The organism is Lactococcus sp. LG606, from assembly GCF_017309645.1.
In the GTDB taxonomy this organism is placed as follows: domain Bacteria; phylum Bacillota; class Bacilli; order Lactobacillales; family Streptococcaceae; genus Lactococcus; species Lactococcus petauri.
Genome location: NZ_CP071301.1, coordinates 1,153,431 through 1,266,336 on the forward strand (window position 1 = coordinate 1,153,431; position 112,906 = coordinate 1,266,336).

Consider the following 112,906-nt stretch of genomic DNA (forward strand, 5'->3'; position numbering starts at 1 on the left):
GACGTGAAATTAAAGAATCTGATACACGACCCTCGATAACACAGCCTGAGCTCAGTTGACTATTTGTGACATTGCTGTCTCGTGAAAAGTAAGTCGGCACTTCATTGTTGATTTTCGTCCGCACTGGATGATTACCATAGAGCAAAGCCGTAAAATTACTTGGCTCAAGCATCAACATATTAGCATCATAGTAAGACTTGATACTCTTTATATTGCTCATATAACCTGTGTATTCATAAGTATTAATGTCAAATTCTGCTAAATATTTACGTAAAAGGCGTGAACTGGAGGCATATTCCCCTTCTTCTTGCATTCTTTGTAAAAAGTCAATCAGCCATTCTGTATCGACAATAAACATATTTAAACTGAGCGCTTCTTTGTCCTGCACATCCGTAAGTTGGGAGAGAAAACTACTTGAGGCTTTATTATGTTCGTCAAAGCGAATAATGGTATCTGAAGCTTCTGCTACATCTGGTGCAACTTTCTTATAGACTGCGGTGATTGGCTTTTCAGAAGTTTTGTGAATTTTTAAAACAGCTGTTAGGTCAACATTACAGATAAATTTACTGTCCAGCAAAACGGTATAAGCTGCTTTTGCTTTCCGTAAAAAATTAATCTGTTGATTGAAATAAGGCAAACCTTGTTCTTTAAGACGTTGAAAATCTTGCTGAATATAGACAAAATAGCGATTCTTAAAACTATCAAGGCCCCATTCGCTTCCTGCACCCATATGATCAAAGATGGACTGTGTTTCTCCTTGATTAGCTGTCATAAAGATGGAACTCACATGGGCATTTGCTAAAGATGATAAAGGAAAATCAATTAAGCGGTATTTACATTCAAAGGGTAATGTCGCAATCGGACGTTGATCAATCAGAGGAGAGAGCTCTTCATTGCGTGTGACATTCGACAAGATTGCACAAATTTTATTTTCAGTCTTCATTTTCTTCCCCTCTTACTTCTCCGTGTCCAATAACAGCGATGTCACCCGGTTTTCCCATAATTTCAACATTGTCGCCAATTTTGGCCTTCTCACCAAGAATGGCATATTTGATGGTTACGTTTTTTCCGATATGTGCACCAGACATAACGAAACTTTTTTCGATTGTACTTCCTTCTTGTACATGAACATTCTGAGATAAGATCGAATCAGTCACTTCTCCATCCACGTAACAGCCATCGCCAATCAAGGCAGCTTTCACATTGGCATTTCTCGTTAAATACTGCGGTGCAGAGATGTCATTACGAGAATAGATACGCCATTCCTTATCTTTAATATCCAATTCATTTCCTAAGTCCAGGAATTCCATGCTAGATTCATGAAGACTATCAATCGTACCCACATCTTTCCAATAACCCTTGAAACGGTAAGCAAAGACATTTTCACCAGAATCAATATATGCCGGAATAACATTACCGCCAAAATCCTCCATATCCACGCCTTTAGCATAACCTGTCACCAAGACATCTCGAAGTCGTTTCCAGCTAAAAATATAAATCCCCATCGATGCAAGATTAGACTTAGGCTCAGCCGGTTTTTCTTCAAACTCAATAATACGGTCATTATCGTCTGTATTCATAATACCGAAGCGACTCGCTTCCTCAATAGGTACTTCCATGACTGAAACCGTCAAACTCGCATCATTTTCCTTGTGGCTCGCTAACATCGCTTCGTAATCCATCTTATAGATGTGATCCCCGGACAAGACTAAGATATACTCCGGATCTTTTTTGTCAATGTAAGCCATATTTTGATAGATAGCATGTGCTGTACCTTCAAAATACTTACTTCCTTCAGTTGAAGAGTAAGGTTGCAAAATAGTTACATCACTGTTTACCCCGTTTAAGCCCCAAGGCGCACCATTTCCAATATGTTCATTGAGCACTAAAGGCTCATACTGTGTAATAACTCCGATATTTTTAACATTTGAATTCACACAGTTAGATAGGGCGAAATCGATAATTCTGTATCGTCCGCCAAACGGTACTGCCGGTTTTGCGACATCCTTTGTCAACTTACCGAGACGTGTACCTTGCCCACCGGCAAGTATTAGACCAAGCATTTCTATTCCCATAATAGACCTCCACTTTATATGTAGCATTAGAAATTTTTAATTAACTTAATGTAATTTTATATAATTAAAATATAAAAGTCAAATGTTTTTAATGTAAAACTCATTTTACTGCTATTATTACATTGAAAAAACATGCGCACCATTAATAGAGCTTATTCTAGGGCCTTGATTTCACCCAAAGGATTGAATTCCACTCTAATTTTTAACTTTTCCTTTGTATGTATAAGTATTAAAAATAAACTTTTTCTCATTTTACCTCAACTAGGAGAAAAATTATTTTACAAACATTTCATCTCGTTATGAATTATAAAATTCTGAAAATTCGCAATAAAAAAATTTGACACTTCTACTTCACTAGAAACGCTTTTATAGCTTGGTGTTTTCACATACTTTTATTATAGTATTTTACTGTAAAATTTGCTAATATTAATATTAAATATCGAAAAAAGACACAGAAGCGTAAATTTTCTGTGTCTTTTATTTTATTTTTTAATTAAATTAGTCAACATACCGTTGATAAACTTACTTGATTTTTCATCACTGAAATCTTTAGCCAGTTCGATCGACTCATCAATAGCAACCAAATCCGGAGTTTCAGTAAAGAGGATTTCATAAGCACCTAAACGAAGTAAAGCTTGCTCCACTGTGGTTAAGCGCGAGAAAGTCCAACCTTTTGCTAAATGCTCAGATAAGGCAGCATCAAGAACATTTTGTTTTTCTAAGATGCCATCGACCAATTCGGAAAAATAAGCTGGAGCTTCTACGGGTTCATCTGTATTGTTATCATAATTCAAAGCAAAAGTTTTAGCTTGGACTAAGATATCTTTAGAAGCTGTGGCAAATTTTGGCTCGGTCATCGCCAAAATTTCAGCAACTTCATTTTGAACAGTTAAAGGCTTGAATAATTCAACTGTAATCTTTTCACGAACACTTGCATGAACATCAGAGAAAACTCGATTGAAAACTTCTAATTTTTGCTCTGGTGTTTCTGATCTAAAACTTGCACGCAAGAAATCACGAACACGAACCGCAATATTTTCTTCTTCAAGCTCAATATTGAAAAGGCGTACCAAGTTCAGATTCATAAAGACATCTTTGTACAAATCAATAGCTTCTTGATCCGTCATACGTTTCGTATAACCACCAAAATCACGAATAAAACTCAAAGCTTTGTAAACAGCAGTTTTTTCACGATTTGGAATATCTAAAATTTCATAAATCTTATCAATTTCTTTTAATGGTTTTGTGAAAAAGCGTGGAAAATCACGTACTGTGATACGTTCATCTTTATAAGCAACATCAAAACGAATCGGTTTTGCCAATTCACGATTAATCTTTTCGACATTATTTTTAAACTCTGTCAAAACTGTGTCTGACATTGCTTTTCTGATTTCGTATTCAAAAAGAGTTTGCACAGTGCGCTGACGAATGCTATGTTGCGTTAGCTTGTTAGGCATCAAAGAAACCCTCATCAAACAAATCGTCAAAGCTTGGTTTTGGTAATTTTTCAGGAACGATACCTACTACGTGGATGTTCACATCATCAATTACGATTTCTGTTGCTTGTTCAACTGCTTCTTTCACTTCTTTTTGAATATTCATGGCTACTTGTGGTACGTTAATACCAAAAGCCAAGTAAACATAGATATTGACAACAACTTTGTCGTCTTTACTTTCGATATAAACACCACGGCCTTCTGATTTTTTGCCGAGGCTATCTGAAAAATGCTTGTTGCGTAATGCATAAACACCATCGATTTTTGCAGTTGTGATACCGATAATTACTTCAAGAACTTCCGGTGCAATAACGATTTCACCAAGTTCTTCAGTATGAACAGTTGTATCTGCCATATTTATCTCCTCTATCTTTTCTTTTGTTTCTCCGTGGAGCAAGGCTTTTATAACTCCTCAACTTGTGTGAGGGCTAGCCAAAACGGCTTATGCACGTTTAAGGTATTCACCTGTTTGTGTATTGATTTCAAGTTTTGTTCCTGCTTCAACAAAGTCAGGGACATTGACAACTAAGCCTGTTTCCATTGTTGCTGGTTTACCTGACCCTGTTACTGTTGCACCTTTGATAGAAGGTTGAGTTTCAGCGACTTCAAGTACGACAGTCGTTGGCAATTGAAGCCCGATTACTTCTGTACCGTAAAATTGGATTTTTACATCTGTATTTTCAAGAACATAGAGTAATTCTTCTTTAACTTGTTCAACAGGAATTTCATATTGATCATATGTTTCGTTGTTCATGAAGAAAGCTGTATCGTCCATTTGGTAAAGATATTGTGCAGCTACTGTATCAATCACAGCTTGTTCAAATTTGTCTTCTGGACGGTATGTATCGTCAAATGTAGAGCCTGAACGCACATCACGCAACTTCATACGCATGATTGTGTTACCTTTACCTGGTTTGTGGTGACTTGCTTCCATAACACGGAGGAGTTTGTCTCCGTTCAAAAATGTCATTCCGGCTTTGAGGTCTTTTGCTGCTACCATAATTATATATATCTCCTAGTGAATATTCTATTTACCGCCCAAAGAGGCAGCTTTTAACAATTCATTTTAGCACAAATTCACCCTTTTTTCAAATGTCTGTTTATTTCCTTCAGACAAACTTTAGAGCAAATGAAGCTCTTGAAGCAAGAATTCAAATTAAAGAACGAGAAGTTCTTTCGGCGATTGGGTCAGTACCTGACAGCCCTTCTCAGTAATAAGCAAATCGTCTTCTATCCGTACACCACCAAAGTCAGGAATATAGATTCCTGGTTCATCCGTAACGACCATATTGGACTTGAGTGCTCCTTTTGCTTTAGCACCAAAGTAAGGAATTTCATGTACATCTAAGCCTAAACCATGACCAATCCCATGTGTAAAGTGTTCTCCGTATGAGGCTGCTTCAATGACATCGCGTGGCACTTTGTCAAAGTCAGCAAGAGACATGCCTTCTTTTGCTTCGGTGATCAGAGCTTCATTTGCCTGACGTACTGTATGATAGATTTCACGCATCTTCGGACTTGCTTCGCCAACAAAGACTGTTCTTGTCATGTCACTTGCATAATGATTGTAATAACAGCCAAAATCAATGGTTACAGGATCCCCAAACTCAATCATTTTATGGGTTGCTACTCCATGTGGCAAACTGCTGCGTTTTCCTGAAGCAACGATTGTGTCAAAAGAGATGCCACTTGCGCCCATTTCTCGCATTTTAAAGTCAAGAAAATTAGCGACTTCTATTTCTGTTCTGCCTGGCTCGATATATCTCAATACAGCTTCAAAGGCCTTATCAGCAATTTGACAAGCTTTCTTGATTGTGGCGATTTCATCGACCTCTTTGATTTGGCGCAGCTCAGCTACAAAATTTGTCGTAGGAACAAGTTTCGCTTTCTTTAATTTTTCCGCTAATACACGATAAAATGCAAAATCAACTGTATCTTCAAAACCAATAGTTTGAAGGTCTTCAGAAAGGGCAGCAATTTCAGATAAGGCATCACGTGTCTGGATGATTTCAAACCCCGTAATCAATTGGCGTGCAATTCCAATATAACGATCATCCGTCATAAAGTAGGAATGTTCTGCTGTCATGAAAATCGTTCCAGCTGTACCCGAAAAACCTGTCAGATAGTAGATATTTTTCATATCAGTAAGGATTAAGCCATCTAAATTTTCTCGTGCTATTTTTTCTTTTAAGTTACTGATTCTCATTGATTTCTCCTTTTTAATTGGGATGTTTTCTTCTATTATAACAAAGTCTGAACTATAATATTGAATCTTTATCTAGAGAAAAAAGAACTCCTAAAAGCAGAAGTTCTTTCCTTTATTCTGATTCCGCCAACAAATTTTTGGCATCCCTAAGTGTCTCAATAAAACGGTCTGCTTGCTCTTGATTAATACCGAAATAGTTATCCTTAACCGCCCAAATAGTGGCTCCAGCCGCCTTACCAGCCATAATACCATAATGCGAATCTTCAATAATCAGGGTTTCTGAAGGTTCTACACCAAGCTTTTCCATAGCAGCCAGATAAATAGCTGGATTAGGTTTAGACTGCTCAAACTCATCCTGCCCTGACAAGAAAAACTCAAAATACTGGCGTAAATCATGCGTATCCAAGACTTCAGCAATCTCATGGCGACGAGAGCTTGAAGCTACGGCCATTTTATACCCCTTTTCTGAAAATGTCTTCAAGGCGTCCGTAACACCAGGTAAAAGTAGCTCCTTATAAGGAATCGGAAATTGTGCATCGTAATCTAAGAAATCTTGGTGCACTTGCGCTGCACGCGCCTCTGTAAACTCATCACGTAATACTTTTGGCCACATGTCTTTCAAAACACTGCCGACAAAATCTTTTGGTGTTAAATGGCTAGCATCAATACCACTTTCAACGAAAAAGTTATCTAAAACCTTAGAGTGAAAACGTTCTGAATCTACCAAAACACCGTCCATATCAAATACAATTGCTTTAAATTTCATAGCTTTATTATAGCATAAGTAAGCGGTTATTTTTTTATATTAGATATAATGATTGGAAATACTTGGAGAAAGAAAATACACCAAAATATTAATTTTCAGTATTTTTTATTAAACAGTGGACGAAACCAGTAGAAAAGCAGTTCTAACCTGGATAAGAAGCTTTCTTTCGATAAGATTTCTCCTTGATTTCTCTATTAACCAATATATTATAATTGCTGTGTAGAAGTTTAGTAGACGGTGGTTCTTGAAAGGTGGTGAGGCTTATGAATGTAAGTGCAAAATCCAACAGAAAGGAGCATACTTATTGATTAATGTAGCACTATTAGTAACTGCAGTTTGTAGTTTACTTATTAGCTTGCTCACATTTATCGTTTTGTTGATTGAAACAATCACAAAAAAAAATAAGAACCGTCTAGCTTTGGAGAGTTAACGGTTCTTAGATCTTTAATTCTGCCACCGACTTTTAATCGGCTACATTGGACTTGTTGGAAGCAAGTCCTTTTTATTTACCTTTATTATAACATCAAAATAATGTGATATCAAGAAGAGTATATCTCATTAAGCTAAAAGTATTTCCTATTTCCTTACTCTACTTTACATTATTGTTACATATTTATGTATATATGCATAAAAAAATAAAGCTTCACTTTTAAAGCTTTATTTTGGGGGATATTAATGTGTTATATACGTACCATCACTCCTCAGCTTTTCTATCAGAACCAAGTACTTGAATTTTTTGTTTCACAAGTTCTTTGACTGCTTGTTTAGCTGCGGAGTTGTATTTTTTCGGATCTACGACTTTTTCATCTTCGGAGATGTAGGATTTGATAGCATTTGTGAAAACAGCGCGGAGTTCAGTGGCATAGTTAACCTTAGCAATGCCCATAGCAACAGCTTTTGAAACATCTTCGTCAGGGATTCCTGACGTGCCGTGAAGGACCAATGGTACATCACCCGTTTTCGCTTTGACAGCCTCTAAGATATCATATTGTAACTTTGGCTCTGCTTTGTAAAAGCCATGTGAGTTGCCGATGCCAATAGCTAAAAAGTCAACATTTGTAGCTTTGACAAATTTTTCAGCTTCTTCTGGATCGGTAAAAGCTACCGTCTCTGCATTATTGCCATCTTCTTTGCCACCAACAATACCTAGTTCAGCTTCTACTGGAATACCCATCGAATGTGCCATCTTGACCACTTCTTCGGTTATTGCGACATTTTCTTCAAATGTTTTTTTCGAAGCGTCAATCATTACCGAAGTATAACCTGTACGTAAGCAACGTGCTACACGCTCAAAATCATCCCCATGATCAAGATGCATCACTACAGGCACTGAGACCTTGTCTGCTGCTGCTTTAACCATATGGTAGAACATTTCTGGGGGGGTCGTATTGAGCGTACCCGAAGTTGTTTGGACAATGACGGGGGCATTCATCTCTTGCGCTGCTTCTACGATTGCTTCCGCCATTTCCATATTTTCTGCATTAAAAGCACCAATGGCATAGCCATTTTTAAATGCCTTTTCTATCATTTCTTTACTTTTTACAAGTACCATTTTTTCTCCTCTTCGCGTCTTCGTTTTATAGTTTTTCTACTTTGAGTTGGTCAAACAAAGCTTGATAATTTGTCCGATTAATATGACCTGTCTTCGCCTCCTGCGCATTGAGCATGCCACATACATTAGCACCTTTCAAGGTATTCTCAACCGTTTCATTCTGGCTTATCCCATAAACAAGTCCTGCAACAGTCGCATCACCGGATCCGACAGGATTTACTACAACTATTTGGGGGATTTGCACACGATAAAAGTCATTGGAAACTTTAGCAAACGCGCCTTCTTTTCCAAGAGAAACCACAATCCACTCAATACCGTTAAAAAGCCTATCCTGTAAACTTTCTTTGATATTTTCTAAGGTGACTTCCTTCCCTAACAAATCCGTCAACTCTTCCAAGTTGGGTTTGATTACACTTGGCTTATGTGGGTTTTTAAGCACTGCTTCAAGTGAGCGCCCCGAACAATCCAAAACAACTATTTTCTCCTGCTTGTTGGCAATTGCGATAAGCTCAGAATAGAAAGTTTCCTGTAAGCCATCAGGCAGAGAACCTGAAATGGCAATTGCTTCAACTTCAGCTAACATTACTTTAAAATTGTCAATAAACTCTTCTGCTTCTTCCCTTAAAATCCGTGGTCCTTTTTCTAAAATCTCGGTCTGTTGTCCTTCGTGTAAAATCGCAATACAGTTGCGTGTCTTCCCAGAAATCTTAGTAAATCGACTATCAATACCTTCACTTTTTAAGTTCTCGATAATCTCCGCACCTAAGATATCGTCAGCAAATCCTGTCGCCAAGACATCTGCACCTAGTTCTTTCAGCACACGTGATACATTAAGTCCTTTACCACCAGCCGTTTTACCAACCTGTGCCACACGATTGACCGTATTTAAGTGAAAGGCTTCCAATGGATAAGAAATATCGATAGCAGGATTGAGTGTGACTGTTAAAATACTCATGGTTTACTGCTCTCCTATTTTTCCAGAGGATGGATAATCACACCTTTTACGACACGGTTCACTGTGCCTGATGCTGAAGGTGTATCAGGCGTGTTTTTCACCAAAATTGAAGCATTCAAGGCAATGACATGAGCAAATGCAAATGCTGGGAAGACAAGATAGGCTTCTTTAAGCTCTGGCGCTTCCTTATACGTAAAACCTTCAGTAAGATTTTGTCCGATGACGACTGTTCGCTGAGCAATTGCATCACCGGCAACCTCTTTGTGGAGATCCAAATCATATTGACGTGTATAAGCGTTATTGGCAGCAAAGACGAAAACGACAGTATTTTCATTAATGAAAGATTTAGGTCCATGACGGAAGCCCATCGAGCTGTCAAACATGGTTGCTATTTTTCCTGCCGTTAATTCCAAAACCTTGAGTTGAGCTTCACGTATAAAACCTGAAAGTGTACTTGAGCCCACGTAAACCATACGGTCTGTATCGTCATTTAGAAAACTTACAATTTCCGTTTCTCGCTGAAAAACATCTGCAGCTAAATCCGCGGCAATGCTGACCTGCTTTTCTTTATCCGAAAGTTCTTCTGTTGAAAAAATAAGCGTTGATAAAAGCGTCATTGAACTGCATGATCCCGTCATCGCAAAACCTTTATCGTTAGACTCATCTGGCAAGATACAAGTCAACGCATTTTCCATCGTGAGGGCTTGCTGAGCGAGCTTGCCTTCTTTAGCGCAAGTAATTACCAACTGATAACTGTCTTGGACTAGCTCTTCTACAATATTGACTGCTGCAACAGATTCAGGGGAGTTTCCGCTACGTGCAAATGAAACCAACAAGGTCGGTGTATTCTGCTCCAACGTAGCTTGTGGGGCTGCTACGATATCCGTTGTTCCGATTGATTCAAAACGGAAATGTTCCGTATCTCCCAGCTCAATTAAACTTTTAAGTACGGTGTCACCCACATACTGCGAGCTACCTGCCCCAGTGAAAATAACTCGGATAAAGCCATGTTTTTCGATAAGTGTTGCTAAGAAAGCATCAATCTCTGTTTTTCTTTCTGCGTATTCTGCGAAAACCTTGCGCCATAAGTCTGGCTGCCCTAAAGTTTCTTTAACGGTGATAGCCGCACCTAGTTCTTTGAGTCGTTCTTCTGGTAATTGAAGCATATTATTCCCTCGATTTCTATTTTTCTTTAGGCTTATGGTATCTATTATAAGGTGATAACCATAGGAAAATTTTCCAAATGGCACTTTACCAAAACGGAAATTTTTCCTGATTTCAAGGGAATGTTTCAATGCTCCATAGAATTATTTCGTCACATCATGAAAAGCCAAGAAGTTCCAATACTTCAGTTAAATGCTCAACACGTCTGTCTGCCTGACTCTGGTCACTATCAAATCGTTGATCTCTAATCGCCCAAACAGTTGCTCCCGCTGCTTTTCCCGCTGCAATACCATTGGGTGAATCTTCAATGACAAGCACATCAGATGCTCTGGCATTCAACTGCTTCATGGCAGACAAATAAACGGCAGGATGGGGCTTAGACTCTGGAAAATCTTCGCCAGATGAAATAACCTCAAAATATTTACGAAGATTATGTGTATCAAGAACTTCTGCAATTTCATCATGTGACGAACTTGTCGCTAAACCAATCTTTAGTTTTGTTTCAGAAAAGCGTTGCAGGACAACTTTCACATCAGGAAACAGCATTTCCTCGATGGGAAAATGGCTACTCTTTTTATAGGTGAAGAACTCTTTTTGTAACCTTGCCGCATCTTTCTTATCAAAATCTTCTCCCAAAATGAACGGCCACAAGTCTCTCAGAGGGCGACCTAAAAGCTCACGCCGATTTAGATGTGCTATCGGAATGCCCTTTTTATCGAAAAAGGCATCAAATACTTGGGCATAATGATACTCCGTATCGATTAAAACACCATCCATATCAAAGATAATCGTATTAAAGCTCATCTTATACTCCTGCATATACAAGGCTTTCTGAAGCTTCCTCACTATTTTCAACTAGTTTTTGATTAATGATTGACACAATCTCCGCTTGGCTGTTCGCTGCTTTTAGCTGATCTATCACCGCAGGTATCATGAGCATTTTCGCAACAGAAGAGAGCAATTGTAGGTGTGCCGTTCCTTTTTGATGTTCGGGTATAAAAAGTCCAATGATAAAGGTAATTGGTTGACCATCTAAGCTATCCCAAGCAATGCCTTTCTCATTTTTTACAATAATCAAACTGGCTTTATTAATATTTGACGATTTAGCATGTGGTATGGCAAAGCCGTCCATCATTCCTGTAGTTCCTTCGAGTTCACGTGCCACTAACTTTTCCTTGATTTCTTCCTTGTCTGTAGCGATTCCTCGTTGGATTGTTTTTTCTGCTAAAAAGTCGAACATTTCATCTCGTGTATTGAATGTTTGATGGAGAAAGACGTCATTTTCAGAAAGGAATGCAGAGGGAGCTAGAATTTCTTCAGTGGCTAATTCTTTATTTTCACGTTTTTCCTTCTCCCAGCGTCGTTTTTGATAGAGGCCAAGTAAAATTCCACCTACTGCCGAACCAATCAAAATTGATAAAACCCATTGGAAAGCACCTGTGACAACAGGTAAAACCAGAAATCCTCCATGTGGCGCAGGAACCTTTACTCCGAAAAGATAAGTTAAAATTGAAGCGATTGAAGAACCCACCATAAAAATAGGCAAAATAATCAAGGGATTTTTGGCTGCAAAAGGAATTGCGCCCTCAGTGATATGTGTGGAACCTAAGATGAGATTCACAAGCCCTGCATTACGTTCTTCAGTATTGTAATATTTTCTAAACACAAACGTTGCAATACTTGTAATCAATGGCGGCGCAATACAAGCAGCCGACACACCTGCCATAAAGGAGTAATTTCCTTGAGCTAATAGCGCTGTACCTGTAACATAGGCAGCTTTGTTGACCGGACCTCCCATATCAAAGGCACACATTGAACCAACAATAAGTCCTAAAACAATCGGGTTACTGTTTTCAAATCCAGCTAAGAAATTCATCATAGCTTGATTGATGGCTTCCATAGGAGCTGCCAGCAAATACATAGCTATTCCGACAATTGCCACTCCTAGAACCGGTAAAATAAAGACAGCTTTTAATCCATCAAGAGATTTGGGCATCTTACGCAAGAGTTTTTGAAGGAAAAGAATTAAGTAACCCGCTAAGAAGCCTGATAGAATTCCTCCTAAGAAACCTGCGCCACCTGCATTTGCTACGATACCACCAATCAAACCTGCGACAAGCGCGGGACGTTTGGCAATGCTTTCAGCAATGAAAGCTGACAATATTGGCACCATCATTCCCATAGCTTGCCCGCCAATATCCTTGATCATCGCTGCTGTGGCATTATATGCAGCATGATCTGGTTCTGCAGAATGAATCCCCCAAACTGCAAAAGAAATTGCAATCAAAACACCACCAGCAACAACGAAAGGCAACATATGCGAGACACCGTTCATAAGGTTTTTGTAGATGCTGTGCCCGATTTTAGATACATCTGATGCTGTTGAGGTATTTTCCGAAGTGGCTGTGCCATCTTTGATTTTTCCTTTGCCAGCTAGGGCATCCTTAATCAAGTGGTCTGCCTCTTTAATCCCTGCTGAAACAGAAACTTCAATGACCCGTTTACCGGCAAAACGCTCAGCATGGACATCTTTATCGGCTGCAATAATTACAGCTTCTGCATGACGAATGTCCTCGTTTGTCAATTCATTTTCTACACCAATCTGTCCATGTGTTTCCACCTTGATTGATACACCTGCTTTTTTTGCCGCTGCTTCTAAAGCTTCCTGTGCCATAAACGTGTGTGCTATCCCTGTTGGACAACCTGTCGCAGCGATTATTTTATAGTTTCCCATAAATCCTCCTTATAGTTTATTCATAATTTCAGTAACAGTAATTTGTTTTATCAGCTGTGGAACATCGGAAAAATCAGTCAAGCCTTTTTGAAAAGCTGTAGAAGAGCCAGCTGCAATTGCTAATTGCAAATTTTTTCCGATAGCTTCATTTTTGATTATTCCGGCTAAGAAAGTTCCAAGCAAGCTATCGCCTGCACAAGCTGTGTTGACAACTTCTCCTTGTGGAGCATTTAAAGATAAGATTTGGTCCGAATTGATAAACAAAGCACCTTTTTCCCCCAAGGAAATCAAAACATTTTGCGCACCTTGCTCTACCAATTTTTTACCGTAATAGATCACATCTTCTGGCGTTTTTAGCTCCACATTAAACCAGTGCGCCAGTTCCTCATCATTGGGTTTAAGTAAGAAAGGTTTGTAAGACAAAGTCTCCAGTACTTCTGCATAGCTGGTATCAATAATGAGCCTCACCTTGTTTTCTTGACAGATCGCTGCAATCTCTTTTAAGAGTATGGGTGGAACTCCTTCAGAAAAACTGCCAGATAAACATAGGTAGTCCCCCTCTTTGAGTTGATGCACTTGCTTTAAAAACATTGCTACTTGCTCAGGTGTAACTTTTGGCCCTTTATTAACCAGCTTATACTCTAGATTTTCTTTTTTTACATGTGTAAAAACGTTGATTCTGGTTATACCGTCCACTTCGATAAAGTCTGTGTGGATACCTTCATTTCGGAGCGTGTTTTCGATGAAATTTCCGGTAAATCCAGCCTTAAATCCCAATGCTGTACTTGCCACTCCGAGTTTCTGCAAGATCAAAGAAACATTGACACCTTTTCCATTGGCTTGAACATCGTACTCGTCTGTACGGTTTACTATTTTAGGAGACATCTCCTTGGTTTCAATAAAAAGATCAATGGCTAAATTTAGTGTAGCTGTGTAGATCATTGAACACCTCACTTTCTTTTTATCATAGTATTATCATAGCGTATTATTTATGTACCCGCTTACAAATTTTGGATATTTCTGAAAAACGTTACACTTCTATTTTTAATTTTGCTATACTTAGAGTAATAAATCTTAGAAAACGGGAGGTTTACTTTGGGTACTAAACTAAGCGACTCTGAGCAATATTTATGGAATTATATAGAGCGTAATATTATAGAAATCCCTAACTATTCCATCGCCGAATTAAGTGTTGAAGCTGCTGTTTCAACAGCAACAATTGTGCGTACACTAAAGAAAAAAGGGTATTCTGGATATGCCGACTTCAAGTATAAACTCAAAGAGCGAAGAAAGTTGCATGAAGATTTTTCCCAGTTTGATAAAGAAGATGAAGGTATTCGTCTCGTCATTACCAAAAATGAGCAAGAAGTCATGCGCACCATCTCAATGATTAACATCCAGAAACTTGAAGAAGCAATTCGAATTATCACTGCTTCAAGAAGGCTCATTTTATTTGCCCGTGGTTTTTCAGAAATGGTTGCCCAAGAGATGATGATCAAGTTTCAGCTTACAGAAAAATACTGTGAACTCTTTACAGACCCTGAAATCATTAAAATCATGAGCAAAAAATTATCCCCCGAAGACGCTGTCCTTTTCATATCTTTAAATGGCGAAACTCCAGAATTGGTAAATGCTGCACAAAATTGTCAGCAACACAATATTGCAACACTTCTCCTTACGACAGCGGGTGAATCCACGCTGACCTCCCTATCTGATGTTGCTCTAGTTGGTTTTAAATCAGATGGCTCCTTTTTCCCAGACTATGAAGTACGCTCACGACTTCCTCTGACTATTCTTTCACGAATTTTACTTGACTCTTATGCTTTAAGAAAAAAAGAAATATAAAAAAGTAAGTGTCTTTATCCCACACTTACTTTTTTATATTTACGGCCAGATTGAAGGCCAGATACCTATTCCTGAGCCAAGGATGCCAAGGCAGAGGAGTAAAAGAATACAACGGATAGGTGTCCATTTGTGCTTCTGCATGAGATAGAACAAAAGTAAAGTTAATCCTAGCGGCAACATTGATGGCAAGATACCATCTAAGATGGATTGAATATTAATTTCAGCTTCACCATTTGGAATGACAATGTTTACTGAAGTAGCTCCCATAGCTGAAGTCAATGCCCCCACTACGAAAATACCAAGGATAGAAGCTGCGCGTGTAAATTCTTTTGCATTAGCAGTCATGATGCTGATAGCATCTGTTCCTTTTCGGTAAGACCAATGCATCAGGAAGTAACGCAAGCCGAACTGTACAGCATTGAAAATAAAGAGGAAGATGAACGGTGCTGCGATATTTCCAGCAATCGCCATATTAGCTGTTATCCCTGCCGTGATTGGTACAAGCGTGAACCAGAAGAGTGCATCACCAATCCCTCCAAGTGGTCCCATCGCTGCAACACGAACGGCACGTATCGTTTGAATATCTGTTTTATTTTGCTCAAGTGAAAGCACGATCCCCATTACAAAGTTAACCAAAAATGGGTGTGTGTTGAAAAACTCTAAATTGTGCGCCATTGAAGCTGAAAGGTCTTTTTTGTCCGTGTGGATTTTTTCCAAACCGGGCAAGATCGAGTAGAGCCATCCACCGGCTTGCATCCGTTCATAGTTAAAAGATGCTTGGAGGTAAACGGAGCGCCAAACCATTTTGTTGAGTGTTTTTTTATCAAGTTGTGGTGCTGGCGTTTGGTTAGAATAATTATCAGGAATATTAAATACCATCTTCATAATCTCCTTCACTAGCTGGTGCTGCTGCCGCAGCTGCTTTGAGTTTTGTATTCATTTGGAAATCCCAGTAGGCGAATGCAAAACCAATTACGGCGAGTAAAAGTAATGCTGGACCTTTGAGCGCTTCAATACCGGTAACAATAACAGCAAGCACGAAGCCCAGGAAGTAGAATCCCCAAAGTTCTTTTGAAACCATAACTTTAATCAAGATTGCAAAACCGACATAACGCATCATATTTCCGGATGCACCGAGTCCACTCATAAGCCAGGCAGGAATAGCATTTACTACTGTATCTCCAAAGGCTTTCCCTCCAATAAAGAAGAGCGTTACGACAATACCAAAGATTGTTCCGAGTGCACACATCGCTAGCCAGTTAATTTTCGCGATTCCGGCTGGGTTTGCTTCTTCTGCATATTTATCCGCGACACCCATTACCGGAGCCATAACTGTGAAGATCAAGGTTACACCATATTGACCTAGCAATGAGAATGGGATAGCAGTGGCAACGGCTGCTGCGGGCTGGAGACCCAGAGTGATAGCCAAGACTGTTGCCATAATACCACCGATAACCGCATTTGGTGGTTGAGCCCCACCAACCGGCATATTACCAATAGTCATCAGTTGATAAGTACCACCAACAATCAAACCGGTTTGAACATCACCGAGAATAAGGCCGATAACCAAACCGGTGACAATAGGTTGGTACAAAGATTGAAGTAAACTAAATTGGTCAATGGCAACGACAAAAGTCACTGCAAAGATCAAAATAATCTGAAAAATGGAAGCATCCATAAGTTTTCTCCTTATATTTTTTTGTTGGATTTTAACCAAAAAATTGAGAGCCTATAATATCAAAACGAGAAAAATAAATTCACTTGACAATAAATACTCTATTTTCTTGCAAAATCCTCTTGTTACCAAAATTAGAAATGTATCACGAGTATCATTTGAAGAGCTTATCCAATGGCTCTATTGCTGTCGTTGGCACGCGCTGTATCTCAAGCTCAACACCAAGTTCTTTCAGTTTCTTAAATGCTGCCACATCATCGTCATCCACGGCAATAACAGTTGCAACTTGACGTTTTCCTTCTGACATGTGCATATTACCGATATTCACTTTTTTAATGGGTACACCACCTTCAACAAGATGTAACACATCTTGAGGATTTTCACAGATAATAAAAATCAATTGGCGATCAGCAGCTTTACTAATAATGTCAATCGTTTTTTGGAGACTAAAGTAGCGTGTCGCAACTCCAGTCGGTGCAGCCATATCCATCAGTGCTTGACGCTGTAGATTGCTTGCCACATCATCATTTGCAACAAGCAAAAGGTTGGAGCCGACAAAGCTGTTCCACTGTGTGGCAACTTGACCGTGAATCAAGCGATTATCAATACGAGTAAGTAAAATATTTGGCATAATAATGACCTTTCTTAATAGAGAATAGGAACCTGTTTGTTCGTATTCAAATTTTATTTAATACCCTAGAAACTAGGAAAATGAACGTTTTACAATATCTGCGTGATGGCATAACGTGAAACTCTAATCACCAACTTATCCGCAAGCTTTATGCGACAGAATTCTTCATCTAAATCAGTAATAACTCCTGTCAAGCCGCCACTAAACATGACCTCACTTCCTACGGCAAGATTCTGATGCAACTCGGCGATAACTTTCTTACGCTTGCTAAACTGCAGACCACTAACAATGCTATAAAAAGCACCGCCTAGAAGAATAAAACCAATAAAGACAAGTGAACTGTTGATAATAAATTGTGCCGTCATTTAAATGCCATCGCTTTCTTCAACTTCTAGCATTTTTTTGCCGAGCGCTAAGTCAAGAGTGACACCATCTTTAGCTGTAGAAACAGACAAATCAAGTATTAAATCACCCTCTGTTTCCATCATTCCTTGAGAAACAAACTCAATCAGCATCGGAAGATTCGTACCCGTAAAAATATGCACGTTCTCACTATCTCCTTTAGCTATCATTGCTTTATTAAAAGGTGTCCCTCCAAGTAGATCCGTAAAAATGGCTACTTCTTCACCATTTTTACAAAAATTATTTAAAGCCTCTTGATACTCTTCAAGGTTTGTTGCTTCATCAAAAGTAAGTGTGATTAAGTCTGCCTGTGGTCCGGTAATTAATTCAACCGCACTCTTCATACCTTCTGCAAAATGCGCATGCCCAGAAATTAAAGCTTTCATCATTTCTCCTTGTCTTCTCAATTTAGTTTTATTATAAGCTATGAATTATAGGAAATTTTTCCAAATAAGTCCTATATTTTTGGTAAATTTTTCTGAATTAACCGCTTACAACTATGTTTTGTCTTTATATACTTTCGCGTTTTAAGACGACATGACCTGTTCACCATTGACGTAGACTTCTGAAAGTTCCATATTGGACTTTAAAACGATAAAGTCAGCATTATAGTTTTCTTTAATTTGACCACAGCGGTCATCAATATTAACAGACTTGGCAGCAGTTAAGGTCGCCATCATAAGAGCTTCCTCCGGTGTTGCAATTCCCCAATCTACTATGTTTTTAACCGCATCCTTTAACATGAGGATAGAACCAGCCAAACTATTTCCTTCTTTAAGATGAGCAGCGCCTCCTTCAACACGTACAGGAAATTCTCCCAACATGTAATCTCCATCGGGCATTCCTGCAGCACGCATCGCATCGGTAATCAGGACCGTGTGCGATGCTCCCTTACTTTGAATTAATATTTTAGCTGCTGTCGGATGAACATGATGTCCGTCACAGATAAGCTCGGCATATGTATTCGGAAGGCTCAGTGCCGCACCAACCATTCCGGGTTCCCGATGGTTAAAGGGACTCATGCCATTAAATGTATGGACAAAGACAGTAGCACCTGCTTCTACTGCTGCTGTTGCTTGAGCTAAAGTAGCGTTAGAGTGTCCCAAAGCAACCGTGATTCCTCGATTTGTCAAAGCTCGGATAAATTCGATACTTCCTTCTCTTTCAGGTGCAACGGCTATTTTTCGAATCATACCATGCGCTGCTTGGTTCCAATTTTCAAATTCTTCCACATTTGGATCTGTCATATAAGCGGGATTTTGCGCACCTTTATGTTGAGTAGTAAAGTATGGTCCTTCAAAGAAAAGACCTTGTATTTTGGCCCCTGTAACTGCTGGTTTATAATTTCCAACTACTTCGCAGACTTCTCTAAGGCGCTCATGTTTCCCTGTTAATGGTGTAGCTATCCAAGAAGTTACACCCCCTCTAAGTAAACTCTGACTCATCTTATCAAGCAACTCTGACTCTCCGTCCATCACATCTGCGCCATCGAAACCATGTATATGTGTATCCACCAATCCTGGCGCAATCCAGTATCCTGTATAATCTTTGACCTCAGCATCTTCAGGAACTTCTTGCATGTGTTTGCCAAATTTACCCGCTTTAATTTCTAAATAGCCACCACTGAGCGTTTGATAAGGATAAAAAAATTTATCTGCTTTAATATAGTAAGTCATGCCTTACCTCCATTTATCTTTTTTCTTAGTATAAATCAGAAATAAGGGGAAAATTTTCCAAAAAGTCCCTTATATAAGTGGAAAATTTTCCCAAAAAAAACAGAGATTTTATCTTCTCTGCTTGTCTTATTTAATCTTCACGAATAGGTGCTAAATTTTTGTAAAGGGCAAAAGCATCCAACAAGATACGATTCACAACTTGTAAACATAGGCGACTCCCCACGTCTAAACCAAAATTAATCGTTTTTTGAGTTGATTTGTAAGCATGGATGTAAACATCAGCTTGACTTCCAATGGCACTCGGCATTGCTCCCACAAGTGCAATAATCTTTGCTCCCCGATTCTTCGCTTTATGAAGTGCTTGTACAATCTCAGGTGTTTCGCCACTCAAAGAAAAGGCAACGATGAGATAATCACGGTTGGCTTTACTTGCAAAATACTGCATATAATCAAAATCATCGTGAATAACACAAAGTTTTCCAAAAAGTTGCAGCTTATCCATCATTTCCCGTGCAACATTAGCACTCAGCCCTGCACAAAAAATCATAATTTTGCTATGATGATCAATCAACTTAATAGCAGCTTCAATATCATCCGCTGAAAGTTGATTAATCGTCCGTGTAATTTCTATTTCATTTTTACGGATCGCCTGATTAACCTCTTTTGAAAAGCCATTTTTGCGACGCTCGTTTTTGGTATTACGAATAGTTTGTTTAAAGTCAGAATAACCATCGTAGCCCATTTTTTTCAAGGTTCTATTAACTGTGGAAACACTGACATGTGATTCTGTTGCCAATATCGAGATAGATAGATTAGGAATCCGATTTAAATTATCTTGAATATGATTCCAACAATACGACTCTGCTTCACTTAAGGTTTTCAATTGTCACTCCTTTAACTTCAAAATTTGTATTTTCGAGCATTGCAAGTCAATATTTTTCATAATTTTCAAAAAGATACTCTAAATCATCAATTGTCTTCAAAAGCTCCTGACCGATATTGGTATCTTTAACACAGGTTCTTTCCTCTACTCGATCAACCAATCGCTTGACACTTACAATATCGCTGCCGTCTTCGACAGCTGCTTTTATCGTTTTAAAAGGCTCGTGAGCTGCCAACTGCATACCATAGCTGTTATAAAGCAAAGTGTATCCCGCAATTCCAGTTTCTTTTTGGTAAGGCTTAGAAAAACCGCCATCAATTACAATCAGTTTACCACCAGCTTTGATTGGTTCTTCACCTTTCTTTTCTTTAACCGGTGTATGTCCATTGATGACATGCCCTTTTTCATCCATCCCAAAATTTTTCAAGATACGACTAATCGTCTCTGGCTCTTCTCTTAGACGATAGTATGGATTTTTCTTTTCCACATGTGTTGCTTTATCCGAGATATAATAACGCTCAAAAGTGGTCATCGCTTCTTTACCAAAAAGTGAAGAAGATTCTCCCACCCACAGATACCAGAGTAAGTCTGTAGATAAATCTTCTTTCACATCAGGATGCGCCAAACTCTTTCTCACATGATCTTCAAAAAGATCGAGCAATTCGCGCCCAGAATAAGCTTCTCCTTCAAGTCTAAAACACTTGAAGTCGCCGTTTTCATGAAGAGGCAGGCAACCATGAATCAATAAATTGCCATTGTAGGAAAGATACATTGAACCTTTTTCTAAAAGAAAATCAATATGTTTTTTGAGTTTTTGGGAAGCCTGAAAATTTTTCAGCAGTTTTTTCAGTAAGATTTCTTCCTCGTCTGTTAACTGCTCCGGTTGAACTGGATCAACCGTGGGTGCCTGAAATTCCTGTAAATCATACTGTTTGCCTTTGAGCGTGATACGCTCTTCATCATAATTAATAAAATGCAAGACATCCCGCTCTTCCAGATGAAAATCTGGGCGTCGTGCAATTAATTGACTTTCTAACTTGAACTGTAAGATAGCCGTAGCTTGTTGGAGTTTATTGAGCAAGTCACACTCCTCCTGTGACAGATATTCTCCTTCCGTCAAACGAGGGGCAAAGGCTGGACTGGGCTCATAATACCGCTCCGCGTATTCAATCAGCGGACGTAAGTTAATCCCATATGAATCTTCAAGAATATCCAGGTTCCCATAACGCGAGCTAATCCGAATAACATTCATCATCGCAAGCGGTGAACCTGCGATGGCTGCCATCCAGATAATATCATGGTTGCCCCATTGAACATCAACCGAAGGCATACTGATCAGTCGATCGATAATTTTATCCGGAAAAGGGCCACGATCATAAATATCGCCCACCACATGTAAATGGTCAACGGTCAAACGTCTCACACTATCCGCAAGTGCAATAATTAAGTTCGGAAGTTCACCCAGATGTTGAAGCTTTTCAATAATGGAGTCAAAATAAGCACGTTTTTCTGAACTCGACTCAACCTCATGTTTTAATTCCTCCAGAATATAGCGGAATTTTTCTGGAAAAGCTTTACGTACTTTCGACCGTGTATATTTTTTCCCTGCAAAACGGGCGAGTTTCAATAAGGAAATCAGGTTCTCACGGCAATAATATGCAAATGCATCTTGCGAAAGCTGACTTTCTTTGGAAACCAGCTTTTCTTCTGGGTAATAAATTAAAGTTGCAAGCTCTGAAATCTCGGTAGAATCTAGGTCAGGAAAGCATTCGCGGAGCTTTTCTTTAATCGAACCTGAGCCATTACGCAAGACATGATTAAAAGCATCGTATTCCCCATGTATGTCACTCACAAAATGTTCTGTACCTTTAGGAAGTTCACAAATTGCGCTGAGGTTTATGATTTCGGTTAAGACTGCTTCTTTGGATACAAACTGTTCTTTTAGCAGCTTATAGTACTTTTCATCCATGATCTGTTTTCTCCTCTAATTCTTGCTTCTTGATAAAAGCAACATGCCTACATTATAGTATTTTTAACATTTATAGTAAAGCGCTTTCTTCTAAATGTGTTTTTTCCATGCAAAAAAGAGCAAAGATCAGACTTTACTCTTTTTTTAATCAGACAATTATAATTTTTGTTTTAAATATTGTCCGGTGTAAGATTGCTCAACCTCAGCAACTTCTTCAGGTGTGCCTGTAGCTAGGATTGTTCCGCCGCCAGCACCGCCTTCTGGTCCGAGATCGATAATATAGTCAGCAGTCTTGATCACATCAAGATTATGTTCAATAACCACGATGGTATTGCCTTGATCCACAAGCCGATCCAAAACTTTAATCAATGTGGCGATATCTTCGCTGTGCAAGCCTGTTGTGGGCTCATCCAAGATATAAAAGCTCTTGCCTGTACTGCGTTTTTGCAATTCGGAAGCAAGCTTCATCCTTTGGGCTTCACCACCAGATAAGGTTGTAGCTGGTTGTCCCAAAGTAACATAGCCTAAGCCGACATCAACGATGGTTTGCAATTTTCTCTCGATTTTGGGAATATGACGGAAGAATTCTAAAGCATCCGACACGCGCATATCAAGAATTTCCGAAATATTTTTTCCTTTGTAATGTACTTCCAAAGTCTCTGAGTTATAGCGTTTGCCATGACAGATTTCACATGGGACATACACATCTGGAAGAAAATGCATTTCAATCTTGATAATCCCGTCACCCGAACAAGCTTCACAACGTCCGCCTTTCACATTAAATGAAAAACGTCCTTTTTTGTAACCACGTATTTTGGCTTCATTGGTTTCGGCAAAGAGTCCACGGATATCATCAAATACAGAGGTATAGGTTGCTGGATTTGACCGTGGTGTACGTCCAATCGGCGATTGGTCAATATCAATCAAACGTTCAATTTCTTCATAACCAGTAACTTTTTTATGTTTACCTGGTTTTTCTGAATTATGATTAAGTTTTTGCGCCAAGGTTTTCTTCAGAATCGAATTAACCAAGGTTGATTTACCCGACCCTGAAACACCAGTTACAGCTGTCATAATCCCTAAAGGAAATTGGGCATCGATATTTTGTAAATTGTTTTCTGAAGCCCCAGTGACCTTCACCATACGTTTTTTATCGATTTTACGGCGTTTGGCAGGTACAGGGATGGAACGTTTTCCTGATAAATATTGTCCTGTCAAAGATTTTTTATTTTTCGCTACTTGTTTCGGCGTACCAGCAGCAATGATTTCACCACCTAAATCTCCAGCGCCTGGTCCGACATCAATCAGCCAATCTGCTGCTTTCATCGTATCTTCATCGTGCTCAACCACGATAAGTGTATTTCCTAAATCACGCATTTTTTGGAGGGATTCAATCAAGCGGTCATTGTCTCTTTGATGTAGACCAATTGATGGCTCATCAAGGATATAAAGGACACCTGAAAGGTTAGAACCAATCTGGGTTGCTAAACGAATACGTTGCGATTCTCCACCTGATAAAGTACCTGAAGCCCGTGAAAGTGTCAGATAATCTAGACCCACATTTTTTAAGAAAGATAAGCGATCTTTGATTTCCTTTACAATAGGTTGCGCAATCATTTCATCGTTTGTAGATAAAGTAAGAGTAGCTAAAAACTCTAACTCGTCACCGATAGCTAAGTTAGAAAGTTCTCCGATATGTTTCCCATCAACCTTAACCGAAAGGGCTTGATCGTTCAAACGATAGCCATGACAAGTCGTACATGTTAACTCTGTCATGTAACCACGAAGGTATTCACGTGTGTAATCACTTGAGGTTTCGCGGAATCGACGGTTGATGTTATTGATTATACCAGGGAAAACCATATCTTTATCAGACACATTTCCAAAATCACCGACATAGTAAAAATGAAATTTACGCTCACCAGAACCATTAAGAATAATATCTTTGTGTTCTTCCGGCAAGTCAGCCCACGGTGTATCCATATCAATTCCAAAATCACGGCTAGCACATTCCAACATGGTTGGATAGTAATTTGAAGAGATAGGATTCCAGGCAGCGACAGCACCTTCACGTAAGGTCTTACTGTCGTCAGGAATAACCAAGTCAGGATCGACTTCATTTTTCATCCCTAGACCATCACAATCTGGACAAGAGCCAAAAGGCGCATTAAATGAAAAGAGACGTGGTTCTAACTCGGGAACTGTAAAACCACAGACAGGACAGGCATAAAACTCACTGAAAAGGAGTTCCTCCCCATCCATCTTGTCCACAATAACATAGCCTTCAGCAATACGAAGTGCTGCTTCAACAGAGTCGAACAAACGTGAACGAATACCTTCTTTTACAACGATACGGTCAATAACGACTTCGATATTGTGCTTTTTATTTTTATCAAGCTCTGGTGCTTCTGTTACATCGTAAACTTCACCATCAGCGCGGACACGCACATAGCCCTCTTTTTGCACACGCTCAAAAACTTTAACGTGCTGTCCTTTTTTACCACGCACAATTGGTGCTAAAATCTGTAGGCGTGTTTTTTCAGGCAATTCGAGGATTTGGTCCACAATTTCTTCAACCGATTGTGCTGAAATTTCTCCGTGTCCATTGATACAGAAAGGTTTTCCGACACGCGCAAAAAGTAAACGGAGATAATCGTTAATCTCCGTTACTGTTCCAACAGTAGAGCGTGGATTTTTGCTAGTTGTTTTCTGGTCAATAGAGATAGCTGGCGACAAGCCGTCAATACTGTCCACATCTGGTTTATCCATATTACCTAAAAACTGACGGGCATAAGCAGATAATGATTCGACATAACGTCGTTGTCCTTCAGCATATAAAGTCTCAAAAGCCAGAGAAGATTTCCCTGAACCCGAAACACCTGTAACAACGACCAACTTATCACGTGGAATGGTAACATCTATATTTTTTAAATTGTGCTCTCGAGCACCATGTATAACAATTTTATCTTGGGGCATTTATTCTTCCCTTCTCACTTCTATCCCATATTTACTGAGACTGAATTTCTTATTTTCGATAAAGATACTTCAATTATACTACATTTTAAGGTACAATAGCCTTATCATGAAATCTTATTTTGTCTATGTTTTGCGTTGTGCTGATGATACGCTTTATTGTGGCTATACAGACGATGTTACGAAACGATTGGAAACCCATAACTCTGGTAAAGGTGCTAAATATACTAAAGCACGTCGTCCCCTTCAACTTCTGACTTCCGTTGAATTTTCAGATAAGAAACACGCCTTAAAATGCGAATGGTGGTTTAAGCATAAACTCAATCGTTCACAAAAATTAAAATTAATTAAAGAAAGAGCAATCAAAGAAACTTTTGAAAAAGAACTTCTAGCTAAAGAAAAGGGATAAACATCTCTTTTTTCAGTTTAATTATAAAAAGCAAACTCCAGTTTGCTTTTTATAATTTTTCTAGTTTAACAGCTGTACCGTAAGCAGCAACTGAGTCAACATTACCAAATGTCGATGAGTCAAAACGCATAGCGAGAATTGCATTAGCACCTTTATCTCGTGCTTCTTCTGCAAGACGTTCAATAGCACTCTCACGCGTTTCATGCTGGAGTTTCGTATAGCCGGCAATTTCTCCTCCGACAATCGTTTTTAATTGTTGTCCAGTACTTGAGAAGACGTTACGTGAACGAGTGGTTAAACCAAAAACTTCACCATAGACCTCAACAACACGATAGCCAGGTGCATCATTTGTAGTTAAAATTAGCATATCTTTCATTTACTTACTCCTTATAAGTTACATTTTGTCCAAAATTTCATGGATGATCTCATGCGAATCTAGAACATTTGTTTGTTTCATCTGTTTCATAAGTTCATCTCTATTATGACCATCAAAATGAGTTACTGCTTCAACCATGTCAAAAACCAAACTTTCAAAACCACGATTATATGTGGCACTTTGCCAACCATTAATTCCGATTTTTTGCTTGTCTAATCCAGTAAGGATTTCTAACTCCGTAAGTTCTGATAGACGATAGGTTCCACTGCTTGCTTCGACCGTAAATTCCTCAGAAAAAGCGCCTGAAGTCAAGTTCATGCTGGCAATACCCATACAAGATTGCGTTCTCAGTGTGACTATCACACGTGAAAGTTTTTTGTCCGGCGTCATCGCTAATTGATAACTGTAACGTTCAATCTCGTCATCAAGCAAGTAAATCAACGTATCCAAAGGATGGATAAAAATATCATACAAACTAAATTGTACTTCGTCGGCATTATTTGCTAAATTTTTACTTACCTTGATAAAGTTTTTTTGATTGACCTCTTTAAGTTTGTCTGTCATTGGGGCAAAACGACGATTAAAACCGATAACAAAGAGGACATTATTCTCCTCAGCCAAGCGATGAAGTTCTTGGACCTCATCAAAGTTTTCGGAAATCGGCTTATCCATCATGACATGTGTGCCTGCACTCAAATAGCGTTTTGCAAGCTCAAAATGTTGAGCCGTGGCTGCATGGATGACGACCATATCACAAGTTTCCAACGCGCCTAAATCCGTTGTCGCATATTCAAACTTGTATTTTTTTCGAATCTCTTCAGCTTTTTCCCATGTTCGCGAATGCAAAATAAAACGATGCTCGGCTTGCATTTTTGCATAAACGGGCAGATAGGCCTTACCTGCGATATTTGATGTTGCACCAATTATTCCAATAATCATATAGTCTCTCTAACTGTCTTTTGAATAAATGACGATAAGTTTGCCTTGAGCAATTTTTAAATCCATCGTCTCACTGATAAAAGCATTACTTGCGTAGATGTCCGCAAAGTTATCCTCAGCTTTAAGTGGATATTTTGCGTTTTTAATCTCTAAACTTCTTTTTGTGCCGACCTGAACAATGCCCAAATATGGATAGCCTTCAATCTTTCGAATGGTGTGCTGCCCTTGAGTCAGATATTTTACAAAATTTTGCTTGTCCTTCAAAGAAATCCTTTCAGGACAGTCAAAATTCAGAGGCAGGTACACATTGGTCAAATGATGGTCAAGCCTTCCACCAAGGGCACCAATAATCATGATTTCTGCATCTGGAAAACGCGAAAGCACCTGATCTAAACCAGCTTCTAAATCCGTCTGATCCTTCTCTGCCGGAAGTTTAAAAAGTTCATGAGCAGCTTCTGATATTTTGCCGAATTCTTCCATACTTACAGAGTCAAAATCACCAACCGCTAAGTCTATATTTTGATGGTCTTCAAGTAAAAATAAAGCTCCACGATCAATACCGACATAATAATCATAGCTTTCTTCAGGTATGCTTGCTGGCCGTCCTGCGTGAATAAGTACTCTCATCGCTCGTCCCCGCTGCCCGCTATTTTTCCTCTCAGCTGACGACTTTCCAGTTTATTTAAGTTGGCTTGAGCGACTTGTTCCAAATCAAGCCCCAGATAGCGCGCACAGGTTGCCACATGCCATAAGACATCGCCTAATTCTTTTCCCAAAGCATTTTTATCATCATCTTTAATAATGCCATCCTGATCACGGATGATTTTTTTTATCTTATCCGCAACTTCTCCTGATTCCCCCGCTAAACCGAGTACCTTATCTAAAAAAGCAAAATTTACCTGCTCAATATCCGCTAGAGGACCATTGACATCAAATTTTATTATTTCCTTTTGATAATCCTTAAGTTCCATAGATAAGGTTCCTCCTTTAATTCTCCCTCTTATTATATCAAAAACTCCACTGAAAAAGGATGTTTCACCCCTTGGTTTTATACAAAAAAGCCCTCAAGTAACTTGAGAACTTTTATTTAAGCTTTAAGGGCGAATACGTCCAAGCATACGTGGGAATGGAATAGCTTCACGGATATGTTGGTTACCTGTAATAAAGGTTACCGCACGTTCCAAGCCAAGTCCAAAACCAGAATGTGGCACAGAACCGAATTTACGTAAGTCAAGGTACCAGCTGTACTCTTCTTCTGAAAGCCCGAATTCTTTTACTTTTTCAACCAAGTAATCATAATCTGTCGCACGTTCTGAACCACCAATGATTTCACCATATCCTTCTGGCGCGATAAGATCGGCACAAATCACAACATCTTCACGTGTTGGATGTGGTTTCATGTAGAAAGCTTTAATCGCTTTAGGGTAGTTGACGATAAATGTTGGCACACCATAGTAGTTAGAAACAAATGTTTCATGTGGTGAACCAAAGTCATCACCCCACTCGATATGATCATAATCATTATTTGCTTCTTCTTTTTGAAGAAGTTCAATCGCATCATCGTAAGTGACACGTTTGAATGGTTCATTGACATATTTTTCCAATAAATCAATGTCACGTTCCAAACTTTCTAAAGCATAACGTTGATTTTCCAAGACTGATTTGATCAAATGTTTGACATAAGCTTCTTGAATATCCAAAGATTCTTCATGAGTTGTGAAGGCCATTTCTGGCTCAATCATCCAGAATTCTGTCAAATGACGGCGCGTTTTTGATTTTTCAGCACGGAAAGTTGGACCAAAGGTAAAGACTTTGCCAAATGCCATCGCACCCGCTTCTGCATAGAGCTGACCAGTTTGTGACAAGTAAGCAGGCTGTCCAAAGTAATCTGTCTCAAAGAGTTCTGTTGTTCCTTCAGGCGCTGAACCTGTCAAGATTGGACTATCAATTTTAACAAAGCCATTGGCATTGTAAAACTCATATGTTGCACGAATAATTTCGTTACGTACAAGCATGATAGCATGTTGCTTGCGGCTACGTAGCCACAAGTGACGGTTATCCATCAAGAAATCTGTACCATGCTCTTTTGGTGTGATAGGATAATCCACAGATCCACCAACGACTTCAAGGTCTGTGACATCAAGCTCGTAACCAAATTTTGAACGTGAATCTTCTTTTACAATCCCTGTTACGATTACTGATGTTTCTTGAGCCAAGTGTTTGATTTCAGTGAATTTTTCTAGTCCTGCTTCTTCACCAAATTTTTCAATCATGTTTGGTTTGAAAACGACAGCTTGGAAATAAGCTGTACCATCACGGAGTTGGAGAAATTGCAATTTTCCTTTTCCTGATTTGTCTGCAACCCAAGCGCCAATTTTAATTTCTTCTCCGACGTGGTCTTTCACATCGATGATTGATACTAAGTCTTTCATAAATAATTCCTTCTCTTTTATTAATATAAATCTTTGTCTATAAATTTCTCTAACCAGATTTCTTTCAAAGTTTTCAAATCTTCTTTAAAAGCTTTTGGTGTCTGTAATTCATCTTTTTTAAGCTCTTCCAACACCATGAGCTCAAAGTCATCAGACTTCCAATCTTTTTCAATGGCTAGGGGAACACCAATACCTGTTTTTCGTGAAAATTCAAAGCGATTTTTCAAACCAGGTAAATCTGGTGCTATATCAAGATAAAACTTGTTTTTTGAAATATTTTTATAAGCTACAACAGCACCAAGCTTTTCTTGGAGCTTATAAGCTGATTTTGCTTCTTTTTTATCTATCATGCGACTCTTCCATCCAAATCTGAAGACGTTTTACTGCTTCTGTCAAACTCTCAAGGTCAGTGGCATAACTCAACCTCACATGTACGGGTGACCCAAATCCTTCCCCCGTCACCAGAGCCACTCCAGTTTCTTCAAGAATCGCTGTCGCAAAATCCGTAACATTGTCATACCCTTTCAGTGCCATTGCTTTCTCAACTTTAGGAAAGAGATAGAATGCACCATTAGGCTTAATAGCCTCAAAGCCAGGTATTTGATTGATCATAGGATGTATCAAGTTTAGCCTTGATTCAAATGCTGTACGCATTTTTTCGACTGCCGCTTCATCAGAATTAAAAGCTTCAATGGCTGCATATTGAGCAACTGTACTTGGGTTTGAGGTCGTTTGACCTGCAATCTTCGTCATTGCTGCAATAATTTCGCTATCACCAACTGCAAGTCCAATGCGCCAACCGGTCATCGCAAAGGTTTTCGATACACCATTAATGACAATCGTGCGTTGACGAATCTCCTCTGATAAGGATGAAATAGCTGTAAACTCGCTTTTATTATAAACCAATCGGTGATAAATATCGTCTGCTAAGATTAACAAATCATTAGCAACAGCCCAATTTCCCAAGGCCAGTAATTCTTCTTTTGAATAAATCATTCCTGTTGGATTGGATGGACTATTTAATAAAAGCACCTTCGTCTTTTCGGTTTTTACTGCCTCAAGTTGTTCAACTGTGATTTTAAAGTCATTTTCTTGAAAAGTCGAAACGACAACAGGTTGACCTCCTGACATTTTGACTTGATCCACATAGCTCACCCAATACGGGGCTGGGATGATGACTTCATCTCCTTTATCTAAAACACTTTGGAAGAAGGCATAAAGCGCAAATTTAGCACCCGTGGTAACTAAAATTTCCTTATCTTCAATGGCGTAACCATAATATTTATCCCAATAATTACGCACAGCACTTTTCAACTCAGGTAAGCCAGAAGCTTGGGTATAGAAACTTGCCTTGCCTGAATGAATAGAATCAATAGCTGCTTCACCGATTAATTCTGGGGTAGAAAAATCTGGCTGCCCTAAAGTTAAATCAATAATGTTTTTTCCTTGGCTTGCGAGATCTTTAGCACGCTTCGCGGCAGCTAGTGTCACAGACTCTTCAATATTTAAAACAAAATCAGATAGTTTTTTCATAAATTACAACAGCTCCTTACCCGTTTTGAAATCATAAAGTTTAAAACCTTCACGACTATTTACCTGCCATACTGGCTGATTTTTATAAAGGGCCAAGACAATAGATGTCGTATTATCCGCCTGAAGCGTTTCGGGCTTAACACCTGTTGCCATGTCAATAACTGTTAAATTCCCCCCTTTTTCAGGGATTAAAACACCTATCTCTTTGCCTTTTTCAGTTTTGCCAAGTAAAGAATAATCTGTGCTATCTGTAGTTGCAATGTCAAAAGCTGTTGGAGTTTTCAGCTCAGTTTTATCCTTTGCTATAGCAATTGCAGCGCTTCTTGCTGTATTATAAGGGCTGATTGCTCTCCAGATAAAGAGGCTTATCGCAATAAAACCTGCCAGAATTACCGTTAAAATACCGATAATAATCTGTGTATGCAGAGTCATTCGTCTTCTTCTCATAGCCTACCTTTCTGTCCTTTAGATAATCTATTTAATTATAGCAAAAAAGCAACGAAATTGCTTCTCTACAAAGGTCTTCTACCAGAAAAAGTTAAATCCATAATTTTCCGTAATCTTGTCATTGAAGAAATTCGGTGTCTTTTCTTAACTTCTTCTTGGACTTATCTGTATCGGGTATCACTTCACATCAAGAATTCAATAATTTTTTCTACTAATTCACTATTTTCAAGTGTTTTAAGCGGCGCAGTTTGCGCAAGATTTTTACGCATTCTTTTCGCATAAGATTTTCCTGCTAATCGATTGTCAAGAATCACAACTTTGGAATACTGATTATGGCGCCGATTGACACGTCCAAGTGCTTGCTGCAACTTCAAAGTTGCCATAGGGACATTAAAATCGTAAAAAGGATTATTAAAACGTTTTGCATACTTTTTCGTTAAAATATCATCTGGCGTAGCAAAGGGCAGACGAGGAATCATCAAAACAAGATGATCTTGCTTCTCAAAATCCACACCCTCCCAGAAGGAAGATAAGCCCAGAAGAATCTGCCCTTCTCCTTTATCAAATTTTTTCTTGATTTGTGCAGCAGTCCCATTAATATCTTGAGCCAATACACCCCAACCTTCAGCGGACAGTTGTTCTGCTACAAAAGTTAAGGACACTTTTGCTGTAAAGAGAACGACAACTTGAGCACCCAGCTCAGCAACCTCGGAAACTCTATCCGCAACATAATGCGCGTAAGCCATAACACCTGTATTTTTGATATGCGGCCCATCAGACACGATAAATATTTCTTGGTTATCGGCGGGATGGCTGTCAAATTTGAAGAAACGATAGTCCTTAAATCCCAAAAGTTCTGGGAAAATAGGTTTGTCTTCTATCAGAGATAAGGTTGCTCCCAGCATATATATTTTAGTTCCTGAAGGTACCAGTTTTTCAAAATTATAAAAATCCGTACTTGAAGCGTGAACCATATCTCCCTCGCGCCAAATAAAGTTCTGCTCTGGATGTTCAAAAATTTCAGCCAGTTCTTTTAAACCAAGCTCTCTCGCATCAAGAGCGATTTTCTCACTGTCCAGATTTTTATTTTTGAGCTGAAATGTCAAACTTTCCACAAGGCGTTTATTTAAATGTGAATTTTCTATATCGACGGTTTCCAATTGCTCCGAAATTTTGACTGATTTCTGATTGGCTCTTTCCAGTGTAGTGAAAAGTTGCTGTGCTTCATCCACAACTAATACCCGATTCTGCAAGAAAGTCTCAGGATAATCTGCAAGACGTTCAATTAGGTAAGCATGATTGACAACTTTGACTTGCGAAATTTCAGCTCGGCGTTGTGCTTTCAGCCAGAAGTCCTGTTCATAATGCAGTTGTTTATTGTTAACATAGCCATCATGCGCAATCTGAGCAAAGTACTCCTCATTGGTCATCACTTTGGAGAGCTCGTCTAGCTCCCCTGTAAGTGTCTCCGTCAACCAAACCAAGATTTTCATCTTGAAAATTTCGAAATTTTTTCCTTCAGTATTTGCCAACAAAAGCCGTGAAAATTTTTCTAAAGAAATATAATTCTTCGTTCCTAAAAGCTTAGAGAAATTCACTCCAAATTTTTCTTTAAGAATCGGTGCCACACCATGAATCATCTGATTTTGTAGAACTTTTGTCGGGGTTGATACAACAATTTCCCGTCCTTCTGCAAGCAAAGGTAAAAGATAAGCATATGTCTTCCCGATGCCAGTGGGGGCTTCAATGAAAGAAGGGCGACTTTGTGTAAGTTCTTCTTTTATTTTTTCGGCAATCTTTTCTTGATTTTTCCGGACTTTAAGACCCAAACGAGAGATATTTTTAGCAAAAGAATTGGCAAGGGGCTGTCTGTTTTCTTTAACTTTTTCTCTACGGGTAGCAATATTATGAACTACATAAAGATGTTCAACGTTGAGTGATGTATAGGGCAGTTGCTCTTTTAAGAATTCTTTCGTCTCATAGAGTAAGCTGTCCGAATGGCGAATAATCTCCTCTAAAACAGCACGTGGAAGCTCTCGAATCTTATCTTGCATCTTAAGCAGTAACTCTGCTGTAGCTAAAGCATCTGATAAAGCAGCGTGAGGCTGATCGTGACGTAAGTCTAGTCGCTCACTAAGAGCTTCCATTCCATACTTTTCAAAGCTAGGAAAAAGAACTCGTGCCAACTCAACGGTATCTACGCGCGGTAACTCCAAATCCAAGCCTAAAGGAAAAAGACTTTTCATTAATAAAGAGTAATCAAAACGTGCATTGTGAGCTACAAAGATGGTACCTTCCAATTTTTGGCGCACTTCTTCTGCAACTTCTGAAAAGTCTGGTGCTTTTGACAAGCGACGGTCAGACAAGCCTGTAAGGTTAGCAATTCTCGGCAAAAGCGACTCATGTGGGTTGACATCTGTCGTATAAGTGTCTACCACTTCTCCACCCTCGACTAGCACAATACCTATTTGGATAATTTTATTCTGCGAGCTGTGCGCATCGGTGGCTTCTAAGTCCACCACAGCATATCGAGTCATTTTTTTACCTTTCAACTTCTATTTATTTTTATAAGGCTTTGCTTTACTTGGCCATTTAAAAATAGATCTTTATAATTATACCAAATTAGACGCAATGAGGACAGCACATAGTTGTGCTTCTCAACATACAGCAACTTTGCCCCGCCACTTGATTCGTCAAAAACATGATTTTGCAGTAAGAAGACTGTGAAAATATCGCAAAGTACACTGGTATATGCATTTGCCTTGACACCTCGTGTTTGATTAAGCGCCTCCTGCGCTAAAACTAGACTCCAAAAATAGTTTTTCTTTTACAAATGCTTCAAATTAGAGTAAAATTAGAGTATAGTAAAAAAAAGAAAAGGAGTCCCACTATGCTCGATAATTACAAAAAAATCCTCGTTGGTCTTGACGGTTCTGTAGAATCAACAAAAGCCTTTGATAAAGCTGTTGCCACTGCTCTTCGTAACGATGCCGAATTAGTCATCGCTAACGTCATTGACTTGCGTGCATTTCAGTCTATCTCTGCTTATGATTCTGTCGTAGCTGATGATACACATAAAGGTGCTGAAAACCTCATTAATGACTTTGCAACTGAAGCGAAAAACGCTGGTGTAAAAACAGTAACTACTCGTGTCGAATTCGGCTCACCAAAAGTTATGTTGGGACAAACACTTCCAAAAGAAGAAAACATTGACCTTATCGTTCTTGGTGCAACTGGTTTGAGCTACATTGAACGTATCTTTATCGGTTCTGTTGCTGACTATATCATTAAAAATGCACCATGTGATACCCTTGTCGTCCGTAAATAATTGTTATATTTCGCCCTCTCGTTGAGAGGGTTTTTATTAAGAAAAAGCACCGCAAAAGCTGCGGTGCTTTTATTTTTCAATCTTTGTCCGGAGTTTCTCAAGGATTAGTTTGTTTATCCCTTTAGGATTTTGAGCCTTCAACATAGCGTATGCATAGCTGAAACTGAAAGGTTTGGGCGCATAAGCGATATAACGCGCTTGCCAATCACTTGGATTCCATTTTTTCTTGGCTTGATAAAGCCCTTTGAAGCCATAGACACCATTCATATTTTCATAAATAAACTGGAAGAGCTGTGTTGTAACTTTGCTACTGTCCTCGTCATCTTGAATATTTGCCAAAGGGCAGAGACCGAGATTCCCCCAAGTCACTCCCTCCTCGCGCATTGTTTCAAAGGCTTGGAGAAGACACACTTCCATAGAACCATTAGGTACTTGCGCACGGCGGCGCGTAACATCAGCCATATAACCTCTTTCCTCGCCTTCAGCATAAGGAACAAAAATTACAAAAGCCAACATGTTTCCCGCTTCATCACGGCTGTAAAAATAACGGCGACCGAGAGGATTTTCTAAAGCCAATCCTCCTAACATAAAGCCAAGCTCGGGGCCTTTGGAGCCAAACCATTCGTCTGAGATTTCTTGAAGTTCATTTTCAATTTTTATATCTCGTTTTGCGTTTGGCTTGTATTCTTCAACAGTAATTCCTAAGCGGCGCGCGTGATTGATATTGGCACGAACCTTTGCTGTTTTCTTTCCTTTAAGGTTAAAGTCTTCTAAACGCAAACAGGCATCTTCACCAATCTTAATCATCGAAAAACCATAAGACTCATAAGCAGTGCGCATCGTTTCTGTAATGTCCATAAACAAGATTTTCCATCCATTACGACGAGAAAAGTGAACCAGTTCTCCCATAAAACGAGCAGCATCTTTAGGGTCACAAACGATATCCCCACAACCAACGAGTACATTGTTTACGACGGTATACGCCAACATCCCCTCAACAGTAACACTGAAGAAATAAGATTTTTGACCATCGATAGTCATATAAGCCATCGGATTTTGACCATATTTTTCAACAAGTGCGATTGCTTTTTCTTTTTCACGCCCGCTCAATATCGGGTAATATACCAACGGTTTTAAGATATAATAGAGTGCCAACATCACACAAATCCAAGTGATGATAATCAGGCCAACCATATAAAAACCATATACATGAGAATTGAAATGCGCTTGCCGAATGTCCATTGTAAAAAGAAAATGCAAGGATTGCTTAAAGATAGAATAGACATCTGGATTTCCTAAATAATCGCGTTTCAAAAAACTTAAACTCAGTAAGGTGTTAAAGAAAGCCAAAACAAGTGGGATGAAACCGAGAAACACTGCCTTTTTTGCATAATTACGGTCCATTGTTCGACTAAAATCACGATAAGTAAGTCCGAGAACAACCAGAATGATAAGTGAAAGGAGTGAACCAATACTAAAAAACCTTTGAGTAGAAATAAAGTTCAAGCGCAGAATGACAAATTGAACGACGATCGTAATAATCCAAGCTGACCTTACCCGTCGGTAGAGATTGAGAGAGACCAAAAGGCCCAAAAGCCCTAAAGCAAAGCCTAAAATATAATGCGGCATGAAACTATAGGAAGGAAAATACTCTCTCAAAACAGGTGATCGATGCAAATAAAAAGCTAAAATTGCTCCAATATCAATCACTACGGACAGGAAGATTGCTAAATTTTGTGCAAAAATACGTAATCTATACATGAATAACTGTTCCTTTATGATAACTTGTAATTGTTAAACGATCACAGCATGTCCTTTTTGCGTAAAGCCCAAACGACAATGCCACAAAATATAAGCGTTAACCCTAAGATGGCCCACATGACCCAACTAATTTCCTGGCCAGGTATGGGGACATTCATTCCATAAAAACCGACAACAACACCTGGAATACCCAAAACAAAGGTTGCTGAAGTCATGATTTTCATGACAATATTCAAGTTGTTGGACACAATATTTGAGAATAAATCACGTAGATTTTGTAACAGTTTAAGCTGAATACGTGTTTCCGTGTAGGCCTGATCCGTTTCAATATAGATATCGTAAATTTTATCAGCAAAACCATCTTCATCTTCTTCACGCAGATAATCAATAAATTTCTTCAATACTTCGAGATTATTGTTCAAAGCATCTTCAAAATAAATGAGGCTGGCTTGAATACCAATCATATCAACAATTTGATCATTTTTTGTTGAGTTCTTGATTCCTACCTCAAGACGACGACGACGGAGACGAAATTCCCGTAGATAATCATGGAAGTCATGTGTCATTTGATACATAACCTGATAAATAATTTCATGCTTATAGCGTGTAGAGCTATATTCTCTACCGAATATATGTTCTCCCTTAATGTCATGATTTAAAGCTAAAATGACCGCTTCATTTTTTGTCCAAATCAAAGAATAAGGAAATGTCCCTACCTCGCCATAGCTTGATGAGGCTGGATATTGTAAAAGTATCAGATTATTATCGATATCATCCGTTTCAAAACGGGCGTTTTCATAATCATCGAGAATGCCGCTAAGGTAGTCAAAGGGCAGTTGAAAGTACTCCGAGACACTACCAATTTCTTCGCGCGTCGGATTAAGTACGTATGTAAAATTCCTCATCTCTGCCGTAGAGACTAGCCGATGTTCAGCTGACAATTCATAGTTTTTAATCATAGTTATATTTTAACAGAAAATCTCTTAAATAAACGTCTCAAACGCTGTTTTCTCCCATGATTTTCACCTTACTTTTTTGAAAGCATTTTCTAAACTAATCAAGCCATGAAAAATATGATTTATGCTACAATTAGCTTAAAGTTAAGAATGTTCTGACATAAAATTTATTTTAAGGAGGATTTCATATGTCGACAATGGTTTTCGTCAACTTTCCGGTCTCAGATATTCAGGTTTCCACAGACTTTTATGAAAAGCTTGGGTTCAAAAAGAATCCTGATTTTTCAGACGACTTAGTAAGCTGTATGGTCTGGGATGAAAATTTTTATATCATGTTACTTTCGCATGAGCGCTACCAAACATTCATTGGTGATAAAACAATCGCTGATACACACAAAGTGAGTGGTGCCCTTGCTGCCTTTACTCTTCCAAGTGCGGATGCTGTCAAAGCATTCGGCAAACTTGCCAGTCAAAATGGCGGACAATCCCTTCATTTAGAAAATGGCATCCCTGAGGACGTCATGTATGGTCTTGAAGTTCAAGATCCAGACGGTAACTGCTTAGAGCCTGTATGGATGGCTATGTGAGTTAATACTTTTCCACCAAAAAAGACAGGATTTACATCCTGTCTTTTTTAATTCAAACGACTTAAGTATTCATCTGTAGCTTTAAAGAAAACAACTTTATTATCCATTCGAACAGCACCTAGCTCGTTTGCTTGCGCATCATTTGCCCAAAAGTAAAGATAACTTTCTTTCCCGGAGGTATCAACCGGATTCGGCAGTTCTGTAGATGCTTCGCTGATGAGTGTCTTTTCATTCAAGTCCTTATTCGTTTTACTGATAAGATTGTAACCATTGGTTTGGATATAAGCTTCTGCTTCCGCTGTCTTAGCTACAATTAAATTCTTATAGGCGCTTTGAGGTGGGACAAGATGATAGAGAGAAGAGATAGACTGTTCACTACTACTTGTTGAAGTGGAAGATGGAGTTGTTTTAACTTCAGAGGAACTACTTGAAGAGCTCCTCTCCGTTTTGGACGTCGAGGAACTAGAACTTTCCTTTGCCATCGGTGTAGCAGGTGATTGAGTAATATTAGATATCCCTAAGGCTACTATTGCTCCGAGTAAGAACGAAAACATCCCTACAATAATATACTTTTTCATCTGTTTTTTCTCCTTTATTCTATTATACACAGTTTTTTCATTCCACTCGTCTCATTTGCTCTGAAACACAAAAGAAACTCTTCTTAGCTAAAATTTTGAAAGTGTTGCCTCTGTTTCTATCCTATTTTTTGGTATAATTACTCTAGTTAAGAAAGCTCTCAAAACACATTATGTCTTTGAGAAATGTCTTTCACTGCTTATATACTATCACAAGGAGACAAAATGTGAACTACAGCCATATCAAAATAGGGCAAAGAACAATCAAAACAGCAATTTGTGCAACATTAGCCATTATTATTGCACAATTTTTCCACTTAGAATCTGCGACCAGTGCAGGAATCATTGCCATTCTCTCCATTACGAACACGCAGAAAAGTACCTTACGTTTAGGCTTTATGCGTGTTTTAGGACTTATCATCGCTACTTTACTCGCCTTCATCGTTTTAAATTTATTTAATTTTACACCTTTATCTTTTGGTATTTTCTTACTTTTATTTATTCCCATCTCTGTCGCCACAAATACTAGTGAAGGTATTGTCGTAAACTCCGTTCTTTTTTCCCACTACCTTCTAGCTCAAGAAATAACTTTTCCTCTCGTAGGAAATGAGTTTTCATTAATGTTTATTGGGGTAGGTTTAGCACTTTTGGCAAACATATATATGCCAAGTAATGAAAGATTATTAGAAAACAATCTCAATATTTTAGAAAAGGAATTCAAAAATATTTCAGCACATCTCGTGATTTGTTTAAATCAAAAGCAAGATCTCCAAGATCTTGTTGCTCAGTGTGACAGCCTGCTGGAACTTATCGATGCCAGCAGTAAGATTGCTACTGAAAAATCAGAGAATAATCTTTTAAGAAATAATACATTTTATCAACGTTATTTCGACATGCGCCATATCCAAATTACACTGCTCAAAGATATTATTATGAAACTAGAAGAAATAGATGTGGACAGCACACATATCGCCGAAATTTCTAACATTTTTGAAACTTTGTCACTCACCTATGCTGCACATAATGACGGCAGTGAGCTCTTAAAGAAAATAGAAAATGCTTATTCTCATTATCGTCAGATGGACTTGCCTCAAACACGTGAAGAGTTTGAAAATCGCGCAGGCCTTTTCCAAGTGCTCCAGTTGCTTGAACTACTGATTCAAGAAAAAAATACTTTTGCATTGAATCAGACCAACAATGCTTCCTAAACTGAAAATATAAAAAACCTTGTTGCTCATATGATCCAGCAAGGTTTTTTATATCTGCGTTATTACAAGTTGCGCTCCGACATGATCCTCTAAGATAATGCTCTTACTTCTTCTTTCATAAGTCCTTTCCGCTGCCTCCAGTCTTTCCAAAACTGCTTCATAATATTCTTTTCCAACTTCAATCTCCCAAGCTAAAATACCATTTTTGTGTAGGTTTCGTTTTTTCAAGCTTGTCCCTTCCCAGAGATTTGTCGCAAAGTGATGATGGTAATGATTTTGCGAGTAAAAATGAGCTGTATTACCCACTCGCGCAACTAAATCCGTCTGAAGTATATTAATAAAGAGTGTATCAGCCTGTGCGAGAGAATTTCCTGTGAAATGGAGATGTCCAATACTCATTTTTGCCGGATAACCAAATGTTCCTTCTTTTTTTGTTGCTAAAACAGCCTCAACATCAACAGCAAAGGTTCCCATTTCCACCTGCCCCTCATCATCCCATTTCCAATTTTTCGAATCGCGGTCATGATAGAGCTCTATTCCATTTCCTTCAGGATCACTAAGATAGAAAGACTCACTTACGAGATGGTCCCCCGCTCCTAGCGGGTATTTTGCCTTAATGAGTCGTTCAATAAGTCCAGCTTTTGAGGCACGATCGGGAAAAAGAATAGCATAATGAAAAAGTCCGGTTGTTTTTTCTGTACTAGAAATTCCCCCAAACTCAAGTTTCAAAAAAGGAACTTCTTTTTCTCTGAATGAGTAAGAAAGTGTATCTTCTGTTTCCTCTGCAAGATAAAAGCCTAATAATTCCTCATAAAAATAACGCATGACTTGTCGATTGGAAGCTTTCAAAGTAATAGTTTTAATATTAAAGGGTTGGGTGTACATAATTATTCTCATTTCTTTTGAATTTTACTTCGTTCTTTATATGTTGTTAGTATATCACTTAAAATTCAGAAAGCAAAAGACTTTGTTTACAAACGTAAACAAAGTCTTTTGTCGCTCTAAATTTATTTTGAGACTTCTTTTGCTACAGGAAAGTCTTTGGTCCCAAAGTGCGTAGCAATGGCTCCACCACCATATTTTTGATAGCTTACAGTAGAAAATCCAGCCTTACTAAATAACAAAGCCAAAGCTTTTGCATCAGGAAAATTCTCTGCAGATTTTTGAAGCCATTGGTATTCTCTCAAAGACTTGGCAAAGACCTTACCCAGAAAAGGCATCACTTTTTTAAAGTAAAGTTCAAATGCTTGCTTGTAAATAGGCAAAGTCGGATGAGAAGTTTCAATACACACTACTTTTCCTCCGGGTTTTAAGACACGGAAAATTTCTCGTAGTACTGTGAGATAGTCAGGAGTATTTCTCAAGCCGTAACCAATCGTAACTACATCAAACATTTCCTTTTCAAAAGGAATAGCCATAGCATTTCCTTGAATAAATTCAATGTTGTTGTTGTCTTTCTTATCAAGTTTAGCTTGGGCAACTTTCAACATATTTTCAGAAAAGTCTAAGCCCACGACCTTACCCTTCTGACCCACAGCTTTTGAAAGGTCGAATGTCCAATCCCCAGTACCACAACACAAATCCAAAATAGTCATTCCGGATAAATTTCCCATTTTTTTCATGGTTTTATCCCGCCATAAGTCATGCTGTTTGAAACTTATGATTGCATTCATTTTGTCATAATCAGTGGATATATTATTAAATATTTCGTGTACACGTTCTTCGTTAACCTTATTCATGTACTCATTATAGCATAAGCTAACCTTTACACCATTGCTTCTTGTCTCTCAATTTGCAAACAAAAAAACACTCTTCCTATGTTTAAAAATTAAGCATAGAAGGAATGTTTCTTAAAGCATTAGTTGCTCTCTAAACCTTATTTTTTAAGGTTGTAGAATGCGTTAAGACCTTTGTAAACGGCAACTTCACCCAATTGGTCTTCGATACGAAGCAATTGGTTGTATTTAGCCATACGGTCTGTACGTGAAAGTGAACCAGTTTTGATTTGGCCAGCATTTGTAGCAACGGCGATATCTGAGATTGTTGAATCTTCAGTTTCACCTGAACGGTGAGAAACGATAGCTGTGTAACCAGCTTCTTTAGCCATTTCGATTGCTTCAAATGTTTCAGTCAAAGTACCGATTTGGTTAACTTTGATCAAGATAGCGTTCGCAGCTTCTTCTTTGATACCACGTGCCAAGTAAGAAGTGTTTGTAACGAAGAAGTCGTCACCAACGAGTTGAACTTTGTTACCCAAACGTTCTGTGAGGGCTTTCCAACCATCCCAGTCGTTTTCGTCCATACCATCTTCGATAGTGATGATTGGGTATTTGTTAACCAATTCTTCAAGGTAATCGATTTGTTCTGCAGCAGTACGTTTAGCACCACCTTCACCTTCGAATTTAGCGTAGTTGTAAACGCCGTCTTCGTAGAATTCTGAAGAAGCACAGTCGAAACCGATCATAACGCCGTTTTCGCCAGCTTCGTAGCCAGCAGCTTCGATAGCTTTAAGGATAGTTTCTACACCATCTTCAGTACCTTCGAAACGTGGAGCAAATCCACCTTCGTCACCAACTGAAGTTTCAAGACCACGAGCTTTAAGGATTTTCTTCAATGCGTGGAAGATTTCAGCACCCCAACGAAGCGCTTCTTTGAATGTAGGTGCACCAACTGGTACGATCATGAATTCTTGGAAAGCGATTGGAGCGTCTGAGTGAGAACCACCATTGATGATGTTCATCATTGGAGTTGGCAATACTTTAGCGTTGAATCCGCCAAGGTAGTTGTAAAGTGGAACACCAAGTTCATCAGCAGCTGCACGAGCAACAGCAATAGAAACACCAAGGATAGCGTTAGCGCCCAATTTACCTTTGTTTTCTGTACCGTCAAGAGCGATCATTGCACGGTCGATAGCTTGTTGTTCAGTAACTTCGTAGCCGATGATAGCTTCAGCGATTACGTTGTTTACGTTGTCAACAGCTTTTTGAGTACCAAGACCGAGGTAACGAGATTTGTCACCGTCACGGAGTTCAACAGCTTCGTGTTCACCAGTTGAAGCACCTGAAGGTACCATACCGCGTCCGAATGCACCGTCTTCAGTGTAAACTTCAACTTCGATTGTTGGGTTACCGCGTGAGTCAAGGACTTCGCGAGCATAAACATCAGTAATAATTGACATTTTTATCTCCTTATTGTTTTAAGTGCTTTCTGCACTTTTTAATACACTATGATTTTACTATTTTTCCGCCCTTATTTCAAGTGAAAAACAAGCTAAAAGGCTTTTTATACAAGGTATGCGGTTACATTTCAACTTTTTATTTCTGTGATATTTTTTTTATAAAATATCGTGTCCACCTTCATTCTTGGCATGTGTTCAGGCAGTATTTTTTCATTGATAGATAGAAAGCCATTTTTTTCATAAAAACGATGTGCCGCTTTGAATTGTTCAACAGTTCCAAGATAAATTTCTTTGATATTATCTATGCGACAGTATTCAAACAAATTATCCAAAAGAAGCTGTGCAACAGACTTCCCTCTGTATTCAACATTGACAAACATCTTTTTCAGAACAGCTTGTCGTGCATTAAATTTGACGATACCAAGTGTCCCAACAACTCCCTTCTCTTCATCAACAGCAAGCCAAAATTGGCTGTAATGTGCTTGAATATCTTGCAAGTCGGGTTGATCTGCCAAATCAACAGCAACTCCAAATTCTTCCTTCTGAATAGAAAGTATCAAATCAATAACTGCTTGTTTGTAGGTATCATTGTAAGCGATTAACTTCATAGCCATAGTATAACAGATTACTTTCAATTTTATAAATAAAAAAACTTCCAAAAGGAAGTTTTTAAAATTATTTAGCCAATGCTTTTTTAGCTTCTTCAGCAAGAGCTGTGAAAGCAGCTGCGTCAGCAATAGCGATATCAGCAAGCATTTTACGGTTGATTTCGATTTCAGCCAATTTCAAACCGTGCATCATTTTGCTGTATGAAAGTCCATTCATACGAGCAGCTGCATTGATACGTGCAATCCACAATTTACGGAAGTCGCGTTTCTTTTGACGACGATCGCGGAATGCGTAGTAGTATGAGTTCATTACTTGTTCTTTAGCTGTCTTGAAAAGACGGTGTTTAGAACCGTAGTAACCTTTAGCGAGTTTTAAAATACGTTTACGGCGTTTGCGAGTTGCAACGCTATTTTTAACACGTGCCATGTGTGTTCTCCTTGTTTCTTAGAAAATTTTTATCCTGTCATCGACAGTTAATTTAAATAGTTGATTGATTTCGAGTGAAATCCTATAAGTCTTATGTAATGCTTATGAGTTAATCAGTCGTGAAATGTTACTGGGGAGAGCAATTGCTCTCATGCATAACAGTCCACAGGACTGTTATTAACGCATGTTCGCAACCATACGACGGATACGTTTGAAGTCACCTGCTGAAACCATACGGCCTTTACGGAGTTGACGACGTTGTTTTACAGTTTTACCGTGCATACGGTGTGAAGTGTAAGCGCGGAAGCGTTTAAGACCGCCATTACCAGTACGTTTGAAACGTTTAGCTGATGCGCGGTGAGTTTTTTGTTTTGGCATTTTAATTCTCCTTGGTTAATAATAAGAACTTAGTTCTTTTTGATTGGTGCCAATTGTAAGAACATTTGACGACCATCCATTTTGGCTTTTTGCTCTACTACAGCGATGTCTTTCACTGCTTCAGCAAATTCATCCATTACTTGACGACCCACATCTTGGTGAGTAATCATACGACCTTTAAAGCGAATCGAAACTTTAACTTTGTCTCCTTTTTCAAGGAACTTAGTTGCTTGACGAAGTTTTGTATTGAAGTCATTTTTATCAATGACTGGACTCAAACGAACTTCTTTCAAAGTAACAGTTGCCTGTTTCTTCTTAGCTTCTTTTTGCTTTTTCTTTTGCTCAAACATGAATTTAGTGTAATCCATGATTTTGGCAACTGGTGGTTCTTGATTTGAAATCAAAACCAAATCCATGTTAAGGTCCTCGGCCTGAGTAAGTGCAACAGCTGTAGGTGTAACACCAAGCTGTTCGCCTTCAGCACCGATAAGACGTACTTCGCGTGAACGGATTTGACCGTTCATCAAAGGTTTTCTGTTGTCTTGCTTTGCTATGTCTATTCTCCTTCTAAAAAATTTTTTAGAAAAACAAAAGCGGAACGCATAATGCGCCCCGCTAATGAAAACATTCGTTTTGTGAATAATTCCATTTTGTTGCCCAGGGCTATTACCACTCAGGCGAGAAGCGGGTGCTTCTGCTTTTCAACTTCTCTATTATACCACAAATATTTCTTATGTCAACAATAATTTTGTTTTTTCACTTAATCTTCAAAATTACTTATTTTTTGCATCTTTGTTCATTCTTTTTTTAAATAAGGCTGCACAAAACTTTGCATTTTTTGTTGAATTTGACTATCTGTATAATCTCCAGCTTCTTCACCCCAAAAAGTAAGTGCTGAACCTATAACGTTTTCTGTTGAATTTACTTGTTTTCCACTGTTCAGCTCAAATTTTGAAAAATCCCAATTTGCAACCAAATCGTTAATCGTATAGGCATAACTTTCTGGCTGCCACATCCGCTGACCCGGTAAGAAATAGGTATAATAAGCATTGTAATTTAAAAGCTGGAAACCTGCATCTAAAAGTTCTTGAGCGCTTGCCGTATATTGTCGGCCGGAGCTTGCGCGCTCACCAGTGCTATTAATATCCCAACCACCAATTTGTGACCAATAGGTAATCTGGATATCTTTATTATAGTTCGCAAGATCTGCCTTAGCCACTCGATCATTCCACATCCTTGTAGTATAACCTTGATGTTTTAAAAAATTATCCAAAGTATTCACATAGTTCACTAAGTTCCTATTTGATTCTACGGGCAACCAGTCAATTTCATCAACGCCGATATGAAAACAAGCTTTCGCTTGCCCAGCAAAAAGTGGTGTGTATTCTGCTAACATCTCTTGGACAAAATCAATAGCTTCTACTTTTGTGTAATCAATTAGATTAAACTGTTCTGGCGCTCCATCAGGTAATTTAATAGCCTCATACCGCTTAGGATCATTGATCTTTAAAAGTTCGAGGATAGCTTGCATATGTGCCGGAGCTTCTATCTCTGGAATTAAAACAACGTTCTTTGATCGGGCATAGGAGACCAAATCCATCAGATCATTTTTCGAAAGAAATGGCCGTTTGGTTTGTGTATTCAACCATTGTCCGTCTTGATAAACCGCATTTTTATCTGTTGTTTGACCGACCGTAGCCATCTCCACAGCTAAATTTTGATTATCAGACATGTGTAACTGGAGAAAACTATTAGGATAGTTGCTTAAATTGTCTATGAATTGTTTGATAACTTCTGCTTTATAAAACTTACGGGAAATATCTAAAGCAATTCCTTTTTCTGGTAGTATTTGAGTTAAATTTTTTTCCGCTTTTACTTCTGTTTGATTTATCATCGTCATTAAAAATACAACTATCCCTACTACCGCACATACACTGAAGACTTTTCTATTATTCATAGACACCTTTTCCTTATCCAACTATATAAAAATTATAAAAAAATGAAAATAGAACAACAAAAACCCCAATAAAAAAGCGTCCGAAGACGACTTTTTATTTTGCTTTCAATGCGCTCAAAATTTGTGTACGCATGTCTTCTATACCATCTGCACTGGCTGGAAGGAAGATTGTAGAATTTCCGGCATCAGCAAATTGATTAAGCGTATCAAGGTATTGGTTGGTTAAAAGAATCGACATAATCTGGTCCTCTGTTAAACTTGCCCCGGTATTTTTAATTTCAATAATTTGTTGAGCGAGTCCATCAACAATAGCTTTACGTTGTTCAGCAATACCCACACCACGTAAGCGATCTTTCTCCGCTTCGGCTTCGGCCGAAGTAACGATTTTTATTTTTTCTGCATTAGCAAGCATTTGCGATGCATCTTGTTTACGTTGCGCGGCATTAATTTCATTCATCGATTGCTTAACTTCGGCATCAGGTTCTACACGTGTAATCAATGTTTTAACAATAATATAACCGTATGTTGTCATTTCCTCTGCAACTTGATGCTGTACTTCCAGAGCGATTTCATCTTTTTTCTCGAAAACTTCATCCAAAGTCAACTTAGGCACAGCAGATCGAAGCGCATCCTCAATGTAGGCTTGAATTTGCTCAGAAGGGTTCATCAGTTTATAGTAAGCATCTTTAATATTTTCTTCATTGACACGGTATTGTGTTGCGATATTCATGGTCACAAAAACATTATCTTTTGTTTTTGTTTCAACGGTCATTTCGTTTTGCAAAAGACGAAGTTGAATCCGTGCCGCAACACGATCAATTCCCCAAGGTAATTTCACATGGAAGCCAGCCGAAGAGGTCGTTTGATACTTCCCAAACCGTTCGATGATTGCAACCGTTTGTTGTTTAATAACATAAAACAATGTTCCTGCACTCGCCAAAATGATAATAATAACGAGCACGGTAATAATAAGTGAAACTGTTAACATAAAACTCTCCTTTCTTTTAATTATACTTTAATCTTTAGAATATTCCAATCAAAGTCCTTTAGAAATGTACATGTAGCACTTATTTTGCTCTGCTTGATACAAGAGAGGGTGAATATAACGAATTTTTTCAGCTTGAAGCACCAAATCCTCAAAATTATAGCCCGTCAAACGAATATAGTCCTCATTTTCATCAGCCGTTGTCAAATCTGATAGTTCTTGTGCATCAGTGAATTGACCTTCAAAATTCGCTTTTCTCATAATGATATAATCGCCTTCTTGTTTCAAAACATAATGTGGAAAAATTTGTGCGACTTCATAAATGATTTGAGCCGTCATCTTCAGGGGAAACTCACTGAAGACAACTGCCTCTTCTTGAGCATTGCGGTAGCAAAAACCAAAAGATTTACCTGATAGATTTAAGCGCATAAAGCGGAAATTTTCTGTGCCTTCTTTTCCTTCAAGATGAAAATTTGGCTGGTCTTGAAACATCTCCAAATCACGTGACAACTCAAAGAAATAGTCTGTAGCATCTTGTGGAGAACGTTTTTGATAAAGCTCTGCAAAATAAGCATTGATTACACTTGATGGCGGAGTAACCAACAGCATTTTCTCCTTTTCATCGTCTAAATTTGCTAAACGATTTTCCAAAAAGGCACGATCTTGAGCCATGTAGCCTCCGTATTTCAAACCTAAATCAATATATTCCTTATTTTTCACTTTTTTCCTCCATATTTAAAAATTCTCTTGCACATATTATAGCATTTTCTGGATAATCTTCAGCAAAGACATCATAAAAATTGACATTCATCCGGTTGCGGAACCAAGTCAATTGACGTTTAGCATATCTTCGTGAATTTCTTTTTACAAGTTCTACTGACTCTTCAAGTGAGATTTCTCCTGAGAAATAAGGAAAAAACTCCTTATAGCCAATTCCTTTTGCAGCTTGAACCTCTGGGTATTTTTCAAATAAAGCTTGTGCTTCTTCAAGCAAGCCTTGCTCCAACATACCGTCTACCCGATGATTGATTCGATCATAGAGTGTTGCTCTTTCAGCATTCAGACCGAGGAGACAAAACTCATAGTCAGACACTCGATTTTCACCTGTACCAAAAGCTTCCAGCTCAAGAAAACGCATTGCTCTTCTCCGATTTAGCTCAGGAATATTTTGGGGAACACGCGCAAATAACTCTTCATCAGAAAGTTCCTCTAAGCTTCGCCGCAGCTCCATCATTTCCTCATGATTTTCTTGCCCTCCCAGGTGATAGCCCTCAACAAGACTCTGAATATAAAGTCCCGTTCCACCGACAACAATTGGAAGCTTACCGCGAGAAATAATTTGTTCTATACAAACGGTAGCTTCTTGAACAAAGTCAAAGGCAGAATAATTCTCATTTACATCTCGTACATCAATTAAATGATGCACTGCTGCGGCTTGTTCTTCCAAGCTTGCCTTGGCTGTACCAATATCGAGGCCACGATATACTTGTTGCGAGTCACCTGAAATAATCTCACCATCAAAAACTTGGGCCAGCTGAATTCCCAAAGCTGTTTTACCTACAGCTGTTGGTCCGACCACGACAATTACTTTATTTTTTTTCATATATTATTTTCTATTATTTTTTCTTATTTCTTTTGTCCTGTGTATGAAGATACATTCTTTTATTATAACATTTTTCCGTTTAGTGACTCTTTTACCATATAAAAACCCTCATCTTACACATGAGGATTTCATTTATCGTGTTGCATTATAATAAACATGAGAATTTTCAAGTTGGCCACGTGCTTGTATGAGTTGATTGACTGTGACGAATGTGTAGCCTTGATTTTTTAACTTTTGAATAACTCTTGCTGCTCCATCGACAGATGTATCATAAATATCATGCATGAGGATAATGGAGCCATCATAAACTTCATTCATGACAACTTGTTCAATCTGATCCACATTTTTACTTTCCCAATCTAAAGAATCCACACTCCACTGAATAATCGGAGTTTGTGCTATTTTATTAATTTGAGGTGTTGTGGCACCGTAAGGAGGACGTAAACCTTGAGGACGAATCCCCACTGTCTTCTGCATCAAATCTGAAGTTTTTTTGATTTCATCTTGGGCTTGTTTTGCTGAAAGCTGTGGCAGATTCTCGTGATTATAAGTATGCGATCCCACTTGATTTCCTAAAGCATGTTCCTTTTTAACTAATTCTGGATACAGTTCAAGACGATTTCCGAGTACGAAAAATGTCGCAGGGACATTTGCCTTCTTTAAAATGGAAAGCAAGCGTGGTGTCGTCTGTGGATCTGGTCCATCATCAAAAGTTAAAGCCACTAATTTCTTATGAGCCAGCGCTTTACTTTGCACTTGTTGGGCAGAAGGAATTTTTATTTTCGAGTGTTGCGCTTCTTCTTTTAAATTTCCCACTAGAATCTGCGGTTTGACTATCTCTCCTAACTCACTCAGGGGCACTGAAACTTTCGTATATAAGTTTGTGCTACTGTTGACTTGACCAGGTCTCAAAAAGAAATCCAGGCATTTATTATCCAAGATAAAGGCATTAAAATTTTCCTCCATCGGCTGTAAGCCCTCGCTTAACACCTGCTTAGTTCTCTGGTTTGAATTCTCTTTGAGCTTCACCATTTTCTCATAAATATTTTGTGCGACACTGCTGAGATCTGCCTTGTCCTTAAATAAATCAGTAAGCTGTAATTCCTTATTTTCTTTCAAATTATAAGTTTTAGTGATGACTTGGTTTTCGGCTTGGACACGCGCATTGCTTCTGCGCATCACATTAAATTTGAAACTTACGATATCTGGGGAAAACTCATAAGCTTCAAAGGATTGAAACAACGAACCCTTCTCAGCCGTATCCTTTTCTGGTGTACAGTTTTTAAAAGAAGATAGTTCTTTATTGGAAAATTCTTCCAACTTTTGATTAATCACTTTATTTTTTGTCTTGGGATAATTCATCAAGATATGATAGCCTTGATCTTCCTCCTTCGTTTCAATACCTACTCCTTTAGACGCTGTACTTCGAATATAAGTATTTTCGGAAGTTTTCTTGTTTTCTTTTTCTGTTATTCTTACCAGTAGGCTGGCTGCTCCCAAAACGATCGTAAGCGCGAGTAAGACACTGCCTGCTTTCAGCCATTTCTTCTTCATAATTGCCTCTTTTTCTCCTCTATTATCTCTACTGTTAAGATAACAATAATTTTTGACACTTTCAAATATTTAGTATACTTTCTAGGAAAAGAAGCTTAAAATATTGGGGATAGAGCCTTACAAATGTTATAATAACTTTATAAGTTTATCAAAGTGTAAGATTATTGTAGACTATAAGGAGGAAAGCATGAATAAATATCTTAAAGGCTACCTAATAGGTAAAGCCATTGAAATAACGGTTGCCGGTACTGCGGTAATGGTTGCTAGACATAAAGGATTAATTGATGCGGAAATGCGTCCTACCTTTAAAGAAGACGCTTTTGCTGAAAATCAAAAACGCGCAAAACGCAAACGACTTGCGCGCTAAAACTTACTAAAATTACTTTTGGAGGTCTACCTATGAATAAAAATCTCATCACTGGTTTCGTTGCCGGTAACATTGTCACTCTTGCTGCTTTGTTCACTGCAGGCGCAATCTACAAAAAACGTGTTGTTGACCCGATTGAACACAAATGGGAGTTTGCACAAGAAAGTCGTAAAAAAGCAAATCGTAAACGTATTGCTCATTAATTAAAAAAATGCGTACTACTTAGAGGTAGAACGCATTTTTTATTTGTCAAAATTCTCTTCTTGATCAAGCAAGCTATCACTAAAGGCGGCAACGTCTTTTCCTGTAACATCAAGCACAACTTGATTGCGCTTCACACCGTCTTCAAAAATTGTAAGCAATTCTTCAAAAACCTGAAGATCAGATACACCAATCTTAAAATAGTATCTCTGAATCTCCTTATAAACAATACTATAATCTTTCGGCAGTTTTTTCACTGCATTTTGCAGAGTGTACCACTCTTTTTTTCCTTCGATGATTTCCTTGAGCTTCATTTTATTGCCTCCCTAATTTTTTTGCTACATTTTGATTAAGTTGCTCACGGCATTTGTCTCGGTAGGATTTATTGGGGATAGGTCGCCGTTGGTCGAACAGTTCCGCAACAAAAGCTTCCTTATCTTCACCAATAACAGCCGATACATCTTCATGATCAAATGCTGTTTCTTCAAAAAATTCAAGTAAGCTACTCATGATGGGGATCAGATTTCGCCCTGTCAAATCACTATATCTTTGGATTTCTCCATCAAGCTCTGCCCATATGCGTTGGTAACTCTCCGGCAGACGTTTCACTCTTGCTGAAAAATCTGCCCTTGCCACAGTCATATCTTTTCCTGTTATTCTCTCCCAAAAATTCATCATTTCTCCTTACTTCTTATCTCAGAAAGTTTTTCTGAGATGAAATCCCAACGGAACCAAAAAGCTGCTAGTTCCTCTTTTCCTGCAGTATTCAACTTAAAAGACTTACGTGATGGACCTTTCTCTGAGGCTTTTTTTTCCGTTTCCAGTAAGTTTTGTCGTTCAAGGCGAGAAGTTATCGTGTAAACTGTGCCTTCTGCAACATTTGTAAATCCTAATTCTTTTAATTGCTGTGTGATGGCGTAACCATATGTTTCACCTTGGCTGATGATTTGTAAGACACAACCTTCTAAAACACCTTTGAGCATTTCCGTATTATTTTCCATTACAACCTCTAATATGTATTACTTAGTACAACTATATAGTAACACATATTAGTGATATAACAAAGTAAAATACTTTTTTTATGCTATTTAAGCTTTATCATTTGATTTCTCATCTAATCATGGTAGAATAGTAAAAATTATGAAAGAGGTTTTAGAGACTTGAAACAAGAAACAACTTTTGCTCACACTAAATTTGCCAATCCTTTTATGAATGCCTCTGGTGTACATTGTATGACTATCGAGGATCTGCAAGAATTAGAAAAATCTGATGCTGGAGCTTATATCACTAAAAGCTGTACCTTGGAAAAGAGAGAAGGAAATCCTTCTCCTCGTTATGTAGACTTAGCTTTAGGGAGCATTAACTCTATGGGTCTTCCTAATCTAGGTTTCGACTATTACTTAGATTATGTTTTGGAAGTACAACAAAATCAAGATAAGCCAACCTTTTTCTCCATTGCTGGTATGAGCCCAGAAGAGAACCTTGAAATGCTGGATCGTATTCAAAAGAGTGCATTTTCAGGTATAACTGAACTTAACCTCTCGTGTCCAAATGTACCCGGTAAACCTCAATTAGCCTATGATTTCCAAGCAACAGAGCAACTGTTAGAAAAAGTATTTGCTTTCTTCAAGAAACCTTTGGGTGTAAAGCTTCCTCCATATTTTGACTTGGCACATTTCGATCAAATGGCTGATATTCTTAACAAGTTTCCCCTCACTTACGTCAACTCTGTCAATAGTGTCGGAAATGCCCTCTATATCGATACGGAAGAGGAAGCTGTTGTAATTAAACCTAAAAATGGCTTTGGTGGTCTTGGTGGCCAATACATCAAACCAACAGCTTTAGCCAACGTACGTGCCTTCTACACGCGTCTTAAACCAGAAATACAAATCATCGGAACAGGCGGTATCGAAACAGGACAAGATGCATTTGAACATCTTCTCTGTGGTGCAAGCTTGCTCCAAATTGGGACCGCCCTCCACAAAGAAGGTCCAGAGATTTTCCCAAGAATCATTAGAGAACTTCAAGAAATCATGGACAAAAAAGGCTACCAATCTATTGATGAATTCCGCGGTAAACTCAAAAGTCTTTAATATAAAAAATTAAACTAAGGTAAAACCTTAGTTTTTCTTTTTCAATTTTTATAGGGTACCCTATAAATAACTTGACTTTATTTAGTATGTACTGTAAAATAGTATTTAACACTTCATACAAGAAATTCTTTTTACTTTTTAGAATTTATGCCCTTCCATTTTATGCTAAGACAGAGCAGGAAGAAAACAAAATTTATAGAAAGAAATGTTAAGCTACATACCTTTCACACTCCCTCAGTATGAAGTTTATTTTTATATACCCAAATTTTCAAAACTCAAATCACGCTATCGACACCAAACTAAATCTTGGGCGCCAACAGTAGCTCACTGTGAACTTTAAAAACAAGGGAAATAATGTTAAAAATTTCAAATTTATCCGTCGAGTATAAAGGCAACCTTGCCTTAGAAAATATATCACTGCACATACCTGAAGGCTCCTGTACAGGAGTTATTGGACCTAACGGTGCGGGCAAATCAACTTTGATGAAAAGTATCTTAGAGATGATTCCAACCAAATCCGGTTCTGTTACTATCAATGAAACTCCACTCAAGAATTTCAAGAGAAAGATTGCCTATGTTGCACAACGTAGTGAGATTGATCTCAGTTTTCCAATCACGGTCTTTGATACGGTTTTGACAGGTACATATCCAAACTTAAAGCTCTTTCAAAAGCCCCGTAAAAAAGAAAGACAAAAAGCCGAACATGCACTTCATAAACTTGGGTTGGATGATTTTAAAGATCGCCAGCTAAGCGCTTTGTCCGGTGGACAATTGCAACGTGTTTTCATCGCTCGTGCGTTGGCGCAAGAAGCTGACTATTACTTTTTAGATGAACCTTTCGTTGGTATCGATATGATGAGCGAAAAAATCATTATTAACATACTTGAAGAGTTACGACAGAACGGTAAAATGATTATCATCGTTCACCACAATCTTCATAATGTTAAAGCGTATTTTGATTATCTGATTATTCTTAATAAAAAACTGATTGGCGCTGATTATACAGCCCAATGTTTCACTAATGAAAATCTTCAAAAAGCTTACGGTGAAGCCCTAGGCAATATCATCATCAAGGAAAGCGAGGGCTAAGTCACAGTGGATATTTTATTTTTTCTTTCAGATATAACCGGCCTTACTGTAACCATGCTGAGTGCTTTTATCGCTTCCATTTTGTTAGGGATTATCTCCGGAATTTTAGGGAGCTTTATCGTTTTGAGACGTCTTTCTCTTATGGGCGATGCTTTATCTCATGCGGTCTTACCAGGTGTTGCAATCTCTTATATGCTAGGGATAAATGTTTTGATTGGCGCAACAGTATCTGGGATTTTAGGTGCAATTCTGATTCAATTTATCATCAAACATAGTAGTTTGAAGACAGATGCTTCGATTGGTATCATCCTGAGTAGCTTCTTTGCTCTAGGAATCATATTAATTACAAAAGCTGAAAGTGGTGCGGATCTTAATCATATTCTTTTTGGAAATATTCTTGCTGTTACACCACACGAACTTGTTCAGTCTTTGGCTTTATTGGTTGCTGTTGTTCTGGTAGTCAAACTCTTCTTCAAGGAGTTGCTTATTACTTCCTTTGATCCAACTATGTCTAAAGCTTACGGTTTAAACAATACTTTTTATCACTATTTATTGATGATTTTACTGACGCTTTTCACAATTTCTGCCTTGTCACAAGTCGGGATTGTACTTGTAGTTGCGATGCTTATTATACCTGCATCAATTTCTTATCTGTGGGTGAATAAATTGCCACATATGATCGCGTTGTCTTCTATCTTAGGTGTACTCTTTGGTATTTTGGGCGTTATTATCAGTTTCCAATATGATTTGCCTACAAGCGCAACTATTGTAATCGTTGGAGCACTCACCTTTGCCCTCTCCTTCTTCCTCAGCCCTCGCAACGGATTTATCCGCTATCCTAAGAAAGGATCTCAATCATGAACCGCAAACAACTCTCTTTGATTACCATTTTAGCCTCACTTCTTTTATTTCTTACAGCATGCTCGCCCAAAAAAGAAGAAAGTAAGGCATCAGACACACTTAAGGTTGTAACCACCTACTCCATCATTGCCGATATTGCTGAAAATATCGGAAAAGACCATGTTGATGTTTATAGCATGGTTCCACGTGGCACTGATCCCCATCAGTACGATCCGAAACCCAATGACACTCAAGCTGTTGAAAAAGCCGACCTTGTCTTTTACAATGGCCTCAATTTGGAAACTGGAAAAGGTTGGTTTGATAAACTGATTAAAAATAGTCGTAAAGAAGATTCAACCTTTATGGTCAGTCAAGGTGTTACTCCCATTCACTTAAGTGAAAAAGGCAAAGAAAGCGAAGAAGACCCGCATGCTTGGCTTAATATTCAAAATGGCATTATCTATGCCCAAAATATCGAAAAAGAGCTTTCAAAGAAAGATCCCCAGAATAAAGAAGATTATCAAAAAAATCTCAAAGTATACACAGATAAATTGCAACAACTGGACACAGAAGCAAAAGCTAAGATTGCAACCATCTCGCAGGAAGACCGAATCTTAGTGACCAGCGAAGGTGCTTTTAAATATTTCTCAAAACAATATGGCCTGACAGCTGAATATATCTGGGAAATCAATACGGATAACCAAGGTACACCAGCCCAACTCAACCGCATTAACACGATTGTCAAAGACAAAAATGTCAAAGCACTCTTTGTGGAAACCAGCGTTTCACCAAAAACAATGGAATCTGTCTCTAGACAAACTGGTGTAAAAATCTACTCAAAAATTTTTACTGACTCTCTTGCTGACGAAGGTCAGAAAGGGGATACCTACTACGATATGCTCCAATGGAATATTGAGCATATTACCGATGGGTTGAGTGGTAAGTAATCGTCATTTTCTTAAGAATATCAAAAAAACTACCAATGTCTTGGTAGTTTTTTGATTCGTTTTTTCAAAACATGAACTTTAGCTCAGCGAGGTTTTCCCTCTTAATCTTCCGTATACCAGTCATAGTGGAAAATTCCATCCATGTCAGTACGTTCATATGTGTGCGCACCGAAGTGCCACTTGTCTTAGTGCTTTAGCACTTAGAAAAAGTGGACAGCGTAGTGAGCTTGTGAACGAAGACTGAGCTTTAGCTCAGCAAGGTTTTCCCTCTTAGTCTTCTGTATACCAGTCATAGTGGAAAATTCCATCCATGTCTGTACGTTCGTATGTGTGCGCACCAAAGTAGTCACGTTGTGCTTGGATAAGGTTTGCTGGCAAGTTTGCTGAGCGATAGCTATCATAGTAGCTGATTGCACTTGTGAATGTTGGTACTGGGATACCTGCTTGAACAGCAAGGCTTACAACATCACGTACTGCTGCTTGGTAACGTTTTGTAATATCGATGAAGTATTCATCCAAGAGAAGATTTTCAAGGTCAGCATCTTTGTCAAAAGCATCTGTAATGTTTTGCAAGAATTCCGCACGAATGATACATCCTGCACGCCAGATTTGAGCGATTGTACCGTAAGGAAGATCCCAATCGTATTCTTTAGAAGCTTGACGAAGTTGAGCAAAACCTTGGGCATAGCTCATAATTTTTGAGAAATAGAGTGCTTGACGGATTTTTTCGACAATTTCAGCTTTGTCGCCTGTAAATTTCACTTCTGGACCTGATAAGATAGAGCTTGCTTTCACACGTTCATCTTTATAAGTTGAGATGAAACGGGCAAACACGGATTCAGTAATCAATGGCAATGGAACTCCCAAGTCAAGTGAACTTTGTGACGTCCATTTACCTGTACCTTTATTACCGGCTTTATCAAGGATTTTATCCACGATATAACCGTTTGTACCTTGATCATCTTTACGTTTAAGTACTTCTTTTGTGATTTCGATAAGGTAGCTGTCTAACTCACCTTCATTCCATTCTTCAAAGATCGATTGGATTTCAGCATTATCAAGACCAAGTACACGTTTCAAAAGATCATAAGATTCAGCAATGAGTTGCATATCGCCATACTCGATACCATTGTGGACCATTTTTACATAGTGACCTGCACCATTAGGACCCATATAAGCCACACATGGTTTACCATCTTGAGGTGCTTTACCTGCGATTTGTTCAAAGATTGGTGCAATCAAATCGTAAGCTTCTTTTTGTCCGCCAGGCATGATTGAAGGACCTTCAAGAGCACCCTTTTCACCACCTGAAACACCTGTACCGATAAAGTTAATGCCTGAGTCTGCAAGCTCTGCATTACGACGCATTGTATCTGGGAAATGTGTATTTCCACCATCAATTAAGATGTCACCTTTATCCAAATGTGGTAAAAGTGCTTGAATTGTCGCATCAGTTGCTGGACCAGCTTGTACCATAAGCATGATACGGCGTGGTTTTTCAATCGCAGCTACGAATTCTTCGATTGTTTTTGTCAAGACAAAATTTTTATCTGGATGTTCAGCTACAACTTCTTCTGTTTTTGCAGTCGTACGATTAAATAAGGCAACCGTATATCCACGTGATTCAACATTGAGGGCTAAGTTTTTACCCATTACGGCCATACCGACTACGCCAAAATTAGCTTGAGTCATTGTAAATCCTCCGATTTTTTATTTTTGATAAAACTATTATAACGCAATTTCTTTACAAAAGCTCAAATAAACACTGTAACATTTTTACAAAAAGAAAAACTGCCCGTAGACAGTATCTCTTTTACCACTCTGTACCTGAGAGGTCTTTAGCTTTTTTTTCAAGCTCTTCAGCTTCTTCAGAAATCTTACCAAAGTCAACATTATCTTCTACTACTTCTGCAGCATCTTCTTTAACATCTTCAACCTTATCTGCTACAGCATCCGCACTGTCATCCAACTTTTCTTTAAACTCAGCAGTTTTTTCCACTACTTCGTCAGTAATTTCTGATTCATTTTCATCGAAAAGTTCTTCGGTGCCTTCTTTGGCTTGATTGATTTTATCAACAATCGCATCACGTGTACTATTGAAAAATTCGATAACAGAGTCTTTTGAAAGTTCACCTGAGTCAACTTTTTCTTTAATCAGATCACGTTTGCTTGTCAAATAATCTTTTGCTGAGTCTGCAGAAATTTCTCCTGATTCAAAGCGTTCTTTAATATCATTGAATTTTTCTGTCGAAAAATCGCGTAAGTTGTTCAATGCGGCTTCTGGATCATCTTTAAAGTCGTCGTACATCTTGCTCGCATCTTCACGCATTTCGCTTCCTTTTTTAGGGGCGAAAAACAAAGCTGCAGCGGCACCAATCAAAGCTCCTGCTAAAAATCCTGATTTTTTAGACATATTATTTATCCTCCACTTTCTTTTTCTTGTTCTTCTTCATAAATTTATTTGCTGTTTTAGCCAATACTAAAGTTGAAGCTGAACGACCGACGGTTCCCGATTTTCTTGAGAAACGTTCAACCATGTCGCGACTGCTCTTATTCACCGCAGTAACGCTCTCTGAAAGCTCTGCTACTGCAACGAAGAGAGGGTCAATTGTTGCAACTTTTCCATTAACATCGTCTAAAAGAACATTGGCTTTTGCCATCAAGCCATCCGCTTGGTGAAGCAAAACATCGACATCACTAGAAACGAGTTTCACCGTACGATTGGCTTCCTCAACAACTTTTGAAACTTTAACTAAAAGTACAATTAAGAAGATAACCAAAGCTGCAAAAGCAATTGCAATGATCAGCCAGGCTATATTTTGTACACTAATTTCTCCCATACTTCACCTCCGAAACCGCTTAAATTCAAACGGTAATTTTACTTTATTATAGCAAAATTAATATTTTTTATAAACTAATTTGGCACATAAATTTCACCTCGGTATTTAGGGCACTCGTACCAGTGTTTTGGAGGTTTTTTAGCTTTATCCCTTTTTTATTTCTTCCTCAGAAAAAACTCGTCCTTACCTTAAAAGTTTATGTGAGAGATTGCCAGCTTCTTTGACAAGCTCGGTGATGAAAGTATAGCTTTCGCTGTAAAATTTTTCGGAATTCTTGGCTTCTTGTATAGGTGCTTCTTTTTGTCCTCTTTCGTCAAGCAATTTATCTTTATCTAATGAAACGCTTCGTTTTGTTATATTTGGGGTATAAATGTTAAGCGCATCTTTATTTGTCTTTTTCAGTGGGACAGTTGTTTTGTGGATGTTGAGAGTATCTGAGGGAATGGTACGGACGGTCCTCGTTTGCTGATGGAGTATATTAAAAATACCAAATGTGATGAGTCCAACAGTTGTCACAAGTGCAAGTGTACGTTTCATTTTTCGCTCCTCTTCTCCTCTTAATACCTCTATTTTACGCTTACTATCCTGAAGTTGAACTTACTTTTTTGTAATATAAAAAAAATGTATCTTTTGCCTTGCTACAAAAGATACACTTTTACATTCTTTTCTTAATCAATTTTTTTCAAACGTCTGATAAGCACAAACGCTATCCCGGCAATAATCATTAAAGCTGAGAAGACCTGTGATACGCGGAATGCTCCCCACATCAGACTGTCTGTCCGCATGCCTTCCACAATAAAGCGTACTGCCCCATACCAGATAAGATAGAAAGCAAAGATTTCCCCACGCTTGAGTCCTGGAATACGATGACGGAAAATCATAATGAGGAGGAAACCTGAAAAGGTTCCGATACTTTCATAGAGGAAAGTAGGTATTCGATAAGCTCCATCAATAAACATCTGCTCCCGAATAAAGGTCGGCAGATAATTTAAGTTGTTTACCGCATCGCCATAGGCTTCCTGATTAACAAAATTTCCCCAACGTCCAAAAGCTTGGCCAATAAGTACACCCGGAATACTCACATCCAGTAAATCCAGAGGATTAATCATCCGATAATAAGAAAAGACAAACAGGACAATTGCTCCTGCAATCAGTCCGCCATAAATGGCACCACCGCCATCCCAAAGAGCGATAATTTCACTTGGATGTTGGCTATAATAATCCCATTGAAAAGCAACATAGTAGGCCCGGACACCGATAAGTCCGACGGGGAAAGCCCACAAGATAAAGTCAATCACATCATCTGAGGTCAAACCTCGCCGTGGTGCTTCCTTACACGCTAGCCAGACACCGAGAGCAGCCCCTGTCACAATAAAAATCGCATACCAATGAATGGAAAAAGGGCCCAACTCTAAAGCAATCTTATTCATTGCTAAATATGGAAAATTGTTCACTTTAACTCCTTAGCTATTGTTTTCGATTAAATGTGTCAAACGATCTTCAAAAAGCGCTGTTGCATCATAGCCCATATCTTTGGCACGGTAGTTCATCACAGCAGCTTCAATGATAGTAGAAACATTACGCCCTGTTTTGACAGGAATCTTAATCTGTGGCACCTCAACATCGGCGAGGATAATATTTTTCACACCATTGCCCAACCGGTCAAATTCGCCCCCAACTTCGTAAGGCTCAAGATAGATTGTTAAATCAATATCCGTCTGATCTTTGACTGCACGCGCACCGTACAAGCTCATCACATCAATAATCCCGACACCGCGAAGTTCCAAGAAATTTTGCAAGACTGGCGCAGGTTCTCCTGCTAAAGTAAAGGCATCTCTTTGGAAAACATCAACACGATCATCAGCTACAAGTCGGTGATTACGCGCCACCAAGTCCAAAGCCGTTTCTGATTTCCCGATTCCGCTTGCTCCCTGAATCAAAACCCCAACACCATAAATATCCATCAGCACACCGTGTACACTGACACGCTCTGCCAACTCTTCATCTAAGTAAGAGGTCAGAATACTGTTCAGACGGCTAGTTGTCTCACGTGATTGCAATAAGACAATATCATGCTTACGTGCAGCATTCACCATCTCTTCCGGAATTTCAAGATTACGTGCCACGATAACGACAGGAGTTATCTCTGTCATTACTTTTTTGAGTATATCATAACGCGCATCGCCTACCTCGTTCATCATGTAGGACCATTCCTTCATCCCGAAAAGTTGTATCCGTTCAGGGGTAAAGTATTCAAAATAACCAGACATTTCCAAACCGGGGCGTAAAATATCTGAGGTGGTAATTTCTTTTTGAAGTGCTGTTTCTGTCGAGTAGATAACATTAAACTTGATTTTTTTGATGAGATCTTGCACTGTGACTGTCATATCTGTCTCCTCTTGTCTTTTTCTCCCCTTATTATATCAAAATATAGATAATAATCCTTTTTGCTTAGGCTAGAAAAGTGTAATATTTGATTCCAATTTGATAGCTAAAGTATAACTTAGCATACTGGTTCATCTTAGAGCTAAAAATAGTAAAAAAAATAATGGATGTTATCCATTATTTGATTTTGCTGAGTTTTACAAACTTGTCTACTTTATAAGCCACGTAAATTCTGCGACCTAAAAGGAAGCTTGCGATAAAGAACCAAAACCATTGGGCCTGGAAAAAGGCTATGGAAAAAATCCATGCTTCAATGATTGTTCCAAGTATAAAAGAGTAAAATCGTGATTTTAACATAGATTAACTATATCATACCCAAGAACTGAGGTCAAATATGCTAAACGAAATTTCCACCACAACGTAACTTTCTTTACAATAGCTTTTTCCTTCGCTTCCTGATAGAAAAAAGTTTGGGGATACTGTATAATACATTATGATCATAGCACATCAGCAGCTTTGAGATCAATTTTAGAAAGAAGATTACTTAATGGAAAAAGTACATGATGAAGGTCCTTTCTACCATGGGACGAAAGCTAAACTTAAAATAGGGGATTATTTAAGGGCGGGTTTTGCCTCTAATTATGATTCACGTGTGACTATGAATCATATCTATTTTACAGCTTTAAAAGATGGCGCTGGCTTTGCTGCACAAATCGCTGCTGGAAAAGCTGAGGTACCGCATGTCTACCTGGTGGAACCAGCAGGCCCTTATGAAAATGATCCCAACGTGACCGATAAAAAATTCCCTGGTAACCCAACTCGTTCTTATCGCTCTACTGCCCCCCTAAAAATAATTGGTGAGGTGACCGATTGGGTGGAGCAACCTCAAGATAAGATTGATAGTTTACGTGAAAAAATAGCTGCACGTACTACAAACAATAAATCAACTATCATTAATTAAATCCCACTTACATCCAACTAAATTTTAAAGCGGCTTAAAGCCAAAAGATAGCTCTCGGTTTGAAATAGATATTTCATTTGTAGCTATTGATTTTCTTATTGAACTCAATACACAGCGTATCATTAAAGGGAACAATATGACACGTGATGCCTTCAAGCAACGCTGGTCTTTTACCACAAACAGAGATAAACTAAAAGTTAATAAGATTAAAGCCTTAAAAATCTAAGGCAACTGAATCTTATTCTCCTATATCATCTAGCAAAAAAACTACAAATTTGGTAAAATGAGGTGCTATGGAAAAAATTAAAAACTTTGCTAAGACTGAAGCTTTCACTTATCTCGTCTTCGGCGTCTTGACGACCCTTGTCTATTACGTCTTTATGCAGTCAAGCTTTTACCTGCTTAATCACCCTGGAATAAACGCTGGGGCAATTTCAGAGGCTATCGGACAAATTGTTAGTATTATCTTCGCTTTCTTTACCAATAAAATTTGGGTTTTCAAGCATAAATCTACGCACATTTTCCGTGATTTCCTTAACTTTGCTGCCGGACGTTTATTCTTCATGCTTTTGGCCATCGTTCTGAAGTGGTGGTTTATTGATAGTCATCCAGAAATTTTGATGGATCTCTTGCACTTGAAAAAACCAGTAGTCGTTCTTGCCCTTTCACTGGCAATCCAAGTATTGAATATCGTCTTGAACTACTTCTATTCTAAATTTATTGTTTTCCGTAAAAAAGCGAAAGTATAAATGTATAATAAAAAAACGTCTGCCAAAACAGAGCGTTTTTTTTTATTTTCTAATTTCTTTAATAAATGCAACAATCTCACCACGTCGGGTTTCGATTTGACCAAAGGACTTTTTCTGATAAGTAGCATTGAATACTGCTCCGATGATAATAACTTTAGCAATAAAAATAAACCAAATCATTAAACCAAAAATAAGCAAGGAACCAACCAGTTTAAAGTCACGCATTTGCCCTAAAGCTCGACTTAAATAGGCCCCAAAAAAATGAGGCAGTGCCACAAGGACCAAGGTAGAGAAAATGGTCCCCGGCATAATATAGCGGAGTTTATGTATTTTGACATTGGGTAAGACAAAGTACAGTAAAATCAAAGAAATAAGCACCACAATGATGACAACTGGTAAGGTAGCTGTTTGCAAAGTCCGGTACAGTCGATCATCAAAGGCAAAGAGGTTCTCATGCACATAGGTCAAAATCACCTGACCAAATGTTGAAATTAAAATAGTTAAAGAGAGCATAACCATGAGCCCCAAGCCAACAACTAAACCAATAATTCGGCTGAGAATGAAGTCTCGATGTTCTGAAACCTCATAAGCTTTATTCATAGCCATCTGTAAGGTCGCAAGTGCACGGGAAAATGTCCAGAAGCCAGCCAAAACGGAAATCGAAAGTAATCCTGTATTGGGATTTTCCAAGACATTTCGGATAAATCCAACACTCATATCATAAATCTGCTCCGGAATCTGATCATGAAGCACATCCAAAATCATATCAATATCAAGATTTAAGAAGGGGAGAATGTTGGCAAAAATCAAAAGTAGCGGGAAAATGGATAAAAGCAAGTAATAAGCCACAGCAATACTTGATAAGGACATCTCTGAACTTTTATAAAAGTTCATAAAGTCCTTCAAAGTTTGCCAAGACGACACACGTTGAAAAAGAGCTTTCATCTGGTCTTCTCCTCCTTTCATTTTTACGTCTTAATAAATAGGAGAAACTTATTAGTAAGTGCCTTCTTCTCCTTGGCTTGTCAAAATTACTGGGCCATCTTTGGTAATGACAAACTGATGTTCATATTGACATGATAAACCACCATCCAATGTCTTATGCATCCAGCCTGTTTCCATATCCGTATCAATTTCCCAAGTTCCTGTCGAAATCATTGGTTCAACGGTCAAAACCATACCCTCACGCAAACGTAAACCACGTCCAGCTTTTCCGTAATGAGGCACAAGTGGATCTTCGTGGAAGGTTGGGCCCATACCATGTCCGACAAGGTCACGAACCACGCCATAACCACGACTTTCTGCATGTTCTTGAATAGCTGCTCCAATGTCCCCGATACGGTTACCAACGACAGCTTGTTCGATTCCAAGATAGAGACACTCACGTGTCACATTCATAAGATTTTTAACTTCTTCTGATGGTGTGCCTACAGCATAAGCCCAGCAGCTATCTGCAATAGCTCCGCTGAAACCTTCGGTATATTTCTTCATCTCAGGAACATTATCAAAATCAAGTTTTGAAACATCGACAGAACCATCTTCAACCATGCCCAAAACCATGTCTACTTTGATAAGATCGCCATCTTTTAATTTCATGTGACGAGGGAAACTATGCGCAACCTCATCGTTCAATGAACAACATGTGGCATAAGGATAATCCATAATTGAACCATCTACACCGATTTGGAGAGGAAGAGTATTATTTTCTTTACATACTTTTCGTACATACTCTTCGATTTCCCACATGTCGATACCTGGTTTTATCAAATCACGCAAACCGATGTGGATACTTGCCAACAAAGAGCCGGCACGATCCATTTGATCTATTTCACGTTGAGATTTTAATGTAATCACTATTTTTACCTTCTTCTAAATATTTCTTTAATCGCAATGATAATCCTATTTTATCATAAAAATACTGTGGTAGAAAGCCCCGAAAAATGCACAGGAGCTGATTTTTCTGGAATTTCTTGATATAATTTTGTTATATAAATTTCACAAGGGAGCAAAAAATGGCTTTAGCAAAAGTAGTTTATGCAAGTATGACCGGCAATACGCAAGAAATCGCGGAAATTGTCGCTGATAAATTGGAAGATTTAGGTCTTGATGTAGATTTGGACGAATGTACTTCAGTTGATGCTGACGAATTCGAAGATGCGGATCTTTGTATCGTTGCCACTTATACTTATGGTGATGGTGAATTGCCAGATGAAATCGTTGATTTCTATGAAGACTTGCAAGATGTTGATCTTTCTGGAAAAACTTTCGGTGTCTGTGGTTCAGGGGATACTTTCTATGATGATTTCTGTATTTGTGTCGACATGTTTGAGGAACAATTTGCACTTACTGGAGCTGAAAAAGGGGCAGAATCTGTCAAAGTTGACTTGAATGCTGAAGATGAAGATATTACAAATCTTGAGGCTTTTGCGGAAACATTAGCGTCCAAAGTTCAATAAAAGAAAAAACTGCTCATGAGCAGTTTTTTTTATAGACTAAACATCAAAATTCCCGCTGCAACGGCGACATTCAAAGACTCTGCACGTCCAGGCATCTCTATATGGACAAGCTGATCGGCCACCGCGACTGCCTGAGCAGAGACACCTGCGCCTTCATTCCCCATAACTAAGGCAAAATCCTTTTCGGCTACAAGTTCTTTATGACTGATGGACTGGTTAGATAAAGTGGTAACATAAAGAGGAATGTGCGCTTTTTGCAATTCCGTAAAATCTGCCACAGACAAAATAGGAATGTGAAAGTTACTCCCTTGCATACTTCGCATCACTTTTGGAGCATAAATATCTGCCGTATCTCCGAGACAAAGTACTGCTGAAAATCCTGCAGCATCAGCTGTCCGAATCATCGTCCCGACATTGCCAGGATCTTGGACATTTTCAAGTACTAAGTACTTACCGTTCTTCAACTCAACTTTCACTTCTTCGAAAGCTACCTCAGCGACAACACCTTGCGGTGTTCCAGCATCCGATAGGCTTTTAAGAACTTCTGAACTCACTGCGATAACTTCTTCCAGATGTGCAACTTGGTGATATTTGTTTTCTTCCACAAAGATTTGTAAAATTTTCGCTCCCGAATTGACAGCTTCTTCTAGCAAATGAAAGCCCTCAATAAGATAAGAATTTTTGCGATATTTTTTCTTTGTCAGCAGCTTACGTGCTTCTTTTATTTTTTTATTGTCTTTTGCTGTAATAATTTCCATTTGCTATAATTATAACATAGAATACATGAAGATTTTTATTTTCCTATAAGGAGGTGTAAGTATGTATAAGGTTAAAATGATTGCTCATGGACAGGTACAAGGTGTTGGTTTCCGTTATGGTACAGTCCAAATCGCACGGCAACTCAAACTCAAAGGACGCGTATGGAATAATTCTGATGGCACTGTGGGGCTTTATGTCCAGTCTGATAGTCAGAAAGCTTTGTCAGACTTCGAAGATAAACTTCGGAAAGGCCCCACTCCTTTTGCTTCAGTCACAAAACTCGAAACCTATCCAGACGAATTCCCGGACTTTAAAAATTTCGATATTAAATATTAATGAATAACCAAAAAAAGACTGTCTTAAACAGGCCTTTTTTTGTTTTACCAGTTAAAAAGATTAAGAAGCATCAAATGCCATTTGACTTCATTGGCATAGTACATATTTCCCCCGTTAACGTAGAGTTTCCCTCCGCTATTCATTAAAGAATCGACCGTTACATGGTAATAGGTTGCACTCGTGGTGTTTCCCAAGCTAGGTGCTACAACTGTACGTGAATACTTTTCAGCCAGTTCTAAATTATTTTTTCCACCGTTTTTCGCAACATAATCTATATATGCTTGACCAAAGTTATATGCTTGAACTCCTGTCCAAATATCAACTTTTTTATCTTCAGCGTACTCTAAAACTTTACAAAGATTGGAAACACCTTGCGCAATACTTTTATCTTCATCTGAAATACTATTTTGATTGCCATTCAAACTCTCGCTTGACTGCATAACATCCGCAGCATTTCCTTTTGTCTCTGTATAAATAATAGCCAATGCAAGCTTTGTATCGCCCTCTAAGCCTTGAGCTTTCAAGGTTGCATCAACCGATTTTTCATATTGCATCACATTTTTTACGTTTCTATAAGTTCTGTGCACGTAAAAACCTGCTCCGACCACTGCTGCCAGTAGCGCAAGCTTGATGAATAGCTTCAAAATTTTCAACATTTATCTATTCCTAATCATTTTTTCGACGGCTCATGTCTCAATTCCAGTTGTTATTATATGCCATCTCATGTTAAAAACTTCTCTAGCATTTCCACCTTTATTTACTTATCACTGTTCATTTTTATTCGGTGGTGGAAATTTTGTTAAAAAAGTCGTACTTATATTCTAGACTAAAGGAAACCCTTTTGTCAAATCTAATGCAAATTGGCGAACCTCTTGAAGGGCAAATTCATCATCTTTATTTGATAATGCTTTAATAATTGCTTGTGCAATCTTACGACTTTCTTCTTCTTTCATACCGCGGCTAGTGATTGCCGCTGCACCTATACGCACACCACTTGTTTTAAAAGGACTAAGTTCCTCACCAGGAACAGAATTTTTATTGAGGGTGATGTTAACTGTATCCAGGAGATTTTGTGCTTCTTTACCGTTAATGCCAAGCTCTGATACTTTGACGAGGAATAGATGGTTGTCTGTACCATCTGAGATAACGTGTAAACCGGCTCTGCTAAATTCATCAGCCATAGCTGCTGTATTTTTCACTACTTGGTCAATATAGATTGAAAAATCTGGTGACAAGGCTTCTTTAAAAGCAACTGCTTTAGCAGCAATGACATGCTCTAAAGGACCGCCTTGTAAACCTGGGAAGATAGCGCTGTTGATTTTTTTAGCTAGCTCCGCATCATTTGTCAAAATGAGACCACCACGTGGACCACGTAATGTTTTATGTGTTGTAGAAGTTACTACATCTGCATAAGGGAAAGGACTTGGATGGTGGCCTGTAGCCACAAGACCAGCAATATGAGCCATGTCTACCATCAATTTTGCACCAACACGGTCTGCAATCTCACGGAATTTTGAAAAATCAATAATACGCGAATAAGCTGATGCTCCAGCAACAATAAGTGCTGGGCGATGCTTTTCAGCTTGTTCTGCAATTTCGTCAAAATCCAGCAACTCTGTTTCTGGATTAAGACCGTAAGAAACAAAATTATACATCTTGCCTGAGAAGTTGACTTGAGAACCATGAGTCAAATGACCACCAGAATTCAAGTCCATACCTAGTACAGTATCTCCGGGCTCAATCAGTGCCATGTAAGCTGCTGCATTGGCTTGTGATCCAGAATGTGGCTGCACATTAGCAAAGTCTGCATGGAAGAGTTCTTTGGCGCGCTCGATGGCCAAGTTTTCCACCACATCTACAGCTTCTGTCCCGCCGTAATAACGCTTTTCCGGATAACCTTCTGCGTATTTATTTGTTAAGACAGATCCCTGAGCTGCACGTACCGCTGGGGATACGATATTTTCTGAGGCAATTAACTCAATTGTTTCTTGTTGTCGAACTTCTTCGGCATGAATAGCAGCCCAAAGTTCTGGATCAAACGCTTCAAAATTATAAATTTCCATGTATGTCTCCTTTGCCTTATACGATGCTTACCTCAAGCTTTTTTGATTGCGTGGGTAGCTTTTGTACATCTTCCATTATATCTAAAGCAAAGTGCCGAACCAAATTATTTGTTCAGACAATTTCAGATAATTCTGGAACCGCATCAAGAAGTTCTTGCGCTGTAATTGCCCCTTGACGTAAAATTTTGGGCTTTTCACCAGAGAGATCCAAAATCGTTGTATCTAAACCATAAATACTGTCATCTTGAAGTGCAACAGCTGCTTTATCAAGGATAGCTGATGTTAAATCCTCATAGAAACGGGGACTTGGTGAGCCCGTAAGATTAGCAGATGGACCAACTAAAACCCCTAAAGCTTTAATTACTTCTTGTGTGGCTGGAATTGAAGGCATTCGGAATCCAACAGTAGTTTTCCCTACATGTATCCACTCGGGAACTTCCGGACTTGCTTCTAAAATAATTGTCAAGGGTCCAGGTAGAAAATTTTTCACGAGTTTTTCAAGGTAAGCAGGTTGATGCACTGAAAATTTTAAAATTGTGTCGTAATCTGCTACGTTCATATTCAATGCTTTTTCAACAGGACGTCCTTTTACAGTATAAAGTTTTTGCACCGCTGCTTCGTTGGTTGCATCCGCAAAAATGCCGTAAACTGTTTCTGTCGGTAGTACTGCCAATTCTCCTGCTTTTAAAGCTGCTATTGCTTTTTCAACTGTCATTTTATAGCTCCTTTCTTAAGTAGCATTTATCTTTAAGTAATTTCCCATTTTCGTAAATAGGAAAACTATAATGGTCAATAAAATAATTTTTTATCTTATGGGTGTATGTAAAACCACAAGCTTCATAAAAAAGAACATTTCCAGATTCCTCGTCGGTTCCAACGGTCATAACGCCTTGGCCTTTGTACTTTTTAAAAAGGTAATCTAAAAGTGCTCTGCCATAGCCCTGACCCTGTGCTCCAGTAGCTACAGCTAGATTTTTGATTTCGAGAGTTGAGCTGACCACACACACTGCCCTGACTTCGGACTGATCCATCAGCACAAAAAGTTCACCTTTTGCAAGATAGCTCATAATATGCTCGTGATCATCAGCTAAAAGAAGTAAAGGGAGATAGCTCTCTTTCTTTATTTCTATACGTTTTATTTCCATCTATGTCACACTTATCATACGATCTTTTTCAAAAATATCACGGTGCACACATACTTTTTTAGCAGGAAAAGCCTTCTCAAACAAGTCTTTCACTGCTTGACCTTGTTTATACCCAATTTCTAAATATATTTTTCCTTGTGGCTTTAAAAATTGGTGAGCTGCTTCAGCAATTTTCTGATAAATTGCCAGTCCTTGCTTTTCAGCAAAGAGTGCACTATCCGGTTCAAAGCGAATGACGGATTGATCCATTTCATATGTTTCATCAAAGGCAATATAGGGAGGGTTGGACACAATAATATCGTACTGACCTGGGATATTTTCAAAGACATCAGAGAGAATGAAATTAAGAGAAAGTTGATGTGTTTTTGCATTCAATTGAGCAAGTTCAAGTGCTTTTTCTGAAAGATCCGATGCAGTAATGTCCCACTGTTTTCTTTTCTGAGCGAGCGCTAGAGCAATAGCTCCCGATCCTGTACCAATATCTAAAACCGCGCGTTTATCTTGCTCATTTTCAGCGAGAATCATCTGCACCAGCTCTTCTGTTTCTGGACGTGGAATCAGAACACGCTTATCCACCGCAAGTTTCAAATCACAGAATTCAGCCCATCCTACAATATATTGTGGCGGTTCATTATTTTTTAAACGCTGCGCGACAGATGTAAGTGCAGCTAAATCCGTATCTGAAATCGTTTCTCTTTGTAAATTTAACCACTGTAATTTTGTAATCTCGTGCAAATTTCTCCAGACGAATTCCAGAGCGAAAGGCTCTTCCAAATCTTGAGATAATTGGCGCACAGCCTCAATCCATAACATTTTTTCTTTCCTCACTTTCCTCTCATTTTAAAGGAGAGGGAAAACACGCCCCAATAAATAAATGATGATGGGGATTTTCAGATTATCTTTTTCAAAAAGGACACCATTTTCATTACGTGTCCTATTTTTCTCATTGACAATATTTTCCAATCTTCCTAGAGCCAGTGCATCAAAGCTTTTCATTATTTCCGTCACTGATTGACTACTGTATTTGCCAAATTCTGTAAGAGAAAGAACTTTTTTACGTTTGCTCCAATTATCTCCTTCTTTGAGCTCTTGCCAAAGACGACAATAAGCATTGCCCTTATAAAAGTCAATGCTCATCCGTACGCGTCTATCCAATCTCTGAAGATGCTTTGAAGGACTCTCAACATTTTCAATGGTGATCCAATAATCTTGGTTAATTGCTTGGCAATAGAGCAAATCAAAGTGCGTTTCTTGATTACTAACTTCAAAGACAAGGACTTTTGTCTCAACGTCCTTCACTCTCTTTGCCGTTTCCATACATCTTTGCTCTTCTGCGCGCAGCCGAATATTAAATCCTTCAAATTGAAATTCGGTCATTACTTGTTAAGCTCCGCCAATTTTTCCGTTTGATCATAAACCACAAGTGCATCAATGACTTCATCCATTTTACCTGAAAGGATGGTATCCAATTTTTGTAAAGTTAGTCCGATACGGTGATCTGTCACACGGTTTTGGGGGAAATTGTAAGTACGGATACGTTCTGAGCGATCACCTGTTCCGACAGTGGACTTACGTTCGGCATTTTGCTTATCCAACTCGATTTGTTGATAGTAGTCAAATACTTTCGTATTAAGCAATTTGATGGCTTTGTCACGGTTTTTTTGTTGTGTACGTTCTTCTTGCATTTCAACTTTGATACCTGTAGGCAAGTGAACCATACGTACAGCTGTCGCAACTTTGTTGACATTTTGTCCACCAGCACCTGAGGCATGGTAGATATCAACACGGAGATCTTTTTGCTCAATTTTCATCTCGAATTCTTCAACTTCAGGCATGACAAGAACTGTTGCTGTTGAAGTATGTACACGACCTTGTGTTTCTGTTGATGGCACGCGCTGGACGCGGTGAGCGCCAGATTCATATTTTAGTTTGCTGTAAACAGAAGTTCCCGAAACAAGAGCTGAAACTTCTTTATAACCCCCAATGCTTGTCACACTGGCTTCCATGATTTCAAATTTCCAACCTTGTGACTCTGCATAATGTTGGTACATATTTAGCAAATCGCCAGCGAAAAGAGCTGCTTCATCACCACCTGCTGCACCACGAATTTCCAAGATAATATTTTTATCATCATTTGGGTCTTTAGGAAGCAAGAGAATTTTAATCTTTTCTTCCAGTTCTTCTTTAGCTGCTTTTGCTTCTGAAAGCTCCTCTTTGAGCATCTCTTTCATGTCCTCATCAAGGCCACCTTCACCAAGCATTTCTTCACTGTCAGAAATAGTTTCAAGCACTTTTTTATATTCATTATAAGTAGCTACAGTATCTCGCAGATTCGCTTCTTCACGTGAAAGTTCCATAAAGCGCTTTGTATCATTGACAACCTGTGGATCACTGAGTAATTCGCCCAGCTCCTCATATCGTCCTACCATCGTTTCAAGTTGATCAAACATTTTTTATTTTTCCTTACTTCTTTTTTATATCTCTTCTTTTATACGATACTATCCATCTTTTTCAAAGGGTGAAAATAGTGCTTACGGCACACTGGAATATAACTCTCATTACCACCAATCTGAAGTTGCTCGCCTTCATAGACAGGTTCGCCTTCAACCATGCGTAAAACCATCGTTGCTTTTTTACTGCAATACCAGCAAATAGTTTTAATTTCTTCGATTTTATCAGCCAGAAGCAATAAGTATTTTGAGCCTTCAAAAAGTTCATTTCTGAAATCATTTTTTAAGCCAAAAGCCATCACAGGGACATTTAAATCATCAACCACACGTGCCAAATCATAAATATTTTGTTTATTAAGAAATTGAGCTTCATCAATCAACACACAAAAAGGCCTTATTGGCAAGCTTTCGATATATTCATAGACATTCATGGTATCGTCAATCGCTACAGCTTCGCTACTCATACCAATACGACTTGCAACTATACCAACACCGGCACGTGTATCTAAACTAGAAGTCATAATCAAAACAGGTTTTCCCTGTTCTTCATAATTATGGGCAACTTTCAAGATTTCGATACTTTTGCCTGAATTCATACTGCCATATTTGAAGTACAATTGTGCCAATTTTCTTTCCCCTTTATAAAAATGGCTTAAAAGCCTTATTTAATAGCATTTTCCAGTGATATTATTATTTTATTTTCGATAATAATATCATTAATTATCACTATTTTTCATTCATTTCTGCCCACTTTTTGCCCACCAAATTTGCTTAAGAAATTTTGTTAATTCTATTCATTTTTTGGTTTAATTCTTTAGACATATTAGGTGTGACATGAGTATATATATTATTGGTAATAGTGGATGTTGCGTGACCAACTCTTTGCATCACCACTTTTTGGTTTATTCCCATTTCTGCTAATAATGAAATATGAGAGTGGCGCATACAATGGCAAGAGAATTGCTTATCTAGCCCCGTTTCTTGTCCATAATATTTAAAAGATCGATTTAGATGACCAATATTATGTGGTTGACCTGAACGAGTACAAAAAATGTATCCATGATTTTCATAACCCACATAAGTACTGTCATGATTAGCTTTCAGATACTCTTCGATAATTTCGACCGCTCTATCATTGAGATCAACTTCCCTATAAGAAGATAATGTTTTAGTCGTGGTATGAGTATGTTTCGTCACACCCTTAGTATAATCTAAGTTAGTTTCCACTTTAATTATACGTCTTGTGCGGTCATAATTTTCTTCTTTTAACGCCGCTAATTCACAGTATCTTAAACCAGTTAAAAATAGAAATTCAATAGTTAGAGCTATAAAGTACGTACGAGGATTTTCAGATTCTCTCATCCTATTTAAGACCTTAGCTAAATCTTCCACTGTAAACAGTTTTCGATTCTGCTTTTTTATATCTTCCAAAGTTTTTTTGGAAAGACTTAATTTCACATTCAATGTAGGATCTTTAGAAATAATTTCCATTCTCTTTGCAAAATCAAAAATAGACTTACAAGTTAAAAAATAACCTTTTACTGTACCTGATTTTAAATTCAAACTATTAAAAAATATCTGAATTTGGAAAGTTGTAAATTGTGATATTTCCTGGTCTCCAAATTCATCAACGAAACGCTTTATTTGTTTTCTCCTATTATTTAAGGTCGATGGCTTTAGCCTTTTACTACAGTCATTTAACCATAAATTAGCCACAGAAGAAAAAGTTAAAGAATTAATATTTAAACTAGAATTTAATATATTTAATTCACTTTGTTCAATTTTTCGCTTAGCCTTTGTTAACAATATTTTTCTAGCTTTTGTTTTAGCTTGATTTGAATTAGATGTCAAAGTTACAGAAACTTTATCCTCAGATTTTGTAACTATATTAAAGTATCTCATACGCCAGAGAAACTTGTTTTTCCGAGATTCAGACCATAAACTTCCTACTTTTATATCTTCAACTTTCATATTGCCTACCTTTTCTTTTGGGAAAAGTGCAGAATAAAAATCATACTTATTATATCATTTTTATCTGTATTTTTCCTCGTCTTTTATTTTTAAAAATTCGTCAAATGCTGGAAACCATACACGTCCGCTCATTCTAAAATAATCCCCTTGCATGAATCGTTTATCTTTTTTCATTTCGCAAATTTTATTTCTAGCGGTCGAAACCTTTATAGAATAAAAGTTTGAAATACCTTCAGCATCAATCATCTTCTTATCCACGGTTATTTCTGTTCTACTCATCCTTCCCCCCTATATACAAAAAAACAAGGGCGAGATTTCTCCCACCCTTCATATTCACCGATTTTACTTTAACTACTTATAATTCTTGTCTTACAACTTTCCCCTCCTTATCCCTTTTGATAATAAATTTCTCTACTATCTCACATTTACAGTAGGCTATCGCCCCACCTGTATAATTAAAGTTTTTATCTAATGAAAAAGACACATAATCATATTCAGGATAAATAGACCTCTCAGGTACATCTAAACAGTACAAGCTCACAAATCTATTTCCTCTCAATCTGTAAACAATCATTTAGCCCTCCAATTTTAATTGATAAGATTTTCCATTAATCCAATGCATAGACCCTAATTGCCTAGCTTTATGTAATGTAGAATTTATTGAAAAACCATTTTTTTCTAAATCCTCCGCATAACCTCTCACGTAGCGAACACAGTTATCTAAGAAATTTAAAAAAACTTCCAAACGTTGACTATATCTTTTATCTAAAATCACTAAGAAGCTCACAAACTCAGACATAATAGTAATTGCTCTATCATCTTTACTTTGATAAGCAACTATATTTTGTTCCAATTTTGCCCATGCTTCATTCGATAATGTCATAGTCGACTGGCGCATAAGTTCAATTTTTTGTTCATAAGCAATCAATTTCTCGCACCATTGAATGACATCAGATAGTCTAGCATAAGGCGGTAGAGATAATTCCTGTTCAATTTCTCTTAATCGTTTATCAAAAGCAATATACTTCATATTCCATTGACTTTCTGCACTCTTTACTTGATTACGAAGCTGTGTTAAATCCATAAAACGCTCTCTAATTCTATTGCGGGTATTGCTTTTGCAACTCCAATAAATCTTCTGGATACCATTCGAACCATTCTGAATAATCTTTACCGTCCATAGCTTGTGCTTCTTCTTCATCAATGGGATCAACCCCATACTTAGGTGTTCCGACTGGTCGAGCATAAATACCTACCCAAGTCCGCTCACCTTCCCACATACTATCTGGAACAAACTTCTTATTTTTCAAATCAATAAGCGCCAAACGGCGCATTTCTTTTACTTCCATGACTTCCTCCAATATAAAAAGAGCATATTTTATACTCTAAATCTCATCATCTTCAAAATATACATCAACATCTTCATCTTTTAATAAAAATTGTATGTATTGCGAAAATCTAAATGAACCTACATAAGTTTGAAAAGTCGCTAGGACGTCCTCATCACTTAACGTTTTATCTAAAGCACCTTCATCTAACCACTCTCGGTTTACATGATATAACACTGGATAACAACCACTATCTTCTACATACTCTCCTTCTGAGAAATATCTCAAAAAAGATAGAACAATTTCTGCTCTAGCTACATCAGTCAGACCATTTAATACATAATTCGCCCCTTTTTCTTTAATAAGTTGTTCATATTTTTCCTGTAACATTTTTAACTCCCAAAAAATAAAAAAACTGTCTTATTTTGACAAGTTTTTGTTAATCTATACAATAAAAATGAGTAGTTGACTCATCTCTTATTCTGTTTGTTCTCAAAATAACCTCCTAATTCATTAAAGGAAATTCAACACTACTCATAAGGTAATGATTGTTTTCCAAATCAACTGTAAGTCTAACGACTTGTGGTGCAACCTGATTATCATTCAAAGTGTAAGAAACCAAAGCTAAATATTCATCATTACTTCCTTGATAAATTTCAAAGTCAGTCAGTCTAGACTCCATCTTTATTTCTTTATCTGATTTCACCAAGTGCAATTTCTTTTGTACTTCTGATGTACATAAAGACTGAGTTGCTTCGTTACGCTTATTCTCAGAAGTATAATTATAGTAACTTTGGATAAATCCTTCCACTGCACTTTTAGCTTTTGCAGAATCAAATTTATTTTCTTTAGGTTGTGGTGTCTCACTTGCTTTAGAATTTTCTACTTTTGAAGACGAAGTTTGTACCTGTTCTACATAAGAAGCCACTTCTATTTTACTTGGCTGGGATACTTGATTTTTTCCGCAAGCTGAAAGCAAGAAAACAGAAGATAATCCTATTATCATAATACTTAATTTTTTCACTTTTTATCTCCTTGTGGTGGAATTGCAATACTTGTGATACTGTTATCCCACGTACGATTCATTTTTTGTACAATTTGTACACCACCTACATTTTGCTCATAAGTGGTAAAGCTACTGCCTTTTACAGTACTGATAACCCCAGTATGACCGTAAGGATTTTCACTTGCCGGACCTGCGACTGTTCCAAAGCCCCAGTTTACAACCGCACCTGCCACTAATTGTTCTGCTGCTGGTTTCATAATAACTTTCCAACCATGAGAAGTAAAAGCACTAAAGTTATCTGAGCCTATATTAAAAGCACAAAGCCCTTGAAGATGAAAACCACTAATACTATTCACATAATAATCAGATAAGGCATAACATTGACCTGAACCTACTGTTTGTCCTAAAACATCATTAAGAAGTTTAATATCCCCTCCTGATGAACCTGAACCATTAAAATAGGCATACCATTGATTCGCCAGTTGAGAAATCATCTCTAAATTTGTTTGTCCGTCAGATAAACTTACACCTTCATAATAAAGTGACCAATCTTTGGCAGATTGCACAGGGTCTTTGGATTTACTTAATAAGGTTTTTACCTTTGAATAAGAACCATTCAATTCTTTATCCATAAGCTTAAGCTCATTGTCGAGTGTCAGTGTAGACAATTCCATTCCTTGAATTGAGCCCTCAGAATGTATCCTATCCCCATTGATAAAATTCCCCCACCCTGACCATTGAAAAATTCCTGCAACTCCTCCTGATGGATTAATTGCTTGTGGATTAAAACCACTTTCTCGTTGCCCAACAGCTAAAGCACCAGAAGCGCCTGCAGAAGTAAATTTATGTTCCTTCACGAGATGTTCATAAGTTTTTGTCGCAACTTGGAGCGCTTCCCCTGTTACAGATGGTGTACCACTCCCTGATATAGTCGGTGTATCATCTTCTTTGATACTGCCAATACTAACCATTGACCCTAACATGACACACATCAACCCAAAGAAAATAACAAGAGAGCCAAAAATTCCTCCAAAGATAAATTTCTTTTTCATCTTATGCCCTCATTGCTTCTAAATCACTTTGTGCTTCCTCCCACGTCACGTGGTCTTGCGTATCAAACTCTACTTCTTCATTCTGTATCATCTCTTCTGGTTCAATAAATACTTCTTCTTGTACCTCTGTCACTTCGGGTTCAGAAGTAGTATCATCTTTTCCTTGAATATTATTCTCACCCTCTGTTTCTACGGTACTATCACTTAAATCAAAATTTTGAGGATTTTCAACATCAAGATTTTCAAATTCTTGTTCTTCTGCTGAATCTAAAGATTCTTCAAGATTGATATTGTCATCTTCAAGTTCAAAACCATCTTCTGATTCTGGTTCAAATTCTACAGCTCCTTCTGTCTCTTGAAGAACTTCTTCTGGTTCTGTTTCTAGTTCTGACTCTGACTCTGACTCTGATTCTGGTTCTGGTTCTGTTCCCATTTCAGGTTTGACGACTTGCTCTTGATTATTTGAAGCATTTACTTCTTCATTTTCAGGCGCAAGTTTTTGCGCACCATCCATTGCAAGTGAAGGATTACCTGTATAAGCTCCTGCACCAACTTCTACTGCACCTTCAACTTTATTACGAGCTTGATTTTTCATTTGATTCAAGTCGTTCACAAAAGCTGAACCATTATTTTGACCCATTGCAATTTGCGTAATACTTGTTCGACTCTTCCAAAGCATTATCATAAAACCTACTTTAATCAAGACAACTACAGGAATAAAGATAAGAAACTCACTCCCTGTTAAAGCAGAGACCCCTGTAAGCAAGCTTTTTGAAGCACCACCAGTCATTAGTTTTAATACAATCAAATCAACCTGTGACATAATATAAAACAAAATACTTAGAGTGACACCCAAAATACTTGGTGCAATCAATAAACCCGACACATGCTTAAGTACACCCCAAAAAGCATTTCTGCACCATGGAACAAAGCTTAATAAAGCACTCACAGGAATCAACAAAATAAACACACACAACAATAAACTAAGCCCTGAGATGGTCAAATTAACTGCTGAAATTGGAATAACATAAATCCAAAGATTTATCCCTCCCATGAAAGTTGCGATAAACTGAAAACCTATGTTTTTTCCATCATTTTTCAGCAATGGTGAGTCATTAGAGACAGCGTTCACATATTTTTGACCCTTTTTCCCATTACTGCCTTCTTTTTTTCCTGCGGCTGCTTCATAGTCAAACTTTTCATTTGTATCCCCAATTTTTCCCTCAGGGTTACCCGTATTTACCGTATTAGCAGTAGGTTTTAAAACATAGTCCACTAAAAAATTAGCATCATCGGGATCATCTAATCCAACAAGTCCACTTTCAATGCCATTTTTCACTTTATCAGACGTGTTAGTCACTGTATCAAAGAGAATTTGTCCTCCCATTGCAGTTTTACGCCCACTCCCTTCTGCATTATATGAGAAGTTTCCAAAGAAGAAAAACATTGTTGCAATAACTGCTAACAAATGAAACAAGGAGCACATAAAGTGCCCCTTACCATTTGTAAACTGATAAAACAGATACATTGTAGTGATAATGAGTAATAACCCCGCCCCTGAGAATTGAGCAATCGTACCATTACTTCCTCCAATAAAAGAAAGAAACATCGTTCGAGCTTTTCCCATCATATCTGCTTGAATAGGCTTTAGACTACTTGAAATATTAAGTAAGCTTGATAAGCCACCTACTACTTCCACAAACCATTGCAAAAGCTGAAAAGGCAAATCAACCACCATTCCTGAAAAAGAATTCCAAAAGAGTGAAACAGGTTGAAGCGCACCTCCAGGAACAGATTCATGATAGACACCAAATTTACTGACGAGTTCATGAAGTTTTGATAATTCTTCGTGCATTTTTCTCCTTTCTAACGTTTTTTATACATTTGTTCCAAACGTGATTGTTCAGAATCCTGTTCAGGACTAAACAATTCAAGCCATGCTTTAGGCACTTCAATAGAAATACGATTAATATTTCCAAACACATCTAAGTACACACACTGCCCTTGATTCATATTACGAATCCATTGAATATTACGTTCAGACACTTCAAGTTTCAGAGTCTTAAGAATTTCTTCTTCTTCCCCATCTTCATAAAAACAGAAGCGTTCCCCTGCACCCGTTGTATCATCTGAGTCTTTCACATCATTTACTGATTGAGAAATCAATACAAGTTTATTATTTTGAGAACGTCCTACACGTTTCATAGATTTTATGATTTTCTTACCTTCTTTTGAGGTCATAATAACCCAAACCTCATCCATAAACTCGATTGTTTCCTCTTTATCATTCATTGAACCAAAACGTTTACAAAATGTACCTAAAGCCATCATCAAGGCTACTGATAAGCGCTCGTCATCTGCCATTTCATCTTCTGAATCTGAATCTGGTAATTCCAAGTCCGCAATTTCAAGCACTGTGCCATGTTCCTCAAAAGAAATCCCCTCAACATCTCCACGAGAAAATGCCAATTGTAAAAGTGAGCCTTCGACTATCTCAAAAAGATATTCTCCCGCTTCTTTAATGACAGGCTTATCTGAACTTCTCAGAATGTCAATGACATTCATTAGACCTACCGTTTCCCCTTCAACCTTTTGTTTCACTACATCTTTAACAGCTTTTGAAATAGACGTTGTTTCTTCTTTTTTCCACGTGCCTTCACCCAAGAATTTAAGCATTGTTTTGGCAACTGTTGTGGCATCTTCTGGACTCAAAAATACAATAGGGTCAAGTACTCCAATATTTGAAGATTTTTTATAGTCTAAAGTCACAAAATTAATGCTCTTCACAACTTCAACTAATTCTGGATTTTGACTTGCCCATTTCTTATCTTTTAATTTTGACTCCCATTGCTTACGAATAGAACGTTTAGGGTCAATATAAAGCGTCTTAATTTTTGAATGAACAGCTTGTAAAAATTTTTGTTGAGCAAGAATCGTTTTACCTGACCCTGTCATACCTGTTATTGTTTCTAACAAATTCTTTGTCACTTTACCTTGAATATCTTCTTTATTTGCAAGCATAGGATTATAGAGGACGATGTTTCTCGAAGCATTAATTGCTGTATCAAGATTTTCCCATTTATAATAGTTTGTATCTACACGACCAATAGGAAACCCTGAATCCGAACCACTCTTTGTCGTTGTGAAAGGTAAGTGTTGTGCAAAGCCTCCTGAATCGGTCACATGATACCAATAATGAGTAGTTTTCTCTAATTTAGCACCATATAATAAAGCTTGGAATAAATACGCTTGATCCATACGTGCACGTTCTAAAGCAATACCATGTGTAGAAAAAGCATTAATTGCTGTTTTCACCCTCCGTCTTAATTGGGTTCTGCTTGACCCCGCCACAAATAAAAAGCCCCCATATTCAATAATGGGAACTTTTGCTTGTACTTTCTGTGCCATATCATTAAGTCCTAAATGTCCTATACGTATACGGTCATGTTGAACATTACCTGTTTTTGCGGTTTCACGACCTATAGTTTTTGCACGAGTCATACCTTGTGTCATTTTAGACTTTAAGCCAAATGAACTTTTCATATCTGGAAACTGCCCTTTAAACTTCACCCCAATAGGATAATTAAAAGTTTGTACAATTTCCCCAATATGATTATTTGTAAGCACACCTTCTGTCCGCCCAATAGGTAAGATAGATAAATAACTTGTACCGTATGGACTTACAAATTCAAGCTCACCTAAGTTATTGGCATAAATCATCGTATCTGTAATATTCTCAACACTTCTTGAATCCATAACTTCTTTGAATGTGTGTGGAATATAAGGTAAGAACTGTAGCCGTTGATAATAATATAGTTGCTCATCTGAAAGTGGAGCAGGCTTTAAAGCTGAAATTTTTTGTCGGAGTTCAATTTCTGTCATTAACCACGAATCCGCCCAGTTGTCCTCTGCTCGCACTCGATAATTAAAGAATTCTATAAGAAGACGTGTCTGTTTTGTGACCATCTCTTGAATAAGCTCTTTAAAAGTAAATACTTCTCCATCTTTAGAAAGATGAATACCAATAAGCCACACATAGTGGTAAGGAATCTCCATTTCCTTAGTAATACGTTCTGTGTACTCATTTAAATATATTTTCCCTGATTCTTGATAGTTAGAATCGAGTGTTTTTGCAAGGTCAGACATTTTTTCTGGTAAAAGGTAATCACGAGGGATAAGAGAAATTTCAAAAAACTTATTAGGCAAAAGTTTTTTGAGCGTTGATTCAATTAATCCCTTTGTTTCTTCTTTCTTTTTGATATTTACAACTGACGAAGAAAAATAAGGAACTGTATAATAGGCAATTACTTCTCTTTCTTTCGTTAAGGCAAGGTTGCCTTTAGTTTTTTCAATGGGATAACTTAATTTCATACTCCTTCACTTTCTACTTTTAAAGCCTTGTTTTTTCAAATACTATTTTTTGTTCTACTTCTTTTCGCCGTTGTTGTCCATATATTGCACGAGAATCCCAACCAAAATCCTTTAAATATCGTAATGAACCGTATAAATAATGATGGAGCTTCTTTCCATCTGGCTCATACTCTACGTATAGTTTTCCAATTTTCCATGGTACAACCGTGCATAAAGCCACTGGTATAAATGGAACTTCCTTCAATATAAAAATCAAAGGATTCACAACTAAGAGGAAAATTAATATTCCGCTTACCAATCCAATACCAATAAATGGCAATGAAATAGGTGTTTGAAACGACCAATACAATTTCCCTTTTAATCGTACTTCTTGAATCCAGTAGGGCGTTGATAAACCAACAGCATAATCATAATGCAATTTTTCCACAGCTTACCTCTACTTCACATTGACACTAAACACATTGAGGAATCCTGTCAAGAAATCCCATACAATGGAAAAGATGTCTTTTCCTGAGAGCATAGCCCAACAGACGGCTGCAATTCCGAGCACAGAAAGAACTTCTACCCAAGCCCCTGCTTTCCAATGTTTCAAAACGAGGAAGAAAGCAATAATCCCCAATAGCGTAATCAAACCACTTGTTATAGTTGCATAATCCATATTTATTTTTCCTACTTTCTTTTATTTTTTAGTCTTTTCAGTTGTTTTTGTCGGAGCTTTCTTATCAGTAGAATCTTTCTTATCTTCTTTAGATGAAGCTTCCTTTTTTTCAAGATTCTTTAATCTTGAATCAAGAGCCTTTTCTTGTTTTGAGAGTGCTTCTTGATTTTCATTCAAAACCTGAGTTGTACTATTTACTTCTTCGGTCAATTTTTTCACTTGTACGTTTGCTTGGTAAGCTGAATTACCTAACCCTACAAAGAAAAGTATAACTAGAACACAAAACGCACGATAAAATCCTTTGGCACGGCTCGCTTTCACGGTTTTAGCTTCCACAGAATCAGGCTCTTTGGGAACTTTTTCATACCCTTCTAAATTTTTTTTGAATTTAGAAAAAGGCGAGCGTTTCTTTTTTTCTTCTGGAATAACAAAAGTAGGTGTTTCAGACGGAACAACAGAAACCTTTTCTACATCTTGCACTCTCACTTCTATTTCTTGCTTAGATTCTTTAGGTGCTTCTACACCCCCTCGCTCTTCAAACTCCGCAATGAGAATATCTGTTTCACTTGAAGTTAAATCCCTTGCGATTGTTTTGGCTTCTATCCCTTGACTCTGAGCAAGAAAAAGGAGCGCTTCTTTATCCACGCCCAAGTCTCTTGCCAATTCATAAATTTTCAAATATTACCTCCATATTATTTGTGCCACCATCCCACAATTCACCGATTCACTCAGTCAATATTTCTTAAAACAAATCGCTTTTCTCTTGATATGAAGATGTCTCTTCAAGAGTACCGTGTACAATTAAACGGTCATTTCCCGTTAGACTTGTACAAGTCACGAGTGTGATTTCTTTTTTGTTTTCTTTGTCCTTTATGACATCACTTTGGTTATCCTTGACGGTATAAACTTTGTCTATCACATACTCATAGACCTTCGATTTATCCGTCACATAGATCCGTTGACCTTCTCGACTGTTGACTAAGTTTCCAAAAAGTACATCTTTCTCAATAGAATTTGTATAGGTATTGAAAATGGTATGACTGGCAAGGCTATAATTGCCTTGACCCATCACTTCATATCCCTTAATTGTTCCTGCACCATACATCATGGTTTCATAGGTCACTCCATCTAAGATAGGCAATTTAATACCTACATCTGGAAGAGACAAAACTCCGATTGTATCAAGCTCTTTATTGTCAACTCTGTTTTTAAGTAATTCCTCAGTCGTCAAAGGACGAACTTCTTGCGCTTCATTTGAATCCACTTTACTTTCAGACGGATTGACCTTTTTTACATTGGCTTGAATTTGTTCTTTAGAGACTTGAGTTGCTTTTTGACCTGTATCCTTAATCAATCCCTTTGAAACTGTAGGCTTCATAAACTGCCATACCCCAAAGCAAAGAAGTAAAATTGAACAAAGGAATAGACTAACCTTCCCTATTTTTTTCCACTTCATAATTTAGGCTTTCTTTTTGCCAAGGAAGAAACCGAGAATCCCTGTACCAATTAAACCAAAACCAGTGAGAATGGAAGCACCTAGACCTGCGCCTGTATGTGGCAATGTTGGGCTTGGTGTTTCAGGTGTATCTTTTGGCGTTTCTTTAGGTGTTTCTTTTTTATCTGGTGTTTTTGTACTAACCACAACTTCATTTGTATCTTTATCTTCACCGTTAACTGTACTTGTCGCTACGTTGGGAACAGAAATTGTTGTATTGGCTTCGACACCCTCAAGGTTAAAGGTTTGACCACCGATACTTAAACGTTTATAAGAGGTCTTATAAAACTCATCAGATTGGACATAGTCCTTATTGAATTCGGCAGTGACCGTTGTTTTACCTTCTTGTTTATCTTCACTTAATGTGTAGTTTTTAGGGTCTAATTTTTCATATTTTTCACCGTCTGAAGACACCTCCACAAACCACTCACTCTTATCTGAAAGGTTGACATTTGTTGTGCCAATCACATCTTTAATGGTGAATGAACCAATAAGGTAATCTTCTAATTCTGTAGAAGGTGCTTCAGGGATTTCTAAATCAGAAGTATCTGATTTTTCTCCCTTCACTACTTTGTTTCCAGGCGCACCTGCATCATGGGCATTTTGCCATTTTTCTTCATAGGCAGGGTAAATCACTTTTTCATAAGCATTCCACTCTTTCTCGAAGGAAGCACGATTTTTTTCGTAATCCGCTTTGATTTTTTCCACTTCTGAAACCCATTTGGCGACGGCTTCTTTAAATTTCTCGTAGTTCGAATATTCTTCACCACCACCAGAGAACTCAAATTCTTGTGTCACAAGCCAGTTGAATACCGCATCATTGGCAAGTTCTTTACCATCAACATCATTGCCTCTATCATCAAGGACAACTTTTGTTGGTGAACTGTAACCTGTTTGTTTAAGCGTTGGCATTTCAGGAATTTTTGGTTTGGCAAGCACTGGAATATTAGGTGCTGGAACTTCCACAATATTATTTGTCACTTCCCCAAACAATACATCCCTGAATGTTGAAATAGAGACTTCTTCATCTTTGGTTGTGGCTTTTGTACTAGCTCCTACAAAAGGTGTCGTACCGAGATCAAGTTCCTTATCCATAGACGGTACTTTACCTGAGAGACTTGTATCAAGAAGTGCTGCATTATTGGCAAAGGAATAAGTGAAGGAACTACCAGACCATGCTGTTTTACGTTGCGCATAACCATAGCCTAGAAATGGAACTGTTTTCCCATTTGGTGCTGTATAGTTATCTTCTACGGCAATATCATCCACACCCACTTTTTTAGAATTCGAGCGTAAAACGTTATTCTCATAGCTGTTCCATTTATCATTTCCCAAGAGAATATCGTTTTTACCAAATACACTACTCTTCAAACCTTGTCCGAAGTCAACATCTGAATAAGCCATTTCAGCTGTGACTTTTACTGGTGTTTTACCATCTTCACCTACAAACTGAAGCGTACGGTCAGAGGAACGATAGCCTGTTTGGTCAACACCGATCCCGTGGCTCATAGAAAAATATGTCTTGCCATCTTCACTCACGGCTACATCTTCACCCATATCACTGAAAGCAACAAGTTTCTCACTTGGAGTATCATTTTCAACAAATTTATCGAAAGTAACGATGACACCTGCAGACTTCCCATCCACATCTTTTGAAACATTCGTCAGAAGAAATTTATCTCCTGCTTTAACTGTCCAGAATTTGGAAGGAATAGAGAGGTCTCGTGTATTATTGACCGCCACTTCTTTTTGCCCTGTTAAGGGTTTTACTTCTGTGGCATCCGTCCATTTAATCGTGCCGTATTTAGCTTCTGCGTTTCCTCCTGCTTTAAGGGCACGTACATTGCTTTGTACTTTGTTTTGTGTGTCCTTGTTCGAATCTGCTTGTGCTAAAGTTGAAGCTGTACCTAGTGCAGTCAACGATAACATTAATACTGCGGCTGATTTTTTTACAAATTTTTGTTTAGTCATTATTTTTTAACCTTTTCTTTCTTTTCTATAAAGATTTTTTATTTTGCGCAAAATAAAAAAGCCCATCTTGACTTTAGACTTTTTCTTCATTGACTTACTCCATGTGAACCACCTCCTCCTATAAACCTTTTTACGCCTTGATTAAGGGCTTATTTTTCTTAAAACAAGAACAAGGAGTCGAACCTTGAACTTGTGAGAACTTCTTTATAAAGAACTCCACCCTCATTGATTTTTAGAGTTGAGTATTTAGGGCTTTTTGACCCATGCCATAAGCACGTTTGCCTACTGCTTCAAGTTGGTTATTGATATTGTAATAGTTCTTAATAACACCATTGATAGCTTCATAATCTGAACCTGTCATTACATCTTTATTTGCTTTAAGATAAGCATGTAAATCACCTGCTGCTGTCCATGCTTCATCATATTTTTTTGCAGTCATTAACCCACCGAGTTTTTGAATTTTACTTTGTGCTTCTTTTTTATTATATGCCATGATATTTACCTCATATTTTCTTTTATTTTTTAGCCCTCCCAGCCTTTATAAAGTAGTTCATCATAACGTTTCTGATAGAGCCTAATAAAGTGAAGACGTCTTTTGACATTATAATTTTTTGATTTTTCAATATATTGTCTTGCTTCCTCACTATCAGGCACATAATGCCGTGAACACAGGCAGTCTATTTTTAAACGCAACTCTTGGCACTCAGGAAGGTCAAGACGACTTGCAATATGCTGTCTTAAGCGGTCAGAGTATTCTCTTCGCTTTTGATTTTCTTCTTGCCTACTCATCTCTGCCTTCCCCCATTCCTATTGCTTCAAGAAGTTTACGCCCCTTAGAAGTAGAACTTGCTTGATACTGGAACTCTTTATTCTTCAAATATTTTGTTTCTTCCTCAATTCGCAGTTCTTCTTCTTCTGAAAAATCATAACTTCTTATAGAGTCCATTAAAAAATGTACCCCTGTATTCTTGTTTACCGCATATTCAATACTTAACTCTCTTAAAAGTTGCCGTGTAATCCAACGTCTACGTTTTTCTGGTGAAATTTCTTTAGGCTCAGTAATAAACTTATAGCGTTTAGAACTTCCTAAAACATCGAGCCACTCACGGTCTAAATCTCCCTCATCATCATAAAACGCAAGGTAACTTGAAATAATACACACCGCAACTTCGAATAAATTAACCTCCTTAAAAGCATAATCATATATGACTTGTTTCGCCTTGTCATGACTCAAACGTACCTCATAACGATTTTTAAAACCGTAAATTTGTTGCACATCTTCTACAGGCAATTCTCTTTTCAGTGCCTGTTCCTTGTCTTTCTCATAAAATTCTAGGGCTATTATGCCACCTCTTTTACCAAATGCTAAAGACAACCCTTTAGACTGAAAAAGACCACCTACAGGAGAAAATGCTTCATGCGGTTCAAAGTGCTTAAATAAAGTTTTGACTTGATTGTTTCGCACCTTACCCCATAATTTGAATAAATCATAATTATATTCAGGGTTATAACGTTCATCTAAGGCAATGTCAAACTGAGTAAAATTAAGATAATCTTCTACAGCTTCCTCATCTATTTCACCCTCAATTTGTGTCGCCTTTACTGCATAAGAACGACAATCTCTTAGAAAATCTCGCCATGTGCGATCCTGCTCTTTTAAGAACGTTTCAAATAAACGGCAACCACTCCCTGTCATTTCAATCAGAACGCCCATATCAATATTTTCTTCATGTTCAGTATCTTCAATCTGATAATAAACTTTAATATTGCCATGTTCGATACGGCAAGGATAACCTTGACCTCCCCCTCGCCCTACATTGAACTTATCCAATGGAATTTGAAGGAGTTTTTTTACAACATTTTCATATTGAAAAGTTTTCAAACGAATTTTTAAATAGTCAATCAAAACTGTAACATCAGCTTTTGGCTTTATGTTCAAGTAAGCAACGAGTTTTTCTTCTTTTTCTGCCGTTAATGTTTTACGTCCATTTTCTACAGCCGATACAAAGCCCTTACTCACCCCCATAATTCTTGATACATCCTTTTGAGAAAGCCCAAAAGACTTTCTAACTTTTAATAAATCCACTTTCAACCTCTCTATATTTTTAAGGGGTATACCTCAATAAACCCAGTAAGCAACTAGGGTTGGTATGTTGGTATACTACTTGTACCCCGTGTTACCAAACGGGGTACCGCAAACACTTGCTTAGCCCAGACTACGTCTGAACTAAGACTCTTTCTAATGGCTCTTTCTCTCGCACTCAGCCGCTACTTCACGACAAAAAAAGACCGTAAATTTGTACGGTTCTCCGCTTCGCACTCACTCCGGGGCTTTCACCCCTCGTTCGCCACATCAGCGTTTAACCTACACTTTATCGGCTTTCTTTGTCTATAGCTTTCCTTCGCCACTTCGAGAGAAGCCAAAGACGAGCCGTTTTAATATTGGCTCACAACATTACAAACTATGTCCTCTAAGGTATCAGAACTATCTGCCTTCACTTTAAGAATTTCTTCAAATAGCCCCTTATCTTTCAAGGAATAGTCTTTTGAAGCAAACTCATAGCTATTTTCTATCAGTTTACTTTTTATTTTTTTGAGCAATCTCACATCAGAATTAAGCGCATTTGCCATTTCTTCAAGTGTGAATTTTTCCTCAACTACAATAGTAGGTGACGTTTCTTTTTCAATACGTGGCAAGGTTTTAAAGTCCATATAAAAACTATAGGTTTTAGGGTCAGGCAATAAAGGAGCGTAAAATTCTCTTGCACTCCCTCCAAAAATACCATAATAACCACGTCCAAAAATCTTTTTACCTGTATCTCCGTCTTTTTCAACGTATTTAAAGTGTTTTTGTTTATTCTCTTCACCATAAAGAGTGTCATAGCTAAACTGTGCCAATCGACCTAAAGTTATACGAGTCATCATATTATCTTTAAATGTTGAAGGTAAATCATCAGCTTTCACATTTTGAGTCGAAATAACAACATAAACACCTGCTTGACGTCCTTTAAGAATAATTTGCTTTAAAGCACTCATGACTTTCATAGAATCAATCACACCGCCATAAGGCAAATCTTCTAAAGCGGAAACAAGAGAAGGTTCTTCATCAATTAAAATAAAAAGAGGTTTCATGTCATACTTATAAAAAGCACCTAATTCTTCCTCATTTTGTTCTTCTGACCTTTGGCGCATGATTTCATAACGCTGTTCCATTTCTTCTTTGAGGTCAATTAAACGTTGCCCCATTTCTTCTGTCGTATAGGTCACTCGACCTTTTAGAACATTAAGATTTTCTAGCTTTACAAAATCTGACTGCTTAGGGTCAAGAATTTCTACTACACCTATACGTAACAAACCAGTCAAGAGTGAGCGCAAGAACACCGTCTTACCTCCCCCAGTACCACCTGCGACAATTAAGTGCGGATCATGAACAAAATCCCAATATACACCCTCTGCGAGCTTCACACCCTGTTTAACATCTGCCACAACATCTTTAGCAGAAATACGACTAAGTACAGAGTCTATCGCATAAGAGTACACGACATAGCCCTTCTCGTCCGAAGTTCCCATAAGGTCACCTGAGAACATTGTTTCAAGTATGCCACCGAGTTTGAGGAATTGTTCTTGGAACTTAATGCCTTCAAGTTGAAAGCTTGCTCGAAGTTCATATTTTTCTTGCTTTAAATACACCTTAGGAAAGTATATTTTAGGTTTTCCTTGCCTATTATTACCGTTTCTTTCTTTCATAAAATAGAAATTATTTTGGTACATAAAGCGCCATAAAAGAAAATGCCTATTTTTACGTATAAAGAAAAAACTCTTTTTCAAGAGAATGCGATACAGCCAATATGAAAGCGAGAACCCAAAAAGAATAAGCCCAAAAGAAAGCCCTCCAACAAGAGCAATTTTAGCTTTTCCGTAAAGCAGATAGAGAGCAACACTAGCGCCCCCTGTCACTAAAAATACTGGAACAGCAACAAGAGCATATAATCTTAAAGGAATATGACGGTCACGCTTTTTTAAACGGTGACCTTTTGGAAACAATTTATTCATGCTTCCCTCCTATCCTTTATTTGTTTTTTGGCTTAGACTGTTCTTCTTGTGTATTTACACGAGGAGTTTCTGTAGTTGTACTTGTAGCAGTAGCTACTTTAACTCCTGCAGCTTTCAAAGGGAAAGTAATTTTTGGAATACGTTGAATACGACCGTTGTTAGCTGTCACTTCTTGTGTAGATTTATATACAGAAGCTGTCACAGGTTCTACAAGTTCAATTGTACTGCGGAAAGGAATAGCTGTTTCGTCAAAGTCAACTGGTACTTTAATATCAATTTGTTTTGGAAAATTTGGAGAAGCAATCATGATATATTTTTCAGCAATTTCACCAGTAGGAACTGCTTTAAGTGTACCTTCCGCATTTTGTTCTTCAAATTTTTCACCATTTTCATCAACATAAACCATTTCAGGAATATTTTCATGACCAAGATAAGTCATATATCCAAAAAGTTTTTTAGGATTTTGAGTGATTGTGCGATTGAATTGATTAAGTCCGTATTTTGCCATTTTTATTTGCCCCCTTTAATAAGCACGTCATTTAAACGTAAAGCCATTTGATTTTTTGTGATACCATTTTCTGCATAATTGAAATCAATAAATGTTGGCTCATGTCCTTCCACTTCAATTTCAACCAGACCACCAAGAACAGCTTTTCGTAATTCATCTTTTTTAGGAACTTTCCCAAAGCAGACAATATGGAAATTCTTTTCACCGTCACCTGCGGCTGAGAAAACTGTATGTTCAGGCATTTCTGCTGTACGTGCTACAGTTTCATATTCTGGTAAAACATAAACCTTACCGTCATTTGTAAGTTCTTTTAATTCCGTTACAGGAACTTCTTGTAATTGCATATTTTTTCTCCTTATGCTTTTTTATTTTTTAATGTTTTACGTCATTTCTGACCATGTTGCTAACAGGAATCGAACCTGCACCAAAAGTTTAGGAGACCTTCTGTACTACCCTTTATACGACAGCAACAAAAAAAGAGGAAAATCCTCTTTTATATGAAATAACCTTCAACCAAATATTAAAAAAGCTGTGAATCAAACCACTCCACAATCTCCTCTTCAACTCTTTCCATTTCATCTTTGCCTTGATAACGAATCCCACTATGAGCAATAAATCGTTGAACTTTTTTTATCACTTCTCCTCGTTCACAGTCTCCATCATTTACTGAGTTGACCCAACCTGCCAAGTCTATCTCTCTAATAATTGATTTTGCTAATTTAGATAATCTCATGTTTTTTCTCCTTATGTTCTTTATTTTCTATAATCCATCAATCAAAATTTGTTCAATCTTTTCTCGCTCAACACATCTTATTTTAGGATGTCCTTTTGTTCCAAAATAATCCATAAGTGCATTGAGGACTCCAATTTTTACAAATCCATCTAAATTATTATAATCGTACATTTTTTCTAACAAACCCAGAATACCTGAACGTTTAGCATAACGTAAAATTGAGACATGAGAAATAGCTTCTTTTTCCATTTTTAATTCTCCTTAATCCCAAGCAAATTATTATAAATTCTTTGGCTTAATGTAGTTGGTGATAGCTTATAAGTATCAATAACCTTTAATACTTCTTCTTTTGTAAGCTTCACCACTTGAATAAATTTATGAGGTAACTTACTTAAATCCGTATAAAACCGTACATCATAAGTTGTTTTTCCTTCTGTTACTGTATGTTTTTTAATATCAATCATTTTTCACTCCTTAATATCTTTTTCTGTAAACAATTGCCGTCCACATTTTGAATTAGCACAAAACCAACGTTTTCCATACTTATAAGATAAACTATCCGTAGGTTCTGTAGTATTAATAAATTCGCCATCTGAATTATATAAGTCTGCAAATACTCCCTTTGTAGTGCCCTTCACTTCAAAGTAATTACCTCCACAATATTTACACTCACTAACTGGAAATTTCATTTGCTCCACGCATTCAAGGCTTCACTTGCCATAGCTCCTGCACAACCGCCCATATCCGCAATCATTTCTAATACTTCTTGAAAGTATACTTCTTTACTCACTAGATCAGTGTGACCTGTTAAGTAATCAATCGTAACGTTATAATAGCATGCAAACTTTCCTAATAATTCTATATCGGGAACACGTAAGCCCGTTTCATATCTTGCATAACTTGTAGGAAGTAGTCCTAAAGCTTCGCATACTTCTTTACGCTCTAAACTTCTTGCACGTCTTAACCCAATTAAATTTTGAGAAATTGATGTCATAGTATTCTCCTTTAAAAACTATATGAAATCAAAAGAACCAAGTAATTTATAGATAATCCCTGTTTCAATTGAAAAATAATCTGTTCAATTTCTTTATTTACATCTACAGAGATATTTAATAAAAAAAGTTGTTCATACTTCTGTACTTTATCTTCTAATTTTTCAATATTAATAAATAACTGTTCTCTATTCGAAATCATAAAAAATCCAATAAAAAAAAACAGCCTTAAAGCTGTTTATTTCTTCTTTCTTTTTCAATAATCATTTGTAAATCTGCTATATTACCTCTTAGCTCTGATTTTAATAATGCTGAAACCTCGCTCCAGTCTATACGGTCATATTCATGTACACCCATATTTCGATAACCTTTAATAGCTCGCCATGGAATATAGTTATACCGTTCCTGTAACTCCTCAGAAATACGACCAACCGCAAGCATCTCCCCCATTTGTTCTAAGCTCTTAGAAATACCCTTTTGATATAGACTATCATTAAATAAACGTTCTTCTGAGTTATCAATTTGACTAAAAAATTCAAGAGCTTCCTCTGCATGATATACCATTTGTTCTAAATAGTATAAATCACGGTTATGCTGCATAAATTTCTTCTCTCTCCTGTTCAATATTTTCTAAGATTTCATCTGTGCCTGGTACTTTTTTATTCATTACAAAAGCCTGTAATGAAACTAAGTCTACTTTCTTGCCCAAACTATCTTCTAGTTCATCAAGCAACATGTACTTAGTTGTTAGTGACATTGAATTATCAAATTTCACATACAATAAATCAATATCACTATCTTCTCTTGCTTCACCTCTTGCATAAGAGCCAAATAAATAAACTTCTTTCAAATTATATTTTTTCGCAATAGGTGCTACTTTTTTTGTAATTTCTTCAATAGTTAAAATCATGTTGTCTCCTTTCAGAAGTATCTCTTTCTACTCTTAGTATATCACAAAGTAGAACAGGTACAGAGGGATTTGAACCCCCACAGCAAGTTTTGGAGACTTGCGGACTAGCCATTATCTTATGTACCCATAAAAAACCTATATCTCTTTTCTTAGGTAGTCATTATCACACCAACAAGGAAATACAAGTTTTTAATATCATTCACAATAAAAAACCTTGATAATCAAGGCTTTTCTTTTTTAAATATGTTTCTTTTCAAATTCATTAAAAATGAATACTACAAAAGTATTCATAAACTAACAGACCTTTATTATTCTTAAGAAATGAATAGTAAAAAATCTGTTAGGTGGATTAATACCCGTTTCAGAGCATTAATCCCCGCCTTGCCTATCATCACGACAGTCAATCACTTAAGAGTCTATTCCAAGAATTTTAGAGGAATAAATGGCGGTAGGATCTGGACAGCGACTGCGATAACCCCTTAGCTGTGAGTGGGTACAGTATCAGTTTTAAAAGTGAAAATTACGTTTTCCTTGAAATAATACCCTTTGTATTACCTGTTAGATAGAAGCAAGTGTTACTCTCAGCATACTTAACTTCCCGATATTTTCCTGACTTTCAAGCGTACAACTTATACACTCCCATAATCGCCACACTTAAGGGCTTTCTGGGTGACTGTCTACATTTCTTTCTCCTATAACAATTTACGCTCTGCTAAGCGTGCTGTAAGTAGCAACCCTTTATAAGCATTTGTCGCCATTGGCTTTTCTCCTTCAAAATTGTTATAATAATAGTGTCTAGTTATTAAATAACAATTTTGCAAGAAGCTCCACTCACTGGGGCTATTTGCTTATTTTTTGTGTATATTTTTCTATACACACCTATTGTATATTATTCTATACATTTTGTCAACGATAAACTTAATTTTTTATAAATTGTTTTAAAGGAGGATTTCAATGTTTTATGAACGTCTACAATTATTGGCTTCAGAAGCCAATAAATCTATAAATCAAATTGAACGAGAACTAAATTACCCAAGAAATGCTCTCAATGCTTATAAACAAGGAACCATTCCTTCAGCAAAGCGTACTGCAGAAATCGCTAAATATTTTAATGTTACTACTGATTATCTACTCGGCAATACCACTTCTCGCGAGTATGATTCTGAACGTCTTGATAAAAGCATTGAAAACTCAAAAAGTTTTGATGGAAGCCCCCTAGATGATGATGATAAAGAAATTATCCATAACTTAATAAAGGATTATCTCGAGAGTAAAGGAAAGTAATTTTTTGATACATAGAGTATGGCGATTTTGTAAAGACGAAAATGTTACCCTTCTTTATGACTATACAGGAACTTTAAAATCTAAAGGAAAATATATCCATGATAACGGAAATGATTATATTATTGTTCAAGCAGGGCTACCTGAATTAGAAGAATTAAAAGTAATCTTACATGAATTGGAACATGTTAGACATGGCGATATAGGATTTTATAATTCTTTACAAATACTTAAAGTAGAAGCTTCAGCAAATAAAGATGGTATATCAAACTTAATATCTTTACTAGCAACTGAAGAAATACCCCAGCCTAATTATTTAAAAATTGCAGAGTACCTAGGAGTTGATCCTGAGTATTATAAGCCAACAATTTGTGAAGCTTTGCAAAAATATCAAACAGAATACTAAAATAGATATAATAAAAAGAGTAGAAACTAATCTACTCTTTTTTTAACCGTTTAATGAATATAAAGCTACTTAATATTATTAAGAATCCAATTAAAGCTGTTCTAACCGTCTCTCTTTCACCTGTTTTAGGCAGTGATTTTTTATTCTCAATAGGTCGTATGGTGCCATTTGAATTTCTTAAATCTGTTGGATTTGTTGGGTCCGTTGGATCCGTTGGGTCCGTTGGGTCCGTTGGGTCCGTTGGGTCCGTTGGGTCCGTTGGGTCCGTTGGATCCGTTGGATCCGTTGGGTCCGTTGGGTCCGTTGGGTCCGTTGGGTCCGTTGGGTCCGTTGGGTCCGTTGGGTCCGTTGGGTCCGTTACCTTATTAAAAATTGTCACCGTTTTATCTTCCGCATAGTGACCAGTTTCAGTTTCATACTCTAAAATATAAAAAACAGTTGTTTTTATTTTAGGAAGAGAATAACCTTCTGGTGTACTTATTTGAGTAAACTCATAATATCCCGGACTCAGATTTTCTACAATAATTTTCCCATTTTCATCTGTGGTTAAACCTTCATAAAGCACACTAACAGGAAGTGGGACAAGCTTTCTTAAAGTAAAAGTTGCACCTTTAATGGGGGTTCCACTCTCCACATCGTTTAATTGTAAAGTAGCTGAAGCTAATGGTTTATCGTCAGATAGGCTGTTGTTTTGCGATATACTGTCATCCCTTACTTCAAGATTACTATTTGCTAAAGCAGAAGTATTTAGGCAAAGAGCACCTCCAAGAATAAGCAGTGATATAATGAGTTTTTTAATATAATTGTTCATTACTCTAATGTACATTATTTAACACCTTAAAAGGCACTTTAAACCGTAATTAGTAATACCCTTTTTGTGTATTTATTTTAAGATAATTAAATAAAATATAATATTTCAAAATTTATATAAAACACAAAAAACAACTCCTAACCTATTAAAAGCTGTTTTTTATGTTTTACAAATCATCTGAAAATCGTCTTAACTTTGAATGATAAACTATAACAATCAATACTACAAAGCTAAGTATTCCCCAAAGACCTGTAATTATGGTGCTCTTATCACCTGTCTCAGGTAATTTTCCTTTTTTTATTACTGTAGTTTTTTCTTCTAAATTATTCTCTTCATTCTCCTCTGGTATTACACTCTCATTAGGAGTTAAACTTCCTGTTACTTGAACAGTTGAATAATCATCTCTATCAGCTTTTACTGTTGTTGGAAATACACTAAGAGTAGAAATAACTAACGCTAGAAGAATTATTTCTATCTTTCTCAAAATTCACCTTATTTCAATTTATTCTGTTTCAGATGCTTCTTCAACTGTTTGACCATCCATACGTAATGCAGTAAACTTCAAGTTTAATTTGGATTCAACATAGTTATTACCATTTGACAAAGCATCTTTATCTACTGTTCCTGTAAATTCAAAGTTTGTTGTGCTATCAGCTTTGTTTTCGTTACCAAAGACACCCTCATTATTTGCAAGGCGTACAAATTCAGTATCGATTATATAATCTTGTACTGATGCAGAACCCGTAACTAGGTTCACAGTTTCATTTCCTTGGTATCCAGCGGAACGTTTGATATTTAATTCTGTTAATGCAGAGACGCCATCTCCACCAGTAATATTGTATGATACAACATCGACTTTCACAGGACGACCTGACTCATTTTTAATTTCATAGTTTTTCGGTGATGTAATTGTTTCTTGGTCTTCTGATTCAAAAACAACTGCTGTTGGTAAAGTTACCTTAATCCAACGTTCGTCCCCTTCTGGAAGTGGTGTTTCTGGATCTGTAGGATCAATATCACCTAAATTCCCACGTGTGATGATGTCAGCACTTGTTTCTCCATCTTTTCCAGAAATAGTTTGATTATCCCCTTCAGCCGCAAAAACTTGACTTGACATCCCCAATGTTACCATTCCAACCAAAACGCTAGCTACTACTTTTTTATCCATCATTATTCTTTTCCTCTTTTTTTCTTTTTATTTTCTTGGCGTTATTTTTTAAGGCTTTTTTCATAAAAGTAGCCTTTGATACTTTATGAATAACATCACTTCTCCTAACTTTTCACTTCCACTTCTATTTCTGCCGCCGTTTGTCCTTTATACTTTTCCGTTTTTGGGTCAAAAATAGAGACCTCAGCGGTACATTTATAGTTTCCTTTTTTTAAATTTTTTACTAGCTTTCCTTCTGTTATTTCATAACCAGGTTGTATTGCCCCTGATTCATAGATAATGTCCCCACTCTCATCCTCAATGATTTGAACGGCTATAGGATAAGCATTTTCAACTTCATTTTTAATATAAAGATTTCCTGTAGCCTTCCCATTTTCAAAGGTAGCTTCTGGATAGATACTTAGTGTGAACTTTGAATTATCTACTTCTTCCTCTTGTAGCTTTCTGCGTTCTTTGCTTGTCATTTTCTTAGCATCTTTCGCATCAGGTAAATAAGAACCTGCTACAATTTCTGTGGGTGATTTATGAAAATACTTATAGCCCAATCCTCCACCTATAACCAGAAGCACTAGAAGGAGTATAATCCACCATTTTTTCTTTTTAATTTTTTCTTTGATAATCATTCCCCTTTAATTTTTAACTTTAGCCTGTGCTTTAAACTTTAGATTCGTCTTATATTCTACCTTATGTCTTTCGCTTAAATCTCCAAAATAAGTTCCTGTCAATGCCAGAGTCGTTGTTTTACCACTTTGTATATTTCCAAGTTCTTGTTCACTTACTTTTTCATTCAAACTAGAAAGTGCTGTCTCCCCTCCTATCAAGAGATTAAGACGTACGCTATTATCTTTACCACTTGGATCTGGAGTAGCCTCATCCAATAATTGAATATCAGAATTGACTTTTTCAAAAGTCGCAAGCGTCATTTGAAGATCAACATCATTCGAATTGTTTTTAATATCATAATTTTTAGAAGTAATATTTTTAGAATGTTCCTCTGTTCCAAAGACAATCTCCGTAGGAATTGTAACATTTATAAATTTGTCTGCTTTTTCATAAACATAATAATATGTCGCTTCTACTGTTGTAGAAGGAGGGGGATCTCCATGTATGGAAGTCCCTGATTCTGGTTGTTCTTCTGTCCAACCTTTATAGATATAAAGAGTGTCATTTACTTCTTCATATTTTTCAGGTTGTGGTGTAAAAATTTTCCCGTCTACTTCAGTTACAACTGGGGCTTTGAGAAACTCCCCTTCTGTATCATAATAGTATTCTGTGATAAAGCTTCTTTTTTGCCACACATAAGTATCCGCATCCCTCACCCCACTATAATGCTTCGTAAGTTCATCAGATGTCCAAATATTATTTCCATTGGGTTTATCCACAGTACCTGAAGCAACATTTCTCCATTTCCCATTGTATTCATCAGAAATTGGAACCTCTGGTAAAGTTACACCACTTTTAAAATAGAAAGATTCTCCAAGTACTAATTGAGAAAGCTGGTCATCACCATCAAACATAGACGACATAGTTACTGATGTTAATTTCCTTGTAGTAAAGCTTGATAAATTTAAAAATTTTAAAGATGTCATCCCCTTAAACATTCCGTACATATTCGTTGCTTTTAAAGTATTAAACGATGATAAATCTAGATTAATTAAAGAAGTCATTCCACGAAACATCCCATCAAACGCTATTACTTCTTCCGTGTTAAAATTCGATACGTTTAACGTAGTAATCGAAGTCATGTCATTAAACATGTAATTCATTCCTTTAACTTTAGATGTATCAAATGTACTCAAATCCAGTTCTCTTAATGAGGATGCTCCAGAAAACATAGCCAACATATTAGTTACTTTGGAAGTATTAAAATTGCTCAAATCTAGCTCCTCCAAAGAAGACATCCCTTGAAACACTGATTCCATGCTATTTACTTCAGATGTATCTACATTTGTGAAATTAGAAATAGTTTTAACATTTTTTAGATCGTTAAATAAAAATGACGAATCTTGATTTAATATTACTTTCCCCTCAAAAACAATTGAGGTGATTTTTTCTTTCCATAAACGCCAAGGCGAATCTATGTGATTAATACTTTTAGCAAATGTTCCCTCTCCAATATGTAGGCAACCTGAGTTATCTATTACCCATTCAGATGTCCCGAATTTACCTGATGCGATATTTTTTGTTTGTATTTCATTTTTTTGAGAAGAAGATGTCTGGATTGATACATCTTGTAATAATTGCAATTCGGAATTGTCCTCTTGTTGCATATTTTCATCATTATCTAGAGCACTTACTAACGGCATAAAAAACAGAAAAGTAAAGGTTATAATAAATAATGTACAGAAAAATCTTACCATTCTTTGAAATTTATTTTTTTGTTTCATTATCTTTTCCCCTTTTTATATTTTCTTGAAATAATAGTATATTTTCTTCAATTCTATAAAAAATAGGAATTGAAGTTTTTTTAATAGGATTCCTCATAGTATATATCTTATAATTTTCAGGACTTAAATTACGTTAGAAAAGAGGATTATCCTTAACTTTTTTTATGTACGTTTTATATAAATGTGGAAATGTAAGAATAAATAAAAAAAGACTGGTTATGCCTTTTTTATATTTTCTTGCTACTAAGTGCTTGAAGATAGTTTTCTATGTTATCAAACTCTCTTTGTGTAGGAAATAGATGTATGATAAAATTTTTAACACTGTCACTTATGTGCTTATAGTTACTGAAGGTATTGGTTGAAATAATAAAATCTATATCCTTATCTGCGTTTTCAATCTTTGTGATTAATTCTAAATTATACAAATCTGAAAAACGGTTTCTCAGTCGATTTATCAAAAATTGTTCTGATGTTTTAGAAGCATCAGTATCAACTAAAATTGTTATTTTTTTTTCTTTATATACAATTGGAATAAACTCTGAAAAAGCAAGTAGATACTCAGTTAATAAATATTTATCATTTAGAAATAGACTTAACTCACTTTCAATATACAAAGAAGCAATTATACCTTCAATCGTTTTTTTCATCATAGGTACATATCGAGATACAATGTTTAATCCATAATATTCTGATTCTGAAAAAATAAGGTTCGAAAATAAATCTGCATATATATGACAAGGATAGATATTTTTATAAAATAGATCTGATTGTTCGACAGTTAGCTCTTTAAAATGCTCATTGTATTTCTTCAATAATATCTGTATTCCTACATCGGCAGGAGTATTTTTAAGTAATAAAGATGATTCACCCATACTTTCCACTAGTTTTTCATAAATATCTCTTTGTGTAATTAATTCTAGTATAAAAAAGGTAGTCTCATCTTTCGAAAAATTATAATTCTCTGTAAGAATGTCATATATTTGTGTTTTTGAACCTATCCAGTGACAAAGCTGACTATATTTTTTTATATTTTGGGTTACTTTTATAGCATTACCTCGCTTAAACCTACTATAGTTAATTGCGAAAATATATGCCAGCTTATTGCATGTAATTTCCTTTATGTCTAAATTTAAGTTTTCTGAAAACTTGTATATTATATCTTTAATCAAGAATTTTTTTATTTGATAAAAAGGCCATTCTTCACCACGATATAATCTCCATAATAAAGTTTGTAACATAACCCTTATTTGATTTTCTTCCCCAATAAATTGGCACTCTTTTTTTCTAGTTACAATTTTAACCCCCCAAATTGCTAAAAATTTATTAGCTTGAGATATTTTATTTTTTATTAAAGACTCACTCACAAAGTTATCTAATGAAAGTTTCGTTACATTTGAGTTCTCATATAAAATAATAGAGAAAATTATTTTATATGTAATCGTATTCTCAATAATACTACGACGAAATCTTCTATATTCTTTATTACTCTTTACTACAAGTAAGTTACCACGCCCCCTTACTGTTTTTAGTACTAAATCCCTGGAATTAAGAGTTTTTATTTTATGAGTAAGATGAGTAATTAAACTACCAGTTTTTTTTGTGTTTATTTTAAGAAGGCTTGCAAGTTCTTCTGTACTTCTCCACTCCCCTTCTTGTTGCAAATGATCTAAAAGTTGTAATTCTAGACTAACATTTTTTTCTAACGCTTTAATTTCCATTTGATACCCTTTCAAAAGATTTAATATCTATTTTTAAAATAGGATTATTGACTAGCTTATTTTATTATTCAGTTTTTATTATATACCTTAATACAAAAATAGTATATCATACGAATACGTTGCTTTATAATATTATATAATCTACTATTTTTAATCAAATATCTATAGAAATAAGTCCTAATTCATTGGCAATGTATAATATAATTTGTTAGAATAAGTTTAATTTAACAACCCTTTATACGCAATAAAGTATTATTTTATTTCTAAAATTAAGTAGAAAAATTTCACAATATAGAGAGTAGAAAATAAATGAGTAAAGTACGTTTAGAGGCATTTACAGATGCTGTAATTGCCATTATCATGACAATTTTAGTTTTAGAATTAACTCGTCCCACTTCAGATACATGGAATGCTTTAAAAGAAATACTACCACATCTAGCAGTATATTTTATAAGCTTTATAATACTAGCCATCTACTGGGTTAATCATCATCATCTATTACAAAGTATCCAAAAAATTGATAGTAAAGTATTATGGATAAATATATTTTTCATTTTCATATTATCTTTAGTACCTATATTTTCTAATTGGGTTTCTCTTTATCCCAATTCTTTTATTCCTGAGTTATGCTATGTTCTTCTATTTTCTTTTGCGAATTTAATTTATTATTTTTTAACAAAATACCTTTTAAAAATAAACAAAAGAATACGAAGTGACAATGCAACATTAAAAAAGAACATCGTTAGTGTTATTTTAAATATTATTAGCATTGCTTTAGGTTACTTCATTGCCCCTATCATTATGTTGATTGGTTCTGTTATTGTTTTTTCATTATGGGTAGTTCCCGATAAAAAAGTAGAAGAAATATTTAGATAAAAACTAGTTTCTATATTCTAACTATACAGTTCAATTATCAAAGTTTTTTACTAGTAGTAAAAAAAATAATATATGTAAAATTTACACATCGATTAGGTCATGAAAGTATCTTGCTAATACAATATTTAAGATTTTTTATTGTAATGCAATAAGCGAAAACAGAAGAATAAGTCTTTATAAAACATAAAAAAATCTAGTATTATACTAAGGTTTTTTAATATCTTTTGCTATTACTTCTACTTTAATTTACATAATAAAAAATTGCTATATATATCACTGCACAGCAATTCTTTATTATATAAATTTATATACACACTATTTTACTTTCTTGGTTAGTTTTTTGGTTAGTTTTAGATTTACTATTTCAAAGACCCTTATCTACTAGAATAATTCTTCTTTTTCAGATAAAGGTCTATATTAACAGAAAATAGTAACCTTATCTCACATTAAAAGTCTCAATAGGAAATAATAAATTAAAAAGCCCCCCAGAATCCAGGGACTTACCTATAAGAACAGATACTTATTATATCATAAAAGATTATTATTAAAACTACCGACTAGCGCAATAGTTGATTGAATTCACAAAGTAAAAAGTCGTTAGAAACTCCTAACAACTTTTGATTTTATATAACTTCATTCAACCTCAGAAATACTTCTCACCACAAATGAATGAAGTTCATCTTCGGTTTTTAAAAATCCATAATTTTCGGATACATGCTTAATTGCTTCATCCATATTATTAAATTCTTTTATAATGTTATATCCGTTATTCTCACCTGTAAAATTGGGTAATGATTTTTCTTCAAATGAAGAAGAGATTTAAACTTGAATTTCATTTTAAAGTCCTCCATCTACACTTAAAATTTTTCTTTATCTTTAAAGTATTTGTTTTTCATTTTAAGTGCAACATTAACCAAAGCAATCATAACTGGAACTTCCACGAGAGGACCAATTACAGCAGCAAAAGCTTTGCCTGAATTAATCCCAAACACACCAACAGCTACAGCAATCGCAAGCTCAAAGTTATTGCTTCCTGCTGTAAAGGAAAGAGATGTTGCTACTGGATAGCTTGCTCCCATTTTCTTAGACATAAAGAAAGATATAAAGAACATCAAGAAAAAGTATAAAAGAAGGGGAGTAGCAATTCTTACTACATCAAGTGGTAATTCTACTACTTTATCTCCTTTTACTGCAAACATAATGATAATTGTAAATAAAAGAGCAATCAATGTAAGACGACTTACTTTGGGAATAAATTTTTCTTCAAACCATGTTTTACCCTTAAGTTTTATCAATCCAAAGTGGGAAATAATTCCTGCAATGAAAGGAATCCCTAGGTAAATAAACACTGAAGTTGCTATTTCACCAATTGTGATATGTACGGCATAATCTCCTAATCCCAACCATTTTGGCAGCAAAGTGACAAAGAAATATGCAAAGATAGAATAAAAGAATACTTGGAAAAGAGAGTTGAAAGCTACAAGCCCTGCCGTATACTCGCTATCTCCATGTGCTAAGTCTGTCCAAACAAGAACCATAGCAATACAACGAGCAAGTCCTATCATAATTAAACCAACCATGTAGCTAGGATAACCTTGTAAAAATACAATTGCAAGGACAAACATCAATACTGGACCAATAATCCAGTTTTGAATAAGAGAAAGTAAAAGTACTTTCCAGTCTTTAAATACTTTCCCCATTTCTCCATATTTCACTTTTGCCAATGGAGGATACATCATGAGAATTAAACCGATAGCAATAGGTATAGATGTAGTACCGATTGATAAGTCGTTAATTGTTGTTGCAACGCTCGGTACAAAATAGCCCAAAGCTACACCAACAGCCATCGCTACAAAAATCCATAATGTGAGATAACGATCTAAGAATGAGAGCTTCTTAGTTACTTGATTCATTTTTTACTTTTCTCCTAATTTTGTTGTTTCTTTGCCAACTCTTGATAATTCTTATTTCCACCTGATAAGTTATAAACTTCTTTAAACCCTTCATTTCTCAATACGTTCTGAGAAGCGTTGCCTGTCACTCCTTTATTACAATAAACAATTGTTTTCTTATTTTTATCAAGTGATGAAGCCTTTTCTCGGAGCTCTGCTAATGGTATGTTAATAGCATTAGGTACATGATTTTTTTCAAAAATTTTTGGAGCTCGAGTATCAATAATTGTAATATTTTCATTGTTTTTTTGAAGTTCCATTAAGTCATCCGGAGTAATAAGTGGAGCTGTTGTGAGTGCATTGGTTAATGCCATACCTGTATATGCTACTGGGTCTTTTGTAGTAGAAAATGGTGGTGCATAAGCTAAGTCCATGTGGAATAAATCTTCTGCAGTAACTCCTAAAGTTATTGTTGAAGCAAAAACATCAATTCTTTTATCAACTCCTTGAGGACCAATAATTTGTACACCCAAAATACGATGAGTGAGCTTATCAGCCACTGCCTTAATAACCATTTCTTTACCGTGCATATAGTCTGGTTTATCTGGCTTAATATTAAAGAGTACTGCAACTTCATAACCTTCAGCTAAGGCTTCTTTTTCTGTTAATCCAGTTTGAGCAATTGTTAAATCAAAGAAACGCAAAATACCAGTTCCTAAAATACCTTGAAAACGAAGTGGGCCGCCTGTCATAGCGTCTCCAGCAACTCTACCCATCTTATTTGCGGTAGAAGCTAAAGGACGATAGGTAGGCTTTCCGGTAATAATGTGGAAGCTCTCAGCTGCATCACCCACTGCGTATACATCAGGTATATTTGTTTGAAGTGTATTATCTGTAGCAATAGCCCCTGTTTCTCCAATTTTTACTCCAATGGACTGAGCCAGAGATACATTAGGTTGGACACCAGTTGCTAATATATACATATCTGCAGATAGTTTTGTTCCCTTGCTAGTGATTGCTTCATCAAGTTGAGTTTCACCAATCAAGGTTTGTATTGTTTCTTCAGAGCGGAAATCAATACCTTGTTTTATCATTTCGTCTTCAATACGAATAGACATATCCCAGTCTAAATGTGACATAGGATGTTTACCACGTTGAAGAATTGTAACTTCAATTCCACGTTCCTTTAGTTGTTCAGCAACTTCAAGACCTATATATCCTGCCCCTACAACTGCAGCAGTCATGGGCTTTTTGTTTTCTATAAAGGACTTGATTTCTTTTCCGCTATTAATGTTTCTAACTTGAAAAACGTTTTCGAAATGTTTACCTGCAAATACATTAGGGGTACGATACGTTGCCCCTGTAGCAAAAACTAAAATATCATAGTTATCTTCAAATACTTCTCCAGATAATAGATTTTTAACTGTTAGTGTTTTTGTAGAGTGATTAATACTTAATACTTCATGTGAGGTGTGTATATCAACGTTATAACGTTTTTTAAACCACTTTGCATCACGTGGTGTTAACTCTTCAAAATCTGCTATTTCTCCACCAATTGCATATGGAATCCCACATACAGCATATGAAATATCAGTATCTTTATCATAAAGAGTTATCTCTGCACTTTCTGTGTTTCGACGTGCTTTAGCAGCTACACTAGTTCCAGAAGCGACTGATCCAATAATAATTATTTTCATAAAAATATTCCATTTCCCTATTTTTCAAAGTCTGGTTGCCATTTTTCAACAGCATATTTATTATCAGAAAGCTTAGCAACCTTTTCAATCCATTCGATTTCATTTGAAGCTCTAGCTTTCAAAACAGCATTCGTGGTATGAGTCGCGACCATACTTTGGTTAACTAACCACCAAGTATGAGCAATATTTGCTCTATCTAAATCATCAGCAAGTCTCATAGATTCATAAACAGGAGTTGTCTCAGGCAATGTGACCATAAGAACTTCTGTTTCATCAGGATTTTGTAAACGAGGGAGCAGTTTCTGAATTGCTTCGGGAACTTCACCGCTTGTTCTTTCCACTTCTTTAGCATAACTCTGAGTAGATTCTAAAAGTAGTAATGTATGACCTGTCGGTGCGGTATCGATAACAACAATTTCATCATCAGCTTTTTCTACAATTTCTGCAAAAGCACGGAATACAGCGATTTCTTGTGTACAAGGTGATTCTAAATCTTCTTTGACATAATCAAAATCATCCCCTGACATAGTTTCTCGTGCTTTAGCTAATACTTCTTCTTTGTATTCTCGAAGCTCTTTCTCTTCATCAATATGACTAAGAGATAAGCCTGAGGTATCACCTAAATAAAAATTAAGATGGTCTGCAGGGTCTGTCGTTGCTAGATGAACTTTTTTTCCACGTTCTTTCAATGCTTGTGCTATTTTAATTGCAATTGTTGTTTTACCAACTCCACCTTTACCCATTGTAAAAATTATTTTCTTATCCGTCTTAACAAAATCATTAATAATATCGGATATATCTGGATAATCTATAGAGTTTGAATTTGTTAATGCAATCTCTGGCTGTTTTTCAGATAGAAGTACGCGTATTTTATCTAAACCAGTGACATTATATGGTCGTAATGGTATATAAAGCAGTTCGTAGTCTTTTAATTCTTGAGGTAGGTTATCCAAATCATTTCTTTGTTGATTATAAATAATTTCTGAAATTTCATCGTCTGCACTATCTAACAAACCATTGATGATTAATTTTTGATTATGGATACCTAAATCAGAGAGTTCTTTTGAAGCTCTACTTGCCTCTTGAATTGCTGCTTTTTGTGGACGAGTGACAAGCATTAAGGAAGTTAAAGTACCGTCAGATAATGTTTTCACAGCCTGTTCATAGCTATCTTTTTTATCACCTAGACCAGAAAGTTGACCTAAGCAAGAAACTCCTGTATCATTTTCATCTAAATAATTAGACCACGCAGAAGGTAAGGCAAGCATCCTTAAAGTGTGACCTGTTGGAGCTGTATCAAAAACAACATAGTCGTACTCGCTCTCAACTGACTTATCAGTTAGAAATCCTGCAAACTCATTGAATGCAGCAATTTCTACTGTACAAGAGCCAGATAATTGTTCTTCCATATTTTCAACTGCAGAATCTGGAAGAACTCCTCTATAAGGACCTACAATACTTTCTTTATAATCGTTGGCAGCTGTGACAGGGTCAAAATTAGCAACTTTTAAATTTGGAATTTGATCAATTACTTTTGGTTTATTTGTTAATTCTGTTTGAAAAACATCTTGAAGATTTGAAGCAGGATCAGTACTTACAAGAATTACTTTTTTTCCTGAATCTGCGAGATTAGCGGCTGTTGCACATGCAGAAGTTGTTTTACCAACTCCACCTTTACCAGTAAAAAAGAGATATTTTGTTAAACCTATATTTTTTGGATTATATAACTTCATTTATTCCTCCTCAATTAACAACATCCTGTATTTCCACCACAACAAGAACCTTTAGTTTGTGTTTTAACTTCTACCTCTTTTTTTTCATCAACAGCACAACAACCTTCTGTGCTATCGCAACAAGTGTTATTCTCTACTTCATCAAGAGTTTCACAGTGTGCTTGAAGTTCTGTAATTGTTGGATAGCTACCAGTTTTTATCACTGTACCATCTACCATAGTTACAGGTAGTATTTCATTACCTTTGCTTTGAAGGAGGTTCAAAATAGTTTCATTGACAACAAACACTTGAGGGTTACTTGTCAAATTATAGCGATATGCTTTGATTTCTTTATTATCTTTTAAACTATCCATCAAATTTGTGATACGTAATAACTCTGAATCAACTGACGGACCACATACTCCTGTAGAACAACACATTGCTGGTTCAAATATTTCAATTTTTTGCATTTTAGTTTATTCCCTTCTTTATTTGCTACAAGAACAGCCATTTTTTCCTGTTCCACATACACAAGTCTCTTCATCATGAGAAAAAAGTGACTTACACAGAGCTTGAAAATCACGTGTAAATTCTTCACTCAATGTATAGTAATTCCACGTTGCTTTTTTTTCAACTGTGATTATTCCAGCTTTTTCTAACACCTTCATGTGATGTGAAAGTGCTGGTTGTGAGAAATCGAAGTGTTCTAAAAGGTCGCAAGCACATTTTGTCCCACATGAAAGTAAGTCAACAATCTTCAAGCGATTTGGCTCAGCTAAAGCTTTTAGCCCTACCACCATATTTTCATAATCCATATTATTCCTTTCTTTAATATAAATAATCGTTTATGTATATAAATATAAATGATTATTTATATTATGTCAAACATAAATATTTGTTTATGTTTCTTTTTTTGAATTGTAATGTTCGCAAATTTATAAAATAAAAAATCGTTAGAAATTTCTAGCGACCCTTTATTTTATAAATTTTATTTACTCACATTAACTGCTTGGTTAGCTTTTCTTTCTTTAATCCTATAATTGCCTGCTTACTCGAGTAACTCAGCCCATAAATTCATTTTACCATAATGGTCTAACTTATTACATTCTAAAATTTTATTACCAATTATCAATAGTGATTAATACCCACAAAACATCTAATTTTCAATATCTTATGATCTGTATAGTATTGTTGCACGCAATAAACCAACTATTAAATGCTACTACCCTCTCTCATCTTAAAATAAAAAAACTTCTCGCGGCGTAATGCGAGAAGTTCAACACTTCTTAAATTATAAGCAACATTACTTAAATAAAACAAAAAATACTGGAGACTTATTCGTTAATCTGTTTTGAACTATCATTTTTTTCTTTTTTACTTTCAATATTCTTATCGGTGTTTTCATCTAACTTGTTTTGTATATATTGATCTAGATACTTAGAAAGTTCCTCACCCTTTAAATTTCCTAATTCTGGTATTTGAATTACCTCTAATGTCACTTTTTTTAGCCCGTAACTAGATAAACTTTCCTTTAAATTATTCATTTTAGAGGAATTAATTTCTTTACCAGATACTGTTAAAACAAGCTTATTCTGCGATTTTTTATAATTCTGATCCAAAATAACGTAATCTTTAAATTCATTTTTCAAAAAATTATTAATGGTATATTTACGAACACTATCCTGAACTAAAGATGAAGCAGAAATAATACTTGGGATCATGATTAATATAGAAATTACTAACAAGAAAAGGTTAATTCTGTTTTTGTTTATACTCACTTTATAATGTACTGGAAATTTCATCACTCTGATACCAATAACTGTCGCAATCATAATGAAAGCACTATTGATAACAAATAAATAAGACGCTCCTAAAAAATATTCCCATTTTAATACTGAAATTGAATACCCAATAGTACATAAAGGTGGCATTAAAGCTGTAGCTATTGCCACTCCTGGCACAATATTATTAGCTTGTTTTTTTCTTGCACCAATGATTCCTGCCACTCCACCTGCAAAAGCGATGATAACATCCCAGATGGTTGGACTTGTTCTTGAAATAATTTCGCTACTCGGATAACTGATAGGTGATATCATAAAATAAAGTGAGGCTACGATTATGCTGACCGCTACTTCTAAGAGTAATAATTTAGCAGACTTTTTTACTACAAAAGAGTCAAAAACAGACAGACCATATCCTAAGGCTAATATTGGTGTCATAACAGGAGAAATTAACATAGCTCCTATAACTACAGCATTAGAATTCATGTTTAATCCAATTGAAGCAATTAAAATAGCACACACTAATATTATTGAATCGCTAATTCTAATTTCTAAATCTTGTAATATTTTATCCCTAAACTCTATCGGGGTAAATTCATAATTATTTTTCATAATTCCTCCTTATACTTCTTTTAAATATTTTAACTGTCTATCAATTCAGATTATCCGACCATTACATTTTCTTCAGGATATTTATAGAGAGCTTCTTCTCTATTTTTAGTATTAAGAGAGTAAATGATTGTAAATATTCCAACACGACCAATAAACATAAGTAACCCAATTAATCCTTTGCTTGCAGAACTTAATTCAGGTGTTACATTCATACTCAGTCCTACTGTAGACAAAGCAGAAACTACTTCAAAGAGAACCTGATCGAGTTTTAAATTAGGCTCCAGTACCAATAAAAGAAAAGTAGAGATAATTACAAGAGAAAAGTATAAAAAAATAGATTCATAAGATTGTTTAACCAAGTTTTGAGGAATAGTTCTATTCCCAAATCTTGTATGTTTCTCTCTTCGTATGACAGCTCTTATATTAAGAATAAAAACTCCAATTGTTGTTGTTTTTATTCCCCCTGCAGTTGAGCCTGAAGTTCCTCCAATTGTCATCAAAATAATTGTTAGAAATAGACTTGCTTGACTTAAAGAGGAATAATCTTGTATAGCAAATCCAGCAGTTCTTGGTGTAATCGCAAAAAATAGACTCTGAACAAAATAAACTAAAAAATCACTTTTATAAAAAGAAAAACGAGTGATAAAAAAGAGTAACATCCCAAATAATATTAAAATTCCTGTTACAATAAGTGCCAATTTAGAATGTAAAGAGAGTTTATGTCTTTTTTTATATCCTATCAAATCCATGATAACAATAAACCCCAAACTTCCACATACTATAAGTAATGAAATAACAAGCATAATATAAGGAGAATGATCGTAAGATATAAGAGAATTTCCAAAAAGATCAAAGCCTGCATTACAATAGGCAGATACCGAATGAAATACACTAAACCATACCCCCTTTAGCCATCCATATTCTGGAATAAAAATAAATGAAAGCAAAACGCTTCCTATAAATTCAGCAATTAATGAAATAAATAGTATACCTAACACTAATGATTTTTTAAAACCTAAATGAGAAACAGAATATGTTTTTTGTAGGGCAGTTCTTGATTTCATAGATACTTTTTGATTCAATAATAGAAATATACTAGCAACTAAGGTCATAAAGCCGAGCCCTCCAACCTGTATCAAAATCAAAATAATAACTTGACCAAAAAAAGACCAGTATGTACTTGTATCTAAGACAGCTAATCCAGTGACACATGTGGCCGATATTGCGGTAAAAAGAGAATCTACAAAGCTGGTATATTCTCCAGCTTTTGAAGATATCGGAAGGCTTAGTATACTTCCTCCTAATATTACTACAAAAAGAAAACTCAAAAAAATAATTTGTAAATCTGTTAAATTTTTAATCATCCTTTTAATAAAAAAGTTTTTCATTTCTATCCAATCCTGTATTCATAAAGTATTTACAATAATTAGTATAACAAATTAAATACATTTGTCCTAAATGTCAAAACCCATATTTTTTCGAAAAAAATCTAGCTTTATAACATCTCGTAGTTCATTTTACAAATCATGAATGAGCTGATATACTAAACTTCTAAAGAAATTAAATCAAAAATTTAAGTATTGATTTTTAGAATGCGTTTATATAGAAAATAAAATGATAACTTTATATTATGATATAGGAAATGCTTCATGTGTTCAGGCAATAAAATGGTTTAGATAGCATAATATTAACATTAAGAAAAAGAGAATAGAATTAATAACAAAAAATGAATTAATCTATATCCTTTCTTTAACTGATAATGGCTTTCCTGATATTTTAAAATATACAACTAGGCTAAGCCTCAAAAAAATAGATCAAATAAAACACATTGAAACTTCTACATTTAACACAAGTGTAAATTATATTCTTGAAAATACTAATATCTTAAGAAGCCCCCTTATAGTTGATCAGAACAAGCTACTCATCGGTTACAAAGCAGAAGATATAAGAATTTTTTTACCTCCCAAATATAGAGAGGTTGGAATATCCTAGTTCTTTATAAAAGATATAAAATAAAAGTCATTCCAATATATCCGAATGACTTTTATTTACACACAATTTAGTTGGTTGGTTAGTTTTTTGGTTAGTTTCTAGCTTTATTTTTTTTAAAACCTATATTTTATCAGGTCCAATAAGAACTTTAAAATAAAGCTTTATATTACCATATTTTGCTGTGAGAGCCGAAATTATCATGGTATTTAGCAGGTGCAAGAGTTAAAGTATCCCGATCAACTACGCGTACATCATGATCTTCAAGTTCTACAATAATAATATTTTTAAATTTATCAGTATCTGCAGTAACTACTGTTGCTCTTTGGCCATTTGATAATGTAATGATATCTCCTGTTTGCATTTTATCTTCCCTCCTGAAAATTTTATCTTTGAATAGAAATATTGTTCTGCTAAAACTTATTCTTCCTTACTATAAAGGAGTAAATCTATATTTAATACTCAATTTATTCACAATAATTCAAATACTTATAGTAGCCATACATATTCACATAAGTTTGCTTTTTGTAACTAGAATCAAATATGTATTCTTTAAAATTAATGTTTTTCCTCATTATTGCTAATTCATAATTTACTAAACTCAATGGTTTTTCAAATATTACTGATATCTGTTGTTTCGTTCTTGCTATTCCCATATATCTCCTCCTTTCATTCCTCATCTATTTTACATTTATGTATTTTATCAGCTATTCTATCTTATTTGTAAGCTACGTCTTCTTAATATATAACAAATTATTATTTTATATCCAAACCAATATATATAAAAATCCCCGACGAAGCAGGGAAATCATCTTCATATTGCGGGAGTAGGATTTGAACCTACGACCTTCGGGTTATGAGCCCGACGAGCTACCTAGCTGCTCCATCCCACGTTAATAAATAAAAGCTAACAAACTCCACAAAGTAACATTGTTCTATATAAGTCCACTACCTTAATGGATGTTATTCAAATACTATCCTCATTGTAGCACACTTAACTAAATTAACCTAATTTCCCAATAAACGTATTACTTTAAATTCATAAACTTACTTCTAATGATATTATTCTCTACTTCCAATCGTTTCACTTTTTTGAGTAATTTGTTATTAATTCCCCTTAGCTGTTTATTTTCAACTTTAACTTTTTCTTCACATCTCTTCAGTATAAAATTTCTTAACATTGTTCTCCTTCTATAATCCTAGTCTTCATTACCTTGGTCATTATTGGACTAATGTCAAATATTTAGACACAAAATGAGCTATATTTTCTTAAAATAGTTTTCTTCTTTCTGATTTGGAGTTAAACCATTGTTTGCGGAATGAGGATTATAGTTGTTATAAAACTGTTCGATGTATTCAAAGCAAGAGAGTTGAACTTCTTGAATGGAGTGAAAGGATATCCAGGTTTGGAGTAAGAAGCAAGCAATTGATGCTCATCTAATATTTTTCTAAAGGAAGCTGATTTAAATTGGCTACCTTGATCCGAATGAAAAATGATTGGTTCCTTAGGCTTCCTCTTATTTATAGCCATCCCTAATGTGTCACAGGCAAGTTTAGCATCAATCCTGTCACTTACTTTCCAAGCAATACATTTTCTAGAGTAG

General features: G+C 36.7%; 129 protein-coding genes, 3 tRNA genes, 2 pseudogenes and 1 other annotated feature (2 of these 135 only partly in view). Of the genes and pseudogenes, 19 read left to right on the plus strand and 115 right to left on the minus strand.

The window, feature by feature from the left end:
• From glgD to pfkB, 13 genes are all read right to left on the minus strand, one after another.
• A protein-coding gene (gene glgD, locus J0J35_RS05615; protein ID WP_086583174.1) for a glucose-1-phosphate adenylyltransferase subunit GlgD crosses the window boundary here: on the minus strand, window positions 1-943 show its 5' portion. 203 nt of this gene lie to the left of the window's left edge; 943 of the gene's 1,146 nt are visible here — the first part of the coding sequence; its start codon is at window positions 941-943; its stop codon lies beyond the left edge, outside the window.
• On the minus strand, window positions 933-2,075 hold the full coding sequence (locus J0J35_RS05620) for a glucose-1-phosphate adenylyltransferase (RefSeq protein ID WP_206916024.1): 1,143 nt from the start codon (window positions 2,073-2,075) through the stop codon (window positions 933-935). Before J0J35_RS05620 ends, glgD begins: the two co-directional genes overlap by 11 nt.
• Window positions 2,076-2,557: 482 nt before the next feature.
• The gene (nusB, locus tag J0J35_RS05625; RefSeq protein WP_206916027.1) at window positions 2,558-3,532 is read right to left on the minus strand and encodes a transcription antitermination factor NusB; all 975 of its coding nucleotides are present in this window, start codon (window positions 3,530-3,532) and stop codon (window positions 2,558-2,560) included.
• The gene (locus tag J0J35_RS05630; protein ID WP_019294295.1) at window positions 3,525-3,926 is read right to left on the minus strand and encodes an Asp23/Gls24 family envelope stress response protein; all 402 of its coding nucleotides are present in this window, start codon (window positions 3,924-3,926) and stop codon (window positions 3,525-3,527) included. The genes nusB and J0J35_RS05630 overlap by 8 nt, the downstream gene beginning before the upstream one ends.
• 87 nt (window positions 3,927-4,013) lie before the next feature.
• A complete protein-coding gene (gene efp / locus J0J35_RS05635) occupies window positions 4,014-4,571 on the minus strand; it encodes an elongation factor P (protein WP_003132984.1) in 558 nt (185 codons plus the stop codon).
• A gap of 156 nt (window positions 4,572-4,727) precedes the next feature.
• Complete coding sequence (locus tag J0J35_RS05640; protein WP_206916030.1) at window positions 4,728-5,777, minus strand: Xaa-Pro peptidase family protein; 1,050 nt, start codon at window positions 5,775-5,777, stop codon at window positions 4,728-4,730.
• Window positions 5,778-5,889: 112 nt separating this feature from the next.
• Window positions 5,890-6,543 carry an HAD family phosphatase gene (locus tag J0J35_RS05645; protein ID WP_206916034.1) on the minus strand — a complete coding sequence of 218 codons (654 nt, stop codon included), beginning with the start codon at window positions 6,541-6,543 and terminating at the stop codon, window positions 5,890-5,892.
• A 694-nt stretch (window positions 6,544-7,237) separates the two neighbouring features.
• Complete coding sequence (fba, locus tag J0J35_RS05650) at window positions 7,238-8,095, minus strand: class II fructose-1,6-bisphosphate aldolase (RefSeq protein WP_206916038.1); 858 nt, start codon at window positions 8,093-8,095, stop codon at window positions 7,238-7,240.
• A gap of 25 nt (window positions 8,096-8,120) precedes the next feature.
• The gene (gene lacC, locus J0J35_RS05655; RefSeq protein ID WP_206916042.1) at window positions 8,121-9,050 is read right to left on the minus strand and encodes a tagatose-6-phosphate kinase; all 930 of its coding nucleotides are present in this window, start codon (window positions 9,048-9,050) and stop codon (window positions 8,121-8,123) included.
• 14 nt (window positions 9,051-9,064) lie between these two features.
• Window positions 9,065-10,216, minus strand: a complete 1,152-nt coding sequence (locus tag J0J35_RS05660) for an SIS domain-containing protein (protein ID WP_206916051.1) — start codon at window positions 10,214-10,216, stop codon at window positions 9,065-9,067.
• A 154-nt stretch (window positions 10,217-10,370) separates the two neighbouring features.
• Window positions 10,371-11,018, minus strand: a complete 648-nt coding sequence (locus tag J0J35_RS05665) for an HAD family phosphatase (protein ID WP_165707118.1) — start codon at window positions 11,016-11,018, stop codon at window positions 10,371-10,373.
• 1 nt (window position 11,019) lies between these two features.
• The gene (locus J0J35_RS05670; protein ID WP_206916052.1) at window positions 11,020-12,948 is read right to left on the minus strand and encodes a fructose-specific PTS transporter subunit EIIC; all 1,929 of its coding nucleotides are present in this window, start codon (window positions 12,946-12,948) and stop codon (window positions 11,020-11,022) included.
• Between the two features lie 9 nt (window positions 12,949-12,957).
• Window positions 12,958-13,890 (minus strand): 1-phosphofructokinase, encoded by a 933-nt coding sequence (gene pfkB / locus J0J35_RS05675; protein ID WP_206916059.1) that lies wholly within the window; start codon window positions 13,888-13,890, stop codon window positions 12,958-12,960.
• Window positions 13,891-14,043: 153 nt separating this feature from the next.
• Here pfkB and J0J35_RS05680 point away from each other — a divergent pair, with 153 nt between their 5' ends.
• Window positions 14,044-14,793, plus strand: a complete 750-nt coding sequence (locus tag J0J35_RS05680) for a MurR/RpiR family transcriptional regulator (protein ID WP_206916061.1) — start codon at window positions 14,044-14,046, stop codon at window positions 14,791-14,793.
• Window positions 14,794-14,832: 39 nt separating this feature from the next.
• Here J0J35_RS05680 and J0J35_RS05685 read toward each other — a convergent pair whose 3' ends face one another.
• From J0J35_RS05685 to uvrA, 9 genes are all read right to left on the minus strand, one after another.
• Entirely contained in the window at window positions 14,833-15,672 is an 840-nt protein-coding gene (locus tag J0J35_RS05685; RefSeq protein ID WP_014025198.1) for a PTS system mannose/fructose/sorbose family transporter subunit IID, read from the minus strand.
• The gene (locus J0J35_RS05690; protein ID WP_019294305.1) at window positions 15,662-16,471 is read right to left on the minus strand and encodes a PTS sugar transporter subunit IIC; all 810 of its coding nucleotides are present in this window, start codon (window positions 16,469-16,471) and stop codon (window positions 15,662-15,664) included. The genes J0J35_RS05685 and J0J35_RS05690 overlap by 11 nt, the downstream gene beginning before the upstream one ends.
• 151 nt (window positions 16,472-16,622) lie before the next feature.
• Window positions 16,623-17,099, minus strand: a complete 477-nt coding sequence (gene agaV / locus J0J35_RS05695; RefSeq protein ID WP_117517800.1) for a PTS N-acetylgalactosamine transporter subunit IIB — start codon at window positions 17,097-17,099, stop codon at window positions 16,623-16,625.
• Window positions 17,100-17,188: 89 nt separating this feature from the next.
• Window positions 17,189-17,464 (minus strand): preprotein translocase subunit YajC, encoded by a 276-nt coding sequence (gene yajC / locus J0J35_RS05700; RefSeq protein WP_061415105.1) that lies wholly within the window; start codon window positions 17,462-17,464, stop codon window positions 17,189-17,191.
• Window positions 17,465-17,887, minus strand: a complete 423-nt coding sequence (locus J0J35_RS05705; RefSeq protein ID WP_017370591.1) for a PTS sugar transporter subunit IIA — start codon at window positions 17,885-17,887, stop codon at window positions 17,465-17,467. It lies immediately after the preceding gene.
• A gap of 141 nt (window positions 17,888-18,028) precedes the next feature.
• Window positions 18,029-19,177: an N-acetylglucosamine-6-phosphate deacetylase gene (nagA, locus tag J0J35_RS05710; protein ID WP_206916075.1), complete on the minus strand. Its 1,149-nt coding sequence runs from the start codon at window positions 19,175-19,177 to the stop codon at window positions 18,029-18,031.
• 130 nt (window positions 19,178-19,307) lie between these two features.
• Window positions 19,308-20,060, minus strand: coding sequence for a MurR/RpiR family transcriptional regulator (locus J0J35_RS05715; protein WP_019291601.1), 753 nt, complete (start codon window positions 20,058-20,060; stop codon window positions 19,308-19,310).
• Between the two features lie 46 nt (window positions 20,061-20,106).
• Window positions 20,107-22,029 (minus strand): fructose-1,6-bisphosphatase, encoded by a 1,923-nt coding sequence (locus J0J35_RS05720; RefSeq protein ID WP_206916078.1) that lies wholly within the window; start codon window positions 22,027-22,029, stop codon window positions 20,107-20,109.
• A 156-nt stretch (window positions 22,030-22,185) separates the two neighbouring features.
• Window positions 22,186-25,005, minus strand: a complete 2,820-nt coding sequence (uvrA, locus tag J0J35_RS05725) for an excinuclease ABC subunit UvrA (protein WP_019291602.1) — start codon at window positions 25,003-25,005, stop codon at window positions 22,186-22,188.
• Window positions 25,006-25,111: 106 nt separating this feature from the next.
• On the opposite strand from uvrA, the gene J0J35_RS05730 reads away from it, so the two are divergent.
• On the plus strand, window positions 25,112-25,411 hold the full coding sequence (locus J0J35_RS05730) for a GIY-YIG nuclease family protein (RefSeq protein WP_019294312.1): 300 nt from the start codon (window positions 25,112-25,114) through the stop codon (window positions 25,409-25,411).
• A 49-nt stretch (window positions 25,412-25,460) separates the two neighbouring features.
• Here J0J35_RS05730 and J0J35_RS05735 read toward each other — a convergent pair whose 3' ends face one another.
• The 9 genes from J0J35_RS05735 to J0J35_RS05775 all read right to left on the minus strand — a co-directional run bounded on the left by J0J35_RS05735 (window position 25,461) and on the right by J0J35_RS05775 (window position 33,675).
• Window positions 25,461-25,787: a heavy metal-binding domain-containing protein gene (locus J0J35_RS05735; RefSeq protein WP_019294313.1), complete on the minus strand. Its 327-nt coding sequence runs from the start codon at window positions 25,785-25,787 to the stop codon at window positions 25,461-25,463.
• 18 nt (window positions 25,788-25,805) lie between these two features.
• Window positions 25,806-26,726 (minus strand): Gfo/Idh/MocA family protein, encoded by a 921-nt coding sequence (locus tag J0J35_RS05740; protein WP_061414580.1) that lies wholly within the window; start codon window positions 26,724-26,726, stop codon window positions 25,806-25,808.
• 9 nt (window positions 26,727-26,735) lie between these two features.
• Window positions 26,736-27,353: a thiamine diphosphokinase gene (locus J0J35_RS05745; protein WP_206916080.1), complete on the minus strand. Its 618-nt coding sequence runs from the start codon at window positions 27,351-27,353 to the stop codon at window positions 26,736-26,738.
• Entirely contained in the window at window positions 27,350-27,697 is a 348-nt protein-coding gene (locus J0J35_RS05750) for a nucleoside triphosphate pyrophosphohydrolase family protein (protein ID WP_003133010.1), read from the minus strand. The genes J0J35_RS05745 and J0J35_RS05750 overlap by 4 nt, the downstream gene beginning before the upstream one ends.
• A gap of 123 nt (window positions 27,698-27,820) precedes the next feature.
• Complete coding sequence (gene asnS / locus J0J35_RS05755; RefSeq protein WP_206916083.1) at window positions 27,821-29,158, minus strand: asparagine--tRNA ligase; 1,338 nt, start codon at window positions 29,156-29,158, stop codon at window positions 27,821-27,823.
• 20 nt (window positions 29,159-29,178) lie between these two features.
• Window positions 29,179-29,508: a GIY-YIG nuclease family protein gene (locus tag J0J35_RS05760; protein ID WP_206916086.1), complete on the minus strand. Its 330-nt coding sequence runs from the start codon at window positions 29,506-29,508 to the stop codon at window positions 29,179-29,181.
• Window positions 29,498-30,691, minus strand: coding sequence for a pyridoxal phosphate-dependent aminotransferase (locus J0J35_RS05765; RefSeq protein ID WP_206916089.1), 1,194 nt, complete (start codon window positions 30,689-30,691; stop codon window positions 29,498-29,500). Before J0J35_RS05765 ends, J0J35_RS05760 begins: the two co-directional genes overlap by 11 nt.
• A 3-nt stretch (window positions 30,692-30,694) precedes the next feature.
• Window positions 30,695-31,138 carry a DUF5590 domain-containing protein gene (locus J0J35_RS05770; protein WP_061414591.1) on the minus strand — a complete coding sequence of 148 codons (444 nt, stop codon included), beginning with the start codon at window positions 31,136-31,138 and terminating at the stop codon, window positions 30,695-30,697.
• Window positions 31,139-31,320: 182 nt separating this feature from the next.
• Window positions 31,321-33,675 carry a helicase C-terminal domain-containing protein gene (locus tag J0J35_RS05775; RefSeq protein ID WP_206916091.1) on the minus strand — a complete coding sequence of 785 codons (2,355 nt, stop codon included), beginning with the start codon at window positions 33,673-33,675 and terminating at the stop codon, window positions 31,321-31,323.
• Between the two features lie 353 nt (window positions 33,676-34,028).
• Between J0J35_RS05775 and J0J35_RS05780 the strand changes: the two genes are divergently transcribed.
• On the plus strand, window positions 34,029-34,466 hold the full coding sequence (locus tag J0J35_RS05780) for a universal stress protein (protein WP_003133021.1): 438 nt from the start codon (window positions 34,029-34,031) through the stop codon (window positions 34,464-34,466).
• 69 nt (window positions 34,467-34,535) lie between these two features.
• Here J0J35_RS05780 and J0J35_RS05785 read toward each other — a convergent pair whose 3' ends face one another.
• Together J0J35_RS05785 and J0J35_RS05790 are read right to left on the minus strand one after the other, a co-directional pair.
• Window positions 34,536-36,227: a bifunctional lysylphosphatidylglycerol flippase/synthetase MprF gene (locus J0J35_RS05785; protein ID WP_206916092.1), complete on the minus strand. Its 1,692-nt coding sequence runs from the start codon at window positions 36,225-36,227 to the stop codon at window positions 34,536-34,538.
• Window positions 36,228-36,268: 41 nt separating this feature from the next.
• Complete coding sequence (locus tag J0J35_RS05790) at window positions 36,269-37,186, minus strand: magnesium transporter CorA family protein (RefSeq protein ID WP_003133025.1); 918 nt, start codon at window positions 37,184-37,186, stop codon at window positions 36,269-36,271.
• A 185-nt stretch (window positions 37,187-37,371) separates the two neighbouring features.
• On the opposite strand from J0J35_RS05790, the gene J0J35_RS05795 reads away from it, so the two are divergent.
• Window positions 37,372-37,770: a VOC family protein gene (locus J0J35_RS05795; RefSeq protein WP_019294321.1), complete on the plus strand. Its 399-nt coding sequence runs from the start codon at window positions 37,372-37,374 to the stop codon at window positions 37,768-37,770.
• A 47-nt stretch (window positions 37,771-37,817) separates the two neighbouring features.
• Here J0J35_RS05795 and J0J35_RS05800 read toward each other — a convergent pair whose 3' ends face one another.
• Entirely contained in the window at window positions 37,818-38,348 is a 531-nt protein-coding gene (locus tag J0J35_RS05800; RefSeq protein ID WP_086583147.1) for a hypothetical protein, read from the minus strand.
• A gap of 224 nt (window positions 38,349-38,572) precedes the next feature.
• Here J0J35_RS05800 and J0J35_RS05805 point away from each other — a divergent pair, with 224 nt between their 5' ends.
• Window positions 38,573-39,553 carry an aromatic acid exporter family protein gene (locus J0J35_RS05805; RefSeq protein ID WP_019294236.1) on the plus strand — a complete coding sequence of 327 codons (981 nt, stop codon included), beginning with the start codon at window positions 38,573-38,575 and terminating at the stop codon, window positions 39,551-39,553.
• Between the two features lie 48 nt (window positions 39,554-39,601).
• Here the strand turns inward: J0J35_RS05805 and J0J35_RS05810 are convergent, their stop codons facing one another.
• From J0J35_RS05810 to J0J35_RS05865, 12 genes are all read right to left on the minus strand, one after another.
• Window positions 39,602-40,438: a glyoxalase gene (locus J0J35_RS05810; RefSeq protein ID WP_019294237.1), complete on the minus strand. Its 837-nt coding sequence runs from the start codon at window positions 40,436-40,438 to the stop codon at window positions 39,602-39,604.
• Window positions 40,439-40,560: 122 nt separating this feature from the next.
• Window positions 40,561-41,292, minus strand: coding sequence for a demethylmenaquinone methyltransferase (locus tag J0J35_RS05815; RefSeq protein ID WP_019294238.1), 732 nt, complete (start codon window positions 41,290-41,292; stop codon window positions 40,561-40,563).
• A gap of 137 nt (window positions 41,293-41,429) precedes the next feature.
• A complete protein-coding gene (eno, locus tag J0J35_RS05820; RefSeq protein WP_003133057.1) occupies window positions 41,430-42,731 on the minus strand; it encodes a surface-displayed alpha-enolase in 1,302 nt (433 codons plus the stop codon).
• 128 nt (window positions 42,732-42,859) lie between these two features.
• Window positions 42,860-43,345: a GNAT family N-acetyltransferase gene (locus J0J35_RS05825; RefSeq protein ID WP_206916094.1), complete on the minus strand. Its 486-nt coding sequence runs from the start codon at window positions 43,343-43,345 to the stop codon at window positions 42,860-42,862.
• A gap of 61 nt (window positions 43,346-43,406) precedes the next feature.
• Window positions 43,407-43,766 (minus strand): 50S ribosomal protein L20, encoded by a 360-nt coding sequence (gene rplT / locus J0J35_RS05830; protein ID WP_003133061.1) that lies wholly within the window; start codon window positions 43,764-43,766, stop codon window positions 43,407-43,409.
• A 177-nt stretch (window positions 43,767-43,943) separates the two neighbouring features.
• On the minus strand, window positions 43,944-44,144 hold the full coding sequence (gene rpmI, locus J0J35_RS05835) for a 50S ribosomal protein L35 (RefSeq protein ID WP_003133063.1): 201 nt from the start codon (window positions 44,142-44,144) through the stop codon (window positions 43,944-43,946).
• Between the two features lie 29 nt (window positions 44,145-44,173).
• Complete coding sequence (infC, locus tag J0J35_RS05840; RefSeq protein ID WP_003136834.1) at window positions 44,174-44,668, minus strand: translation initiation factor IF-3; 495 nt, start codon at window positions 44,666-44,668, stop codon at window positions 44,174-44,176.
• A 55-nt stretch (window positions 44,669-44,723) separates the two neighbouring features.
• Window positions 44,724-44,850 (minus strand) — a sequence feature (ribosomal protein L20 leader region).
• Window positions 44,851-44,940: 90 nt separating this feature from the next.
• The gene (locus J0J35_RS05845; RefSeq protein WP_206916097.1) at window positions 44,941-46,101 is read right to left on the minus strand and encodes a family 20 glycosylhydrolase; all 1,161 of its coding nucleotides are present in this window, start codon (window positions 46,099-46,101) and stop codon (window positions 44,941-44,943) included.
• 94 nt (window positions 46,102-46,195) lie between these two features.
• The gene (locus J0J35_RS05850) at window positions 46,196-47,089 is read right to left on the minus strand and encodes an SPFH domain-containing protein (RefSeq protein WP_017368540.1); all 894 of its coding nucleotides are present in this window, start codon (window positions 47,087-47,089) and stop codon (window positions 46,196-46,198) included.
• Between the two features lie 48 nt (window positions 47,090-47,137).
• Entirely contained in the window at window positions 47,138-47,806 is a 669-nt protein-coding gene (locus tag J0J35_RS05855; protein ID WP_165719931.1) for a hypothetical protein, read from the minus strand.
• On the minus strand, window positions 47,796-48,689 hold the full coding sequence (miaA, locus tag J0J35_RS05860) for a tRNA (adenosine(37)-N6)-dimethylallyltransferase MiaA (protein WP_206916098.1): 894 nt from the start codon (window positions 48,687-48,689) through the stop codon (window positions 47,796-47,798). Before miaA ends, J0J35_RS05855 begins: the two co-directional genes overlap by 11 nt.
• Window positions 48,690-48,821: 132 nt before the next feature.
• Window positions 48,822-50,243 carry a polysaccharide deacetylase family protein gene (locus J0J35_RS05865; RefSeq protein WP_206916100.1) on the minus strand — a complete coding sequence of 474 codons (1,422 nt, stop codon included), beginning with the start codon at window positions 50,241-50,243 and terminating at the stop codon, window positions 48,822-48,824.
• Window positions 50,244-50,430: 187 nt separating this feature from the next.
• Between J0J35_RS05865 and J0J35_RS05870 the strand changes: the two genes are divergently transcribed.
• The gene (locus J0J35_RS05870; RefSeq protein WP_117517836.1) at window positions 50,431-50,610 is read left to right on the plus strand and encodes a DUF3042 family protein; all 180 of its coding nucleotides are present in this window, start codon (window positions 50,431-50,433) and stop codon (window positions 50,608-50,610) included.
• Window positions 50,611-50,642: 32 nt separating this feature from the next.
• Window positions 50,643-50,813 carry a DUF3042 family protein gene (locus J0J35_RS05875; protein WP_014025228.1) on the plus strand — a complete coding sequence of 57 codons (171 nt, stop codon included), beginning with the start codon at window positions 50,643-50,645 and terminating at the stop codon, window positions 50,811-50,813.
• A 39-nt stretch (window positions 50,814-50,852) separates the two neighbouring features.
• Here J0J35_RS05875 and J0J35_RS05880 read toward each other — a convergent pair whose 3' ends face one another.
• The 3 genes from J0J35_RS05880 to J0J35_RS05890 are packed head-to-tail and all read right to left on the minus strand — an operon-like array spanning window position 50,853 to window position 51,812.
• Entirely contained in the window at window positions 50,853-51,125 is a 273-nt protein-coding gene (locus tag J0J35_RS05880) for a DUF1048 domain-containing protein (protein WP_019294245.1), read from the minus strand.
• A gap of 1 nt (window position 51,126) precedes the next feature.
• Window positions 51,127-51,486 carry a DUF1048 domain-containing protein gene (locus J0J35_RS05885; protein WP_061414632.1) on the minus strand — a complete coding sequence of 120 codons (360 nt, stop codon included), beginning with the start codon at window positions 51,484-51,486 and terminating at the stop codon, window positions 51,127-51,129.
• Window positions 51,486-51,812 (minus strand): PadR family transcriptional regulator, encoded by a 327-nt coding sequence (locus J0J35_RS05890; protein ID WP_206887760.1) that lies wholly within the window; start codon window positions 51,810-51,812, stop codon window positions 51,486-51,488. The genes J0J35_RS05885 and J0J35_RS05890 overlap by 1 nt, the downstream gene beginning before the upstream one ends.
• 159 nt (window positions 51,813-51,971) lie before the next feature.
• Here J0J35_RS05890 and J0J35_RS05895 point away from each other — a divergent pair, with 159 nt between their 5' ends.
• The 4 genes from J0J35_RS05895 (at window position 51,972) to J0J35_RS05910 (ending at window position 55,780) form a co-directional block, all read left to right on the plus strand.
• A complete protein-coding gene (locus tag J0J35_RS05895; protein WP_198494286.1) occupies window positions 51,972-52,904 on the plus strand; it encodes a dihydroorotate oxidase in 933 nt (310 codons plus the stop codon).
• Between the two features lie 354 nt (window positions 52,905-53,258).
• Window positions 53,259-53,993: a metal ABC transporter ATP-binding protein gene (locus J0J35_RS05900; protein ID WP_206916101.1), complete on the plus strand. Its 735-nt coding sequence runs from the start codon at window positions 53,259-53,261 to the stop codon at window positions 53,991-53,993.
• Window positions 53,994-53,999: 6 nt separating this feature from the next.
• Window positions 54,000-54,854 carry a metal ABC transporter permease gene (locus J0J35_RS05905; protein ID WP_206916104.1) on the plus strand — a complete coding sequence of 285 codons (855 nt, stop codon included), beginning with the start codon at window positions 54,000-54,002 and terminating at the stop codon, window positions 54,852-54,854.
• A complete protein-coding gene (locus J0J35_RS05910; RefSeq protein ID WP_206916106.1) occupies window positions 54,851-55,780 on the plus strand; it encodes a metal ABC transporter substrate-binding protein in 930 nt (309 codons plus the stop codon). The genes J0J35_RS05905 and J0J35_RS05910 overlap by 4 nt, the downstream gene beginning before the upstream one ends.
• Window positions 55,781-56,050: 270 nt before the next feature.
• Here J0J35_RS05910 and gndA read toward each other — a convergent pair whose 3' ends face one another.
• The 7 genes from gndA to J0J35_RS05945 form a co-directional block, all read right to left on the minus strand.
• On the minus strand, window positions 56,051-57,472 hold the full coding sequence (gene gndA, locus J0J35_RS05915; RefSeq protein WP_061414650.1) for an NADP-dependent phosphogluconate dehydrogenase: 1,422 nt from the start codon (window positions 57,470-57,472) through the stop codon (window positions 56,051-56,053).
• 121 nt (window positions 57,473-57,593) lie between these two features.
• Window positions 57,594-58,193 carry a YtxH domain-containing protein gene (locus J0J35_RS05920; protein WP_019293389.1) on the minus strand — a complete coding sequence of 200 codons (600 nt, stop codon included), beginning with the start codon at window positions 58,191-58,193 and terminating at the stop codon, window positions 57,594-57,596.
• A gap of 1 nt (window position 58,194) precedes the next feature.
• Window positions 58,195-58,620 carry a DUF948 domain-containing protein gene (locus J0J35_RS05925; RefSeq protein WP_003134326.1) on the minus strand — a complete coding sequence of 142 codons (426 nt, stop codon included), beginning with the start codon at window positions 58,618-58,620 and terminating at the stop codon, window positions 58,195-58,197.
• A gap of 183 nt (window positions 58,621-58,803) precedes the next feature.
• A complete protein-coding gene (locus tag J0J35_RS05930; protein WP_061414654.1) occupies window positions 58,804-59,157 on the minus strand; it encodes a hypothetical protein in 354 nt (117 codons plus the stop codon).
• A 131-nt stretch (window positions 59,158-59,288) separates the two neighbouring features.
• Window positions 59,289-60,050 (minus strand): prolipoprotein diacylglyceryl transferase, encoded by a 762-nt coding sequence (gene lgt, locus J0J35_RS05935; protein ID WP_207781790.1) that lies wholly within the window; start codon window positions 60,048-60,050, stop codon window positions 59,289-59,291.
• A 33-nt stretch (window positions 60,051-60,083) separates the two neighbouring features.
• On the minus strand, window positions 60,084-61,007 hold the full coding sequence (gene hprK / locus J0J35_RS05940; protein WP_019293392.1) for an HPr(Ser) kinase/phosphatase: 924 nt from the start codon (window positions 61,005-61,007) through the stop codon (window positions 60,084-60,086).
• Window positions 61,008-61,182: 175 nt separating this feature from the next.
• Window positions 61,183-61,362 (minus strand): hypothetical protein, encoded by a 180-nt coding sequence (locus tag J0J35_RS05945; protein ID WP_014025241.1) that lies wholly within the window; start codon window positions 61,360-61,362, stop codon window positions 61,183-61,185.
• A gap of 190 nt (window positions 61,363-61,552) precedes the next feature.
• Between J0J35_RS05945 and arr the strand changes: the two genes are divergently transcribed.
• Both arr and J0J35_RS05955 read left to right on the plus strand, forming a co-directional pair.
• Entirely contained in the window at window positions 61,553-61,966 is a 414-nt protein-coding gene (gene arr, locus J0J35_RS05950; protein WP_206916109.1) for an NAD(+)--rifampin ADP-ribosyltransferase, read from the plus strand.
• A 293-nt stretch (window positions 61,967-62,259) separates the two neighbouring features.
• Window positions 62,260-62,715 (plus strand): GtrA family protein, encoded by a 456-nt coding sequence (locus J0J35_RS05955; RefSeq protein ID WP_003134318.1) that lies wholly within the window; start codon window positions 62,260-62,262, stop codon window positions 62,713-62,715.
• 42 nt (window positions 62,716-62,757) lie between these two features.
• Here J0J35_RS05955 and J0J35_RS05960 read toward each other — a convergent pair whose 3' ends face one another.
• Window positions 62,758-63,660, minus strand: a complete 903-nt coding sequence (locus J0J35_RS05960; RefSeq protein ID WP_086583086.1) for a YihY/virulence factor BrkB family protein — start codon at window positions 63,658-63,660, stop codon at window positions 62,758-62,760.
• Window positions 63,661-63,711: 51 nt separating this feature from the next.
• Window positions 63,712-64,569, minus strand: a complete 858-nt coding sequence (locus J0J35_RS05965) for a methionyl aminopeptidase (protein ID WP_206916111.1) — start codon at window positions 64,567-64,569, stop codon at window positions 63,712-63,714.
• 158 nt (window positions 64,570-64,727) lie between these two features.
• Here J0J35_RS05965 and J0J35_RS05970 point away from each other — a divergent pair, with 158 nt between their 5' ends.
• Complete coding sequence (locus J0J35_RS05970; protein WP_019293396.1) at window positions 64,728-65,171, plus strand: flavodoxin; 444 nt, start codon at window positions 64,728-64,730, stop codon at window positions 65,169-65,171.
• A 29-nt stretch (window positions 65,172-65,200) separates the two neighbouring features.
• Here the strand turns inward: J0J35_RS05970 and J0J35_RS05975 are convergent, their stop codons facing one another.
• Window positions 65,201-65,929 carry an RNA methyltransferase gene (locus tag J0J35_RS05975; RefSeq protein ID WP_061414663.1) on the minus strand — a complete coding sequence of 243 codons (729 nt, stop codon included), beginning with the start codon at window positions 65,927-65,929 and terminating at the stop codon, window positions 65,201-65,203.
• 61 nt (window positions 65,930-65,990) lie between these two features.
• On the opposite strand from J0J35_RS05975, the gene J0J35_RS05980 reads away from it, so the two are divergent.
• Window positions 65,991-66,266, plus strand: a complete 276-nt coding sequence (locus J0J35_RS05980; RefSeq protein WP_061414666.1) for an acylphosphatase — start codon at window positions 65,991-65,993, stop codon at window positions 66,264-66,266.
• 44 nt (window positions 66,267-66,310) lie between these two features.
• Here J0J35_RS05980 and J0J35_RS05985 read toward each other — a convergent pair whose 3' ends face one another.
• The 38 genes from J0J35_RS05985 to J0J35_RS06170 form a co-directional block, all read right to left on the minus strand.
• On the minus strand, window positions 66,311-66,922 hold the full coding sequence (locus tag J0J35_RS05985) for a lysozyme family protein (RefSeq protein WP_061414669.1): 612 nt from the start codon (window positions 66,920-66,922) through the stop codon (window positions 66,311-66,313).
• Between the two features lie 165 nt (window positions 66,923-67,087).
• Window positions 67,088-68,329: a serine hydroxymethyltransferase gene (gene glyA, locus J0J35_RS05990; protein WP_206916113.1), complete on the minus strand. Its 1,242-nt coding sequence runs from the start codon at window positions 68,327-68,329 to the stop codon at window positions 67,088-67,090.
• Window positions 68,330-68,441: 112 nt separating this feature from the next.
• On the minus strand, window positions 68,442-69,044 hold the full coding sequence (locus J0J35_RS05995; RefSeq protein WP_206916125.1) for an L-threonylcarbamoyladenylate synthase: 603 nt from the start codon (window positions 69,042-69,044) through the stop codon (window positions 68,442-68,444).
• Window position 69,045: 1 nt separating this feature from the next.
• The gene (locus tag J0J35_RS06000) at window positions 69,046-69,474 is read right to left on the minus strand and encodes an N-acetyltransferase (protein ID WP_206916128.1); all 429 of its coding nucleotides are present in this window, start codon (window positions 69,472-69,474) and stop codon (window positions 69,046-69,048) included.
• Entirely contained in the window at window positions 69,475-70,287 is an 813-nt protein-coding gene (gene prmC / locus J0J35_RS06005; RefSeq protein ID WP_206918176.1) for a peptide chain release factor N(5)-glutamine methyltransferase, read from the minus strand. It lies immediately after the preceding gene.
• 27 nt (window positions 70,288-70,314) lie between these two features.
• Window positions 70,315-70,851, minus strand: coding sequence for a hypothetical protein (locus tag J0J35_RS06010; RefSeq protein ID WP_206916131.1), 537 nt, complete (start codon window positions 70,849-70,851; stop codon window positions 70,315-70,317).
• The gene (prfA, locus tag J0J35_RS06015) at window positions 70,851-71,924 is read right to left on the minus strand and encodes a peptide chain release factor 1 (RefSeq protein ID WP_061414679.1); all 1,074 of its coding nucleotides are present in this window, start codon (window positions 71,922-71,924) and stop codon (window positions 70,851-70,853) included. The genes J0J35_RS06010 and prfA overlap by 1 nt, the downstream gene beginning before the upstream one ends.
• Window positions 71,925-71,962: 38 nt before the next feature.
• Window positions 71,963-72,550 (minus strand): thymidine kinase, encoded by a 588-nt coding sequence (locus J0J35_RS06020; protein WP_206916132.1) that lies wholly within the window; start codon window positions 72,548-72,550, stop codon window positions 71,963-71,965.
• A gap of 145 nt (window positions 72,551-72,695) precedes the next feature.
• Window positions 72,696-73,895, minus strand: a complete 1,200-nt coding sequence (locus J0J35_RS06025; RefSeq protein WP_206916135.1) for a site-specific integrase — start codon at window positions 73,893-73,895, stop codon at window positions 72,696-72,698.
• 60 nt (window positions 73,896-73,955) lie between these two features.
• Window positions 73,956-74,174, minus strand: coding sequence for a hypothetical protein (locus J0J35_RS06030; protein ID WP_206887778.1), 219 nt, complete (start codon window positions 74,172-74,174; stop codon window positions 73,956-73,958).
• Window positions 74,175-74,250: 76 nt separating this feature from the next.
• Window positions 74,251-74,469, minus strand: coding sequence for a hypothetical protein (locus J0J35_RS06035; protein WP_206916138.1), 219 nt, complete (start codon window positions 74,467-74,469; stop codon window positions 74,251-74,253).
• On the minus strand, window positions 74,470-74,979 hold the full coding sequence (locus tag J0J35_RS06040; protein ID WP_206916140.1) for a hypothetical protein: 510 nt from the start codon (window positions 74,977-74,979) through the stop codon (window positions 74,470-74,472). It lies immediately after the preceding gene.
• A 16-nt stretch (window positions 74,980-74,995) separates the two neighbouring features.
• The gene (locus tag J0J35_RS06045) at window positions 74,996-75,244 is read right to left on the minus strand and encodes a hypothetical protein (RefSeq protein WP_206916143.1); all 249 of its coding nucleotides are present in this window, start codon (window positions 75,242-75,244) and stop codon (window positions 74,996-74,998) included.
• A 36-nt stretch (window positions 75,245-75,280) separates the two neighbouring features.
• Window positions 75,281-75,613 (minus strand): hypothetical protein, encoded by a 333-nt coding sequence (locus tag J0J35_RS06050; RefSeq protein ID WP_206916145.1) that lies wholly within the window; start codon window positions 75,611-75,613, stop codon window positions 75,281-75,283.
• A gap of 115 nt (window positions 75,614-75,728) precedes the next feature.
• A complete protein-coding gene (locus J0J35_RS06055; protein WP_206916147.1) occupies window positions 75,729-76,247 on the minus strand; it encodes an EF0163 family protein in 519 nt (172 codons plus the stop codon).
• Window positions 76,244-77,281 carry a phage tail tip lysozyme gene (locus tag J0J35_RS06060; RefSeq protein ID WP_206916159.1) on the minus strand — a complete coding sequence of 346 codons (1,038 nt, stop codon included), beginning with the start codon at window positions 77,279-77,281 and terminating at the stop codon, window positions 76,244-76,246. The genes J0J35_RS06055 and J0J35_RS06060 overlap by 4 nt, the downstream gene beginning before the upstream one ends.
• 1 nt (window position 77,282) lies before the next feature.
• Complete coding sequence (locus tag J0J35_RS06065) at window positions 77,283-79,136, minus strand: hypothetical protein (protein ID WP_206916162.1); 1,854 nt, start codon at window positions 79,134-79,136, stop codon at window positions 77,283-77,285.
• A gap of 11 nt (window positions 79,137-79,147) precedes the next feature.
• Window positions 79,148-81,652, minus strand: coding sequence for an ATP-binding protein (locus tag J0J35_RS06070; protein ID WP_206916165.1), 2,505 nt, complete (start codon window positions 81,650-81,652; stop codon window positions 79,148-79,150).
• 19 nt (window positions 81,653-81,671) lie between these two features.
• A complete protein-coding gene (locus J0J35_RS06075; protein WP_206916167.1) occupies window positions 81,672-82,079 on the minus strand; it encodes a conjugal transfer protein in 408 nt (135 codons plus the stop codon).
• A 9-nt stretch (window positions 82,080-82,088) separates the two neighbouring features.
• Window positions 82,089-82,310 (minus strand): hypothetical protein, encoded by a 222-nt coding sequence (locus tag J0J35_RS06080; RefSeq protein ID WP_206916169.1) that lies wholly within the window; start codon window positions 82,308-82,310, stop codon window positions 82,089-82,091.
• Window positions 82,311-82,331: 21 nt separating this feature from the next.
• The gene (locus J0J35_RS06085; RefSeq protein ID WP_206916171.1) at window positions 82,332-82,988 is read right to left on the minus strand and encodes a hypothetical protein; all 657 of its coding nucleotides are present in this window, start codon (window positions 82,986-82,988) and stop codon (window positions 82,332-82,334) included.
• A 64-nt stretch (window positions 82,989-83,052) separates the two neighbouring features.
• Entirely contained in the window at window positions 83,053-83,688 is a 636-nt protein-coding gene (locus J0J35_RS06090; protein WP_242534002.1) for a class A sortase, read from the minus strand.
• A gap of 81 nt (window positions 83,689-83,769) precedes the next feature.
• Window positions 83,770-85,776, minus strand: a complete 2,007-nt coding sequence (locus J0J35_RS06095; RefSeq protein ID WP_206916175.1) for a hypothetical protein — start codon at window positions 85,774-85,776, stop codon at window positions 83,770-83,772.
• Window positions 85,777-86,008: 232 nt separating this feature from the next.
• Window positions 86,009-86,269, minus strand: a complete 261-nt coding sequence (locus tag J0J35_RS06100; protein ID WP_206916177.1) for a hypothetical protein — start codon at window positions 86,267-86,269, stop codon at window positions 86,009-86,011.
• Between the two features lie 29 nt (window positions 86,270-86,298).
• Window positions 86,299-86,565: a hypothetical protein gene (locus tag J0J35_RS06105; protein WP_206916180.1), complete on the minus strand. Its 267-nt coding sequence runs from the start codon at window positions 86,563-86,565 to the stop codon at window positions 86,299-86,301.
• Window positions 86,558-87,862 carry a replication initiation factor domain-containing protein gene (locus J0J35_RS06110; RefSeq protein WP_206916181.1) on the minus strand — a complete coding sequence of 435 codons (1,305 nt, stop codon included), beginning with the start codon at window positions 87,860-87,862 and terminating at the stop codon, window positions 86,558-86,560. The genes J0J35_RS06105 and J0J35_RS06110 overlap by 8 nt, the downstream gene beginning before the upstream one ends.
• Window positions 87,863-88,212: 350 nt before the next feature.
• Window positions 88,213-89,829, minus strand: coding sequence for an FtsK/SpoIIIE domain-containing protein (locus tag J0J35_RS06115; protein WP_206916183.1), 1,617 nt, complete (start codon window positions 89,827-89,829; stop codon window positions 88,213-88,215).
• Between the two features lie 16 nt (window positions 89,830-89,845).
• Window positions 89,846-90,337, minus strand: a complete 492-nt coding sequence (locus J0J35_RS06120; RefSeq protein ID WP_206916186.1) for a hypothetical protein — start codon at window positions 90,335-90,337, stop codon at window positions 89,846-89,848.
• A 2-nt stretch (window positions 90,338-90,339) separates the two neighbouring features.
• Complete coding sequence (locus J0J35_RS06125; RefSeq protein ID WP_165720106.1) at window positions 90,340-90,681, minus strand: hypothetical protein; 342 nt, start codon at window positions 90,679-90,681, stop codon at window positions 90,340-90,342.
• Between the two features lie 54 nt (window positions 90,682-90,735).
• Window positions 90,736-90,808: transfer RNA gene (locus J0J35_RS06130), tRNA-Arg, on the minus strand.
• Between the two features lie 49 nt (window positions 90,809-90,857).
• On the minus strand, window positions 90,858-91,070 hold the full coding sequence (locus tag J0J35_RS06135; protein ID WP_206916187.1) for a hypothetical protein: 213 nt from the start codon (window positions 91,068-91,070) through the stop codon (window positions 90,858-90,860).
• Between the two features lie 27 nt (window positions 91,071-91,097).
• A complete protein-coding gene (locus J0J35_RS06140) occupies window positions 91,098-91,319 on the minus strand; it encodes a hypothetical protein (protein WP_206916190.1) in 222 nt (73 codons plus the stop codon).
• A gap of 2 nt (window positions 91,320-91,321) precedes the next feature.
• Window positions 91,322-91,534, minus strand: coding sequence for a hypothetical protein (locus J0J35_RS06145; protein ID WP_206916192.1), 213 nt, complete (start codon window positions 91,532-91,534; stop codon window positions 91,322-91,324).
• A 3-nt stretch (window positions 91,535-91,537) separates the two neighbouring features.
• Window positions 91,538-91,759, minus strand: coding sequence for a hypothetical protein (locus J0J35_RS06150; protein ID WP_198495099.1), 222 nt, complete (start codon window positions 91,757-91,759; stop codon window positions 91,538-91,540).
• The gene (locus J0J35_RS06155; RefSeq protein WP_206916195.1) at window positions 91,756-92,064 is read right to left on the minus strand and encodes a helix-turn-helix domain-containing protein; all 309 of its coding nucleotides are present in this window, start codon (window positions 92,062-92,064) and stop codon (window positions 91,756-91,758) included. Before J0J35_RS06155 ends, J0J35_RS06150 begins: the two co-directional genes overlap by 4 nt.
• A 226-nt stretch (window positions 92,065-92,290) precedes the next feature.
• Window positions 92,291-92,662, minus strand: a complete 372-nt coding sequence (locus tag J0J35_RS06160) for a DUF86 domain-containing protein (RefSeq protein WP_206916198.1) — start codon at window positions 92,660-92,662, stop codon at window positions 92,291-92,293.
• Window positions 92,652-92,972: a nucleotidyltransferase family protein gene (locus tag J0J35_RS06165; RefSeq protein WP_017370970.1), complete on the minus strand. Its 321-nt coding sequence runs from the start codon at window positions 92,970-92,972 to the stop codon at window positions 92,652-92,654. Before J0J35_RS06165 ends, J0J35_RS06160 begins: the two co-directional genes overlap by 11 nt.
• 54 nt (window positions 92,973-93,026) lie before the next feature.
• Window positions 93,027-93,098, minus strand: a tRNA-Trp gene (locus tag J0J35_RS06170).
• A gap of 828 nt (window positions 93,099-93,926) precedes the next feature.
• Between J0J35_RS06170 and J0J35_RS06175 the strand changes: the two genes are divergently transcribed.
• Complete coding sequence (locus J0J35_RS06175; RefSeq protein ID WP_206916203.1) at window positions 93,927-94,256, plus strand: helix-turn-helix transcriptional regulator; 330 nt, start codon at window positions 93,927-93,929, stop codon at window positions 94,254-94,256.
• Window positions 94,257-94,260: 4 nt separating this feature from the next.
• The gene (locus J0J35_RS06180) at window positions 94,261-94,659 is read left to right on the plus strand and encodes a hypothetical protein (protein WP_206916206.1); all 399 of its coding nucleotides are present in this window, start codon (window positions 94,261-94,263) and stop codon (window positions 94,657-94,659) included.
• A gap of 31 nt (window positions 94,660-94,690) precedes the next feature.
• Here J0J35_RS06180 and J0J35_RS06185 read toward each other — a convergent pair whose 3' ends face one another.
• From J0J35_RS06185 to J0J35_RS06210, 6 genes are all read right to left on the minus strand, one after another.
• Window positions 94,691-95,470: a SpaA isopeptide-forming pilin-related protein gene (locus tag J0J35_RS06185; protein WP_206916208.1), complete on the minus strand. Its 780-nt coding sequence runs from the start codon at window positions 95,468-95,470 to the stop codon at window positions 94,691-94,693.
• 166 nt (window positions 95,471-95,636) lie between these two features.
• A complete protein-coding gene (locus tag J0J35_RS06190; RefSeq protein ID WP_019336225.1) occupies window positions 95,637-95,954 on the minus strand; it encodes an LPXTG cell wall anchor domain-containing protein in 318 nt (105 codons plus the stop codon).
• Between the two features lie 18 nt (window positions 95,955-95,972).
• Complete coding sequence (locus tag J0J35_RS06195; RefSeq protein WP_206916210.1) at window positions 95,973-96,641, minus strand: hypothetical protein; 669 nt, start codon at window positions 96,639-96,641, stop codon at window positions 95,973-95,975.
• A 101-nt stretch (window positions 96,642-96,742) separates the two neighbouring features.
• The gene (locus J0J35_RS06200) at window positions 96,743-97,261 is read right to left on the minus strand and encodes a hypothetical protein (RefSeq protein WP_206916211.1); all 519 of its coding nucleotides are present in this window, start codon (window positions 97,259-97,261) and stop codon (window positions 96,743-96,745) included.
• 6 nt (window positions 97,262-97,267) lie between these two features.
• Window positions 97,268-99,025, minus strand: coding sequence for a BspA family leucine-rich repeat surface protein (locus J0J35_RS06205; protein WP_206916213.1), 1,758 nt, complete (start codon window positions 99,023-99,025; stop codon window positions 97,268-97,270).
• A gap of 227 nt (window positions 99,026-99,252) precedes the next feature.
• Entirely contained in the window at window positions 99,253-100,743 is a 1,491-nt protein-coding gene (locus J0J35_RS06210; protein WP_206916215.1) for a helix-turn-helix domain-containing protein, read from the minus strand.
• A 309-nt stretch (window positions 100,744-101,052) separates the two neighbouring features.
• Between J0J35_RS06210 and J0J35_RS06215 the strand changes: the two genes are divergently transcribed.
• Window positions 101,053-101,619 (plus strand): TMEM175 family protein, encoded by a 567-nt coding sequence (locus J0J35_RS06215; protein WP_019299605.1) that lies wholly within the window; start codon window positions 101,053-101,055, stop codon window positions 101,617-101,619.
• 633 nt (window positions 101,620-102,252) lie between these two features.
• On the opposite strand, the pseudogene J0J35_RS11640 reads toward J0J35_RS06215, so the two are convergent.
• The 8 genes and pseudogenes from J0J35_RS11640 to J0J35_RS06250 form a co-directional block, all read right to left on the minus strand.
• Window positions 102,253-102,455, minus strand: a pseudogene (locus J0J35_RS11640) (hypothetical protein).
• A 21-nt stretch (window positions 102,456-102,476) separates the two neighbouring features.
• Window positions 102,477-103,532, minus strand: coding sequence for an ACR3 family arsenite efflux transporter (gene arsB / locus J0J35_RS06220; protein ID WP_206916216.1), 1,056 nt, complete (start codon window positions 103,530-103,532; stop codon window positions 102,477-102,479).
• Between the two features lie 14 nt (window positions 103,533-103,546).
• A complete protein-coding gene (locus J0J35_RS06225; RefSeq protein WP_206916218.1) occupies window positions 103,547-105,208 on the minus strand; it encodes an FAD-dependent oxidoreductase in 1,662 nt (553 codons plus the stop codon).
• A gap of 17 nt (window positions 105,209-105,225) precedes the next feature.
• Window positions 105,226-106,941 carry an arsenical pump-driving ATPase gene (gene arsA, locus J0J35_RS06230; protein ID WP_206887785.1) on the minus strand — a complete coding sequence of 572 codons (1,716 nt, stop codon included), beginning with the start codon at window positions 106,939-106,941 and terminating at the stop codon, window positions 105,226-105,228.
• Between the two features lie 14 nt (window positions 106,942-106,955).
• Complete coding sequence (gene arsD / locus J0J35_RS06235) at window positions 106,956-107,390, minus strand: arsenite efflux transporter metallochaperone ArsD (RefSeq protein WP_206887786.1); 435 nt, start codon at window positions 107,388-107,390, stop codon at window positions 106,956-106,958.
• 18 nt (window positions 107,391-107,408) lie between these two features.
• A complete protein-coding gene (locus tag J0J35_RS06240; RefSeq protein ID WP_206916221.1) occupies window positions 107,409-107,735 on the minus strand; it encodes a metalloregulator ArsR/SmtB family transcription factor in 327 nt (108 codons plus the stop codon).
• 519 nt (window positions 107,736-108,254) lie between these two features.
• Window positions 108,255-109,313: a DUF389 domain-containing protein gene (locus J0J35_RS06245; protein ID WP_206916224.1), complete on the minus strand. Its 1,059-nt coding sequence runs from the start codon at window positions 109,311-109,313 to the stop codon at window positions 108,255-108,257.
• Window positions 109,314-109,363: 50 nt separating this feature from the next.
• Window positions 109,364-110,701, minus strand: coding sequence for a TrkH family potassium uptake protein (locus J0J35_RS06250; protein ID WP_206887793.1), 1,338 nt, complete (start codon window positions 110,699-110,701; stop codon window positions 109,364-109,366).
• 421 nt (window positions 110,702-111,122) lie between these two features.
• On the opposite strand from J0J35_RS06250, the gene J0J35_RS11800 reads away from it, so the two are divergent.
• Window positions 111,123-111,305, plus strand: coding sequence for an ArsC/Spx/MgsR family protein (locus tag J0J35_RS11800; RefSeq protein WP_370569339.1), 183 nt, complete (start codon window positions 111,123-111,125; stop codon window positions 111,303-111,305).
• A 166-nt stretch (window positions 111,306-111,471) separates the two neighbouring features.
• Here the strand turns inward: J0J35_RS11800 and J0J35_RS06260 are convergent, their stop codons facing one another.
• The 4 genes and pseudogenes from J0J35_RS06260 to J0J35_RS06275 form a co-directional block, all read right to left on the minus strand.
• Complete coding sequence (locus J0J35_RS06260; protein WP_014025157.1) at window positions 111,472-111,666, minus strand: hypothetical protein; 195 nt, start codon at window positions 111,664-111,666, stop codon at window positions 111,472-111,474.
• A 103-nt stretch (window positions 111,667-111,769) separates the two neighbouring features.
• Window positions 111,770-111,958 carry a hypothetical protein gene (locus J0J35_RS06265; RefSeq protein ID WP_016170874.1) on the minus strand — a complete coding sequence of 63 codons (189 nt, stop codon included), beginning with the start codon at window positions 111,956-111,958 and terminating at the stop codon, window positions 111,770-111,772.
• Between the two features lie 163 nt (window positions 111,959-112,121).
• Window positions 112,122-112,195: transfer RNA gene (locus tag J0J35_RS06270), tRNA-Met, on the minus strand.
• 350 nt (window positions 112,196-112,545) lie between these two features.
• A pseudogene (locus J0J35_RS06275) lies at window positions 112,546-112,906 on the minus strand (IS3 family transposase) (it continues 730 nt past the right edge of the window).

What these genes read in the sequence shown, in the direction of transcription:
- J0J35_RS05620 (WP_206916024.1), bottom strand. Translation starts at nt 2,075, where the DNA reads ATGGGAATAGAAATGCTTGGTCTAATACTTGCCGGTGGGCAAGGTACA.
- nusB (WP_206916027.1), bottom strand. Translation starts at nt 3,532, where the DNA reads ATGCCTAACAAGCTAACGCAACATAGCATTCGTCAGCGCACTGTGCAA.
- J0J35_RS05630 (WP_019294295.1), bottom strand. Translation starts at nt 3,926, where the DNA reads ATGGCAGATACAACTGTTCATACTGAAGAACTTGGTGAAATCGTTATT.
- efp (WP_003132984.1), bottom strand. Translation starts at nt 4,571, where the DNA reads ATGGTAGCAGCAAAAGACCTCAAAGCCGGAATGACATTTTTGAACGGA.
- J0J35_RS05640 (WP_206916030.1), bottom strand. Translation starts at nt 5,777, where the DNA reads ATGAGAATCAGTAACTTAAAAGAAAAAATAGCACGAGAAAATTTAGAT.
- J0J35_RS05645 (WP_206916034.1), bottom strand. Translation starts at nt 6,543, where the DNA reads ATGAAATTTAAAGCAATTGTATTTGATATGGACGGTGTTTTGGTAGAT.
- fba (WP_206916038.1), bottom strand. Translation starts at nt 8,095, where the DNA reads ATGGTACTTGTAAAAAGTAAAGAAATGATAGAAAAGGCATTTAAAAAT.
- lacC (WP_206916042.1), bottom strand. Translation starts at nt 9,050, where the DNA reads ATGAGTATTTTAACAGTCACACTCAATCCTGCTATCGATATTTCTTAT.
- J0J35_RS05660 (WP_206916051.1), bottom strand. Translation starts at nt 10,216, where the DNA reads ATGCTTCAATTACCAGAAGAACGACTCAAAGAACTAGGTGCGGCTATC.
- J0J35_RS05665 (WP_165707118.1), bottom strand. Translation starts at nt 11,018, where the DNA reads ATGAGCTTTAATACGATTATCTTTGATATGGATGGTGTTTTAATCGAT.
- J0J35_RS05670 (WP_206916052.1), bottom strand. Translation starts at nt 12,948, where the DNA reads ATGGGAAACTATAAAATAATCGCTGCGACAGGTTGTCCAACAGGGATA.
- pfkB (WP_206916059.1), bottom strand. Translation starts at nt 13,890, where the DNA reads ATGATCTACACAGCTACACTAAATTTAGCCATTGATCTTTTTATTGAA.
- J0J35_RS05685 (WP_014025198.1), bottom strand. Translation starts at nt 15,672, where the DNA reads ATGGTATTTAATATTCCTGATAATTATTCTAACCAAACGCCAGCACCA.
- J0J35_RS05690 (WP_019294305.1), bottom strand. Translation starts at nt 16,471, where the DNA reads ATGGATGCTTCCATTTTTCAGATTATTTTGATCTTTGCAGTGACTTTT.
- agaV (WP_117517800.1), bottom strand. Translation starts at nt 17,099, where the DNA reads ATGCCAAATATTTTACTTACTCGTATTGATAATCGCTTGATTCACGGT.
- yajC (WP_061415105.1), bottom strand. Translation starts at nt 17,464, where the DNA reads ATGACGGCACAATTTATTATCAACAGTTCACTTGTCTTTATTGGTTTT.
- J0J35_RS05705 (WP_017370591.1), bottom strand. Translation starts at nt 17,887, where the DNA reads ATGAAAGCTTTAATTTCTGGGCATGCGCATTTTGCAGAAGGTATGAAG.
- nagA (WP_206916075.1), bottom strand. Translation starts at nt 19,177, where the DNA reads ATGACTTACTATATTAAAGCAGATAAATTTTTTTATCCTTATCAAACG.
- J0J35_RS05720 (WP_206916078.1), bottom strand. Translation starts at nt 22,029, where the DNA reads ATGGATGAAAAGTACTATAAGCTGCTAAAAGAACAGTTTGTATCCAAA.
- uvrA (WP_019291602.1), bottom strand. Translation starts at nt 25,005, where the DNA reads ATGCCCCAAGATAAAATTGTTATACATGGTGCTCGAGAGCACAATTTA.
- J0J35_RS05730 (WP_019294312.1), top strand. Translation starts at nt 25,112, where the DNA reads ATGAAATCTTATTTTGTCTATGTTTTGCGTTGTGCTGATGATACGCTT.
- J0J35_RS05735 (WP_019294313.1), bottom strand. Translation starts at nt 25,787, where the DNA reads ATGAAAGATATGCTAATTTTAACTACAAATGATGCACCTGGCTATCGT.
- J0J35_RS05740 (WP_061414580.1), bottom strand. Translation starts at nt 26,726, where the DNA reads ATGATTATTGGAATAATTGGTGCAACATCAAATATCGCAGGTAAGGCC.
- J0J35_RS05745 (WP_206916080.1), bottom strand. Translation starts at nt 27,353, where the DNA reads ATGAGAGTACTTATTCACGCAGGACGGCCAGCAAGCATACCTGAAGAA.
- J0J35_RS05750 (WP_003133010.1), bottom strand. Translation starts at nt 27,697, where the DNA reads ATGGAACTTAAGGATTATCAAAAGGAAATAATAAAATTTGATGTCAAT.
- asnS (WP_206916083.1), bottom strand. Translation starts at nt 29,158, where the DNA reads ATGAAAGACTTAGTATCAATCATCGATGTGAAAGACCACGTCGGAGAA.
- J0J35_RS05760 (WP_206916086.1), bottom strand. Translation starts at nt 29,508, where the DNA reads ATGATAGATAAAAAAGAAGCAAAATCAGCTTATAAGCTCCAAGAAAAG.
- J0J35_RS05765 (WP_206916089.1), bottom strand. Translation starts at nt 30,691, where the DNA reads ATGAAAAAACTATCTGATTTTGTTTTAAATATTGAAGAGTCTGTGACA.
- J0J35_RS05770 (WP_061414591.1), bottom strand. Translation starts at nt 31,138, where the DNA reads ATGAGAAGAAGACGAATGACTCTGCATACACAGATTATTATCGGTATT.
- J0J35_RS05775 (WP_206916091.1), bottom strand. Translation starts at nt 33,675, where the DNA reads ATGACTCGATATGCTGTGGTGGACTTAGAAGCCACCGATGCGCACAGC.
- J0J35_RS05780 (WP_003133021.1), top strand. Translation starts at nt 34,029, where the DNA reads ATGCTCGATAATTACAAAAAAATCCTCGTTGGTCTTGACGGTTCTGTA.
- J0J35_RS05785 (WP_206916092.1), bottom strand. Translation starts at nt 36,227, where the DNA reads ATGTATAGATTACGTATTTTTGCACAAAATTTAGCAATCTTCCTGTCC.
- J0J35_RS05790 (WP_003133025.1), bottom strand. Translation starts at nt 37,186, where the DNA reads ATGATTAAAAACTATGAATTGTCAGCTGAACATCGGCTAGTCTCTACG.
- J0J35_RS05795 (WP_019294321.1), top strand. Translation starts at nt 37,372, where the DNA reads ATGTCGACAATGGTTTTCGTCAACTTTCCGGTCTCAGATATTCAGGTT.
- J0J35_RS05800 (WP_086583147.1), bottom strand. Translation starts at nt 38,348, where the DNA reads ATGAAAAAGTATATTATTGTAGGGATGTTTTCGTTCTTACTCGGAGCA.
- J0J35_RS05810 (WP_019294237.1), bottom strand. Translation starts at nt 40,438, where the DNA reads ATGTACACCCAACCCTTTAATATTAAAACTATTACTTTGAAAGCTTCC.
- J0J35_RS05815 (WP_019294238.1), bottom strand. Translation starts at nt 41,292, where the DNA reads ATGAATAAGGTTAACGAAGAACGTGTACACGAAATATTTAATAATATA.
- eno (WP_003133057.1), bottom strand. Translation starts at nt 42,731, where the DNA reads ATGTCAATTATTACTGATGTTTATGCTCGCGAAGTCCTTGACTCACGC.
- J0J35_RS05825 (WP_206916094.1), bottom strand. Translation starts at nt 43,345, where the DNA reads ATGGCTATGAAGTTAATCGCTTACAATGATACCTACAAACAAGCAGTT.
- rplT (WP_003133061.1), bottom strand. Translation starts at nt 43,766, where the DNA reads ATGGCACGTGTTAAAAATAGCGTTGCAACTCGCAAACGCCGTAAACGT.
- rpmI (WP_003133063.1), bottom strand. Translation starts at nt 44,144, where the DNA reads ATGCCAAAACAAAAAACTCACCGCGCATCAGCTAAACGTTTCAAACGT.
- infC (WP_003136834.1), bottom strand. Translation starts at nt 44,668, where the DNA reads ATGAACGGTCAAATCCGTTCACGCGAAGTACGTCTTATCGGTGCTGAA.
- J0J35_RS05845 (WP_206916097.1), bottom strand. Translation starts at nt 46,101, where the DNA reads ATGAATAATAGAAAAGTCTTCAGTGTATGTGCGGTAGTAGGGATAGTT.
- J0J35_RS05850 (WP_017368540.1), bottom strand. Translation starts at nt 47,089, where the DNA reads ATGTTAACAGTTTCACTTATTATTACCGTGCTCGTTATTATTATCATT.
- miaA (WP_206916098.1), bottom strand. Translation starts at nt 48,689, where the DNA reads ATGAAAAAAAATAAAGTAATTGTCGTGGTCGGACCAACAGCTGTAGGT.
- J0J35_RS05865 (WP_206916100.1), bottom strand. Translation starts at nt 50,243, where the DNA reads ATGAAGAAGAAATGGCTGAAAGCAGGCAGTGTCTTACTCGCGCTTACG.
- J0J35_RS05870 (WP_117517836.1), top strand. Translation starts at nt 50,431, where the DNA reads ATGAATAAATATCTTAAAGGCTACCTAATAGGTAAAGCCATTGAAATA.
- J0J35_RS05875 (WP_014025228.1), top strand. Translation starts at nt 50,643, where the DNA reads ATGAATAAAAATCTCATCACTGGTTTCGTTGCCGGTAACATTGTCACT.
- J0J35_RS05880 (WP_019294245.1), bottom strand. Translation starts at nt 51,125, where the DNA reads ATGAAGCTCAAGGAAATCATCGAAGGAAAAAAAGAGTGGTACACTCTG.
- J0J35_RS05885 (WP_061414632.1), bottom strand. Translation starts at nt 51,486, where the DNA reads ATGAATTTTTGGGAGAGAATAACAGGAAAAGATATGACTGTGGCAAGG.
- J0J35_RS05890 (WP_206887760.1), bottom strand. Translation starts at nt 51,812, where the DNA reads ATGGAAAATAATACGGAAATGCTCAAAGGTGTTTTAGAAGGTTGTGTC.
- J0J35_RS05900 (WP_206916101.1), top strand. Translation starts at nt 53,259, where the DNA reads ATGTTAAAAATTTCAAATTTATCCGTCGAGTATAAAGGCAACCTTGCC.
- J0J35_RS05910 (WP_206916106.1), top strand. Translation starts at nt 54,851, where the DNA reads ATGAACCGCAAACAACTCTCTTTGATTACCATTTTAGCCTCACTTCTT.
- gndA (WP_061414650.1), bottom strand. Translation starts at nt 57,472, where the DNA reads ATGACTCAAGCTAATTTTGGCGTAGTCGGTATGGCCGTAATGGGTAAA.
- J0J35_RS05920 (WP_019293389.1), bottom strand. Translation starts at nt 58,193, where the DNA reads ATGTCTAAAAAATCAGGATTTTTAGCAGGAGCTTTGATTGGTGCCGCT.
- J0J35_RS05925 (WP_003134326.1), bottom strand. Translation starts at nt 58,620, where the DNA reads ATGGGAGAAATTAGTGTACAAAATATAGCCTGGCTGATCATTGCAATT.
- J0J35_RS05930 (WP_061414654.1), bottom strand. Translation starts at nt 59,157, where the DNA reads ATGAAACGTACACTTGCACTTGTGACAACTGTTGGACTCATCACATTT.
- lgt (WP_207781790.1), bottom strand. Translation starts at nt 60,050, where the DNA reads ATGAATAAGATTGCTTTAGAGTTGGGCCCTTTTTCCATTCATTGGTAT.
- hprK (WP_019293392.1), bottom strand. Translation starts at nt 61,007, where the DNA reads ATGACAGTCACAGTGCAAGATCTCATCAAAAAAATCAAGTTTAATGTT.
- J0J35_RS05945 (WP_014025241.1), bottom strand. Translation starts at nt 61,362, where the DNA reads ATGTTAAAATCACGATTTTACTCTTTTATACTTGGAACAATCATTGAA.
- arr (WP_206916109.1), top strand. Translation starts at nt 61,553, where the DNA reads ATGGAAAAAGTACATGATGAAGGTCCTTTCTACCATGGGACGAAAGCT.
- J0J35_RS05955 (WP_003134318.1), top strand. Translation starts at nt 62,260, where the DNA reads ATGGAAAAAATTAAAAACTTTGCTAAGACTGAAGCTTTCACTTATCTC.
- J0J35_RS05960 (WP_086583086.1), bottom strand. Translation starts at nt 63,660, where the DNA reads ATGAAAGCTCTTTTTCAACGTGTGTCGTCTTGGCAAACTTTGAAGGAC.
- J0J35_RS05970 (WP_019293396.1), top strand. Translation starts at nt 64,728, where the DNA reads ATGGCTTTAGCAAAAGTAGTTTATGCAAGTATGACCGGCAATACGCAA.
- J0J35_RS05975 (WP_061414663.1), bottom strand. Translation starts at nt 65,929, where the DNA reads ATGGAAATTATTACAGCAAAAGACAATAAAAAAATAAAAGAAGCACGT.
- J0J35_RS05980 (WP_061414666.1), top strand. Translation starts at nt 65,991, where the DNA reads ATGTATAAGGTTAAAATGATTGCTCATGGACAGGTACAAGGTGTTGGT.
- J0J35_RS05985 (WP_061414669.1), bottom strand. Translation starts at nt 66,922, where the DNA reads ATGTTGAAAATTTTGAAGCTATTCATCAAGCTTGCGCTACTGGCAGCA.
- glyA (WP_206916113.1), bottom strand. Translation starts at nt 68,329, where the DNA reads ATGGAAATTTATAATTTTGAAGCGTTTGATCCAGAACTTTGGGCTGCT.
- J0J35_RS05995 (WP_206916125.1), bottom strand. Translation starts at nt 69,044, where the DNA reads ATGACAGTTGAAAAAGCAATAGCAGCTTTAAAAGCAGGAGAATTGGCA.
- J0J35_RS06000 (WP_206916128.1), bottom strand. Translation starts at nt 69,474, where the DNA reads ATGGAAATAAAACGTATAGAAATAAAGAAAGAGAGCTATCTCCCTTTA.
- prmC (WP_206918176.1), bottom strand. Translation starts at nt 70,287, where the DNA reads ATGTTATGGATTGAGGCTGTGCGCCAATTATCTCAAGATTTGGAAGAG.
- J0J35_RS06010 (WP_206916131.1), bottom strand. Translation starts at nt 70,851, where the DNA reads ATGACCGAATTTCAATTTGAAGGATTTAATATTCGGCTGCGCGCAGAA.
- prfA (WP_061414679.1), bottom strand. Translation starts at nt 71,924, where the DNA reads ATGTTTGATCAACTTGAAACGATGGTAGGACGATATGAGGAGCTGGGC.
- J0J35_RS06025 (WP_206916135.1), bottom strand. Translation starts at nt 73,895, where the DNA reads ATGAAAGTTGAAGATATAAAAGTAGGAAGTTTATGGTCTGAATCTCGG.
- J0J35_RS06030 (WP_206887778.1), bottom strand. Translation starts at nt 74,174, where the DNA reads ATGAGTAGAACAGAAATAACCGTGGATAAGAAGATGATTGATGCTGAA.
- J0J35_RS06035 (WP_206916138.1), bottom strand. Translation starts at nt 74,469, where the DNA reads ATGATTGTTTACAGATTGAGAGGAAATAGATTTGTGAGCTTGTACTGT.
- J0J35_RS06040 (WP_206916140.1), bottom strand. Translation starts at nt 74,979, where the DNA reads ATGGATTTAACACAGCTTCGTAATCAAGTAAAGAGTGCAGAAAGTCAA.
- J0J35_RS06045 (WP_206916143.1), bottom strand. Translation starts at nt 75,244, where the DNA reads ATGGAAGTAAAAGAAATGCGCCGTTTGGCGCTTATTGATTTGAAAAAT.
- J0J35_RS06050 (WP_206916145.1), bottom strand. Translation starts at nt 75,613, where the DNA reads ATGTTACAGGAAAAATATGAACAACTTATTAAAGAAAAAGGGGCGAAT.
- J0J35_RS06060 (WP_206916159.1), bottom strand. Translation starts at nt 77,281, where the DNA reads ATGAAAAAGAAATTTATCTTTGGAGGAATTTTTGGCTCTCTTGTTATT.
- J0J35_RS06065 (WP_206916162.1), bottom strand. Translation starts at nt 79,136, where the DNA reads ATGCACGAAGAATTATCAAAACTTCATGAACTCGTCAGTAAATTTGGT.
- J0J35_RS06070 (WP_206916165.1), bottom strand. Translation starts at nt 81,652, where the DNA reads ATGAAATTAAGTTATCCCATTGAAAAAACTAAAGGCAACCTTGCCTTA.
- J0J35_RS06080 (WP_206916169.1), bottom strand. Translation starts at nt 82,310, where the DNA reads ATGGATTATGCAACTATAACAAGTGGTTTGATTACGCTATTGGGGATT.
- J0J35_RS06090 (WP_242534002.1), bottom strand. Translation starts at nt 83,688, where the DNA reads ATGAAGCCTACAGTTTCAAAGGGATTGATTAAGGATACAGGTCAAAAA.
- J0J35_RS06095 (WP_206916175.1), bottom strand. Translation starts at nt 85,776, where the DNA reads ATGACTAAACAAAAATTTGTAAAAAAATCAGCCGCAGTATTAATGTTA.
- J0J35_RS06100 (WP_206916177.1), bottom strand. Translation starts at nt 86,269, where the DNA reads ATGGCATATAATAAAAAAGAAGCACAAAGTAAAATTCAAAAACTCGGT.
- J0J35_RS06105 (WP_206916180.1), bottom strand. Translation starts at nt 86,565, where the DNA reads ATGAGTAGGCAAGAAGAAAATCAAAAGCGAAGAGAATACTCTGACCGC.
- J0J35_RS06115 (WP_206916183.1), bottom strand. Translation starts at nt 89,829, where the DNA reads ATGAATAAATTGTTTCCAAAAGGTCACCGTTTAAAAAAGCGTGACCGT.
- J0J35_RS06120 (WP_206916186.1), bottom strand. Translation starts at nt 90,337, where the DNA reads ATGGCAAAATACGGACTTAATCAATTCAATCGCACAATCACTCAAAAT.
- J0J35_RS06125 (WP_165720106.1), bottom strand. Translation starts at nt 90,681, where the DNA reads ATGCAATTACAAGAAGTTCCTGTAACGGAATTAAAAGAACTTACAAAT.
- J0J35_RS06135 (WP_206916187.1), bottom strand. Translation starts at nt 91,070, where the DNA reads ATGAGATTATCTAAATTAGCAAAATCAATTATTAGAGAGATAGACTTG.
- J0J35_RS06140 (WP_206916190.1), bottom strand. Translation starts at nt 91,319, where the DNA reads ATGGAAAAAGAAGCTATTTCTCATGTCTCAATTTTACGTTATGCTAAA.
- J0J35_RS06145 (WP_206916192.1), bottom strand. Translation starts at nt 91,534, where the DNA reads ATGATTGATATTAAAAAACATACAGTAACAGAAGGAAAAACAACTTAT.
- J0J35_RS06150 (WP_198495099.1), bottom strand. Translation starts at nt 91,759, where the DNA reads ATGAAATTTCCAGTTAGTGAGTGTAAATATTGTGGAGGTAATTACTTT.
- J0J35_RS06155 (WP_206916195.1), bottom strand. Translation starts at nt 92,064, where the DNA reads ATGACATCAATTTCTCAAAATTTAATTGGGTTAAGACGTGCAAGAAGT.
- J0J35_RS06160 (WP_206916198.1), bottom strand. Translation starts at nt 92,662, where the DNA reads ATGCAGCATAACCGTGATTTATACTATTTAGAACAAATGGTATATCAT.
- J0J35_RS06165 (WP_017370970.1), bottom strand. Translation starts at nt 92,972, where the DNA reads ATGATTTTAACTATTGAAGAAATTACAAAAAAAGTAGCACCTATTGCG.
- J0J35_RS06175 (WP_206916203.1), top strand. Translation starts at nt 93,927, where the DNA reads ATGTTTTATGAACGTCTACAATTATTGGCTTCAGAAGCCAATAAATCT.
- J0J35_RS06185 (WP_206916208.1), bottom strand. Translation starts at nt 95,470, where the DNA reads ATGAACAATTATATTAAAAAACTCATTATATCACTGCTTATTCTTGGA.
- J0J35_RS06195 (WP_206916210.1), bottom strand. Translation starts at nt 96,641, where the DNA reads ATGATGGATAAAAAAGTAGTAGCTAGCGTTTTGGTTGGAATGGTAACA.
- J0J35_RS06200 (WP_206916211.1), bottom strand. Translation starts at nt 97,261, where the DNA reads ATGATTATCAAAGAAAAAATTAAAAAGAAAAAATGGTGGATTATACTC.
- J0J35_RS06205 (WP_206916213.1), bottom strand. Translation starts at nt 99,025, where the DNA reads ATGAAACAAAAAAATAAATTTCAAAGAATGGTAAGATTTTTCTGTACA.
- J0J35_RS06210 (WP_206916215.1), bottom strand. Translation starts at nt 100,743, where the DNA reads ATGGAAATTAAAGCGTTAGAAAAAAATGTTAGTCTAGAATTACAACTT.
- J0J35_RS06215 (WP_019299605.1), top strand. Translation starts at nt 101,053, where the DNA reads ATGAGTAAAGTACGTTTAGAGGCATTTACAGATGCTGTAATTGCCATT.
- arsB (WP_206916216.1), bottom strand. Translation starts at nt 103,532, where the DNA reads ATGAATCAAGTAACTAAGAAGCTCTCATTCTTAGATCGTTATCTCACA.
- J0J35_RS06225 (WP_206916218.1), bottom strand. Translation starts at nt 105,208, where the DNA reads ATGAAAATAATTATTATTGGATCAGTCGCTTCTGGAACTAGTGTAGCT.
- arsA (WP_206887785.1), bottom strand. Translation starts at nt 106,941, where the DNA reads ATGAAGTTATATAATCCAAAAAATATAGGTTTAACAAAATATCTCTTT.
- arsD (WP_206887786.1), bottom strand. Translation starts at nt 107,390, where the DNA reads ATGCAAAAAATTGAAATATTTGAACCAGCAATGTGTTGTTCTACAGGA.
- J0J35_RS06240 (WP_206916221.1), bottom strand. Translation starts at nt 107,735, where the DNA reads ATGGATTATGAAAATATGGTGGTAGGGCTAAAAGCTTTAGCTGAGCCA.
- J0J35_RS06245 (WP_206916224.1), bottom strand. Translation starts at nt 109,313, where the DNA reads ATGAAAAATAATTATGAATTTACCCCGATAGAGTTTAGGGATAAAATA.
- J0J35_RS06250 (WP_206887793.1), bottom strand. Translation starts at nt 110,701, where the DNA reads ATGAAAAACTTTTTTATTAAAAGGATGATTAAAAATTTAACAGATTTA.
- J0J35_RS06260 (WP_014025157.1), bottom strand. Translation starts at nt 111,666, where the DNA reads ATGCAAACAGGAGATATCATTACATTATCAAATGGCCAAAGAGCAACA.
- J0J35_RS06265 (WP_016170874.1), bottom strand. Translation starts at nt 111,958, where the DNA reads ATGGGAATAGCAAGAACGAAACAACAGATATCAGTAATATTTGAAAAA.